This is a genomic window from Variovorax sp. ISS6 (assembly GCF_056523145.1).
The window spans coordinates 5,233,733-5,349,075 of record NZ_JAWRZC010000001.1; the positions used below are offsets into that span (position 1 = coordinate 5,233,733).

Below are 115,343 nucleotides of genomic sequence, written 5' to 3' on the forward strand. Positions count from 1 at the left end.
GGCCAGCAGGTGGTCGATGACGGCGATCAGCCGGTCGTTGAAATAGCGGCCCGGATAGCCGAGCTCTTCATAGGCCTGCTGGAACAGCGGATAGAGCCGCGCGTACACGCCCGCGGCCTTGGCCGGATCGACCGATTCGGCGAGCAGCACGAAGCCGTTGTAGCGCGCGGCATTGTTGGCCGCGATGGTCTGGTTGGCCCCCTGCCCTTCGGTGATGAAGCGCTGGCCCGTGGGCTGCACCGGCCAGGCGCTGGCGGGCGCCTGCTCGCGCGCGAGGTTGTCGACCGTGGCGACGAAGCGCCGCACCACGCCGTCGGGGCGCAGAAAGGCATTGGCGTTCTTGCCGCCGAGCAGTTCGGCCAGCGCCTTCAGCACGCGCGAGTCGGAATCGGCCAGCGAGGGCAGCGCGGCATCGGGCGGCGCGAGCGCGTCGACCGGATTCTGCGGCCCCGAGGCCACGGGGGCCGGCGCGGGTGCGGGCGGTGCGTCCTCGGGCGTGGTGGCGGCCACCGGCGGCGCCACGGGCTGTTGCTGCTGCTGGTACCAGCGCCAGCCGAAGTAGCCGGCCACCAGCAGCACCAGCACGAGCAGCGCCCACGGCAGCATGGAGCGTTCGCGGCGCGGTGCGTAGTCGCGGGTCTCGCCCGCGGTGCTCATGTCGCGTTCGGCACGGAAGTCGTTGTTGTCGTTCTCGGGCATGGCGGCGTGTCTCTCCTGTGGCGTGCGGTGCGTGATGACGTACCGTCATGTTGCACGAACAAGAGGACCGGAACGCGCCGGTCCTCGTAACCCCGTGTGACGCCCTCGCCACACGGAAGTTCAGCCCACCTTCGACACGCCTGCGGCGCCACCGGTTTCCGGGGCGCGCGCTCGGCGCTCAGTGCGCCGCCGTGAGCGACTGCAGCCAGGCCAGCGTGCCCTGCAGCTCGGTCGGCCGGATCTCGTGGCCGCCGGGGAAATCGCTGCCCGCGAGCGCGAGCGGCAGGCCGCGCGCCAGTTCGCGCGTGGCCTGCGCGGCCGCGGGCGGAATCACGTTGTCGGCGCTGCCATGGCTCACCCACAGCGACTTGCCCTCGAAGGCCTCGGGCGCGGCCACCTGGGGCAGCACCTGCGGCAGCAGCCGGCTGTGCCAGACCATCGCGGCGCGCATCGACGCGGGCCTGGTCAGCAGCAGCGACAGCGCCATGATCCCGCCCTGGCTGAAGCCGCCGACCACCACGCGCTCGGGTGGAATGCCCAGTTGCGCCGAGGCCGAGGCCAGCATCTCGCCGACCAGGAAGCGGCTCTCGCGCTCCTGGTCCTCGTCGATGCGGCGCTGGCCGTCCGGCAGCACCTCGAACTCGAACCAGGCATAGGAGCCCGGCGTGAGCACGTAGGGCGCGCGCAGGCTCAGCACATGGAACTGCGGCGGCATCAGGCGCGCGAGGCCGAACAGGTCCTGCTCGTTGCTGCCCACGCCATGCATCAGCACCAGCAGCCAGGGATCGCGCGTGCCGGCGGCGGTCGGTTGTTCGAGGAATTGGAGCGGCAGTTGGAGCGTGGTCATGTCGATGGAAGAGGAAAGCGGAAGGTCCTGTCAGCGCACCGAAGCCTTGAAGCCTTCGGCGAGCGAGCGCGTGATATCGGCGGTGGGTTGTTCGCGGCAGCCGCTCGCGTTCTGGCCCGACCACAGCGGCGAGAAGTCGCCGCTGCCCTGGGCCTCGGCCTTGGCGCGCAGCGGCGCGATCGCCGAGGTGGCGAGCGGGAACTCGGGCGCGGGACCGATCGGGCCCAGCTCGCGGATCACGCGGTTGACGATGCCGCGCGCGGGCCGGCCGGTGAACAGGTTGGTCAGCGCCGTATGGCGCGCGGCCTCGCTCTTGAGCGCGCCGCGGTGCATGGCGCTGGTGGTGGCCTCGTTGGCCAGCAGGTAGGCCGTGCCCACCTGCACGCCCGCCGCGCCCAGCGCCATCGCGGCCGCCACGCCCTGCGCATCGGCGATACCGCCCGCGGCGATCACCGGCACGCGCAAGGTCTGCGCGAGTTGCGGCAGCAGCGCGAAGGTGCCCAGCTGTGCCGTGAGATCGTGCGACAGGAAATGGCCGCGATGCCCGCCGGCCTCGAGGCCCTGCGCGATCACCGCGTCGGCGCCGTTCGCCGCGAGCCAGCGGCCCTCCTCGACCGTGGTGGCCGAGGCCAGCACCTTGGCGCCCCAGCCCTTCACGCGCGCGAGCAGCTCGGCCGAGGGCAGCCCGAAATGGAAGCTCACCACCGGCGGACGGAATTCGGCCAGCAGCTCGGCGATCTCGGCGCTGAACGGGTTGCGGCCCGGGCCGGCCGCGATGCCCGCGGGGTCGATGCCGAACTCGGCGTAGTAAGGACCGAGCGCGGCGCGCCAGGTGGCCTCGCGCTCGGCACTCGGCACCGGCGGCTGGTGGCAGAAGAAGTTGAGGTTGTAGGGCTTCGTCGTGCCCGCGCGGATCGCCGCGATTTCGGTGCGGATCGCGTCGTTCGAGAGCATCGCGCAGGGCAGCGAGCCCAGCGCGCCCGCATTGCTCGCGGCGATCGCCATCGCGCTGCCCTGCACGCCCGCCATGGGAGCCTGGATCAGCGGCAGTTCGGTGCCCAGCAGTTGCAACAGCGTCGAGGTGGTGGTCATGAAAGAGGCTCCAGTGCGAACGGGGATTCTTCGGAAGGGGCGGCGTGCCGATGCGCGCGCCGCACGCCCGATTCTGAAGGGAAGCGCGGTCGCGCCGCCCGCGCGGGGTCATCGGCGCGGCTTGAGCAACAATGCCCGCATGCGCACAACGACCCCGTCGAACCGCCCTGTTCCGCACCGCCGGCCCCTTGCATCGCTCGCGGGGCTCGCCGTTAGTACCGTGATGTTCATGCTGCTCGCGGGTTGCACGAAGAACGAATCCGAAAGTGCGACTTCGGCACAGGACACGGCCGCCGCGGAGGCCACGCCCGCCGCCGCGGACCCGGCGCCGCCCGCCGCGCCCCGGCCCGAATTCTCGGCCACGCTGCAGCGCGACGCGCTGATGGCGCTGCTGTTCGAGCCGCCGCCCGCCGGCGAGACCGCGAGCCGCACCGATGACGTGCAGCTGCCCGAGATCGGCAACGACGGCAAGCCGATGACCGAGGGCTTCTCTCCGACCCGTGCGCAGGTCTCGCCGCGCGAGGTGGTCCGGCTCGACGACACGCATGCCGTGCTGCTCACCGAGACCGTGCCGGTGGACGACCGCGGCCAGCCGATGGATGCCCATGTGGCCGGCGCATGGCTCGGTGCCTATTTCTTCGAGCACGGCGACGCGGGCTGGAAGCTCGCGGGCCGCAACGACGGCGTCGACTACCTCGGCTTCTCGGGCAACATCGGCCTCACGCGCGTGGAGCGCATCGCGCCGCAGCGCTTCGTGCTGACCGTCACGAGCGGCAGCTGCTGGCAGGGCTACTGCGGCAGCTGGCTCTCGGTCTACGAGATCGGCGCGGCCGAGGTGCGCCAACTGATCGAGGGCGTGCCGCTGGGCGCCGACAACGGCGGTGCCGACGGCGCCTGCGAGTCGGTGCTGCAGGCCACGCGCCCCGAGGAAGCGCCGCGCGGCGCCTGCTTCCGCATCGACGGCAAGCCCGAGTTCGCGCTCGGCACGCAGGACGATCCGGGCGAGCTGCAGATCGTCTTCAAGGGCGCGCGCACGCGCGATGCGAACGACCTGCGCGTGCAGACCGTCGACGAGCAGCTGGTCTACAGCCTGCGCAACGGCGCCTATGCGCTGGTGCAGGGCCGCAATCCCGTGCCCTCGTTCTGAGACGGGCGCCGAGCGATGGGCTTCATCCCCGACCGCCGCATCGAAGCCGAGGCCACCGAGGCCGCGGCCGAGATGATCGAGCGCGCGCGCCGCAACTTCGACGTGGCGCTCGACTTCACCGACGCCAGCATCCGCAAGGTCGAGGCGCTGCTGCAGCAACTGCACCTGCGCGCGCGCAACGACAAGCCCAGCGACGCGCAGGTCTTCGACTACGCCAAGGGCCTGGGCAGCTACGTGGGCGAGGTGTTCCGCCGCAACCATGGCGCCGAATGGGGCGTGGTCGCGCTCGGCGACGACAGCTACCCCGGCATGCGCAGCGCCCAGCGCGAGCAGCTGTTCTGGCCCTGGCGCCGCGCCTACAACCGCATCGTCAACGGCCCCGAGGACAACGTCTGGCACTACTACCAGCTGCTGGTGGAACGCGCGGGCGGCACCCTGGCCGTGCACGACGACGGCATGCCGTCGAACTTCGCGCCACCGACGATGAACTACGGCCGCGCGCGCGCCGCCGCCACCGCGAAGGCTTCGCCGAGCGTGCGCTTCAGCGCGAATGCGCTGGGCGGCGTGCCCGCGCGCGCGAAGCGGCCCGCAACCTCGGCCGCGCCCGCGCCGGTGCGCAGGCCCTGGTGGAAGTTCTGGTGAGCCTCACACCAGCTTCAGGTCCTTCGGCGTCACGCCGTCGAACACCTTCGCGACCTGCGCGGGCGAGAGCCCGTACATGCGCTGGAACAGACCGCCGAGCACCGCGCGGTATTCGTTGAGCACCGGATAGTCGCGGTTCTGGAACAGCGTGGTGGCCGTCAGCGCCTGCTGCTCGCCGACCACGCGGCCGCCGGCCTGCGCCGAGAGGCCGCCGCCGAGCACCCAGTAGACCGTGCCATGGCCATGGTCGGTGCCCTTGTTGCCGTTCTCGCGGAAGGTGCGGCCGAACTCGCTGATGACCACCACCACGGTCTGGCGCCAGTTCTCGGGCTCCATCTCCTGCGCGAAGGCCGCGAGGCCGCGGCCCAGTTCCTCGAAGCGGTTCGCGAGGTAGCCGGTGGCCGCCCCCTGCCCCACGTGGGTGTCCCAGCCGCCGACATCGACGAAGCCGAGGTCGTAGCGCTCGCGCATCAGCGCGGCCATGCGGCGTGCCACCAGTTCGAAGCCCTTGGCGGTCATCGCGTTGCGGCTCGCGGCATCCATCTCGGCCTGCATCGCGCGCCGCACCTCGTCGCGCACCTGGAAGCCCTCGGCCACGGTCTGCGCGAGCGGGGTGTCGCGGTACATCGAGGCGATGAGCTGGCTCTGGCGCGCATCGAGGGTGGGCCGCGCATTGCCCGCGAGCGCCATGTTGGCGGCCCTCGCATCGCCACGCAGCGAGATCGGCAACTGGTCGGTGAAGGCCATCGGCGAGACGTCGGCGAGCGGCCCCGCGCCGAGCACGCCGGCGAGGCGGTTGAGGAAGCCCGAGCGGTAGTCGCGCCGGCGGTCGAGTGCCTGGCCCAGCTCGATGCCGTCCTGCGTCTCGAAGTGGCTGCGCGTGAGGTCGTCGGTGCCGGCGAAGGCGATGAACGCGGCCTGCTTCTGCTGGAACAGGGGCATCACGCTCTGCGCGAGCGCGGGATGCAGGCCCCAGTCGGCATCGAGCGGCAGCGCGCCGCCGCTGGCGCCCGGTCGCCCGATCGCGATGCCGGGCCGCGAGGCGTAGTAGAAATCGCTCGAGGTGGGCACCAGCAGGCTGGTGCTGTCGTAGGCACCGCGCAGGAACACGACCAGCAGCTTGGCGCCCTCGGCGGCCGGCGCGGCGATCAAGCGGGCGGCGGCGCCGGCCAGCGGCGCGGCGGCGGCGAAACGGAGCAGTTCTCGGCGTTGCATCGGCTTGTCCTTCTTCAAGGGGGCGCTAGCGGCGCATCAGCTCGGGCGCGGCCAGCAGCAGCGTGTTCCATTCGGGCGGGTTCTTCGCCTGCGCGAGCACCTCGCGCGTGCCGGCACCGAAGCCGGTCTGCATCTCGCGTACCGCGGGCGACTCGGCCAGCGGCGGGAAGGCCGGGCTCTCGAGCGGCGCCTTGGCATCGGTGCGGAACAGCACGGCACCGTTCGCACCGAGGATGCGCGCGATCTCGAAGCGCGTGTTCATCTGCCCCGCGCTGGCCCAGGCAGCCTCGTGCAGCGGATAGCCGTCGGGCGTCTCGTGGCCGTAGAGCGGCTGGCCCATGCGGTCGATCCAGTTGAGCAACGGGCCGACGTTCGCCGCCACGCGGCCGTCGTATGCCAGCCGCACGCCCGCGATCGCGTAGTGCACCGGGTCGCGGAACTTGCGGCCCAGCGAGGCCGTGAACTCGGGCGACTCGAACAGCGTGCGCAGGGTGGCGGCGATATCGCCGTCGCTGCGCGTGAAGCTCGCGGCCATGCGCTCGACCAGCGCGTTCGATGGATCGTCGGCCACGAAATAGACGGCGAGCTTGCGCGAGACGAAGCGCGCGGTGGCCGGCGCGCGCGCGAGGCGGTCGAGCGCCTCGTCGACCTCGGCCAGGCCGCGGCCGCGGATCGGCTCGCCCAGCAGCGTCTTGGGGCCGTAGTCGTGGCGGTTGGGATTGAACTCGAACAGCCCCTGGCGCCGGTAGTCGGCGGCGATCGCGGCCTTGAGCTTCGGCGGCGGCGCATCGGCCGGCTGCAGGCTCACGCCCACGCCGGTGAGCACGCGCGCGAGCTCCTGCACGTCGGCCTGCGAATAGCCGCTGCCCACGCCCAGCGTGTGCAGTTCCATCAGCTCGCGCGCGTAGTTCTCGTTGATGCGGTTGGCGGCGTTCTGCGCGTTGTCGAGATAGCGCAGCATCGCGGGATGGTGCAGCGTGGCGCCGAGCAGGTCGCGGAAACGCCCCAGCGCATGCGGGCGTATCGCGTTCTCCTCGTAGTCGCCGATCAGCGCGCGCATGTCGCCGCCCTTGCGCTGGCTGACGTTGAAGTGGTTCATCCAGAACCAGGTCATCTGCTCCTGCAACTGGTTCGGCGAATAGAGCGCGCGCAGCACGAAGCGCTGCTGCGCCTCGCGCGCGAGCCGGCTCAGGTGCTGCTGGTAGGCCTGGCGCGCGGCCTTCTTCTGGTCCTCGTCGGCCAGCGCATCGGCGGACTTGCGCTCGGCATCGAGCGCGATCGCGAGCGTGTCCACGGGCGTGCGCGCGATCTCCATCGCGTCGATCTGCGCCTGGGCTTCTGCCGGCAGCGGCTGCGGCGCGGGCTTCAGTTGCCGGCCCATCCACACCGCGAGGCCCTGCTTCTCGACTTCGGCCTGGCCGCTCGCGTTCGCGCCCCAGCTCACGCGGTCGAGCCAGCGCAGCTGGGTCAGTGCATCGGGCGGTGCGCCGCGCAAAGCGAGCGGCGTCGCGTCGGGCCGCGTGCCGAGCGCGCAGCCCGCGAGCCACAGCGCGGCGGCTGCCATCCATGCGCCCCGTGCGAGGCGCGACCGGATCGAAGAGATGTGCATGGTGGGTTCAACCCGCGCCGTCGGTGCGCGGTTGACCCAGGATGCCAGCGCCGTGTAAAGCTGCCGGTCAGCTTCGTTTCAAGGCGAAACGCCCCCCTGGCTCAGGCCGACACCACCGCGCTGGGCTGCGCCCCCGCGATCTGCCGCAGCGCGCGCTCGAACACCTCCACCGGCTGGCCGCCCGAGATCAGGTGCTGGTCGTTGATGATGATCGCGGGCACCGAGTGGATGCCCGCGTCGGTGTACATGCGCTCGCGCGCGCGGGTCTCGGCCGCGTATTCGTCGCTGGCCAGGATCTCGCGCGCCCGCACCGCATCGAGCCCCGCCGCTGCCGCGAGCCGAACCAGCACCTCCGGGTCGGAAGGATTCTCGGCATCGGTGAAGTAGGCCTTGAGCAGCGACTTCTTCAGCGCGACCTGCTTGGCCGCGTCCTCGAGTTCGGCCCAGTGCAGCAGCCGGTGCGCGTCGAAGGTGTTGTAGATGCGCGGCCGGCCCTCGGGATTGAAGACGAAGCCGACGGCCTCGCCGCGCTGGCGGATGGCCTCGCGCATCTGCGCCTGCTGCTCGCGCGTGGAACCGTATTTCTGGTTCAGGTGCTCGAAGGTGTCCTGGCCCTCGGGCGGCATCTGCGGGTTGAGCTCGAAGGGCTGGAAGTGCAGCTCGGCCGTCACCCCGGGCGCCACGCGGGCGATCGCGGCCTCCAGCGAGCCCAGGCCGACGGCGCACCAGGGGCAGGAGACGTCCGAGACGAAATCGATCTTGAGGTGGGAGGAGGATGGGCTGGTCATGGCCGCCATTCTTCCGCGCGGCGGCGGCCTTGTCAGGTGCAAGGTCTTCCGCCGCCCCACCCCTGCGGCGTCAGGCCGTGGCGCGCGCCGTCACCGGGCTCGCGCCCAGGGTCTGGGCCCGCAGGCGGTCGTACTCGGCCTTGTCGACCGGCACGGCATCCGGATCGCCGAGGTCGTTCATGTGCACGCGGTAGGTTTCGCGCGCGCTGATCGCGGCCAGCGCGGCCAGCACGGTCACGGCGAAGGTGATGCTGCCCACGGTGAGCCAGATGTTGCTGGAGCCGGGCGGCGCGACCGCGGCGAACAGCGCGGGCAGCAGGGCCGTGAAGGTGGTGCCGATGTTCTGCGAGATGGCCATCGCCGACACCCGGTTGCGGGTGCGGAACAGCTCGGGATAGAAGCTCGGGAAGGTGGCGTTGTAGCCCTGGTAGACGATGCCCCACATCAAGAGCGACATGCAGATCGCGAGCGGCACGTTGCGCACGCTGATGGCATAGAGGTAGGCGAACGAGAGCAGGCCCGAGGCCAGCGCGCCGACGATGATCGGCGGCTTGCGGCCGATGCGGTCCGAGAGGTTGCCCACGAACGGGATCACCAGCACCGCGAGGATGTTGCCGAGCACCGGGATCCACAGGTAGACGTCCTTCTGGAAGCCGATGCCGTAGGCCGACTGCACCGCGTAGGCGGCGCCGAAGATGGTGGCGACCACCGGGATCACATTCATCAGCGCCATGCAGACCACGCGCAGCATGTCGGCCCAGCTGTCGGTGAAGGCCTGCACGATCGGCGAGCGCGGCACCTCGCCCTTCTTGTCGGCCTCGGCGAAGGCCGGGGTCTCGTCGACCTCGCGGCGGATGACGTAGCCCGCGATGATGACGACGAAGCTCAGCAGGAACGGGATGCGCCAGCCCCACGAGTTGAAGGCCTCCTCGGGCATGTAGTGCGCGAGCGGCAGGAACACGGCGGCCGCCATGATCTGGCCGGCCTGCACGCCCTGCAGCGTGAAGCTCGCGAAGAAGCCGCGCCGGCCGAAGGGCGCGTGCTCGAGGATCATCGAGCTCGCGCCCGAGATCTCGCCGGCCACCGCGAAGCCCTGGATCAGCCGCAGGATCACCAGCAGCGCGGGCGCCGCCAGGCCGATCTGGTCGTAGGTGGGCAGCAGGCCCACGGCCACGGTCGAGAAGCCCATGAGGAACATGCACAGGATCAGCACCTGCTTGCGCCCGTGCGTGTCGCCCCAGTGGCCGAGCACGAAGGCGCCGATGGGCCGCGCGACATAGCCCACGCCGTAGGTCGCGAGCGAGGCGATGATGGCCGTGGTCGGGTCGCCCTTGGGAAAGAAGATCTGCGGAAAGATCAGCGCCGCGGCGGTGGCGTAGATGAAGAAGTCGTAGTACTCGAGCGCCGAGCCGATCCAGCCGCTGGCGGCGGCCTTCTTCGACTGGTGCTTGCCTTGTGGCTCGTGAGCCTTGGTGTTCGCCATGGGTTGTCTCCGGTGTGGACGAGGATGAGCGGGTGAATGGATGAACGAAAGGGAAATCAGTCCTGGGCCTGCGAGGCCATGCGCGCCGGCGCGTTGAGCGCGCCGTAGGCGTCGTAGCCGCCGATGCGCTGCGCCACCTCGAAGAACAGTCCGTCCCCGAAGCTCTCGGTGTAGATGTGCAGGTAGTCGCCGGCCGGCGAGCGGTCGAACAGCACGCCCGCCGCGCGCATGCGTTCGAGCAGCGCGGCATCGAGCTCGGTGCGCGTGGCGAGGTCGTCGTAGTAGTTGTCCGAGATCGGCACGAAGCGCACGCCGTTGGCACGCAGCCGCGCCACCGACGCGAAGATGTCGTCGCTGCGCAGCGCCACGTGGTGCACCGCGCCGCCGCCCTGCGCATGCACGGTGCGCGCGGTGCGCGTGCGCTGGCTCAGCGAGACGTTGAGCACGAGCCGCAGGCTGCGCGCGGCATCGGCCACGCCGCGGCTCTTGATCAGGCCGAAGGGATCGGCCAGCTCCAGGCTCTCGCCGACCTCGAGCCCGAGCACGGCGCGCGAGAACAGCACCCAGGTGTCGAGCTGGTCGAGCGCGAGGCCGAGCGCGACGTGGTCGATGGCGCGCAGTCCGGCGCCATCGCCCTCCTCTTCGCCCTGCGCTTCGCCCTGCGCTTCGCCCTGCGCTTCGCCGGGCTCGAGGATGAAGTCGGCCTCGTAGAGCCCCGTGGCGCCGAGCGACGACGGAATGAAATGCAGCAGGTTGCCGCCGGGCACCACGATCGCGGGCACGGCCTGCTCGCCGGGGCCGACCGGGCTGTCGTGCCGCTGCGAGCACAGCGCGGTGGCGCGCGCCACCGCGGCCTGCGGATCGTCGGTGCGCACGCCCAGCGCGCAGACCGAGGTGCCGTGCGCCTCGAAGCGCGTGCGCGCAAAGCTCTCGGGCTGCGCATTCACGACCATGTGGATGTCGCCCTGGCGGTAGAGCGTGACGGCCTTCGAGCGATGGCGGCCCGCGCGGCGAAAGCCCAGTTGCTGCAGCAGCGTGCCGAGCGCGCCGGCCGAAGACTCGTCGGCCGCGAACTCGATGAAGGACAGTCCGCGAAAGGCCGGCGCATTCGGCGGATCGAACAACAAGGGCCGTGCCGAGGGAACGGACTCGCGCACCTGGCTCTCGAGGTACAGCAGCGAGCGCATCGCATCGACCGCGGTGCGGCGGTTCGGCGTCTCGCGGAACAGGTCGTTGAAGATCTCGAGCGACAGCGGCCCGGTGTAGCCGGCGCGCAGCACATGCGCATAGAAGCCCGCCACGTCGAAGTCGCCCTGCCCCGGGAACACGCGGTGGTGGCGCGCCCACTGCAGCACGTCCATCGAAAGCTGCGGCGCATCGGCCATCTGCAGGAAGAAGATCTTCTCGCCCGGGACGTCGGCGATGCCGGCCGGATCGTCGCCCAGCGACAGCGTGTGGAAGCTGTCGAGGATCAGGCCCAGCGCGGGATGGCCGGCGCGCCGCACGAGGTCCCAGGCCTGGCCGTAACGCGAGGTGAAGCGGCCCCAGGCCAGCGCCTCGAAGCCCACGCGCAGGCCATGGGTCGCGGCGCGTTCGGCCAGCGCATGCAGCTGCGCGGCGGCGCGCGCGGGATCGTCGATCGCGAGCGGCGAGGTGTTCGAGCAGCACAGCATCAGCGGCACGCCCAGCGCGGCCATCAGCTCGAACTTGCGCTCGGCGCGCTCCAGGCCGCGGCGGAACTGCGGCTCGGGCATGCCTTCGAAGTCGCGGAACGGCTGGTAGAGGTCGATCGCGAGGCCCAGGTCGGCCGCGAGGCCGCGCAGCTCGGCAGCCGTGCCCTTGAAGTTGACGAAGTCGCTCTCGAACAGCTCGATGCCGTCGAAGCCCGCTGCCGCGATCGCCTCGAGCTTCTGGCGCAGCGTGCCGCTGAGCGAGACGGTGGCGATCGAGCGGTGCATGCGCGGCGCGGCGCGCTGCGAAAGGTCGGCGGAGGGCTGGAGCGTGTTCACGGGAGCGACTTTAGGAACGCCGGCCCGTGCCCACAACCATTTAGCGCGGCCTTTGATCGATCATCGAACGCCATCGTGCGAATTTCGCACGAATCAGGGGTTACACCTAGGTCCGGCGGACCATCGATGCCCCCGCCGAATCAGAGACTGCGCCAGTAATCGATCAGCAGCTGCGCGAATTCGACCGGCCGCTCGACCGCGCTCACGTGCGCGGCATCGATGCTGGCGAGCCGCGCGTGGGGGATCGCCGCGGCGATGGCTTCCGACATCGCGAACGGCGTGGCCTCGTCCTGCAGGCCGCCGATCACCAGCGTGGGCACCGCGATGCGGCGGTTGCTGTCGCGGAAATCGATGGCCGCCACCGCGTTGCAGCTCTCGATGTAGGCCTGCGGATCGTTGGCCAGCAACACCGCCTGCAGCTGCTCGGCGGCCACCTGCCCCTCTGGCGTGGCGGCGAAGGCCGGCGTGAGCCAGCGCGACACCGCGCCCGGCGCGATCGCGGCCACGCCGCGCGCGGCCACGGTCTCGGCGCGCGCGCGCCAGGGTGCCTGGTCGGGATAGTGGGCCGAGGAGTTCGCGATGGTCACGGTGCGCAGCAGTTCGGGATGGCGCACGGCCAGCGCCTGCGCCGTCATGCCGCCCATCGACAGGCCGACGAAGTGCACCGGCTCGCCGCCGGCCTCGCGCTGGATCAGCTCGGCCGCGTCCTGCGCCAGCGTCTCGATGCGCAAAGCGCCCGGCACGCGCTCCGAGGCGCCGTGGTTGCGGTGGTCGTAGCGCAGCACGGTGTGGGCGCGCGCGAGCTGCGCGGCCACGCCGTCCCACATGCGGAGGTCGCAGCCGAGCGCATGGCTCAGCACGACGATCGGGCCATTGCCTTCGCGGACGAGGTTCAGACGGGTCATGGTGCGGGTTCCTTCGAGAGGGGATGAAGACGGGGGAGCCAGAAGAAGGCGATGGTCAGCAGCGAGCAGGCGGCGGCGACCATGGGGATCACCATCGGCCAGGCGCCGTTCGAATAGTCGGCATCGACGAACAGCGCGGCGAACTGCCCGACGCAGAAGGCGACCATCATCATGCCGAAGCCCGACCACGAGACGGCGCGGCCCGCGAGCTGCGGCAGGTCGCCCACCGCGCCGGCCTGGCCGCAGGGCTGGTGGATGCCGTGGCCCAGGCAATAGACCGCGTGGCCCGCCAGCAGCGGCACCGCGCTCAGCGGCGCGAGCCAGCAGCCCAGCACCTGGATCGCGGCGCCCGCCATGCTCAGCGAGGCGCCCAGTTGCACCGTGCGCACCGGCCCGTGGCGGCGCAGCAGCCGGCGGCACATGGTGGTGCTGAAGATGTAGACCAGCGAACCGCCGGCCGGGATCCAGCCGTACCAGGCCGGCGACCAGCCGAGGTAGCCGATGTAGACCATCGGCGACAGCAGCAGGAAGCAGAACAGGCCGCCATAGGTCGAGGCGGCCACCGAGGCCCAGGCGCGGAAGGCACGGCTCGCGAACACCACGCGCGTGCTGCCGCGCGGTGCCGAGGGCGTGTCGACGAAGCTCGGCCGGGTCTCGCCGAAGGAGCGCCAGCACAGCGCGAACAGCACCAGCGCATAGAGCGCCATCGCGCCCATCACCCAGCGCCAGCCCGCGCCCTGCACCAGCCAGGCACCGAGCAGCGGCGCCACCAGCCCGACCACGCCCAGCCCCGTGAGACCGCGCGCCATCACGTGCGGTCCCTCGTGGGCCGGATAGAGATCGCGCACCGCGGCGCGCGCGCAGACCAGGATCGCCGCCATCGAGAAGCCCTGCAAGGTGCGCCAGCCGGCCAGCATGAACACGCTGCCCGCGAAGGTGCCGCCGAGCGCGGCGAGCGCATAGCAGCCCAGGCCCGCCAGCAGCACCGGCCGGCGGCCGAAGCGGTCGGCCAGCGGTCCGCACAGCAGTTGCGCGAAGCCGAAGGCCAGCACGAACAGCGTGAGGCTGGTGCTGGCCGAACCGAGTTCCCTGGCGATCGCGGGCAGCGCCGGCAGGTAGCTGTCGGTGGCCACCGGCTGGGCCGCGAGCAGCAACGGCAGCAGCAGCGCGAAGCCGGCGTGCCAGCGGCCCTTCAGGTTTGCTGGTGGTCCTTGCGGCGCGCTCACTGCGCCGCCGCAGGCAGCAGGCCCTTCTCGCGCAGGATGTTGGTGGCGATGCCGAAGGCGTGGTTGGCGACCGGCACGCCGCAGTAGATGGCGGCCATCATGATCACTTCCTTGATGTCCTCGGGCGTGAGCCGCGACTCGGGCGGACCGTCGAGCGCCGCGCGCACGTGCATCGCGAATTCTTCATAAGCGTGGATGCCGAGCATCATCGACAGCACCATGAAACGGCGCGTCTTGTCGCCCAGCGCGGGGCGGCCCCAGATGTCGTTCCACGCATGGCGCGTGATCAGTTCCTGGAACTCGGCATTGAAGCTGTTGCGGTTGGCCAGCGAGCGGTCGACCCAGGCGTCGCCGAGCACGCGGCGGCGGTTGAGCAGGCCCGATTCGTAGCCGTCGGCGGGGGTGTCGGAAGAGGAAGTCATGTCCGGGAATCCTTGTTCGTGTGTTCTTGCGAATCTCAGGTGGGCAGCAGTTGCGCGCGCAGTGCCTTCACCTCGGCCAGCGCGATCTCGCCGGCGCGCACGGCCAGCGCGGGATCGAACCATTCGTCGGCCGCGTCGCGCGGCAGCTCGGCGCGCAGCCGGTCGATGTTGGCGCGCATGCGCGCGGCATCCACCTGCAGGCCCGGCAGCGCCGCCGCCATGGCGCGCACGCTGCCGTGCGCAGACATCAGCAGCTGCGGCCATTCGCCGAGCTCGGCCTGCCAGGCGCCGAGCGCGCGCTCGTGCTGTTGCGGCATGGCGCCGAGCAAGGCCGCCACGCGCTGCGGCGCGCGATGCGCGGCGGCGATCGCCACCATCGACGCCACCGGGTTGCGCTTGTGCGGCATGGCCGACGAGCCGCCGCGCCCGGGCTCGCTGGGCTCGGCCACCTCGGCCACCTCGTACTGGCCCAGCAGCGAGACGTCGACCGCGATCTTGCCGAGGCTGCCCGTCAGCAGGCCGAGCTCGCAACCCAGCGCCACCCATTCGTCGCGCTGCGTGTGCCAGGTCGCGCCGGGATCGGCCAGGCCCAGTTCCTTCGCCATGCGTGCGCGCACCGCGCCCGCCTGCGGCCCCATCTGCGCCAGCGTGCCGACCGCGCCGCCGAGCTGCAACTGCAGCGCGTGGCGCGCGGCCTCGCGCAGCCGCAACCGGCTGCGTACCAGCGGCGCGGCCCAGCCCGCGCACTTGAAGCCGAAGCTGGTGACCGAGGCCGGCTGCATCAGCGTGCGCGCGAGCATCGGCGTGGCGGCATGCTGCACCGCGAGCTGCAGCAGCGCCTCGGCCGCCTTGGCGAGGTCGGTCTCGATCAGCGCCACCGCCTCGCGCGTGACCAGCGACATCGCGCTGTCGATCACGTCCTGGCTGGTGCTGCCGAAGTGCACGAAGGGCGCCGCCTCGGCATTGAAGAGCCCGACCGCTTCGCGCAGCGCCTTCACCAGCGGAATCGCCACGCTGCCCGCGCGGCCGCTCTCGCGCACGATCTTGGCCACGTCGAACAGCTCGACCTTGCAGCTGCCGACGATCGAGTGCGCCGCGCTCTCGGGAATCAGCCCCTCGGCGGCCTGCGCGCGCGCGAGCGCGGCCTCGAAGCGCAGCATCGCATCGACGAAGGCACGGTCGCTGAAGGCGCCCAGGGTTTCGGAAGTGGAGAGGAAGCCTTCGAAGATGCTCATGGTGTTCTTGTCGTGGGGATGTCAGTACTGGAGCTTCGCGCTGGCGCGCAACTCGTCGGCCGTCGCGCTGCCGAAGCCGAAGAACTCGAGGTAGGCCGGGATCATCTCGAACAGCATGTCGGTGCCGACCTGCACCGCGCAGCCCCTGGCGCGCGCCGCCTCGAGCAGCGGCGTGTACTCGGTCTTCATCACGACCTCGCCGACGAAAGTGCCGGCGTCGATGCGCTCGATGTCGAAGGGCAGCGGATCGTCGGCCTTCATGCCCAGCGGCGTGGCATTGACGATCACGTCGAAGCCCGCCGGGTCCTTCGAGCCGGTGGCCACCTTCAGCTGTGGATAGTGCTCACGCAGCCGCCCCGCCAGCGCCTCGGCCGAGGCCGCATGCGCATCGAACAGCATCAGCTCGGCCGCACCGGCCGCCGCGATCGAGGCCGCGATGGCCGAGCCCACCCCGCCCGCGCCCGACACCAGCACGCGCGTGCCCCGGAAAGGCCGGCCCTTGCGCTCCACGCCGCGCACGAAGCCCGCGCCGTCGAACTGGTCGCCCAGCAGCGTGCCGTCGGCCCGCTTGAGGATCGCGTTGCAGGCACCCGCGATGCGCGCGGTGGGCGTGACCTCGTCGACCAGCGACATGGTCGTGACCTTGTGCGGCATCGTCACCAGCGCGCCGCGCAGGTTGCTGAAGCGGAAGATCTGCGCGAGCGAGGCCGCGTAGTCCTCGGGCTTCACGCCCATCGGCACCACCACCGCGTCGATGCCCTGCTGCTCGAACCAGGGGTTGTAGATCATCGGGGCCTTGAAGGCCTCGGTGGGATAGCCCAGGTGGGCGATGAGCGTGGTCTTGCCGGAAATCATGCGCGAAGCCAAATAAAAAAAGAGGTTCAGGCCGCGCCGTAACGCAACGGCGTGGCGATCTCGGCGCGCATCGCGTCGGGATAGACGATCTCGCGCAGGAAGTCCGAGTCGGCACGCAGCGCCGCGGCCGCATCGGCATGGCCGAAGTAGTCGAAGTAGTGCGGCATCTGCTGGATCAGCATCTCGAAGCCGGCCTGCGCGTTGAGGCCGCGCGCGCGTGCCGCGCGCACCAGCGGCGTGGGCTGGTTGCGCAGCAGGATGTCGAACAGGGCCGCGTGGCCGTCCATGCGCGCCACGTCGACCGGCGCTGCATCGTCGTCGGTCAGGCCCAGCGGCGTGGCATTGACGACCAGGTCGTAGCCCTCGGGCGCGTTGCTGTCCACCGCCACCACGCGGGCGTCGAAGAAGGCATCGAGCTTGGCGGCCACGCCTGCGGCCTTGCCCGCGGAGCTGTCGTAGAAGGCGATGTACTCGGCGCCATCGACCGTGCCGCCCTCGGCCAGCGCCACGCCGATGGCAGCGGCGCTCACGCCCGCGCCGAGGATCAGCACGCGCTTGCCGCGAAACGGAATCGCGAAGCGGTCGAGCGCGCCGATCAGGCCTTCGCCGTCGAACAGGTCGCCCTCGAGCTGGCCGGCCTCGGTGCGGCGCACCACGTTGACCGAACCGGCCACGCGGCCGAACAGGCCCGCGCCTTCGAGCAGGTCGACCACCAGCGGCTTGTGCGGCGGCGCGATCACCATGCCGCGCACATTGCGCGCGAGAAAGGCCGACTTGAAGAACACCGCGAAGTCGCGCACCGGCACCTGCATCGGCAGCAGCACCGCGTCGATGCCGAAGCGCTCGAAGGCGGCGTTGAACATGCGCGGCAGCCGCACATTGCGCACCGGGTCGCCGGGAATCAGGTAGGCCTGGGTGCTGCCGCTGATGGGGAGGCTCATGGGCGTCTTTCCGTTCGTCAATCGCTCGTTTCGAGGCTGGATGCCCGGCTTTATAGTCCTTTCGCCCCGAGCCCGCTGACTCCAAACCGCCATTTCGTTCGATCATCGATCTTTCAAGATCGTCAATCGTTCAAACCTAGGGTTTTTGCCCATCCATCGGACGCTACGGCCGGGCGGCGGCGCAGGCACACTCCCCGGTCATGAGCAACGACGACCCACCCGCACCGCCCGGCCTCGACAAGCGCGACTGGATCGCCGGCCTGGAGCGCGGCGTGAGCATCATCGAGGCCTTCGACGACGCCAACCCGCGCCTCACGGCGAGCCAGGCCGGCCAGCGCACGAACATGACGCGCACGGCCGCGCGCCGCTACCTGCTGACCCTGCAGCACATGGGCTATGTGGCGAGCGACGGCAAGCTGTTCTGGCTCACGCCGCGCGTACTGCGGCTGGGCCAGTCGTACCTCGAGTCGGCGCGGTTGCCGCGCGTGGTGCAGCCGTTTCTGCAGCGCGTGGCCGCCGGCACCAACGAAATCGCCTACCTCAGCGTGATGGACGGCGACGAGGTGGTCTACATCGCGCGCAACGGCCCCAACCGCAGCATGAGCACCGGCTACGTGCTCGGCGCGCGCGTGCCCGCGCAGGTCACGGCCTCGGGCATGCTGATGCTCGCGCTGCGCGGCGACACCGAGCTCAACGAATGGCTCGCCACGCGCCAGCTCACCGTCTTCACCTCGCACACCATCGCCAGCATGGAGCGCATGAAGCTCGAGCTCGCGCGCATCCGCGCCCAGGGCTGGGCGCTGTCCGAGCAGCAGCTCGACCTCAACTCGCGAGGCATCGCGGTGCCGCTGCGCGACCGCCACGGCACGCTGGTGGGCGCGCTCAACATCACGATGCCGATGGGGCACGAGAGCTCGGAGGATGCGGTGGCGCGGGTGTTGCCGGTGTTGCGGGAGACGGCGCAGGCGATGCGGAATTTGATCTGAAATTGCGCTCTGCGCCGCCGGCTTGGTCACCTCTGCAGCAGGCTTGTCGACATGAGGGTATCTTTTTCCCGGCGGGAGTTACTCGGCACTGTTGTTCAACACCCAGCTGTCGACACCCTTTGCACAGATCGCGAATCAATCCAAGGAGTGTGGAGTCCAGCGGCGACGGTTGAGAGCTTTTCTCCCCGAACGCGCCGTAGCGCCACTGCCAGACCGGTCGGACGGTAATGAACGGGGCCCAACGGTGGGACTAGAGCAACGCCGATGCTGCTCAGGCATCTTGAACCAGCTCGAGGCACTCTCGAAGAACACCGAAGAAGTGCCCGCTATAGCGGGCACCTTCATCGTCACCCGTGGTAGCTCCGAAACCGATCCATAGATAACCATAGTTGTCGATTTCTTGAACGGTTGCGATCTGGCCAATGCAGGCATACATCTCTACCTGCTCACTTTCTGGAAGATCGTGCAACAGCCATTCTGGAAGGCCAACCAAGCGAACACGACTTCCAACTAGAACTTCATCTTTCATCTCAACATCCTCCTGAATATTGCTCCCCCTTGGGGCCCGTGCATTTACACGATACGTGCTTCGGTTGACATTGAAGATTCGAGGTTGCGTTCTCTTGTGCAATGTTCCTAGCAGTACCTAAGTCGTTGGCCTCGCCTCCGCCAAATGCAAAGCGCTTCGCTGGATTACTCGGGCAGTTTCCAGGGATATTGTCATTGCAATCAGCGCGTGCCTTACAGGACCATTGACCCGCAGTCCGATCAGGCCACCAAATATCTCTAGGGACTGACGTTGCATTCTGGGCGTTAAGAGCAGCACCTGCGCCTGCAACGCCTATCCCCGCCGCTGCACAGGTTGCGGCATTCGCGGGATTCGCGCACCCCATTACCGACTGAAGGCCCATCGGATCGATATCGGTCAGCGGATTCTCGCCGACATACCCAAACCGATTCCATCCACCATCCAGCCCAATCGGGTCTGGTTGGCTATAGCGTCCTGTCTTAGTGTCGTAGCTTCGGAAGTAGTTATAGAACAACCCGCTCTCTGCATCCGCGTATTGCCCCGGATAGCGCAGATTGAAGACGACGGGTGTCGCTGAAGTCGCTCCAGTGTTTGGCGCCGTCTCCGGCCCTGTGAATCGCTTGGCCGCTGTCGTCGGCTCTTCTTCTCCGAACGCGCTGTAGCGCCATTGCCAGACCGACTGGCTTGCTTCATTGCTCAGCCATCTCGGCGTGTTCAGGTGGTCGCTGTGCACCGCATAGGTGTTGCCGTTGATGACGGCAGCGATTGGCATCGGCCCATTGGCCGTCGGCAGGTAGATGTAGCTGTCTTGGCCTGCGCTGTTCGTGCCCCCGCTGCCAATCTCCGCCACCGGCGTGCCCTGCTCGTCGTACACATAGGCATAGCTCAGCTGTTCGGCTTCGCTCGTGCTCGGACTCACATCTTCGTGAAGAACACCACCAGACTGCTCCAGAACCCAGAATCGCTCTCGTCCCCCTGGCTCGGCGGATACAGCGGCTCCGTCTTGAACACCCGCTGCCCCAGCGCGTCGGGCTGCTCTCCGTCGCGCCCGTGGTCGCCGACCCTCGGCGTCGCAGCCGAAGCTGCTCAGGCCATCGCCCGTCAAATCGACGATGCCTTTGTAGCCGTAGACCACGCTGGTGGTCGCGCTGCCTGTGGTCTGGCTGAAGCTAGTGATGCGATTGACGTTTGCCTCATTAGTCGAAGCGTGCGATAAAGCACTGATCCTGTCGCATCGACGCTCGTGACCGCCACTGTCATGGCCTGTGCACACTACCTCGACGAATGGAGTCTGGCTCCAATTTTCTAGGATTAATCCCGCCGAGGGTCAACCTCGATTGGTACGGGCGGTTCAACGGCTTCTGGCATTGCTCTAAAGCCCGCTTTCAAATCTTCATATACGGGACACTTATTGGAGTGAGTTTTTAGAGCTCCCTCAGCGCACCTGCATGAAAGAGTCGCATTTTTTGATGACTTCGCGAACTCCTGATATGACGTAAGCGTTCCTTGTTCAAATCTTAGTACAAATACAGCAGAGCCGCGCTGATTCCACATGGTCTGACACCCACTGTAGCTTCCCCCAATTCCTCGCGGGTAGACGAAGAGAAATTCGCCGTGAGCTACATTCACAGCAGCAGCGCGCGGCGGTGCGTTCAGTGCGCAGTTTTCCTTCGCATAAGTGTTTGAAGCGAAGGCTGTCGTAATGCCGATGAGGAGTAGCAGGCGCCAAAGTTCGTTTTTCATTTCAGTTTTTTTAGCAAGGACAAGTCGCTTTGTAGCGAGCAATGATGCCTTTGGATTTTTCAATCGCTGAACCCAAAGAGCGCTTAGATGGCAATACGTCACCTCGCAGATGCGCGGGCCCAGGTATTCCTCCATACCACGGCAGAAATCCTCGATGCCCTGCGGCCACACTGTCCTGAACAGCATGAAGTGCCCGAGCCAGACCTTCCTGAGTACAAGAGCTGATGTTGTCATCGAGGTATTTTTGGTAGCGTTGAAACGCATCTGCAACAGATTGCCCAGTCTTTCCATCGCGCATGGAATGCCAGAAGGAATTGGCCGTGTCTTGACTTCCGGGCAAGAAATCTACCCCAGGCACCTGCCCCTCCAATCCTGGAAAGGATTGGTCACCGTCGAGTGCTTGCTCTGTTATCCAGCCGTGTTCGGCATAGCCAAACAGACCTAGTGGATCTTTGAACCGCAGGGGGTTGCCTTCAACATACCCGAAGCGATTCCACCCGCCGTTGAGGCCGATCGGGTCCGGTTGACTGTATCTCCCCATCCTTGTGTCGTAGCTGCGGAAGTAGTTGTAAAACAGCCCCGACTCTGCATCCGCATACTGCCCCGGATAGCGCAGATTGAAGGCGATGGGCGTCGCTGACGTCATCCCCGTACTCGGCACGGTCTCCGGCCCCGTGAACCGCTTGGCCGCCGTGGTCGGCTCCTCCTCCCCGAATGCGCTGTAGCGCCACTGCCAGACCGGCTGGCTTGCCTCGTTGCTCAGCCTTCTTGGCGTGTTCAGGTGGTCGCTGTGCACTGCGTAGGTCGCGCCGTTGAGGACGGTAGCAATCGGCATCGGCCCATTCGCCGTTGGCAGATAGATGTAGCTGGTTTGACCTGAGCTGTTCGTGCCTCCGCTGCCGATCTCCGCTACCAGCGTGCCCCGCTCGTCGTAAACATACGCATAGCCCAGTTGCTCCGCTTGGCTCGTGCTCGGGCTCCATATCTTCGTGAAGAATGCCATCAAGCCGCTCCAGAACCCTGGATCACTCTCATCCCCCTGGCTCGGCGGATACAGCGGCTCCGTCTTGAACACCCGCTGCCCCAGCACGTTGTGCGCATAGCGCGTCGTCGGGCTGCTGTCCGTCGCGCCTGTGGTCGCCGTGCTTAACCTCCCCTCGGCGTCGTAGCCGTAGCTGCGCAGGCCATCGCCCGTGAGGTCGCCGTTGGCGTTGTAGCCGTAGACCACGCTGGTGGTCGCGCCGCCCGTGGTCTGGCTGAAGCCCGTGAGGCGGTTTCCGTTGGCCGGGACGGTGTAGGTGCGGCTGGTGCTCAGCCCATTGACCACCCGCGTGCTGCTCGAGCGATTGCCGTTCGCGTCGTAGCCGAAGCCCGCGGTGTTGCTGCTGCTGCCCGCCACGTCGAAGCTCGTGATGCGCCCGACGCTGTCGTAGCCCACGTTCTAGGTGGTGCTGGCGTTCGCGATGCTGTTTTGTCAGCGATCGACGAGGGATCGATCATCGCAACCTTCTCCGAGAACTCTGACAGAGCGGCGTAAAAGACGAAGCCACAAGGCCTCAAGGAGAGTGATCTTTATGCAATCCTTCGTTCATTCCGCTATTCCCATCGCCTCGAAGAACGGGGAAAACTTCTTCAACATCTCTTCTCCCTCTCGCAAGGTCCCGCGATCCGTGTAAAGCGAGCGCTCGGTTTGGAGGTCGATGGCTTCAGCATCGTAATCACCGCTTTCCCAGCAAGTGATACGGCCTACCGCTGTCGGGGTATCAACATCCAATCGCGCGGAGCGATTGTCGCAAGGATCACTCTCAGTCAACTGCATTTCAATGTCTCTATGCAATTTGGCCTGGGCCGTTTCGACCGAATGTGCCCAGCCGATGAATCTGTTCAACATAGGATTTCCTGTCATGGGAGCTTGGTTGCCGAATGAACTATGTCTGATGCGCTGGGCATCTGCGGTGCTGGAAGCCCCTTCCGCTGGGCAAGCCTGCCCTCAAGAGAGTTTGGGCCGATGATTTTCGACCATCCATCGTTGGTCGGCTTCAATGAGGAAGAGGGAACACCAAACTCAGCGTAGAGGCTTCCAGGTTTGGCCTGATTCAAGAAGGCTGCTGCATCCGCTGGATCGGCAACATGCGTAGTCCCCGACAAACTTTCTTGGACTTTTCCTGATGCCCTCATAGCATCGTACTCTGCCTGAGACATCCATCGTCCAACTCGCGTTATTGCTTTTGTAGCGCCTCCAAGACCACCGCCGCAAAATGCCATTGCGATGTTTTCCCCGAGCGCTCGCTGCTCAGGCGTTTCAGGGAAATTGAGTCTCTCCCAGATCGAGGGCGAAGGGTTTGTCGCCGGAAGGTATCGCCCATAGCCATAACTCCCCCAACGATCCAGACCGAACGGATCGTTGTAGCCCAGCGGATTTCCATCCACATACCCAAATCGGTTCCATCCACCATCCAGCCCAATCGGGTCAGGCTCGCTGTATCTCCCCGTCCTCGCGTCATAGCTACGGAAGTAGTTGTAGAACAACCCGCTCTCAGCATCCGCATACTGCCCCGGATAGCGAAGGTTGAAGGTGACGGCAGTCGCTGACGTCGCTCCGGTGTTCGGTACCGTCTCCGCGCCCGTGAACCGCTTTGCCGCCGTCGTCGGCTCCTCTTCACCGAACGCGCTAAAGCGCCACTGCCAGACCGGCTGGCTCATCTCGTTGCTCAGCCTTCTTGGCGTGTTCAGGTGGTCGCTGTGCACTGCGTAGGTCGCGCCGTTGAGGACGGTAGCAATCGGCATCGGCCCATTCGCCGTTGGCAGATAGATGTAGCTGGTTTGACCTGAGCTGTTCGTGCCTCCGCTGCCGATCTCCGCTACCAGCGTGCCCCGCTCGTCGTAAACATACGCATAGCCCAGTTGCTCCGCTTGGCTCGTGCTCGGGCTCCATATCTTCGTGAAGAATGCCATCAAGCCGCTCCAGAACCCTGGATCACTCTCATCCCCCTGGCTCGGCGGATACAGCGGCTCCGTCTTGAACACCCGCTGCCCCAGCACGTTGTGCGCATAGCGCGTCGTCGGGCTGCTGTCCGTCGCGCCTGTGGTCGCCGTGCTTAACCTCCCCTCGGCGTCGTAGCCGTAGCTGCGCAGGCCATCGCCCGTGAGGTCGCCGTTGGCGTTGTAGCCATAAACCACACTGGTGGTCGCACCACCCGTGGTCTGGCTGAAGCCGGTGAGGCGGTTGTTGTTGGCTCCTACGGTGTAGCTGCGGCTGGTGCTCAGCCCGTTGACCACCCGCGTGCTGCTCGAGCGGTTGCCATTCGCGTCGTAGCCGAAGCCCGCGGTGTTGCTGCTGCTGCCCGCCACGTTGAAGCTCGTGATGCGCCCGACGCTGTCGTAGCCCACGTTCCAGGTGGTGTTGGCGTTCGCGATGGTGTCGTGCGTGGGGTCGGTGTCCGCCGGGCCGTAGAGGTTCTGCGTCAGGCTCGTGATGCGTCCCGCTGCGTCGTAGACGTAGCTGCCGAACTCGGTCGCGGTCATGCGCCCGGCCGTGTCGTAACTGCGCGTGGCCTTGAGCTTCGGGTCGGTGCTCGTGAAGGCCCAGGTCCAGCCGGTGGGTTGGCCCAGCGGGTTCCAGGTGATGTTGCTCACCAGCGGCGTGCTGTTCCAGTTCAGGCCGGTGAGCCGGCCGGTCGAATCGTAGACATGGCTCAGCGTGGCGCCCGTCGGGTACGCGATGCTTCCCAGCGTGCCGTTGAGGTTGTAGGCGTAGCCGATCTGCTGGACGCTGCCATTGGCCAAGGTCTGCTTCTTGACCACCACGCGCCCGAAGGCATCGCGCGTGTATTCGGTGGTGCCGCTGCGGTCCACGATCTCCGACAGGTAGCCCTTGCTGGTGGCCGTGAGGTCGTAGCGCAGGGTCGTGGTCTTGCCGTCGGCGAAGACGAGGCTCGTGGGCCGGCCCAGAGCATCCCTGTTGATGGTGGTGGCCTGGCCCAGCGCGTCGACGATCTGGCTGGGCAGGCCCAGGTTGTCGTACTGGGTGGTCGCTCCACCCGTGTCGGCGCTGCTCTCGGCGGTGGCGTTGCCCTGGGCGTCACGGGTGTAGCCGGTGGCCACGCCCTTGAAGTCCTTGGCCTCGGTGACGGCATCGAGGGCGTTGTACTTGAGGGTCGCCGTGGCGTTGGCCGCGTTGGTCACCGAAGCCACGCGGCGCAGGTTGTCCAAGCCCAGTTGCGTGCTCTGGTTCAGACCGTTGGTGCTGCGGGTGAGGTCGCCGTTGGCGTCGTAGCCGAAGAAACTGGTCTGGTTCGGGCCTTCGGTCTTGCCCGAGACGCGGTTGATGTTGTTGATGGTGCGCGCGGCGTTCCAGGCCACGGCGCCGCTGCTGTCCTTGATCTGCTCGGCGGTGCGGTTGCCCATGCCGTCGAGCGTGAAGCTGCCGCTCTCGCCGCGGTTGTTGCTCCAGCCGGTGAGGCGATGGGCCGGGTCGTAGGTGTAGGTCAGCACCAGGCCCGTGGGCAGCGTGATGGTCTCGACGCTGCCGTAGGGCTTGTAGGTCAGCGTGGTGGTCTGCTGGCCGCCGACGGTCTGGGTCAGCAGGCGATCGCGCGCGTCGTAGGTGTAGGTGGTGACGAGGCCGTTGGGTTCGGTCTGGTTGGTGACGCGGTTGGCGGGGTCGTAGGCGTAGCTGGTGACATGGCCCAGGGCGTTGGTGCTGGTGAGGACGTTGCCTCGGAGGTCGTAGGTGTAGGTGGTGGTGGCGCCGTTGGGCTCCGTGGCCGTCTCGACCAACTGAGAAGCGTTGTAGGTCCACTGCCAGGTCTGGGCCTTGTTGGTGGCGGTGTCGGTGACGGTGCGGGTCAGGACATTGCCGACGGTGTCGTGGGTGAAGGCGGTGGTGCGGCCGGACTCGGTGATCAGCACGGGGAGGCTGAAGGTGGGGTGCCACTGGGTGGTGGTGGTCTGGGCCTCGGGTCTGCCGAAAGCGCGGGTCACGGTGAGCGGGAGGCGGCGTGTGGTGTCCCAGGTGGTGGTGGTCACCACGCCCTTGAAGTCAGTCTCGCTGGTAATGAGGCCGTTGGCGTCCTGCACCCGGTTGGCGGCATCGCTCTTGCCTTCGCCAGACGGCAACGAACCCGAGGTGACCGCGAGCTTACCTAGCGTAGTGCCATAGCTGAAATTGCGGCTTGTGCCCAAGGGATCGATCACCGTAGTAGAGCCGGCCGAGGGATAACTCACCTGGTACGCATCGACCGAGCCCGCGAGCTGCGTGCTGATGGCGCGACCGGTGGTGTCGTAGGCGAAGGTGCCCCAGCGGACGTTGCTTTCGTCAAAGATGCCCGTGAGCCCCTGCTGGAAAGACGCATTCTCGTAAACGAAGCTGCGGGCCTTGCCGTCGGGATAGATTACAGAAGACAGGCGACCCGACGCGTCATATCCATACCCAATGGCTCGAGAATCAGGCATCGTGACACTGACCAGTTTGTTGCCGCTGTAGCCGAACGTCAGCATGCGGCCAAAGCCGTTGGCTACAGCGGCGAGCTGGCCCGCGCCGTTGTAAGTGAATACCTTGGCCCAGCCATTGCGCTCGACGGTCGTTTGCAGCCTGCCGCTGCCGTCGAAGTAGGAGGTGACATCGTCGTCCGAGCGGTGCCAGGTCCAGCCGCCGCCGCTGATTGGAGTCAGGGTGTCGGCACTATTGGTGGCGCTCCAGGTCGTTGCGCCGCTAACTTGCGCGAACCCCCGCGCGTAACCCTCGCCGGTGGTGATGACGACGGCAGTGGGGGACGTGTTTGGCGTTGCAGTGAGCTTGGTGCTGAAGTTATGTGCCCAGACTTGACCTAGGGGTGCTGTGCTTCGGGAGGAATCAGCGCTCCAGCTGCTGCGATAGGTGCGAATGAAGCTCAAGGCCTGAGGGCCAGAATCGGCCCAGTCCAGTTGGGACTCAAACTTCTCATTGGATGCAGGGAAGATTGGATTGCCCGAAAAAACGCCATCGGCTGTGCGTTTGCATGACTGAGGATCATCTTGCGATTCAGGTGCCGAGGCGTGACAGAAAGAGTGGGTAGGATCTTCCTGGTAACCGGGTCGACAAGAGCACGCCGAGCCAATAAGGACACTATTCGCCGGACACATTCCAGGAGACATGCGGTTTATCGCGTGGCCAATCTTGTATCCAGGGTCAGGGTTAAGAGAGAACAAGGCACCGTCCGTAGAGATGGAAAGCTGGCACGTCAATCGAGTCCACGTGCGGTTTGCATATTGCGGATAGATGCTCTTTAAGTACGCAAGGGCAGCATCACATGCGTCCTCTATCGTTGGGTAGTAGCGCTTTGTGGGGTTGCCGCCGGAGTAAGGACCATCGGCAGGCCAGACGCTTACGAAGTACTTGTAAGGCCCGGGCTGCGGCAGGGCAAAGGTGCCGCCGCTCCAGCCAATTGCAATCGCTGCGACCAATAGCCGCAGAAATCTCGCAGCGCCCAGGGTCCAGCGCTGCTTAAGAAAATGCGCGATTCGCGCATGCGATCTCCCTGGACGCTTCCTGTCTGTCATCTTTTTCCTCCGCAGCAGGGAAATTGTCGAAATATTCGATTGCAGCTAATTTAGCTCACGAAGAAATTTCAAACGCGGAGCTCGACGGCGAAGTCGATCGACAAGGCCGATCGTGCCGAAGAGGGTCTGGAAGCTCATGCTAATCCCGCGAGAAAATGCCAGATCCCATGCATGTTGCGCCGCGACGGCTTCGGTCGCCTTTGTTGCCAGATCGAGCAGTACCAAGGTGCCTCTACACCCCCCCCACCCGCACCGCCCTCCTCCCCCCATTCACCCCCACCCACACCTCCTGCCCCGCACTCTCCGCGCAGTAATCCAACGCCTGCCGCAACGCCGTATCCACACTGCGCAGCGACAGATCGAAGCGCGCCGCCGCCTCCTGCCGTGTCATCTCATTGATACGCAGCGCGATCAGCACCGACCGATGCCGACGCGGCAACCGCTCGATCGCACGCTCCACCGCCGCCACATCGGAACGCGCCTCTGCAATCGACTCGGGCCCAGGCGCGCGGTCGACCAGCTCTTCAAGCACAACCTGCTCCTCCCCCGCGTACTGCCACGGCCGATGGCTGCGCAGCCGGTCCACGGCGAGGTTGCTGGCCATGCGGTGGATGTAGGCCAGCGGGTTCTGCACATCGTGCGCCAGGCCCAGGTCGCCGAGCCGCAGCCAGGCCTCGTGCAGGCATTCGCTCGCGAGGTCGGGGCAGCCCAGGTGGCGCAGCAGCCGCCGCCGCAGATGCTCGTAGTTCGCGACCAGGATGGCCTGCAGCGCGGCACAACGCGGCGCCGGATCGGGCGGCTCGCCACAAGCGGCGTCGTCGAAGGAATGGTCTGCAGTGCGGCACGGGATGTTCAGGCTCATGGCGGATCCGTCTCGGTGTGCATCGGCGGGCGAAAAGAGGCACGCTGCCGCCCCGCCCCCCGTTCGCGGGAGGCGGGACGCAGGCGCCGGATGGCGTGGGGCCTAGCGGCCCTGCAAGGCGCGGCGTTCCTCGTCGGTCAGCCGGGCCACCTGCCGGGCATCGAACTGCCGGCCGTTGCCCACGAGCTGCACGGGGTTCGCGGGGTCGTAGCGCACCGCGCTGTCGCCCGCGCGTCCGGCCGCGGGCGGCGGCGGGTTGCGGCCGCCGCCTTCGGCCGGCTCGTTGCCGAAGCCGAGCACGCGCACGGTGAACACCGAGGGCAATGCCTGGCGCGCCGCGGCGCGGTCGCGCTGCAGGCTCTCCTGGGCGGCCACCGCGGCCTGGGCCGCGGCCGCGCTGGCATTGGTCAGCGCGCCGACGTTCACGGCCGCGACCACCGGCAGACCCTTGGTCTCGCCCTTGACCTGGATGTTGTCGGCGTTGAGCACCTGCAGCGCGGCGATGTTGAGGTTGCCCGCCACGCGCAAACCGGCATCGCCGGCATTCACGGTGCCGTTCGGCGCGACCAGGTCGACGTCGCCGTCGCCCACGGTGCCGATGCCGCTGCCGCTCATGTCCGACTTCTCGCGCACCACGGTCACGCCGTCGAGGTCGGTCACGACCTCGGGCGCCGAGGGCACGCGCAGGGTCTTCGCGCCGCGGCCGGCGTCGATGTTGCCGACCGTGGACCAGATGATCTGGTCGCTGCCCTGCTTCGTCACTTCGGGCACGAAGGACAGGATGCGCGACTGGTTCACCGTGACATCGTCCTTGGCGAAGATGTCGATGTGGCCCGAGGCCAGCGTGACCAGGCCGTAGCCGGCCGGCACGGTGGCACCGAGCGCCGCCACCTGCAGTCCGCCGCCGGGCGTGAGCACGTTGATGTCGCCGCCGGCCATGGTGCGCAGCATCAGCGTGTTGGCCGCCACGTCGCCCTTCCAGTCCTTGCCCGGAAACAGCGTGTCGATCGCCGCGTAGCCGCGGTTGTAGCCGCCGTTGCGCGGCAGGCCGCCGATGCCCGGCTCGTTCTGGTCGCGGCCCGCCTCGCGCAGCTCGAGCAGGAAGGCCTGGCGCAGGAACTGCTGGCGCGCCGGTCCGGGCAAGGCCTGGAAGCGGGTCCAGGCCTCGAGCGGCGCGAGGGTCTCGCCGGTCATGTCCTTCATGTACGAGACAAGGCCGCGGCGCACGGTCTTCTCTTGCCCGCCAGGGCGCGTCTCGACCTGGTCCACCAGGTAGATCGGCACCTGCGTGCCGTCGGGCGCGCGGGTCTTGAGGTAGTCGGGCATCGAGGCCACGCGGGCCGGATCGAGGTAGGCGGCGGCGAAGGCGTCGTAGCCCACGGCGCCGTTCAGTCCGGCCATGACGGTGATCGCGGCGCTGTTGGCCGGCAGGCCGTTGATCTGGGTGTCGGGCTGCGGCCGGTTGTTTCGGTCGTAGCGCTGGTTGCCCACCGTGCGCACCTGCAGGTTGTCGGCGTACACGTCGCGCCCGGCCGCGAGCGTCAGCGTGCCCGGGCCCTGCATCTCGATGTTGCCGGTCAGGCTGTTGCTGATGGCGTTCTCGCGCTCGATCGGATCGACCCGCACCGTGGCCAGGATGTCGTTGCCCGCCTCCAGCAAGGTGGTGTCGGAAGCGCGCAGGTTGCGCCCCGCCACACGCACGCCGCGGATGTCCTTGCCCGCGCGCACCCAGGTCTGCTCGTTGGCCTTGATGTCGAGCCCGAAGATCGAGCCCTCGGCCGCATAGATGCGGCTGGGCTCGTAGTCGCCGGCCAGCGGCAGCACCGACGGATTGCTCACGCTGCGCAGGTACGGGTCCTTGATGAAGGAAGCGCCCGACCAGTTGATCCAGTTGTCGAGCATGTCCTCCATGTTCATCTGGCTGAAGGGCGAGCCTGCACCGGCGGGCATGGTCGGCGAGGGCATCATCGCCGGCGTGGCATAGGCCATCGCGAGCGGCGCCGCGAAGCGGATGTCGTTCTTCGCGGCCAGCGAGACGTCGTTGGTGGTGCCCGGCAGCACGTACAGCGGGCCCTCGATCGACAGCCCGCCATTGAGCGCGACCGCCGACAGCCGCGCCGGATAGCGGTTGCCGCCGAAGCCCACCAGCGTGTCGTGGTCGAAGCTGCGCAGCAGCACGTCGCGGAAGATGAACTCCGCGCGGTTGACGAAGTGGATGTCGCCGCCGGTGGAGACCAGCTTCAGCGCGCTGCGGTCGGTGTAGCCGCTCATGTAGGCGCCGTAGTTGAGCTGCTGCCCGTCGGGGCGCAGGCCCTCGCCGTAGGTGACCAGCAGCGGATCGACCACCGTCTGCAGCACCAGGTCGCCCGCGGTGCGCAGGCTCAGCGTGGCATCGCCGAGCGCGAGCACCGGCGCCACGCCGTAGCTGGTGCGCGTGATGCCGCCCATGCTGTCGTCGCGGCTCAGGGTCACGGTGCGGCCGACCGCGGTCTCGCCCGCGCGGATCTCGCCCGCGCCGCGCGCGACGTAGTACTGGCCGCCGCGAATCGCGCCGCCGGCCTCGACCTGCATCGCGCCGCCGTTGCGCATCTCGACGGTCATCGCCTCGCCCGCCGAGAGCCCGCCGCGCACGCGCATGTTGGTGGGCAGCGCGACCAGCAGGTTGCGCAGGTCGCCGCCGGCATGCACCGCCACGTTGCCGCCGCCGAGCGCGCCCACGCCCTGCTGGAAGCGGCCGTAGTCGATCCACCAGCTCGACTGCTCGGTCGGATGGATCACGGGCCCGTACACGCCGTCGGGGCCCACGGCGTTCTCGCCGTTGGTGTACGGGCCGAAGTAGCGCTGCGCGTTCAGCGTGCCCTGCCGGTTGAGCCACTCGGTGAAGCGCTGCCCCGCGGGCGCGGCGTCGATGCTGCCCTGCACGCCGATGTCGAGGTGGCCACCGTCGACGCCGTAGCTCGCGTTCGGGTTGGCGGTGGTGAAGTCGCTCCATACCGTCGTGTCCTTGCGGCCCGCGGTGTAGATCGCCGACTCCTTGTGCGCCAGCGTGAGGTCGCGCCCCGCGCGCAGCTCGAGGTCGCCGGTGCCGGTGCGCACCAGCTTGCCGGCGCCGTTGTCGGGTGCGGGATCGCTGTCGCTGGGCTGCGCCGTGTTGGCGGTGCCGATCACGACCGAGCCCTTGCCTTCGGCCTGCGCGGCCAGCGGCTTGAGCGCGAGCACGTTGGCCGAATCGAGGGCGCCGCCCGCCACCAGCCGCAGATTCCACGAGGCACCGGGCTGCAGCACGCCGCCGCGGTCCGCCTTGTCGAAGCCGTCGCTCAGGTGGCCGTTGATCAGCAGGTTGCCGCCGGCGCGCAGGGTCAGCGTGCCGTCGCGCGCGCCCGGCAGATCGGCGAACAGGTTCCAGTCGCCGTTGAGCGCGAGGTCGCCGGCGCTGCGGATCTCGATGCCCGGCATGACCGCGAGCCCGGTGCCCAGGCGCCCGGCGATCGCGCCGGCGGCGGCGCTGAAGCGGCGCGCATCGGCGATCGCCTCGGCCTTGACCGCATCGACCGTGCCGTCCTGCGCCTCGTAGCTGCTCGTGCCCTCGAGCACCGCCGAGCGCGCGCCCGTGACCGCGACGTTCAGTGCGCCGACCTCGATCTCGTCGTGGCCCGCGTTCTGCCGTGCGCGCAGGCGCACCTTGCCGCCCTCGTTGCCCGCCACGTCGATCTGGCCGCCGCGCAGTTCGAGCCGGCCGCCGGCCGCCTCGAGCGTGACGCGGCCGCTGCCGAGTTCGCCGGTCGCGCCGGCCAGCAGCTTCGCCCCCTCGCGCATCGCCACGCCGTTGCCGCCGGTGATGCGGATCGTGCCGCCATAGGCCGAGCGCGCATCCACGGTGCCGTCAATGTCGATGCTGCCGCGGTCGGCGGTGAGGCCGAAGTCCTCGACCGTCGTGAGCCCGCCGAGCACCACGTCGCCCTGGCGGATGCGGAACTGGCGCGAGCGGTTGAAGCCGGCGTCGTTCAGGCGCTGGCTGAAGCCCGCGAAGTCGGGCAGCGCCTCGATGTCGAGCGAGAAGCTGCCGGCCTTGCCGCCGGCGCCGGCCTGCGCGGCGATGGTGCCGTCGAGCACCACGGTGCCGCCGTTCGACGCGGCCAGGCCCAGGGTGCCGGCGCTGCCGCCGCCCGCGTGTGCCGCCAGGCCGAGCCGGCTGCCGGCCTCGAGCCGGACGTCGCCGCCCACGGCCGCGAGGTCGATGCGGCCCGCGTCGGCGTATTCGGCCAGGTCGAAGAAGCGCTTGGCGAAGCCGCCCACGTCGATCCGGGCGCCCTCGCCCACCACCAGGCTGCCGCCGGTCGCCGTCATGCCGATGCTGCCGCCGAGCGCGACCGCGCGGCCGCCGAAGTCGATGGTCTTGCCGCTCAGGCTCAGGCGCGCGCCCAGGCTGTCCTGCAGGTCGGTCGGCGTGCCCGCGCCGGCCTCGCCGCCCGTCACGCGCAGCGCACCCTGGGTGGCGATGGTCTGGGCCGCGCCGCCGCGGCCGGTCAAGAGCGGCGTGGCCAGGGTCAGCGCCGCGGCGCCGGTGTCCACCGCACCCGCGCCCGCGCCGACGATCTGGTCGCGCCCCGCCAGCGTGACCGCGCCGAAGCCCGCGAAGTCCTTGCGGCCCGCGCCCAGCACCAGCGTGCCGGCATCGAGCGTGAAGGCGCCGTTGCCGGTGCCGCTGCCACCGGTGCCGCCGCCGCTGTTGATCAGCGTGACCGCATCGCCGCGGATCGTCACGTCGCCCGCGCCGCGGCCGACGAAGGCGGCGCCGTCGAAGGTCAGCGAACGCAGGCCGGCCGCGCCGAGATCGAGCGAACGGTAGAAGTCGAAGTCCGAATAGCTGCGCAGGGTCAGGCGCTGCGAGTTCGCGAGTTGCGCCAGCGCGCCGCTGTCGAGCACCATGCCCTCGGTGCCGCCGCCGAAGCCGATGCGGCCGGCCGCCACCGACAAATCGGCGCCGGCGATCCGGGCCGAGCTCGCGAGCTCGGTGGTGCGCGTCGCGTCGATCAGCAGCGCGGCGCCGCCATCGACCAGCGCGCCCGCGCCGATCGTGACCAGGCCGCCGCGCGTGGTGTCCACGTTCTGGCGCAGCACCTGCACCGCGTCGCCCGTGGCCAGGCGCACCAGCGCGCCCCAGTCCTTCGTCGGCGAGGTGAGCACGTCGTCGGCCGCGTCCCTGGCGTCGATCACGCCGTCGCCGTTGTCGTCGAGGTTGCCGTCGGGATCGGTGTAGACCGCCGGCGCCTTCGGCTTCATCACCAGGTTGCCCGAGCCGCGGCCGCCCGCGCCCTTGGCGCGCACCCGGCTGCCGCCCTCGATCGCCACCTGCTCGCTGGCCGCGAGGATGATCTCGGGCCCGCTGAGCTCGGAGCCCTCGCCGTTGCGCACCACGATGTCGGTGGCCGTCACGTCGATCTCGAGGCCGAGCGCATTGCCCTGGCGCTTGCCGCCCACCAGCAGGCTGCCGGCGCCGAAGTTCGACAGGCTCGCCGAGTCGATCACGAGGTAGCCGTCGGCCTGCAGGCCGGCCGCGTCCAGGCCGGCGCCGACGATCGCGATCTTGCCGCCCGCGATGTCGACCAGCCCGCCGCGGCCGCCCGCATCGGGCGCCGAGCGCAGCGTGCCGTCGAGCGTGAGCCGCTTGCCGGCATCGAACACCACGGCGCCGCCGTCGCGCGGCAGCCGCGGCGTGACGACGTTCTGGCCGGTCAGCCGGTACTGCGTGAGCTTGAAGGCGTCGGACGAGAAGAAGTCGTTGGCCGTGGCTTCGTTGTATTCGGTGTACTTGCGCAGCGTGCCGCCCGACATCACGCGCCAGGCCGAGGCCTGCGCGTCCTGCTGGCCGCTCAAGGCATTGCCGCCGCGGCCCTGCATCACCAGGCTGCCGTCCGAGGCCAGCGTGGCCGGCGCCAGCGCGCCGCCCCAGGCCTTGCCGGTGGCCTGCACCGCGAAGGCGCCGGGCAGGAGCGCGAAGCGCGCGGGCAGCAGGTTGTACCAGCCGGCCGCCAGGCCCGGCCCGCCCGCGAGCCACACGCGCTGGCCCGCTTCGGCGGCGCTCGCCGGCGCGGTGGCGGTCTGGCCCGGCAGGATCGCGTAGGTGCCGGGCCGGTTCAGCACGTCGTACGAGCCGCCCGGCCCGGGCACGAACTCCCAGGCATAGAGATCGCCGCCACCCGCGATGTCCACGGTCGCGCCGCGCGCCAGCGCCACGTCGGGCGACTTCAGCGTGATGCGTTTCTCCGGCGGCGCGGCCAGCGAGCCGGCCGAGGGATTGGCCGCGTCCACCGCCTTGGTGGGATCGTGCCAGTGCTCGTCGTTGAGCAGGGTGCCATAGGGCACGACCACGCCGGCGCCCGACACCGAGGTCAGGCTGTCGGCGCCCAGCGCGAGACGCTCGCTCGCGGCCAGTTCGATCTGGCCATGCGGCGCGCGCAGCACGCCGTTCTGCGCGATGGTCGGTGCCTCCAGGCGCAGGGTGCCGCCGGCCGACAGCGGCGCGTCGCCAGGCTCGCCGAGCCGCTCGATGGCGATCGAACCGGTGGCGCGGATCACGCCGGTCATGCCGGTGCTCGGATAGACCTGGCCGGCCGCGAGCACCAGTTGCCCGTCGACGTCGAGGTTCAGCTGCAACCGGGTGTCGTCGTTGATCTGCTCGGGCAGCGCGCCGCCGATGCGGATCTCGCCGGCCTCGAGCCGCGTACGGCTGAAGCCGCCGATGCGCGCCGTGCCTTCGGGCGACACGCCCGCCTCGTTGCCCGAGACGATCTCGATCAACCGGCCCGCGAGCTTCAGTTCGCCCTGGGCATCGGGCACCTCGGCCACGAGCGAGGCCGAGGCCGGCCCCGGCACGGTCAGCAGCGTGAGGTGCGGCGCGCTCAGCGACGACGAGGTGCCGGCGTGTCCGAGGATCCGGCCCTGCAGCGAGATCGCGCGGCCCGTCCTGATGTGCGCGTCGTCGAGGCGGATCGGCCCCTGCGAGGAATTCACCAGCGCGAGGTCGGCGAAGCCGCCGTTCGCGAAGGACCGCGGGCGCAGCGTCAGCGCGAAGGCCTGGCCCGGCTTCTGCATGATCTCGCGCAGCAGGTCGCCGCCGAACATGGCGTCGCGGAACAGGTCGAGCGCGGCCGGCGTCAGCCCGAACTGCGCCGGATCGAGCGCCCCGACCGGGCCGGGCGCCGGCAGGCGGTCGGACAGCACCAGCTCCTTGCTCTCCGAGAGCCGCGGCAGCAGGCTCGACGGAATGATCATCGTGCCCTCGACCTCGTAGCCGAAGCTGCGCAGGCCCGGCGCCCAGTCGTAGTCCAGGCCCTGGCGCCAGTTGTTGCAGGCGCCGTCGACGAAGAAGCCGAAGCAGTCCGGGTCCTGCAGCGTCTGGCTCAGGCGCTCCAGCGGCGAACCGCCGGGCGCGGCGGGCACGTCCATGTTGATCCGGATGCGTCCGCCGATACCGCCGGGGCCGCCCGCGTGGCCCACCAGCGTGCTCTCGATCAGGCCCTGGCCCTTGACCTGGATCAGGCCGCCGTCGCTGTCGAGCCGGATCTTCGGCGTCGGCTTCGGCAGCTGCGTGCCATTGCGGCCGGTGTCGGCCACGCCGTCGATCTCGCCGGTGGCGCCCGACACGTCGATCAGCGCGTCCCGCTCGAGCCGCACCTCGCCGGCCTGGATGTCGACCGTGCCGCCGTCGCGCACCTCCCCCACCTGGCGGCCGCGGCTGTCGGTGGAGATCAGCGGCACGCCGCGCGCCAGCAGTTCGCCGCCGGAGCGCAGCGTGACCTGTCCGCCCGACAGCGAGATGCCGCCGGCCGGCGCGTCGAGGCGCCCGGCCACGTCGACCGTGCCGAGTTGGCCACCGGCGCCGAGCGACAGGCTGCCGCCGATGTCGGTGCGCACCACCGCACCCGCCCCGACCGAGATCGGGCCGTTGGCGGTGCCCAGCGACAGCGCCGCGTTCTTGCGCGCCGCGCGCTCCTCGGGCCGCAGCACGCCGATGGGCGCGGCCTCGGCCAGGCTGGCGCCGCCGGGCAGCTGGCGCCAGTCGAAGTTCGAGAGATCGAGGCTCACGGCCTGCTGCGACACCGTCACGCCCTCGGGCACCGCGATGCCGCCCTCGCCGCGCACCGCGACCGTGACGCGGCCGAAGCCGCGCTCGCCGTAGAGCGTGGGCGGCAGCAGCGTCACGAGCGGCTTGCCGGTCTCGGCATCGGTGGCGGCGCTGCCGCCGATCTGCACCGGCGACAGCACGTCGAGCACCAGGCTGCCCGCCGAACCGGCCGCGAAGGCGCGCAGGTTGAGCGCGCCCAGGTCGAGCTCGGGCGTCACGCCCACCAGCGTGACCGACCCCGCGTCGCCCACGCGCAGCGTGGGCAGGCCGTTCTTCGCGACGTCGACACGGCCGCCGCCCGAGACGTCGAAGACCGCCGCCGGGTCGGCCGCGATCTTCGCCACGCCGAGCGAGATCGCGCCGCCGTCGATGGCCCAGGCACCGCTGGCCGGGCCTTCGCGCCAGGTGTTGAGCCACTGGCCGCTGGCATCGAGCCGGCCCTGCGCGCCGATCTCGAGCGCGCCGTTGCTCGACGACAGCCCGATGCGCCCGCCGGGCGCGCGGATCTGGCCGAAGATGCGGATGTCCCGGGTCGAGCCCTCGGTGCCCGCCACCGTCAGCGAGGCGCCCGGCGAGAGCTGCAGCGCCGCGCCGGCCGCGAGTTCGAAGTCGCCGTTGATGGTGTTGAGCACGATGCTGCCCATGCCCGAACGGCTGAGCATGTCGTCCGACAGGAAGCTCAGCTTGCGCGAGCCCTGCTCGTCGGGCTTGAGTTGCACGTAGAAATCGTCGCCGAGCGTGGTGAGCGCGCCGAAGTCCTTGGCCAGCCGCTTCGGATCGTGGCTCACGATGATGGTGCCCGGCGACCAGGGCCGGCCGTCGGGCGTGTTCTCGCCGAGCTCGAGGCGGCCGCCGAGGCTGGCCGCGGCCTTGGCCTGCGGCCGGTCGCCCGCCACCACGCCGCCGAGCATGTCGCCCTCAAGCACCATCGCGTCGCCCGCGTAGATGCGCAGATCGCCGGCCTTGCGGCCCTCGGTGTAGCCCGCCTCCTTGTAGTTAGCGCCGATCAGCGGCGAGCGCCAGCTCTCCTTCACGCCCCAGCGCGCGTGCTCGCTCGCGTACTCGCCCGCGATGCCGGTGTAGGTGATGTCGGGCAGGGCCTTGTCCATCGTGTGCACGCGGCCATCGGCGCCCATGAGCTTGGTCGCGGTGTTCATGCCGTCGGAATAGCGCACCGAGCCGCCCGACACGTCGAGCACCGAGCCCGCGCGCGTGATCACCGCGCCGCCCGCGCGCAGGTTGATGCTGCCCGCGCTCGCCGACAGCTCGGCGAGGTCGGTCTTGCCCACGCCGACCCAGCCCGACACGTCGGCCAGCGGCGTGCCGACCCAGGCGCCCGGCACCAGCGTCTTGCCGTCGGGCCCGGTCACCCATTGCACGCCCGTCATCGGGCCGGCGTCGAACATGCCGTTGGCGCGCCGGTCGACGATCACCTTCTTGCCGCGCAGCCAGGAGTCGAGCAGCAGCGGCGAATCGCGCAGCTCGTTGATGCGCAGCTCGGCCTCGACGAAGTTGCGCGACATGTCGACCTGCATGCCCTGCAGCCCGGCCACGCTCAGGAAGGCATCGCTGTCGATGTAGATGCGGCTGGCATCGCCGAGGCTGCCGGGCTTGAAATACGGCAGTTGCGTGAACATCGGGTTGACAGCCGACTCGGCCGCGATGGTGCCCGCGGGCACCAGCACGCCCGCCTTCGGCCGCACGTCGATCAGCTGGCCGTACAGGGCCACGCGGCCCGGCTGGTAGCGCGTGGCGAGCGCCGAGGCCTCGATCTCGCCGCGGTCGCCCGCATCGGGCAGCACCTGCGCGAGACTGCCCTCGCCCAGCGTGAGCGTGCCGGCCGACCAGTTGACCAGGTCGTCGACGCCGTCCGAGTACATGTGCGTGCCCAGGCCCCAGGCGCGCAGCAGGATCGAGCCGCTGCGGTTGTTGAGCGCGGTGGTCGCGGCCAGCACGCCCGATTGCCGCACGTCCTGCGCCTGCAGCGTGATGTTGCCGCGGTCGGACTGCACGGTGCCGGTGTTCACCACCTCGTAGCCCACGGACTTGGCGCGCGCGGCCATCTCGGGCATCACCACGTCGCGCAGGCTGTTGACGAAGTTCGCGTCGCCATACACCGGCACCAGCTTCAGCGCGCCCTGCACCTGACCGCCGGTGAAGGCCCAGCCCGGCACGGCCGACACCGCCACGTCGAGGCCGCGCGGCGCGTTCGGGTCCTGGGTCGAGGGCGTCTTGAGGTAGACGTTCTCGCCGGCCGCCAGGATCACCTGGCCGTCGGGCGCCGTGATGTGGCCCGCGTTGCGCACCTTGGGCGCGAACAGCATGACCTTGCCGCCCGACTCGACCGCCAGCCGCGCGCCGGCGTCCACGCGCACCTCGCCCGGCGCCGCGCCGGGATCGAAGCGGTCCACGCCGCCCATGCGGTCGGGCGCGCCGCCCTCGCCGGGCACGAAGCCCGAGGGGCCGTAGACATCGGGCTTGATCGCGGTGAACAGGCCGAACTGAGGGATCGCGAAGTCGTTGCCCTGGCCGTCGAACTTCTGCGGGTTGTTGATGCCGAGCTTGAACTGCTGGTCCGACAGCGCGAGGCTCGAGGCGACCAGCGAGCGCGTGTTGACCTGGCTGGTGCCGTTGAAGACGATGCCGTTGCGATTGATCAGGTAGACCGAGCCGTCGGCCTTGATCCGGCCCGCGATCTGGCTCGGCCGGCCGCTCGGGTCGTTGATGCGGTTCAGCGCGATCCATGCATTGCTGCCGTCGGGCAACGCACCGCCGGCCTGGTCGAAGCGCACCGTGGTGTTGCGGCCCACGTTGAAGCTCTCCCAGTTGAGGATCGCCTTGTCCGCCGTCTGCTTGATGTCGACCTGGGTGCGTCCGCCCGCGGCCGTCTGCACCGGCGCGTTGGCGTTGAGCCAGCCGGCGGTCAGGCTGTTGGTGTCGACCGCGAGCCCGCCGGGCGCGAGGCCCTCGGGGATGTCTGTGCCGTCGTTCTGCGCCGCCTGGCGCGCGGCCGCCTGCGCCGCCTGCTGGGCGGCGATGGTGCGCGCCGCCATGTCGAGGTTGCCGATCGAGCGCCGCAGCTCGTCGCTGGCGCGCTGCTGTCCGGCCGGGTTCGTCAGCATCGACGCGGGCATGCCGTTGGGCAGCCGGCCCGTGGCCGCGGCCGCGCCCTGCACGGTGGTCTTGTTGGCGAACCAGGCGCCGCTGAAGGCGCGCTGCGCCTGCGCATCGGCGAGCGCGCCATTGGCGACCAGCGTCACGGCAATGGCGCGCGCGATCGGTGCCATGCGAAAGCGCCTCCGGGCCGGCTGGTTGGTCGATGGGGTGCTTGCGCCCAGGGATCCGCGTGTGCTCATGAGAAGTGCTTGCCCGAAAGTGGAGGTCGTGGAGTTCCGCGCACCGGGGGCGGCGCGCTGAATTTCCGATGCGCTAAGACGAACGGGCCGCGCGCAAACCCCCAACTTTTTTGGGCCGCTGTTTCAGCTCAGCAGCAGCAGCCCGCCGGGCAGCGATCGCGCGCGCAGGCCGAAGGTGTGCTCGAGCTGCGCCAGCGCCGAATCGAGCGAGGCCAATCGGAAGCGGCCGCTGACGCGCTTCTCGCCCGCGGCGGCGTTCACCAGCAGCACGCTGCCCGCGCGGTAGCGATCGATCTCGGCCAGCACCTCGGCCAGCCGCGCCTGGTCGAACACCAGCTCGCCGCGCCGCCAGGCCGACACCTTGTCGAGCGCGACGCGCGCGATGCCGCTGAGCGAGCGCGCGTCGTACACCGCCTGCTGGCCGGCCTGCAGCGCGCGCACGCCGGCCGGATGCTCGATGCGCAGCGCGCCCTCGATGCAGGTCACGCAGACCTTGCCGTCGAGGTGCCGCACCTCGAAGCGCCCCGTGTGCGCGAGGCTGCGCCCGGCGCCGGCCACCACGCCGAACGGGCCGCCCTCGGCCAGCAGGTCGATCGCGGCCTCGCCCGACAGCAGGTCGATGCCGGTGAACTGTCCCGCGACACGCTCGCGACGGATCCGGGTCTGGGTGTTGAGCGTCACCTGCACCCGCGACGCCAGCGCCAGCGTGCGCTGCTCACCGACACCGGTGCGCTCGTCGGCCACGTCCTCGCCCGCCGCGGGCCAGAGCCCGCCCGACGGATAGGCCACCACCGCCACGCCGGCCACCGCGGCGGCGCTCACGGCCGCACCGAGGAAGGCGCGACGCCCGAAGCTCCGGCCCTGCCGCGCGCGCTCGTGCGCCGCGGCCGCCGCCGGGCGGGTGCGCAGGTACTCGCCGCTCACGGGCCGCAGCGCCGCCCAGCGCTGCTTGACCTCCTGGAAGGCCGCGCGATGCGCCTCGCTGGTATGGAGCCAGCGCTGGAAGGCCTCGGCGTCCGAGGCCTTGACCTCGCCCGAAGCGAGCAGGCGCAGCCAGACGCGCGCCTGCGCCGGCAGCGCGTCGCCCGATGTGTCGCGGTCGTCGGCCGATGCCCTCATGGCTTCATGCGGGCCAAGGCCGGTGCGCCGCGGAAACGATGGAAAAGTGCTTCACCCATCCAGACGAACGGCGCCACGCCAAACCCCCAACTATTTCTTGTCATGGTTCATCCGCGCATCGAGGAAGTCGTGGGCGCGCTTGAGTTCGTGCTCGACCACGCGCACCGAGAGTCCCAGCCGCGCCGCCACCTCCTTCTGCGGCAGCCCTTCCCAGCGCACCAGCATCAGGATCGTGCGGCGGCGCTCGGGCATGCGGTCGATCAACTGCAGCAGGCTCGTCACCTCGGAGCGCAGTTCGGCGGTGCGCGCCGGGCCCGGCGCCGGGTCCGACAGCTCCATCAGCGACTGCACCTCGTCGATCGACAGCGAGCGGCTCTGGCGGCGCTGGATGTCCATCGCGATGTTGACGGCCACGCGCACCAGGTAGCTGCCCGGGCTCTGGATCGCGTCTTCTTCCTCGCGACTCTGCAGCCGCAGCCAGGTGTCCTGCAGCGCGTCGCCGGCCAGGTCGCCGTTGCCCAAAAGCCGCGTCACGCGCCGCTTGAGGCTGGCGTAGTGCCGCGACAGGTAGTCCGACAGGATCGGGCGCGCATCCTCGGTCATGGCCGGTTCCCGCAGCGCGGCGCGTCGGGGTCGGCGGGGTCGCGCGGCAGCAGCACCAGGGTCAGCGGCTGCGCCATCGCGGGCGGCGGCGCGCGGCCCACGCGCACGCGCTGCAGGGCCTCGCGCACCGCGGCGTCGCGGCGCGCATTGCCGGTCGAGGTCAGAAGGCGCGGCTTCTGCAGTGCACCGGTGGCGTCGATTTCGAAGCGCAGCAGGGTGCGGTAGTCGCCGGGCGCGGTGCGCGCATCGGCGCACAGCGCTTCCCAGACGCGTGCCTGCACCCAGGCGCCGTAGTCGGTGTCCACGCCCTCCGCGGGCTGGCGCGCCGCCAGCGCGCGCGCATCGACCGGCCTCAGCACGAAGGCATCGGCCGGCCCGTCGCGCGTGCGTTCGGCGGCCAGGCCCGTGCCTTCGAGCAGCAGGCGCAGCGCGGTTTCGGGCGCGTGGTGGCCGTGCACGGCGGCCGAGGTGCGGCCGCTCACGGCCGCGCTGTCGAACAGCGCCGGGCGGCCCGACTGCATGGCATAGCGCTGCAGCGCGGCGGCCAGGGGCTGCGCCGCGATGTCGAAATCGACGCCGCTCGCGGCGGCCTCGGGCAGGGCGGCCGCGTCATCCACGCGCGCCGCGTCGCCATCGGCGGTCGCGGCCCACGCGGGCAGCCAGAGCCCGCACAGCAGCGACAGCGCCAGGGCATGGCGCCGCCCACGGGCGGCGAGCGGGCGCACCCTGCGAGGAGACGAATCGGGCCGGCAAGGTGGGTGCGCCATTCTGGAAGCCCGCCATCGTGGCGCCCGAATATGACGTCGGTGCTACACCAAAGCATTCCTCGTGCCCGGCAGCGGATGCGCGGATCGGGCAATATCGCCGGCTCGCCCCGAGGGGCCGGCCGCCGGGCCGAAGCGCCCTCTTCCCGTATTCCAAGAAAGAAAGGCCCTCGCCATGACCTCCCTCGCCGACTTCCCGATCACCCAGAAGTGGCCCGCCCGGCACCCCGAGCGGCTGCAGCTCTATTCGCTGCCCACGCCCAACGGCGTGAAGGTCTCGATCATGCTGGAGGAGATCGGCCTGCCCTACGAGCCGCACCTCGTGAGCTTCGGCAGCAACGACCAGATGTCGAGCGAGTTCCTCTCGCTGAATCCCAACAACAAGATTCCCGCGATCATCGATCCCGACGGCCCGGGCGGACAGCCGCTGCCGTTGTTCGAGTCGGGCGCGATCCTGTTCTACCTGGCCGAGAAGACCGGCAAGCTGCTGAGCGCCGACCCCGCGAAGCGCTACGAGACCCTGCAGTGGGTGATGTTCCAGATGGGCGGCATCGGCCCGATGTTCGGCCAGCTCGGCTTCTTCCACAAATTCGCCGGCAAGGAGTTCGAGGACAAGCGCCCGCGCGACCGCTACGTGGCCGAATCGAAGCGCCTGCTCGGCGTGCTCGACAAGCACCTGGCCGGCCGCGAATGGATCATGGGCGACGACTACAGCATCGCCGACATCGCGAGCTTCCCTTGGATCCGCAACCTGATCGGCTTCTACGAGGCGCGCGAGCTGGTCGGCTTCGACAGCTTCCCGAACGTGGCGCGCGTGCTCGAGCGCTTCGTGGCGCGGCCTGCCGTCATCGCGGGGCTGACGATTCCGAAGGCCGCCTGAGGCCGGCTCCCGCCATCGCCGCCGGGTCGACGAGCCGGTCGTATGCGTCGCCGTCGATCAGTCCCAGCGCGATGGCCGCCGCGCGCGGCGCGATGCCGCGCGCGAGCGCCTCGCGCGTGATGCTCGCCACGCGGTCGTAGCCCAGCACCGGGTTCAGCGCCGTCACGGCCAGCAGCGCGTTGTCGACGTTCGCCGCGAGCCGCTCGCGCTCGGGCTCGATGTCCTTCACCAGCCGCTCGGCGAACACGCGCGAGGCATCGGCCAGCACGCGGATCGATTGCAGCAGGTTCTGGATGATCAGCGGCTTGGCCACGTTGAGCTCGAAGTTGCCCGAGGCGCCCGCCATGGTGATGGTGAGGTGGTTGCCCATGGCCTGCAGCCCGGCCTGCACCACCACCTCGGCAATGGTCGGGTTGCGCTTGCCCGGCATGATCGAGCTCGTGAGCCCGTCGTCCGGAATGCGCAGCTCGCCCAGGCCGCAGCGCGGGCCCGAGCCCAGGAGCCGCAGGTCGTTGGCCATCTTCACCAGCGAGGTCGCGAGCACGTTGAGCGCGCCCGACACCTCCACCAGCGCGTCGTGCGAGGCCATGCCCTCGAACTTGCTGGGGTTGGGCGCGAAGGCGATGCCGCTGAGCGCGCCCAGTTCCTCGCAGAAGGCGGCGTCGAAGCCCGGCGGCGCATTGAGCCCGGTGCCCGCCGCGGTGCCGCCCTGCGCCAGCAGCTGCAGGCGCGCGAAGGTAGCGTCGATGCGGTCGATGCCGTGGCCGACCTGGCGCGCGAAGGCGTCGAAGCTCTGCCCCAGCGTCATCGGCACCGCGTCCATCAGGTGGGTGCGCGCGATCTTGAGCACGTCCGCGAAGGCCTCGGCGCGTTCCTGCAGGCGCTGGCGCAGCAGTTGCAGCGCGGGCCGCAGGCGCTCGCGCAACTCGAGCGCGGTCGCGATGTGCATCACGGTGGGAAAGCTGTCGTTCGACGACTGCGAGGCGTTCACGTGGTCGTTGGGATGCACCGGCGACTTGGTGCCCAGCGGCTGCCCCAGCAGCTCGTTCGCGCGGTTGGCGATGACCTCGTTCGCGTTCATGTTGGTCTGCGTGCCCGAGCCCGTCTGCCACACGGTGAGCGGAAAGTGGCCGTCGAAGCGGCCGTCGCGCAGCTCGGCCGCGGCCTCGACGATCGGCGCCGCCTGGGCCGCGTCGAGCGCGCCGCAGCGCAGGTTGGCGCGCGCCGCGGCCATCTTCTGCAGGCCGAAGGCGTGGATCAGGCTGGCGGGAAAACGCTCCTCGCCGATCTCGAAGACCCCCAGCGCGCGCTGGGTCTGCGCACCCCAGTAGCGGTCGGCCGGAATCTCGACGGGGCCGAAGGCGTCGCGTTCGATGCGCATGGCGGTCATGGCAGTCATCGCGTCAAGCCCGCGCGGGATGGGCGTCGACGGGCGCCACACCGTCGTCGAGGTCCTGGTCGGCCTGCGCGGTGTCGGGGTAGCGCTCGGGGTAGAGATGGCGCTCGGCCTGCTGCGCGTCGAAGGTGCCCGACCATTTGGCGACCACCACGGTGGCCACGCTGTTGCCGATCACGTTGCAGGTCGAGATGGCCATCGACAGGAAGCGGTAGACGCCGAAGATCACCGCCAGGCCCTCGACCGGCAGCAGCCCGGTCGAGGTGACGGTGGCCGCGAACACCACGAACGAGCCGCCCGAGACCGTGGCCGCGCCCTTCGAGGTCAGCAGCATCAGCAGCAGGATGCCGATCTGGTGGTCGAGCGTGAGCGGCACGCCGTAGGCATGCGCGATGAACATCACGCCCATGGCCATGAAGATCGAGGTGCCGTCGAGGTTGAAGGCATAGCCCGTGGGCAGCACCAGGCCCACGGTCTGCTTGGCGCAGCCCAGGCGCTCGAGCTTCACGAGCAGGCGCGGCAGCGCGCTCTCCGAGGAGGCGGTGCCCAGCACGATCAGGATCTCGTCCTTGATGTAGCGCAGGAAGCGCCACAGGCTGAAGCCCGCGAACCTGGCGACCAGCCCCAGCACCACCGCGATGAACAGCACGATCACCGCATAGAAGCTCAGCACCAGCTGCGCCAGCGCCACCAGCACCGCGGAGCCGTTGCTGCCCACCGAGTAGGCCACCGCGCCGAAGGTGCCGATGGGCGCGAGCTTCATCACCAGGTTGATGAAGGAGAACAGCACCTCCGAGACGATATCGAGGCCGCCGTTGATCTTCTCGCGCCGGCTCTCGGGAATCGCGAGGATGCCGATGCCCACCATCACCGCGAGCACCACCACCTGCAGCAGCTCGCCCTTGGCGAAGGCGCCGACGAAGTTGTCGGGCACGATGTGGGCCATGAACTCGAGGAAGCCCTGCGGCGCGGCGGCCTTCACCGCCGGTGCCGCGGCCGCGCCGGCCACCGAGGTCATGCCCTTGCCGGTCTGCAGCAGGTTGCCCGCGAGCAGGCCGATGACCAGCGCGATGGTCGAGATCACCTCGAAGTACACCAGCGAGCGCCAGCCCACGCGCCCCGCGCTGCGCACGTCGCCGGCCGAGGCGATGCCGTGCACGATGGTGAGGAACACCAGCGGCGCCACGCCCGCCTTGATGAGCGAGAGGAACATGTCGCCGAGCAGCTTGAGCTGCCCCGCGAACTTCGGGAACAGGAAGCCGACCGCGATGCCCAGCAGCAGCGCGACCAGCACCTGCATGCCGAGCCGGCGGTACCAGGGCTGCTTCTTCGGCGGTGCGACCAGGGTGGAATCGTTGAGCATGGTTGTCTCCTTGGGTGCCCGGGCTCAGCCCCGGGCCTGCGCGGACAGCGCCAGCGCGCGGTCCACCATCCGGGGCGCGAGGCCCAGGTAGTTGGCGGGATCGGTCAGGCGATCGATGGCCGCGCGGTCGAAATGCGCCGTGACCTCGGGCAACGCGGCCAGCGCCTCGGCCAGCGTGCCGCCCTTCTCGTTGACGGTGCGGCAGGCGTCGTAGACCACATCGTGCGCCTGCTGGCGGCCGATGTGCGGCGCCATGCCCATCATCACGGCCTCGGCCACGATCAGGCCGCGGCTGATGCCCAGGTTGTGCTTCATGCGCGCCTCGTCGACGATCAGTCCGCCGAGCGCGAACCTGGCCTGGTGCAGCGCGCCGGCCGTGAGGATGAAGCTCTCGGGGATCGCGATCCACTCGGCATGCCAGGGGCCGGTGGCGCGCTCGAAGTCCTGCACCATCGCATCGACCATCAGGCCCGCGTGCTGGCGCACCGCCTTCGAGGCCGCGAGCATCAGCTCGCTCGAGATCGGGTTGCGCTTCTGCGGCATGGTGCTGCTCGCGCCGCGTCCCTTGACGAAGGGCTCGTAGACCTCGGCGAACTCGGTCGAGGCCATGATCATGATGTCGAGCGCGATCTTGCCGAGCGAGCCGGTGACCAGCGCCAGCAGGTTCACCGCCTCGGCGAAGCCGTCGCGCGCCACGTGCCAGGTGGTCGCGGGCACGCCGAGCTTGAGCTCCTCGGCCATCGCCGCCTGCACCTCGAAGCCCTTGTCGCCCAGCGAGGCCAGCGTGCCGGCCGCGCCCGCGAACTCGACCACGGCCACGCGCGGGCGCAGCTCGGCCAGGCGCTGCTGGTGGCGGTCGAACATGGCGAGCCAGATCGCGACCTTGTAGCCGAAGGTCACGGGCAGCGCCTGCTGCAGATGGGTGCGCCCGGCCATCGGCGTGTCGCGGTGCTTGCGCGCGAGATCGGCCAGGATGCCGCGCAGCTCGCGGATTTCGGCATCGACCAGGTCGAGCGCGTCGCGCACCTGCAGCGCGACGGCCGTGTCCATGATGTCCTGCGTGGTCGCGCCCCAGTGCACGTAGCGGCCCGCGTCGCCGCACATGGCCACCAGCTGGTGCACCAGCGGCAGGATCGGGTAGCCCACGATGTCGGTCTCGTGGCGCATGTGGTCGAAGTCGATGCGCTCGATGCGCGACTCGCGCGCGATGACCTCGGCCGCGTCGGCCGGGATCACGCCCACCTTCGCCTCGGCGCGCGCCAGCGCGATCTCGGCGTCGATGTAGCGCTGGATCAGCGCCACGTCGGAGAACAGCGCGCGCATAGCCGCCGTGCCGAAGGCATCGCGGAAAAGGATCGAATCGACGACGGTGCTGGCCATCGGAAGGGAGGCGAAGGACATGGACGGGCCTTGATATGTTCGGACATATTTAATTTAATATGTCCGGACATATGAATGAATAGGGTTTACCCTTAGGTCAAAATCGGGACCACCATGAACAAGCCGCGCTTCACCGACATCGCCCAGGAACTGAAGGAAGGCATCGCCTCGGGACGCTTCCCGCTGGGCTCGCTGCTGCCGACCGAACTCGAGCTGCGCGACCACTACGGGATCAGCCGCCACACGGTGCGCATGGCGCTGCAGGAGCTGCAGGACGCGGGCCTGGTGTCGCGGCGCAAGAACGTGGGCACGCGCGTGGAATCGACGGTGGCGCGCATGGGCTTCCAGCAGTCGCTGGCCTCGGTGGAGGACCTCATGCAGTACGGCGCCGCCCACCTGCGCCTGGCGCCCGAGATCGACACCATCGCGAGCAGTGCCGCGCTGTCGCGCCTGCTCGGTTGCGAGGAAGGCACGCGCTGGCTGCGCATCTCGAGCCTGCGCATGGAGGAAGGCCCGCAGGGCCTGCCGCTGGGCTGGACCGACATCTACGTCGACACCCAGTACGCGGCGCTGGAGGCGCTGGTGCGCGCCGCGCCCGACACGCTGGTCAGCGCGCTGCTCGAGCAGCACTACGGCCTGCGCGTGGCCGAGATCGTGCAGCAGGTGCGCGCGGTCGATGCCTCGGCGGCGATGGCACGCAAGCTGCGCATCGAGCCCGGCAGCGCGACCTTGCAGATCCTGCGGCGCTACCTCGATGCCGAGGGCGAGGTGCTCGTGAGCTCGGTCGCCACGCACCCGGGCGAGCGCTTCTTCATCACCACGCGCCTTCAACGCGCGAAGGGTTGAGCCCGCGTCGTCGGCGGCTCAGTGCGCGGCCAGCTCGGGTTCCGAGGCAGGCTCGCGCGGCACTTCGTAGAGATGGAACGGCGGCACGTCGGGCCGGCTGCGCTGCAGCAGCGGCTTGGCAACGTTGTAGACCGGCGTGCCGTTGATGGTGCGGCCCTCGAGGGTGCCGCGGTGCGCATGGCCGTGGAACACGGCATCGATCGGGTAGCGCAGCAGCGGCTCCTCGAGCCGGCTGCTGCCGAGGAAGGCGAAGATCTCGCTCGGCTCGCCCTGCACCGTGCCCACGATCGGCGCGTAATGCAGCATCGCGATGCGGCGCCGGGTGCGCAGCTTGGCCAGCGCCGACTCGAGCTTCATCGCCTCGTTGAGCGCCTCCTGCACGAACATCTTGATCGCGGGCTCGCCCCAGGCGCCGAGCGAGGCGCGGCCGAAGCCGCCCGCGAAGCCCTTGACGCCCGCGATGCCCACGCCCTCGATCTCGCAGGCCGAGCCGTCGAGCATGCGCACGCCGATCCGCGTCAGCGCCTCGTTCACCACCTCGGGCGTGCCCGACTCGAAGTCGTGGTTGCCCAGCACGGCGACGATGGGAATCGAGAGGCCGCCGAGTTCCTCCGCCAGCACCCGGGCCTCCTCGGCGGTGCCGTAGTCGGTCAGGTCGCCGCACAGCAGCAGCGCGTCGGCCTCGTCGGCGGCCTGCGCGAAGAAGTCGCGCAGCGAACCCGCGGAGTCCTTCTGCACATGGATGTCGCCGACGGCGGCGAAACGGACGTGGGTGGATGATTTGGGGGTAGGCATGCAATGCACCGTGCGCCCCGCCGCCGGGCGCCGTCATCGGCCTCATCCCGCTGCGCTTGTAGGCGCCCGTCTGACATTCGATGGGGTCCTTTGCCCCTGCCCTGCCGTCGGCGCGGCGGCATTCACTGCGTGCATGACGCCCTCCACCATGCTCGCGCCCTCGCTCGAAGACGAAGTCGAGCCGCGGGTGGCCGATTTCTACCGGCGCGCGCTGCGCGCGCTCGACGAGGCCGGCATTCCGGTCCTCGTCGGCGGCGCGTTCGCGCAGGCCTGCTACACCGGCATCCGCCGCTCGACCAAGGACCTCGACCTCTTCATCCGCCGCGAGGACTACGAGCGCATCGCGCAGGTCGCGCTCGCGCATGGCTGGCGCACCGAGATGACTTTTCCGCATTGGCTCGGCAAGGTCTACGATGGCGAGGAGTTCATCGACCTGATCTTCAATTCGGGCAACGGCCTCATGCCCGTGGACGCGCGCTGGTTCCACGGCAACTGCCGCGCCGACGTGCTCGGCGTTTCCGTGTGCGTCGCCAACGTGGAGGACTGCCTGGTGTCGAAGGCCTTCATCATGGAGCGCGAGCGCTACGACGGCGGCGACATCGCGCACCTGCTGCAGGTCAACGCGCAGCGGCTCGACTGGCCCGGGCTGCTCGAGCGCTTCGGCGCGCACTGGCGCGTGCTGCTCGCGCACCTCACGCTGTTCGGCTACATCTATCCCGCCGAGCGCGACCACGTGCCCGGCTGGGTGATGACGCTGCTGATGAGCCGCCTCGCCGGCGAGCTGCGCGCGACGGCGGCCCCGGGGGACAACGTGTGCGCCGGCACCCTGCTCTCGCGCGAGCAGTTCCTGCACGACATCGAGCGGCTCGGCTATGTCGACGGACGCCTCACGCCCGCGAGCACGATGACGCCCGAGGACATCGCGGTGTGGACCGAGGCGATTCCCGCGCGGGCCGAGGCCCAGGACGTGAAACCCCTGGACTGAGCGATCTCACCACTTCACGCGAATGCCCACCCCCGCATTGACCAAACTGCCCACGCGAGCCACGCCACCCGAAGCCCACTGCTTGCCGAGCTCGCCATACAGACTCGTGCGCTGGCTTACCGCCAGCGTGAAGCCTGCCGCCAGCTCGGTGCTCGTGCCGCCGATCGGCGCGCCCACCGGCGTGATCGCCGCCGGGTTCACGAAGCGCGCGACGTCGTTGCCCTTCGAGCTGCGATAGACGTTCAGGCGCGCATAGGGCTGCAAGGTGCCCGCCCCGGTCGCGAAGCTGCCCTTGATGCGCACGCCCGCGCGTGCGGTCCAGCTGCTGTCCGCGTCCTGCTGCACCAGCGCACCGGGGATCGCCACGTCGTCCAGGCGCAGGCGCTGATGGATCAGCTGCAGCTGCGGCTCCACCGACCAGCCACCGGTGCCCAGCGCAAAGGCCTTGCCGACCTCGATCGAGGCCAGGAAGCTGTTGCCCTTGCCCGTCACGCCCGCGCTCAGCTGCGGCTGCACCGTGTAGCGATGGCGGCCCGCCTGCAGCACCGTGTCGGCATAGAAGCCGTCGTCGCTCGTGAAGGTGCCGTACAGGCCCAGGTACTGGCTGCGCAGGTCGTTGCGGCCCGCGGCGCCGTTCAGGAGTCCGCTGCTGAAGCCGCTGACACGCGTATCGCCTTCGAGCTGGCCCACGTAGATACCCGCGCGCCAGTTCGCATTGGCCCACAGGTCGGTGCCCGCCTGCAGCCCGCTCACGCGGCCCTCGGCATGCGGCGACACGGTGCCGCCCTGGCGGATGTCCATGTCGGTGGAGATCAGGCGGCCCCAGGCCCGGCGGTTGCTGCCGTCCACGCTCTGGCTCGCGCCGCCGCTGCCGCGCACGTCGTCGTCGCCGATGCGCTGGCTCAGGCTCGAGAGCATGGCCAGGTTGCTCTGGCGCAGCTGGTTCGGCAGCGCGGCGAAGAGGGAGGCTTCGGCGCGGTAGGTCGGCAGCGAGGCACCCGGTTCTGCTTCGGTGCGCAGGTACCAGTTCTCGCCCTCGCCGCCCGCATCGCCTGCGTACAGGCGGTACTCGTAGGCGCCGGCGTCGACTCGGCCGCCCGAGAGCACGAAGGCGTCCTTGCTGGTCTGCGCGGTGGTGGTCGCGCCGTTCTTCGCGCTGATCAACTCGATGCCCGCGCCGCTGGTGCGTGCGCCCAGGCCGCCGAGGTTGGTGACCTGCACCGTCGTCTTGCCGCTCGCGCTGGCCGATGCACCGTCGAGCACCAGGCGGTCGGCGATGCCCGGGTTGTCGAGCTTCGCGCCCAGGCGCAGCACGCCGTTGTTGCCGACGTAGGGGCCGGTCAGCGTCAAGGTGGTGCCTGGGACCGTGCCGAGCAGGGAGACCGTACCCGAGTTGTTCAACCCCGCCATCTTCTGGCTGAAGCCGCCGAGGTCGAGCGTGGCGCCGCTGGCGACCACAGCACTCGATGCTGCGCTGAAGGCGTTGGTGGCGCCGGCCTTGAGGGTGCCTGCGGTCACGCGGGTCTCGCCTGCGTAGTTGGCGGTGCCTGCGAGCGTGAGCGTGCCTGCGCCGACCTTGACGAGCGAGCCCGTGGTGCCGGTGATGGCGCCCGAGATCGTGTTGTCAGTGCCAAGCGCACCGGTGGTCAGCGCCTTGGTGCCGAGCACCACATCGCCCGCACCACCGAGCGAGCCAATGCTCGTGCCGGTGGTCGTCAGATCGATGCGCACCTGGCCGCCCGCTGCATTGGTCACCGTGGCGCTTGCAGCGCTCGCGGTGTCCTGCAGGCTCAAGGTGCCCGCGTTGGCGATCGCGAGCTTGCCCGAGTCGGCCTTGCCGCCGAACTGCAGCGTCGCGCCAGAGGCAATGCTGGCAGGCCCCGTGCCCAACGCACCCGTGGTGTCAGTCGTCAACGTGCCCGCATCGACCAGCGTGCCACCGCTGTAGCTGTTGGCGCTGCTCAGCGTCAGCGTGCCCGTGCCGATCTTGCGCAGCTTGCCGGTGCCGCTCATCGTGCCCGCATAGGTACCGGCCGTCTTGCCCTGGTCGAAGGCGACTTCGGCGTTGTTGACGATATTGCCCTGCAGGCTCGTCGCACTGCCCTGCAGCACGCCGCCCTTGACGGTGGTGCCGCCGGTGTAGGTGTTGGTGCCGCCGAGGATCAGCCGGCCCGCGTCCTCCTTCGAGATCCCGCCCGTGCCGCTGAGCGCCACATTGAGGGTCGCGGTCATCGCCGCACCCGCGGCCGTGCCATCGCCCACGCGGATCACCGAGTTGGCGTTGTCCACCACGATGCCATCGCCCTGCACCACATAGCCATCGGTGGCGAACTGCGCACCGGCGATGCGCACCGCGCCGCCAGCCGCATCGACCGTCACGGTGCCGGCCTTGCCGCCGAACACCGCGAACTGGTTCTGCGCCCAGTTGGCGTTGACCTTGCCGTCCATGTCGGTCCAGGCATCCATCGAGGGCTGCGGGTTGCCCACGCGCCAGGTGCCGCTGCCGCCGGCGATCTGGCCGTCGTTGTACTTGGTGCTGTCGCCGCCGTCCCAGAAGTTCAGCGACAGGCCGGCCCTGTTCACCAGGTTCACTTGGTTCGCCACCGAGGTCTGCACCTGCAGGTCCGCCGCCTTGGCCGAGCCCGGCACCGTGCCGATGTCCAGGCCGTTGTCGGTGAAGCTGCCGCCGTAGCTCATGAGCCTGTAGAGGCCCGGGCCGAAGCTGCCGCCTGCCGACTGCGCGATGTTCAGCGTGCCGTCGAGGTTCAGGTTGCCGGTGACGTTGATCAAATCGTTCAACGCGCCGCCGGGAACACCGGCTTGACCCAGTTCGTAGTTCAGCGTGGAGCCGCCGGCTAGGGTCAGTGCTCCTAAGGTCAGCGTGCCGGGGCTGTTGCCCGCCGCGAGGATGCCGCCCTTGTCGATAGTGACCGCGCCCGCGATGCTGCCGCTGCCAGCCAACGTCGCGCCCGATTGCACCTGCACCGCGCCCGTACCCGTCGCGCTGCCGCTCTTGTTGTTCACGCTCAGCGTGCCAGCACCGACTGTGGTGCCGCCGGTATAGGTGTTCGCGCCTGTCAGGGTGAGCGTGCCGCTGCCCACCTTGACGATCGAACCGCCATTGCCGTCGATCGTTCCCGACAAGGTCGCATTGCCATTCAGCCCACCGAGCGTGAGCGCCTTCGCACCAAGTGCGATGTTGCCCGCGCCATCGAGGGTGCCGATGCTCACGCCCGTCGTGGCCTGGTCGATGCGCACCTGCGCACCGGCCGCGTTGCTCACCGTGGCCTTGTCGGCCGTGGCGTCGTCGGCAAAGGCCAGCACGGCCCCCGCGGCATTGACGAGGCTGGCGCTGCCAGCGCTCGCGTTGCCTTGCAGGCGCACCGTACCGCTGTTGGCGACCGACAGGCTGCCGAGTTCGGCCTTGCCGCCGAACTGCAGCGTCGCGCCCGAAGCCACGCTCGCCGCGCCGCTGCCGAGAGCACCGGTGACGTCGGTGGCCAGCGTGCCGGCATCGACGGAGGTACCGCCAGCGTAGCTGTTGGCGCTGCTCAACGTCAGCATGCCCGCGCCGATCTTGCGCAGCTTGCCACTGCCGCTCATCGTGCCCGCATAGTTGCCGGTCTTGGCCTGGTCGAACACGACCTCGGCGTCGTTGACGATGCCGCCCTGCAGGCTCGCCGTGTTGCCTTGCAGCACGCCGGCCTTCACGGTCGTACCGCCCGTGTAGGTGTTGGTTCCGCCGAGGATCAGGCGCCCCACGTCGTCCTTCACCAGACCACCGGCGCCAGTCAGCGCGGCGTTCACCGTGGCCGTGCGATCGACGTCCGTTCCCGAGCCATCACCCACGCGCACCACCGTGCCCGAAGCACCGAGCTCGATCGCATCGCCCTGCAGCACATAGCCATCGGCCGCGAACTGCGCGCCGTTGATGCGCACCGTGCCGCCCGCATTGCTGACCGTGACCGTGCCGCCCGTGCCGCTGAACACCGCGAACTGGTCCTGTGCCCAGGCCGCGTTGATCTTGCCGTCCGCACCGGTCCAGCCGTCGCCCGGCACGCCCACGCGCCAGGTGCCCGTGCCACCCGCGATCTTGCCGTCGTTGTACTTCGTGTTGTCGCCGCCATCCCAGAAGTTCAGCGACAGGCCCGTGCGGTTCACCAGATTGACCTGCTGCGCCACCGAGGTCTGCACCTGCAGGTCCTTGGCCGCGACCGGCGCGCTGCCGATGTCCAGGCCGTTGTCGGTCAGGCTGCCGGTGTAGTCGATCAGGCGATAGATGCCCGCGCCGAACACGCCGCCCTTCGATTGGGCCACGTTGAGCGTGCCGTCGAGTTGCAGATTGCCATTGACCTGCACGCGGTCGTTGAGTGCGCCACCGGCCGTATTGGCCTGGCCCAGGTCGTAGTTGAGCACCGAGCCTTCGGCGAGGTTCAGGCCGCCCAACGTCAGCGTGCCGACGCCTGCGTTGCCCGCCGACAGCACGCCGCCCTTGGCGATGCTGACCGCGCCTGCGACGCTGCCATTGCCCGCCAGGGTGCCCTGTACTTGGACGGCACCAGTGCCCGTCGCGCTACCGCTCGCGTTGTTCACGGCCAGCGTGCCCGCGGCCACCGTGGTACCGCCGGTGTAGGTGTTGGCACCGCTCAGCTCGAGCGTGCCGCTGCCCACCTTGACGACCGAACCACCGGCACCGCCGATCGTCCCCGACACTGCCGTGCTGGTGTTCAGTCCACCCGTGGTCAGAGCCTTCGCTCCGAGCAGCACGTCGCCCGCGCCGCCAAGAGCGCCAACATTCACGCCAGTGCTCGCCTGGTCGATGCGCACCTGCGCCCCGGCCTGGTTCAGCACCGTGGCCTTGGTGGCCGATGCATCGTCCGCGAAGGCCAGCACGCCGCCCGCGGCGTTGGTGATGGTCGACGTGCCTGCGCTCGCCTTGTCCTGGAGGCGCACCGTGCCCTGGTTGCCGATGGCCGTGGTGCCGGCATCGAAGCCGCCACCCAGTTGCAGCGTCGCACCCGAGGCCACGCTCGCCGCGCCGCCGCCGAGCGCGCCGGTCACATCGGTGAGCAAGGTACCCGCGTCGACGAAAGTGCCGCCGGCATAGGCATTGGCCGCGCCGAGCCGCAAGCTGCCCACGCCGAGCTTGCGCAAGCTGCCCGCGCCGCTCACGCTGCCATTGAGCGCCAGCGTACGCGCCGCGTCGATGTCGAAGCGGTTGTTGCCCGCCCCAAGGCTCACCGCACGCGCACTGGCGATGTCGCCCATCACGCGCAAGGTGGTGCCTTCGAGCGCGAGGCCGCCCGCCGCGGCGCCGAGATTGGCATCCGAGGCGATCTGCAGGATGCCGCCCTTGATGGTCGTGCCGCCGCTGTAGCTGTTGCTGCCGTCGAGCACCAGCGTGCCGAGGTCTTCCTTGACCAGGCCGCCCGTGCCGGTCAGCGAGGACGCGATGGTCGCGGTCATGCCGGCGCCGGCATTCGTGCCATCGCCCACGCGCACGGTGGTCGCTGCATTGCCGAGCTCGATCTCGTTACCCTGCACGCGGTAGCCGTTGGTGGCGAACTGCGCGCCGGCGATGCGCACCGTGCCGCCCGCGTTGCTGACCGTCACGGTGCCGGCGCTGCCGCCGAACACAGCGAACTGGTCCTGCACCCAGGCCGCGTTGATCTTGCCGTCCGCACCGGTCCAGCCGTCGCCCGGCACGCCCACGCGCCAGGTGCCCGAACCACCGGCCACCAGGCCGTCGTTGTACTTGCTCGCGTCGCTGCCATCCCAGAAGTTCAAAGACAGGCCCGCGCGATTGACCAGGTTGACCTGCTGCGCCACCGAGGTCTGCACCTGCAGGTCGGCTGCGGCACCCGGCGCGGTGCCGATGTCGAGGCCGTTGTCCGTCAGGCTGCCCGTGTAGCTGATGAGCCGGTACAGGCCCGCGCCGAAGCTGCCGCCCGCGGACTGCGCCACGTTGAGCGTGCCGTCCAGGCGCAGGTCGCCGTTGACGTTGACGAGGTCGTTGAGCGGGCCACCCACCGTGTTGGCCTGGCCCAGGTCGTAGTTCAGTACCGCGCCGTCGGCCAGGCTCAGGCTGCCGAGCGTCAGCGTGCCCACGCCCCCATTGCCCGCCGACAGCACACCGCCCTTGGCGATGTTCACGGAACCGGCGATGCTGCCATTGCCGGCCAGCGTCGCACCGCCCTGGATCTGCACGGCGCCCGAGCCGGTCGCGCTACCGCTCGTGTTGTTGGCCGCGAGCGTGCCGCCCGCCACCGTGGTGCCACCGGTGTAGGTGTTGGCACCGCTGAGTTCGAGCGTGCCGCTGCCCACCTTCACGACCGAGCCACCGCTGCCGCCGATCGTGCCCGACACCGTCGTGCTGGTGTTCAGGCCGCCCGTGGTCAGCGCCTTCGCGCCGAGGGACACCTCACCCGCGCCTTCGAGCGCGCCGATGCCCACGCCCGCGTTGGTGAGGCTGCCGATGCGCAGCTGCCCACCCGCGCCGTTCACCACCGTCGCCTGGTCCGCGCTCACGCGATCGGCCAGGTTGATCACCCCGCCGCTCTCGTTGACCAGGCGTGCCTGGCCCGCGCTCGCATCGTCGAGCAGGTCGACGCGACCGCCCGCGAAGTTCGTGATCCGGGCCTTGCCGCCCTCCGCGTTGAACCACAGCGTGGTCGAGCCGCCGCGGTTCTCGATCACCGAACTGCCCGCGCTCGAGGTGTCGCGGAACTCGACCGAGGCATCCTGGTTCGCCGTGATGGTCGCGTTGCCCGCCGAGCTGCTGTCGCGGAACGCGACGAAGCCGCCGTTGTCGGTCGGCGCGCCGCCGCGCGCGGCCACCGTGATCGCGAGCTTGCCCGCGTCGGCCGTGTTGGTGAAGGCCAGCGAGGCATTGCCCGCCACCGACACCGCTCCCGTGCCCAGCGCGTCCGTGACCAGGGCCTCGACCGAGCCCGCGGCCACATCGGTGCCGCCGACGTATGCATTGGCCGCGCCGAGCTGCAGGGTGCCGGCGCCGGTCTTGCGCAGGCTGCCCGTACCACTGACCGCACCGTTCAGCGCGACGGTCTTGTCGATGTCGAAGCTGTTGACACGCGTGCCCAGGGTCACGGCACGCTTGCTCGCGGTGTCGCCGGTCACATGCAGCGTGGTGCCTTCGAGTGCGAGGCCGCCCGCGGCCGCACCGAGGTTCGCATCCGATGCGATCTGCAGGATGCCGCCCTTGATGGTCGTGCCGCCTGCATAGCTGTTAGTGCCGTCCAGCGCCAGCGTGCCGAGGTCTTCCTTGACCAGGCCGCCCGCACCGATCAGCGAGGACGCGATGGTCGCGGTCATGCCGGCACCAGCCGCACTGCCGTCGCCCACGCGCACGGTGGTCGCCGCAGCGCCCAGCTCGATCGCGTCGCCCTGCACGCGGTAGCCGTTGGTCGCGAACTGCGCACCGGTGATGCGCACGATGCCCTTGTCGTCGTTGACGTCGACGGTGCCGGCGCTGCCGCCGAACACCGCGAACTGCCCCTGCACCCAGGCCGCGTTGATCTTGCCGTCGGCACCGGTCCAGCCATCGCCCGGCACGCCCACGCGCCAGGTGCCCGAACCACCGGCCACCTGGCCGTCGTTGTACTTGCTGTTGTCGCCGCCATCCCAGAAGTTCAGCGACAGGCCCGCGCGATTGACCAGGTTGACCTGTTGGGCCACCGAGGTCTGCACCTGCAGATCGGCCTTGGCGCTCGGCGCCGTACCGATGTCGAGACCGTTGTCCGTCAGGCCACCGGTGTAGTTCATCAGCCGGTAGATGCCCGCGCCGAACTTGCCGCCAGCTGTCTCGCTCACATTGAGCGTTCCGTCGAGCTGCAGGTTGCCGTTGACGTTGACGAGGTCGTTAAAGGCACCGCCGGCAACACCGGCCTGGCCCAGGTCGTAGTTGAGCACCGCGCCATCGGCCAAGCTCAGACTGCCAACCGTCAGCGTGCCCGCACCGCCATTGCCCGCGGAAAGCACACCGCCCTTGGCAACGTTCACCGCACCCGCGATGCTGCCCGTGCCCGCGAGCGTGGCACCCGACTGCACCAGCACCGCACCCGCACCGGTCGCGCTCCCGCTGGCGTTGTTAGCGCTCAGCGTGCCACCCGTCACCGTCGTGCCACCGGTGTAGCTGTTGGCACCTGTGAGCATCAGCGTTCCGCTGCCCACCTTGACCACCGAACCGCCCGCGCCGCCGATCGTTCCCGATACCGTCGTGCTGGTGTTCAGTCCACCGGTGGTCAGTGCCTTCGCGCCCAGCAGCACGTTGCCCGCGCCATCGAGTGCGCCGACGTTCACGCCCGTGGTCGCCTGGTCGATGCGCAGTTGCGCGCCGGCCTGGTTGAGCACCTTGGCCTTGGTGGCCGAGGCGTCGTCCGCGAAGGCCAGCACGCCGCCCGCGGCATTCGTGATAGTGGACGTTCCCGCGCTTGCCTTGTCCTGGAAGCGAACGGTTCCCTGGTTGCCGATCGCGGTGGTGCCGGCGTCGAAGCCACCATCCAGTTGCAGCGTGGCACCCGAAGCCACGCTCGCCGCGCCGCTGCCGAGTGAACCGGTCACACCGGCGGCCAGCGTGCCGACGTCGACGAAGGTGCCGCCCGCGTAGCTGTTGGCCGCGCCGAGCCGCAAGGTGCCCGCGCCGATCTTGCGCAGGCTGCCCGCGCCGCTGATCGTGCCGTTCAGCGCGACGGTCTTGTCGATGTCGAGGCTGTTGCTGCCCGCACCCAGGCTCACGGTGCGCGTGCCGGCGGTGTCGCCCGTCACATGCAGCGTGGTGCCTTCGAGCGCGAGCCCGCCCGTGGCCGCGCCGAGATTCGCATCCGATGCGATCTGCAGGATGCCGCCCTTGATGGTGGTTCCGCCCTCATAGCTGTTGCTGCCGCCGAGCACCAGCGTGCCCAGGTCTTCCTTGACCAGTCCGCCCGCGCCCGTCAGCGAGGACGCGATGGTCGCGGTCATGCCCGCACCGGCATTCGTGCCATCGCCCACGCGCACGGTGGTGGCCGCGCCGCCGAGCTCGATCGCATCGCCCTGCAGCCGGTAGCCACTGGTGGCGAACTGCGCGCCGGTGATGCGCACCATGCCGTTGCCATCGTCCACGTCGACGGTGCCCGCGACGCCGCCGAACACCGCGAACTGGTTCTGCGCCCAGGCCGCGTTGATCTTGCCGTCCGCACCGGTCCACCCGTCGCCCGGCACGCCCACGCGCCAGGTGCCCGAGCCACCGGCGATCTGGCCGTCGTTGTATTTGCTCGCGTCGCTGCCGTCCCAGAAATTCAGGGACAGGCCCGCACGATTGACGAGATTCACCTGCTGCGCCACCGACGTCTGCACCTGCAGGTCAGTCGCCACGCCAGGCGTCGTGCCGATGTCGAGACCGTTGTCGGTCAGGCCACCCGTGTAGTTGATGAGCCGGTAGATGCCCGCGCCGAACACGCCGCCCTTCGACTGCGCCACATTGAGCGTGCCGTCGAGCTGCAGGTTGCCGTTGACGTTGACCAGGTCGTTGAGTGCCCCACCGGCCACGCCCGCCTGGCCCAGGTCGTAGTTCAACACCGCGCCATTGGCGAGACTCAGGCTGCCAACGGTCAGCGTGCCAGCGCCGCCATTGCCGGCCGACAGCACACCACCCTTGGCAATGTTCACCGGGCCCGCGATGCTGCCGGTGCCGGCCAGCGTCGCACCCGATTGCACCTGCACACCGCCCGTGCCCGTCGCGCTGCCGCTCGCATTGTTCGCGGCCAGCGTGCCACCCGTCACCGTGGTGCCGCCCGTGTAGGTGTTGGCACCGCTCAGCGTCAACGTGCCGCCGCCGACCTTGACGAGCGAGCCGCCTGCACCGCCGATCGTGCCCGACACGCTCGTGCTCGTGTTCAATCCGCCCGTGGTCAGCGCCTTCGCGCCCAGCAGCACGTCGCCCGCGCCCCCGAGCGAACCGATGCTCGCACCGCTGGCGACCTGGTCGATGCGCACCTGCGCGCCCGTCGCATTGCTCACCGTGGCCTTGCCGGCCGAGGCATTGTCCGCGAAGGCCAGCACCGCGCCCGCGGCGTTGGTGATCGTCGACGTGCCCGCGCTCGCGTTGTCCTGGAAGCGCACCGTGCCCTGGTTGCCGATGGCCGCGCCGCCGCTGGCAAAACTGCCACCCAGTTGCAACGTGGCGCCCGAAGCCACGGCGGCAGCGCCGCTGCCGATCGCACCGCTCACATCGGTGGTCAAGGTGCCCGCATCGACGAAGGTGCCGCCTGTGTAGCCATTGGCCGCGCCGAGCCGCAAGGTACCCGCGCCGATCTTGCGCAGGCTGCCCGCGCCGCTCACGGTGCCGACGAGCGCCAGCGTGCGAGCGGTGTCGACATCGAAGCGGTTGTCGCCGGCGCCCAGGCTCACGGCACGCGCACTCGAGGTGTCGCTCGTCACGCGCAAGGTGCTGCCTTCGAGCGCGAGACCGCCCGAGGCCGCGCCGAGGTTCGCATCCGAGGCGATCTGCAGGATGCCGCCCTTGATGGTGGTGCCGCCCGCATAGCTGTTGCTGCCGTCGAGCACCAGCGTGCCCAGGTCTTCCTTCACGAGGCCGCCCGCGCCGGTCAGCGAGGACGCAATGGTCGCGGTCATTCCCGCGCCCGCCGCGCTCCCATCGCCGACGCGCACCGTGGTCGCCGCGTTGCCCAACTCGATCGCGTTGCCTTGCACACGGTAACCACCGGTGGCGAACTGCGCACCGGCGATGCGCACCGTGCCGCCGGCGGCGCTGACCGTCACGGTGCCGGCCTTGCCGCCGAACACCGCGAACTGGTCCTGCGCCCAGGCCGCATTGATCTTGCCGTCCGCGCCGGTCCAGCTGTCGCCCGGAATCCCCACGCGCCAGGTGCCGCTGCCCCCCGCGATCTGCGCGTCGTTGTACTTGCTCGCGTCGCTGCCGTCCCAGAAGTTCAGCGACAGGCCCGAGCGATTGACCAGGTTGACCTGCTGCGCCACCGAGGTCTGCACTTGCAGGTCGGTCTTGGCGCCCGGCGCCGTGCCGATGTCCAGACCGTTGTCGGTCAGCCCGCCCGTGTAGTTGATCAGCCGGTAGATGCCCGCGCCGAACTTGCCGCCGGCCGTCTCGGCCACATTGAGCGTGCCGTCGAGCTGCAGGTTGCCGTTGACATTGACGAGGTCGTTGAGCGCGCCGCCGGCCACGCCCGCCTGACCCAGGTCGTAGTTGAGCACCGCGCCATCGGCCAGGCTCAGGCCGCCCAGCGTCAGCGTGCCCGCGCCGCCGTTGCCCGCCGACAGCACACCGCCCTTGGCAATGCTCACCGCGCCCGCGATGCTGCCGGTGCCCGCGAGCGTCGCACCCGACTGCACCTGCACGGCGCCCGTGCCGGTCGCGCTGCCGCTCGCGTTGTTCGCGGCCAGCGTGCCGCCCGTCACCGTGGTGCCGCCGGTGTAGCTGTTGGCGCCCGTGAGCGTCAGCGTGCCGCTGCCCACCTTGACCACCGAGCCACCCGCGCCGCTGATCGTGCCCGACACCGTCGTACTCGTGTTCAGCCCGCCCGTGGTCAGCGCCTTCGCGCCCAGCAGCACATTGCCCGCGCCGCCGAGCGCACCGACGTTCACGCCGGTCGTCGACTGGTCGATGCGCACCTGCGCGCCGGCCGCGTTGCTCACCGAGGCCTTGCTGGCCGACGCGGCATCCGCGAAGACCAGCACGCCGCCGGTGGCATTGGTGATGGCCGACGTGCCCGCGCTCGCGGTGTCCTGGAAGCGCACCGTGCCCTGGTTGCCGATGGCCGCGCCGCCGGCGGCAAAACCGCCACCCAGTTGCAAGGTCGCACCCGCAGCCACGCTCGCCGCGCCGCTGCCGAGCGCACCGGTCACGTCGGTGGCCAGGGTGCCCGCATCGACGAAGGTGCCGCCGGCATACGCATTGGCCGCGCCGAGCCGCAAGGTGCCCGCGCCGATCTTGCGCAGGCTGCCCGCTCCGCTCACGGCACCGTTCAATGCCAGCGTGCGCGCCGCGTCGACGTCGAGGCGGTTGTTGCCCGCGCCCAGGCTCACGGCGCGCGCGCTGGCGATATCGCCCGTCGCATGCAGCGTCGCGCCCGCGAGCGCGAGGCCACCCGCGGCCGCGCCGAGGTTGGCGTCCGAAGCGATCTGCAGGATGCCGCCCTTGACCGTGGTGCCGCCTGCATAGCTGTTGCTGCCGCCGAGCACCAGCGTGCCCAGGTCGTCCTTCACGAGGCCGCCGGTGCCCGTGATCGCCGCGTCGATGGTCGCGCTCATGCCCGCGCCCGCGGCGGTGCCATCGCCGACGCGGATGACCGAGCCCGCCGTGTTCATCGTGAGCGCATCGCCGCCGATGGTGTAGCCGTCGACCGCGAACTGCGCGCCGCCCAGGCGCACCGCGCCGCCCACGCCCTTGTTGTCGACCGTGACGGCGCCGGCCTTGCCGGCGAACACGGCGAAGCCGTCCTGCACCCAGGTGCCGTTGGCCAGGCCATTGGCATCGGTCCAGTTGTCGCCCGGCCCGCCCGCGCGCCAGATGCCGCTGCCGCCGGCAATCTTGCCGTCGTTGACGTTGGCGGCGTTGCCGCCGTCCCAGAGGTTGAGCACCAGCCCGTCGGTGTTCAGCAGGTTGACCTGGTTGGCCACCGAGGTCTGCAACCAGAGCTTGCTCGCATCGGTGGGCGCCGTGCCGATCACCAGCCCGTTGTCGGTCAGCGTGCCGGTGTAGTTGATGAGGCGGTACAGCCCCGCGCCGAACTTGCCGCCCGCGGTCTCGCTCACGTTGAGCGTGCCATCGAGCCGCAGGTTGCCGTTGACGTTGATCAGGTCGTTGAGCGATCCGCCCGCCACGCCGGCCTGGCCCAGCTGGTAGTTCAGCACCGACCCCGCATTGAGGGCCAGGCCGCCCACGGTCAGCGTGCCCGCGCCGTTGCCGGGGTTCACCGCGCCGCCGTTCGCCACGGTGACCGTGCCCGCGATGGTGCCCGTGCCGGCCAGCGTCGCGCCCGACTGCACCTGCACCGCGCCCGTGCCGGTGGCGCTGCCGCTCTTGTTGGTCACGCTCAGCGTGCCCGCGGCCACCGTGGTGCCGCCGGTGTAGCTGTTGGCGCCGCTCAGCGTGAGCGTGCCGGCGCCGACCTTGACGATCGAGCCGCCGGTGCCCGATCCCGGCTGCGCGAAGACGCTGCCCTTGTCGCTGACGACACCCGAGAGCGTGTCGTTGCCGCCGAAACCGCCCACCGTGAGACGCGTGGCACCGAGCACCACCGCGCCCGAGCCCGAGAGCGAGCCGAGTTCGACGCCGGTCTTGGCGGTCGAGCCCGAGACATCGACCGTGCCCGTCGACTTGACGACGGTGCTCGTGGTGCCGGTCGCAGTGTCGGCGAACTGCAGCATGCCGCCCTGGTTGTCGATCGCCGCCTTGGCCGCCGACGACGCACCGATGAAGGACAGCAGGCTGTTGGCGCCGTTGGTGATCGTCGCGCTGCCCGCGCTCGACTTCGCCGCGAAGACGACCGCCGCGCCCTTGTTGTTGATGCTGGCGCTGGCGCCGACGGCGCCGTCGAGGAACTGCAGCGAGTTGCGGTCGGGGTCCTGCCAGCCCGCGCCGAACAGCGCGATCTTGGCCGCGGCGGCCGTCGCGTTCTGCGCGAAGGCCAGCGTGTTGCCGCCGGACACGCCGGCCGTGCCGACGATGTAGTTGTTGGAGCCGGCGCCGCCGCCGGTGGAGAAGACCAGCGAGGTGTCGCTGTCGACCTGCCGCACGTCGCCGCTGCCCAGCGCGCCGGCGGCAAAGGCCGTGAGGCTGGCGCCGCCGCGCAGCGAGGTGCCGCCCGCGAAGCTGTTGGCCTTGGAGAGCAGCAGCGTGCCACCCTTGCCGGTGACGGTGAGCGCGCCCTTGCCGCTGAGCACGCCATCGACCTCGTAGGCGTTGTTCGCCAGGTCCAGCGTGCCGCCGCCCGTGCCGAGCGCGATGTCGCGCGCGGTGCCCAGCGGACCCGAGCCCGCGGCGATGGCCAGCGTGCCGCCGTCGAGCGCGAGATCGCCGGCCGCGGCACCGAGGTTGGCATCGGAGGAGATCCGCAGCACGCCGGCCTTCACCGTGGTGCCGCCCGTGTAGCTGTTCTTGCCGCTGAGCACCAGCGTGCCGCCGTCGTCCTTCACCAGGCCGCCGGCACCGCCGATCGCGGCGGCGATGGTGGCGCTCATGCCCGTGCTCGCCGCGGTGCCGTCGCCCACGCGCACCACGGTGGCGGGCGCATCGATGGCGAGCGCGCTGCCGTTCACCGTGTAGCCGCTGACGGCGAACTGCGCGCCGCCCATTCGCACCGCGCCGCCCGGGCCGGTGTTGTCGACCGTGACGGTGCCGGGCGCGCCCGCGAAGATCGCGAAGCCGCCCTGCTGCCAGCTCGCATTGAGCTTGCCGTCGACGCCGGTCCAGTTGGTCGACGGGCCGCCCGCGCGCCAGGTGCCGCTGCCGCCGCTGACCTTGCCGTCGTTGATGTTGGCGCTGCCCGCGCCGTCCCACATGTTGAGCGCGAGGCCGCTGGCGTTCAGCAGGTTGACCTGGTTCGCGATCGAGGTCTGCACCTGCAGGTTGGCGGCGCTCGTGGGCGCGGTGCCGATGTCCAGGCCGTTGTCGGTCAGCGTGCCGGTGTAGTTGATGAGGCGGTACAGCCCCGCGCCGAACTTGCCGCCGGCCGTCTGCGCCACGTTGAGCGTGCCGTCGAGCTGCAGGTTGCCGTTGACGTTGATCAGGTCGTTGAGCGAACCGCCCGCCACGCTGGCCTGGCCCAGGTCGTAGTCGAGCACCGCGCCGCTGGCCAGGTTCAAGCCGCCGAGCGTCAGCGTGCCGGCGCCCCCATTGCCGGCCGACAGCACGCCGCCATTGGCCACGCTCACCGTGCCCGCGATGCTGCCGGTGCCCGCGAGCGTCGCGCCCGACTGCACCTGCACCGCGCCCGTGCCGGTGGCGCTGCCGCTCGCGTTGTTCGCGGCCAGCGTGCCGGCCGCCACCGTGGTGCCGCCGGTGTAGGTGTTCGCGCCCGTCAGCGCGAGCGTGCCCGTGCCCACCTTGACCACCGAGCCGCCCGTGCCCGCGCCCGGCTGGGCGAAGGCGCTGCCCTTGTCGCTCACGATGCCCGAGATCGTGCCGCTGGCATTCAGGCCACCCAGCGTGAGCCGCGTGGCGCCCAGCACCACGTTGCCCGCGCCCGAGAGCGCGCCGAGCGAGAGGCCGGTCTTGGCGGTCACGCCCGAGACGTCGACCACGCCGCCCGCGGCATTGGTCAGCGTCGCGTTCGCGCCCGTCGAACTCTCGGCGAAGTAGACCGTGCCGCCCTTCGCGTTGGCGATCTTCGCGCTGCCGGCCGTGGCGGTATCGGCGAAGCTCACGAGGCTGTTGGCGCCGTTCGAGATCGTGGCGCTGCCCGCGCTCGCGCTCTGCTGGAAGGAGACCGCGCCGCCCAGGTTGCCGATGGTGGAGGTGCCGGCATTGGAGGTGTCGCCGAACTGCACGGTGTTCGCCGTGGCCGATTGGCCGCCGCTGCCGTTCACGTCGATGTCCGCGCTGCCGGCCGTCGCGTTCTGCGCGAAGACCAGTCGGTTGTCGCTGTCGGACGTGCCCGCGCGCCCGACGGTGTAGCTGTTGGCGCCGGCGCTGGCCGCGTTGAACAGCGTCACCCGCGAGCCGCTGCCCTGTTGCCGCACCGGGCCGCTGCCGAAGGCGCCACTCACGCCGGCGGTCACGCCCGCGGCGCCCTGCACCACGGTGCCGCCCTTGTAACTGCTGGCCACCGCCAAGTTCAGCACGCCACCCTTGCCGGTGACGCTCAGCGCGCCATTGCCACTGATGGCACCGCCGAAGCCCCAGGTCGAATTGCCGAGGTCGATGCTGCCGCCGCCCGCGCCCAGCGCCAGCGCGCGCGCGCTGGCGAGCGACCCGCTGCCGGTCGCGATGCGCAGCGTGCCGCCGTCGAGCGCGAGGCCCTTGCCGGCCGCGCCGAGGTTGTTGTCGGCCGAGAACTGCAGGATGCCGCCCTTGACCGTGGTGCCGCCCGTGTAGCTGTTCTTGCCGCTGACGATCAGCACGCCGCCGTCGTCCTTGACCAGCCCGCCGGTGCCGCCGATCGCGGCCGCGATGGTCGCGGTCATGCCCGCGCTCGCGGCCGTGCCGTCGCCCACGCGCACCACGGTGTTCGCCGCGTTGATGGTGAGCGGGTCGCCGTTGATCGTGTAGCCGTCGACCGCGAACTGCGCGCCCCCGATGCGCACCGCGCCGCCCGCGCCGTTGTTGGCGACCGTGACGGTGCCGGCCTTGCCGCTGAACACCGCGAAGCCGTCCTGCACCCAGGTGCCGTTGGCCAGGCCGTTGGCATCGGTCCAGTTGTCGCCGGGCGAACCGGCGCGCCAGGTGCCGCTTCCGCCCTCGACCTGGCCGTTGTTGAAGGCCGCGGCATTGCTGCCGTCCCACAGGTTGAGCGTGAGGCCGCCGGTATTGACCAGGTTGACCTGGTTGGCCGTATTCGTCTGCAGCGTGAGGTAGCTCAGCGGGGTCGGCGCGCTGCCGATCGTCATCGCATTGGCGGTGAGCGTTCCCGTGTAGTTGATGAGCCGGTAGATGCCCGCGCTGAAGCTGCCGCCGGCCGACTGGGCGAGGTTGAGGGTGCCCGCCAGCGAGAGATTGCCGTTGACGGTCAGCAGGTCGTTGTAGGCCCCACCGACCACGCCCGCCTTGCCGAGCTGCATCTCGAGCGTCGAGCCCGCGGCGAGCGTGAGCGCGCCGGTGGTCAGCGCGCCCACGCCGCCGTTGCCGACCGACAGGCGCGCACCGAGCGCCACGTTCACGGGACCGGCGATCGCGCCGCTGCCCATGAGCGTGGCGCCCGTCTGCACCTGCACCGCGCCCGTGCCCGTGGCGCTGCCGCTCGCGTTGTTGATGCTCAAGGTGCCCGCGGTCACCGTGGTGCCGCCGGTGTAGGTGCTCGCGCCGCCCAGCGTGAGCGTGGCGGTGCCCTGCTTCACGATGCTGCCGGCGCCCGAGATCGGCCCATTGAGCGTGAGGCTCGGCCCGGAGATCGCCAGCGAGTTCGACTTGCCGATGGCGAAGGCATTGCCCAGCGTCAGCGCCGCGTTGCCCGACAGCGCCGTGTCGCCCTCGATCGACACCGCACCCGTGCCCAGCGCGGTGTTGCTGCCGAGCACGACCGTGTTGTCCGCGAAGCTCGTGCCGCCCGCATAGCTGTTCGCGCCGAGCAGCGAGACCTTGCCGCCGATGCCGCGCAGGTCGAGCGAGCCCGCACCCGACACCGTGCCGTTGAAGCTCACCGCGCCCGGCGTCTGCACGCTGAGCACGCCGGCACCGGTGCTGGTGCTCAGGCCGACCGCGTTGAGCGCGAGCGCGCCCGGACTCATGAGCGTGACGGCTCCGCCGATGTCGAGCGCGGCACCGCCGATCGCCTTCGCGCTCGCGGCCAGCAGCGAGCCGGCGTTGGCCGTGAAGCTGCCGGTGAAGGCGCTGTTGTTGCCGCTCAGCGTGAGCGTGCCGCTGCCGCTCTTGATCAGCGTGCCGCCGCCGCTGAAGTCGCTGGCGATCGTGGTGCTGGTGCCGTCGGCCATGCGCAGCGACGAACCGGCTGCGAGCGCGATCTTGCTGCCCGCCACGCCCGAGAGGTTGCCCACGGCGGCGTTGCCCGAATCGGTGTGCAGCAGCGTGCCCGCGGCGGCCAGGCTCAGCGCGGTGCCGGCGCCGAAGGTGCCGCCCGAGGCGAAGCCCAGCGCGCCCGCGTTGACCGTCGCGGTGCGCGGTGCCATCGAGCGGTTGATCACCCAGTCGCCGCTGTCCTCCTTGAACAGGTCGCCGCCGAAGGTGGTGGTGCCCGTGGCCGCCTGCGAATAGATCTGCGTGCCCGCTCCCGCCAGCGTCAGCGTCGATCCGGTCTTGGAGCCGATGCTGAGGTCGCCGACGATACGGCTGCCCACGCGCAAGGTGACCCGTTGCACCAGGCCGCCATCGAAGATGGCGCTGCCTTGCAGCAGACCGCCGTTGTCGAGCGTGAGCGAGGTCGCTTGGCCGTAAATGCTGGCGGCGGCACCCGAGATGGTGGAGCCCAGGGTGTTGGTGATGCTGGCGCTGCCGCCGCCGAAACCCAGCCCGAGGTAGTTGCCCGTGCTGGTGATGCGGCTGTTGCCGGTGTTGACGATGGTGCCGCCGCCGTAGATCAGCGCGCCCGCGAGGCCCTCGATGATGCCGCCGTTCGAATTGGTCAGCGTGACCGGCCCGCCCGTCACCTGGATCGCGCGGTCGGTGCTGCGGATGATGCCGCCGTTGTTGTTGATGACCGCGTTGCCGCCGAGCACCACGCCCGACGTGCCGCTGATGGTGCCGGTGTTGTTGACCGTGATGTTGGCGCCCGTGTAGATGCCCCAGGTGCCGTCGCCGAGCTTGGCGATCTCGCCGCTGTTGTTGATCGTGCCGCCGTTCGAAACGCCGACCCAGCCCGGCGTGGTGCCCGTGCAGGTGAGCACGTTGCCCGCGAGCGTGCACACCGCCGAAGCCGTTCCGCTCAACAGGAAGAGCGGCACGCCCAGCAGCGGCGCCACCAGGCTCGCGCCGCTCAACGCGCGCCGGCCACCGCTGCGCTTGCCGCGCGCGCGCGCCGTCTCGCAGACGGCCACCCAGGCTCCGAGCGCTGCGTTCCAGATGGTTTTGTAGACGACGTTCATCGGCGGTTCTCCATGGGCCGCGCATGCAAGGCGTCGCGGCGGAAATCGGGTCGGGCGCGGCAGGCGATGCATGAGGAAGCGGGCACGGTCGATGCAGCCGACGACCGCGGGTCGATGGCTGGCGTGCTGCTTTTCATGGGGTCTCCTCCTGCCATGCAAGCGCGAATGCGCATGGCGCGTGCGGCATCACTGCGTTGCCGCTTGGAGGGAAATTCTCAAAGGCCGGTGTCCGATTTGCACCTTACTTTTTCTTGCAACGGACACCCCAAACACCCCCGGGAAACCGTGGTTCCGGGAGCAAAGGAATGCATTGGTTCTCGCATCGCGCGTGGCCGTGCGCGCGCTGCTCAAGGCTCGATGCGCGCGTCCCCCTGGAAGCTGTAGCCCTCGCCGCGCACCGCGACGATCGGCAGCTTCTCGCCGCAGGCCTGCTCGGCCTTGCGGCGCAGCCGCGAGACCGTGACATCGAGGTTGCGCTCGTAAGCTTCGAGCCCGGGGCGCCCCATCGCCGCGAGCAGCGTGCCGCGGTCCACCACTTCGCGCGGCTGCTCGATCAGGCATTGCAGAAGCCGTGCTTCCGCGTTCGACAGCTGCACGCGCTCGCCGGCCGGCGACAGCAGCAGCCAGGTGGTGTAGTGATAGCGCCAGGGCACGTGCGCGGCGAGCTCGCCGGCCTGCGCGGCACTGGGCTCGCGCGCGCCCTGCCCCGGCGTCTCCTGGCTGCGTTGCAGCAGGTTGTGCAGCACCATCTCGAGCTCGCGCAGGTTCACCGGCTTCACGAGGTAGTAGTCGGCGCCCAGACCCAGACCATGCAGCCGGTCGTTGAGCATGCCGCGCGCGGTCAGCATCACGATGCGCATGGCGCTGCGCGAGCGCAGGCGCGCCAGCACGCTGAAGCCGTCCTCGCCCGGCAGGTTGACGTCGCACACCACGGCATCGAAGTCCTGCCGCTCGAGCTCCGCGTCGAGCTTCTCGGCGCTCTCCACGCCGTACGCGAGCATACCCACGCCGCGCAGGTAGCGCAGCACCGTGTCGCGCAGGTCGTCGTCGTCCTCGATGACCAGCACGCGGGTCGCGGCGCTCACCGGCGGCCTCCGTGCACGGCCATCGGCAGCGCGACCGCGCCGCGCGCTGGCGCCGGCTCGGCGCTGCCGAGCAGCGGCAGCGTCAGCGTCAGCACGGCCCCCTCGCTGGCGCCGTTGGCGGCGACCACGCTGCCGCCATGGACCGTGGCGATGCGGTGCACCATGTGCAGGCCCAGCCCGATGCCCGGGATGCGCCGCACGCCGGCCGCGCGGTAGAAGCGCTCGAACACATGCGTCAGGTCCTGCGGCATGAAGCCCGGGCCTTCGTCGCACACCTGGATGCAGACGCCCGGTATCGCATCGCCTTCGGGAAAGCCGTCGGCACGGCAGCGGCGGATGCCGGCGCGCACGCGCACCGGCGAATGCGGCGGCGCGTACTTGATGGCGTTGGTCAGCAGGTTGTCCATCGCGATGTGCATCAGCGTCTCGTCCGCCAGCACCGGCAGCTCGCGCGCATCGAGCTGCAGCGAGATGCGACCGCCGGCCATGCCCTCGTTGTGCTCCTCGATCTTCTCGCGCAGGAACACCGCGAGCTCGAGCGGCGCCAGGTGCAGGTTGTTGCTCGAGGCATCGAGCCATTCGTCGGCCAGCAGGGTGTCGACCAGGTCGCGCATGCGAAAGACCGTGCGGCCGATCTTCTCGGCTTCCCTCTTGACCTCCTCGCGCGCCAGGCCGAGCCGGTCGTCCGAGAGGATCTGCGCCGAGCCGCCGATCGTGCCGAGCGGCGTGCGGAACTCGTGCGACACCATGGCCAGCAGGCCGCGCTGCTCGCGCAGCGCCAGCGCCAGTTGGTCGTGGGTGCGATGGTGCTGGGCGATCTCCTGGCGCAGGTCGTGGGTGCGTTCGTTCACGCGCCGCGCCAGGCGCGCGCGGTGCCGCAGCGACAGCGAGAGCGCCCGCCGCTCGCGCTGGCGCACGCGCCAGCCCAGCGCGAAGAAGAAGGCCATGATGTGGAGGATGCTGCCGATCGCGTAGCTGGACTGGGTGACCAGCGTGTAGGGCAGCCACTGCAGGTTCTTGGCGAAGTGCATCGCGCCCATCATCAGGTAGACCGCATAGCCGATCAGTCCCGGCCAGGCCTGGAGGTTGCGGCGCAGCGCCACCGCGCACATCGGCACGATGCAGACGGCGAACAGCACCCAGGCCATGTTCAGCGGGCGCGCGACACGGCCGTAGCCGCCGGCGATGGCGATCGCGCAGCCTGCGAGGCACAGCAAGGTCATGACCTGGAACACGCGATTCATGCGCGGGAACTGCCGGTCCATGTCCAGCAGCACGCGGGCGAACGCGAAGGCGGCGGCCGTGTGCAGGCAGACCGCGAAGTTGTGCAGGCGGACGGCGGCCCGCGGGTCGTCCTGCAGCCACAGCGCCGCCGGCAGGCCCTCCGAGCTCGCGAACAACAGCGCGAGCGTGAACAGGTAGCCGGCATAGGCGAGGAAGCGCCGGTCGGGCAGCGCGATGCCCATCATCAGGCTGACCACCGCCATCAGCAGGGCCATGCCGGTGACCGCCGCATCGACGTAGTTGAGCTCCTGCTGCACCACCGCCTGCTCGCGCAGCGGCGACACCCCGCCCGCGAGGCTCAGCGAACGGTCGCCCGCGAGGCGCACCCAGACCCAGCGCGGCTCGGTGTCGCGCAGCTCGGGCAGCCGCGTCGCGGGGATCGACCAGGGCAGCTCGCGCTGCGAGCCGGCACGCATCCCGCCGAGTTCGCGGTGGACGAAGCCGCCGCCCGCGCCGCCTTCGGCATCGGGCCACCACACGTCGATGTAGTCCGCGTAGGGTGCGTTGAGCCGCAGCCACCAGCCGCCCTCGAGCGGACGCGCCACCTCCTCGGGAGAGGCCTGGATCCGGAAGCGCACCCACCACGCGCCCCGGGCGTAGCCGCCGTTGAAGACATTCGCGAGCGTCTCGAACTGCTGCCGATAGGGAGGCGCGGCGACCTGTTCGCGCGTGAGCAGGCCGGTCTTGTCGTGGAAGGCCTCCAGATGCCCGATGAAGTTGCGCTCGCGGATGCTCAGTGCGGTGTCGAGCCGCAGCGGCTCCACCTGCGCATGGCTCGGCAGTGCCAGGCAGGCCAGCAGCAAGAGGGCGAGCCATGTCCCGAGATGCTTCAGGCGTGGGGCAATGAACAAAGTGGCCGTCCGGGTCCTCGAATTCATGCAGGGGGCTTCGCGAGAATGGATGTGCTCGTCCGTGGGTGCTGCGTCTACCGATATCCGTGGCACCCGCTCGCCGCCCTCGGGATCGCGCGACCTGGGTGCCGTCGCCGCGCCGGATTCTGGGGCGCGGGTCCCGAGTTTGCACCTTACTTTTTCTTTCATGCGCCCGATCGCGGGCACTGACAGCATTCCGACAGCCGGCCCCAGGCACCATGCGGCCTTCTGGAAAAAAACGGAGACAAGACCGATGCGCCTCGACCTTCCCCAACACCTGGGTTCGCCCACCCGCCGCCAATGGTTGCAATCGGGCAGCGCGCTCGCCCTCGGCGGCCTGCTGCCGGGCTTCGCGGGCCTCGCCCGCGCCGACGACACCTGGCCCAACAAGGCCGTGCGCTTCGTCGTGCCTTTCGCGCCGGGCGGCAGCTCGGAGATCGTGGCGCGCTCGACCGCGGTCGAGCTGTCGCGCACGCTGGGCCAGAACGTGTTCGTCGACAACAAGCCCGGCGCGGCCGGCAACATCGCCATGAGCGAGGTGGCGCGCAGCACCGACCAGCACACGCTGATCCTCGGCCACATCGGCACGCTGGCGGTCAACCCGTACATCTTCGCCAAGCTGCCCTACGACGCGAACAAGGACTTCAAGCCCGTGAGCCTGCTGGCCAAGGTGCCCAGCCTCTACGTGGTGCACCCCGACGTGCCCGCGAAGAACCTCAAGGAGTTCATCGCCTATGCCAAGAGCAAGCCCGGCAAGCTCAGCTACGGCTCGGCCGGCAACGGCAGCGCGGGCCACCTCGCCTTCGAGTACCTGAAGATGACTTCCGAGGTCTTCATGCTGCACGTGCCCTACCGCGGCACCGGCCCGATGGTGACCGACCTGCTCTCGGGCCGGCTCGATGCCTCGGCCATCGGCGCGGCGGCGGTCATCCCCTTCATCAAGGCCGGCAAGGTGCGCTGCATCGCCACCGGCTCGGCCAAGCGGCTGGCCCAGCTGCCCGACGTGCCGACCGTGGCCGAGCAGGGCTTCCCGGGCTTCGAGATGACGCAGTGGTACGGCATGCTCGCGCCGGCCGGCATCACGCCGGCCCAGCTCGCCAAGCTCTCGGCCGAGACCATGAACGCCGTGAAGGCGCCCGAGTCGATGCGCCGCCTGACCGGCGACGCGGCCGAGGCCGTCGGCGGCACGCCCGAGCAGTTCGCGCAGTTCATCGCGAGCGAGCAGGCGCGCTGGCAGAAGGTGATCGCGCGGGCGGGCATCAAGCCCGATTGAGCGCGGACCTGCGGGAAAGCCGCCTGGGCGGCGGCACCGCCGCGCCCTACAGTCGCCCCATGCGCATCCTGCTGGCCGAAGACGAACACACCCTGGGCACCTGGCTCAGCAAGGCGCTCGAGCATGCGGGCATCCAGGTCGAGTGGGTGGACGACGGCCGGCTGGCCGACCGCGCGCTGCAGCAGCGCGACCACGATGCGCTGGTGCTCGACCTCGGGCTGCCCGGGCTCGACGGCCATGCGGTGCTGCAGCGGCTGCGCGAGCGCGACCAGCGGCTGCCCGCGCTGATCCTCACGGCGCGCGACTCGCTCGACGAGCGCGTGAGCGCGCTCAATGCCGGCGCCGACGACTTCCTCGCCAAGCCCTTCGCGCTGGCCGAGCTCGAGGCGCGGCTGCATGCGCTGGTGCGCCGCGCGCGCGGCGTGGAGCATCCGCGGCTGGCCTGCGGGCCGCTGGTGTACGACGGCGCGCGGCGGCAGTTCGCGCTGGCCGGCGAGGCGCTCGCGCTGTCGCCGCGCGAGCTCGCGGTGCTGCGCGTGCTGGTGCAGCGCAGCGGCGAGCCGCTGTCGAAGCAGCAGATCCTCGAGCGCGTGTTCTCCGACGACGAGGAGGTGCATCCCGAGGCCGTCGAGGTGCTGGTCTACCGGTTGCGCAAGCGCCTGGACGGCCGCGGCGTGCGCATCGTCACGCTGCGCGGCCTGGGCTACGTGCTCGAGGCGGACTGAGAACGTGTTCAGGGCGCGTCCCTCGATCGGCTGGCTGCGCCGCGCGAGCCTCTGGCAGCGGCTCGCGCTGCTGCTGCTGCCCGCGCTGGTCGCCGTCATCGGCATCGAGCTGTGGCGCACGCGGCACGATGCGCTCGAATCGGCCAACGCGGCCTACGACCGCTCGCTGCTCGGCGCGCTCAAGTCCATCGACGCCAACATCTCGACCGCCTCGGGCGGGCTCTCGGTCGAGCTGCCCTACACCATGTTCGAGTTCTTCGAGCTCACGGCCAGCGGCCAGGTGTTCTTTCGCGTGGCCACTTCCGACGGGCTGGTGGAGCTCGGCAGCGCCGACCTGCCCGCGCCGCCCGCCTCGCTCGCGCTCGGCGTGCCGGCCTTCTACGACGCCGAGTACTTCGGCGAGGCCGTGCGGCTCGCGGCCTACCGGCGCGAGCTCGACCGCGCGCCCGCGGGCAGCGCCGGGCGCAGCGTGCTGATCCAGGTCGGCGAGAGCACGCGCTCGCGCCAGGCATTCAGCGCGCGCTTCGTGCGCAGCGCCGCGCTGCGCGATGCGCTGGTGCTCGCGCTGCTGGTGTTCGGCACCGGCGCCGCGCTGGCGGCGGCGCTGCGGCCGCTGTCGCGCCTCGCGCGCGAGGTCGAGGCGCGCAAGCCCGACGACCTCACGCGCATCGCCGACGCCGACCTGCCCGCCGACGTGCGGCCGCTGGTGGCCGCGGTCAACCGCCAGATGTCGCGCACGCAGGACCTGGTGGCGCAGCAGCGGCAGTTCCTCGACGATGCCTCGCACCAGCTGCGCACCCACCTCACCACCTTGCAGATGCAGGCCGACTACGCGCAGCGCCAGCACGATCCGCTGCAGGTGCGCGCCGCGCTCGACGCGCTGGGCACCGAGATCGGCCGCGCCACGCGCAGCGCACAGCAGTTGCTGGCGCTGGGCCGCAGCGACACCGTGGCCGTGGCGCCGGCGGCGTTCGAACTCGCCAGCCTGCTGCGCGAGGTGGCCGTCAACCTGCTGCCGCAGGCGCGCGCCAAGCGCATCGACCTCGGCATCCAGGCACCCGACGAAACCGCGGAGCATGCGCACCTCGCCATCGCCGACCGCGCGCTGCTGTGCGAGGCGCTCACCAACCTCGTCGCCAACGCGATCGCCTACACCCCCGCCGAGGGCACCATCACCGTGTTCGCGGCCGGCGACGCGGCCGGCTGGAGCCTCAATGTCGAGGACGACGGCCCCGGTCTCGGCGAGGAGGAACGCGCCCAGCTCGGCCAGCGCTTCCGGCGCGGCGCGCGCGCCGGCAAGGGCGGCTTCGGGCTCGGCCTGGCCATCGCGCGCTCGATCGCGCAGCGCCATGGCGGCGAGCTGCGGCTCGAGGCGCGCGAGAGCGGCAGCGGGCTGCATGCCATCATCTGGTGGCCGAAGCCGGGCACGGCCTGAGCGCCTTCGCGCCTCGTTTCGCGGCCAGAATCCCCGCCATGCCGATCCGCATCGATCACCCTCGACGCCACGCCCTGCGCGCGCTCTCGGCGCTGCTGCTGCCCGGCGGCGCGATGCGCGCCTTCGCGGCGCCGCAACTCGATCCGGCCGATCCGTCGCAGGCCGCGGCCGAATGCATCATCCCCGCCAAGGCCGGCGGCGGCTTCGCCCTCACCTGCGCGCTCGCGCGCGACGCGCTGCAGGCCGTGCGCCCCGCGCGCGCGCCGCTCGCTCAGCGCTTCCTGCCGGGCGGCATCGGCGCCCTTGCCTTCGACCGCATCGCCACCGGCCGCCTCGGCGGTCCCGGCACGCTGGTCGCGTTCTCGAGCGGCTCGCTGCTCAACCTCGCGCAGGGCCGCTTCGGCCCGCATCCGACCAGCGCCGTGCGCTGGGTCGCCGCGCTCGGCACCGACTACGGCGTGGTCGTGGTGCACCGCGACTCGCCCTGGCGCAGCCTGCGCGAGCTGATGGCCGCGCTGCGCCAGTCGCCGTCGCGCATCGTGTTCGGCGCCGGCGGTACCGTCGGCAGCCAGGACTGGGTGAAGGCCGCGCTGCTGGTGCGCGCCGCCGGCGGCGACCACCGCGCGATGCGCTTCGTCTCCTTCGAAGGCGGCGGCGATGCGCTCGGCGCGCTGCAGGGCCGGCATGTCGACGTGTTCGCGGGCGACGCCGCCGAGGCGCTGCAGGCCATGGCCGGCGGCACCGCCGTGCGCCTGCTCGCGGTGCTGTCGGAAGCGCGGCTCGGCGGTGCGCTCGCGGGCGTGCCGACCGCGCGCGAACAGGGCGTGGACCTCGTGTGGCCCACGGTGCGCGGCCTCTACATCAGCGCCGACGTGCCCGACGCCGCGCTGCGCGCCTGGACCACCGCCTTCGAGGAAGCCATGGCCGCGCCCGGCTATGCTGCGCTGCGCGAGCGGCATGGGCTCTATCCCTTCGCGCTCACGGGGGCCGCGCTCGATGCCTATGTGCGGGAACGCATCCAGGTTTATCGGCAGCAGGCCGAAGAACTGGGATTGCGGCGGTGGAATCCTTGATCTCGATCCGGCCCGCGTCGATCCACCGAAGGCGATGCATCCTTCGAACCAGGAGAAGTCTTGATCCCCTCGGAACTGCAAACCTACCTCCACGACCACATCCCCCTCTCGAAGGCCATGGCCGTGTCCGTCGCCTCGGTGGCAGCGCATGAAGTGGTGCTGCGCGCACCGCTCGCGCCCAACATCAACCACCGCGACACCGTGTTCGGCGGCAGCGCCTCGGCGGTCGCGATCCTCGCGGCCTGGTCGCTGCTCAACACGCGGCTGACGGCCGAGGGCCTGGCCAGCCGGCTCGTGATCCAGCGCAACACCATGGCCTACGAGTTGCCGATCGAGGGCGACTTCATCGCGCGCTCGGCCTTCGACGAACCCGCGCAGTGGCTGCCGTTCGCGCGCATGCTGGCGCGCAAGGGCAAGGCCCGCATCTCGGTGTCGTCGCAGCTCGAGTACGGCGGGCAGGTCGTGGGGCGGCTGACGGGCGAATTCGTGGCGCTGCGGCCTCCACCCGAACCGATCGCGTAGCAACGGCCATGCAGAACACCCTCGTGAAATCCGCGGTGCGGGTCTTCGAACTGCTCGAGCTGTTCGAGGCCGAGCAGCGGCCGCTGCGCGTGGCGGAGATCGTGCAGAAGCTGGGCGCGCCGCAATCGAGCGTCTCGATGCTGCTCAAGACCCTGGCCAGCCAGGGCTACATGGAGTACGAGCGCGCGACGCGCAGCTACTGCCCGTCGGTGCGCGTCGCGTTCCTCTGCGAATGGGCCACGCGCATGCCGGGCCAGCGCGAGACGATCCACGACACGCTGCGCCGCCTGGCCAGCGAGACCGGCGAGTCGGTGCTGCTCGGGCGCAAGAGCGGCCTCTCGCTGCAGTACATCTCGGTGATCCAGTCGCAGCATGCGCTGCGCTTCTCGCCCTCGCCGGGCGTGAAGCGGCCGATGCACCACGCCGCCATCGGCATCATGCTGCTGAGCGAGATGAAGGACGAGCAGATCGAACTGCTGCTGCGGCGCTACAACGCGGAGCGCGGCAAGGGCGGCCCGATCGCACGGATCGCGCAGACCCTGCGCGCGGTCGAGCAGGCGCGCGAACAGGGCTGGTACGAATCGGCCAATCTCGCGACCTCGGGCGCGGGCGTGATCGCCACCCTGATCCCCACCAAGATCCGCAGCCAGCGGCTGGCGATCGGGATCGGTGCGCCGGTCGATCGGCTGCACCAGCGGCGCAAGCAACTGCTGCCAGCGCTGCTGGCCGCCGCGGGAAATTGCTGAGCGCGGCGCTCAGCGGCCTTGGTCGCGCGCCTCGATCGCCGCCTGCATTGCCAGCAGGCGCCGCGCCTGCGCAAGATGCAGCCGCTCGACCATCCGGCCTTCGAGGTTGATGACGCCCGCGCCCGCATGGCGGGGCAGCTCGAAGGCCGCGACGATCGCCCGCGCCTCCTCGAGCGCCGCCGCCGAAGGAGAGAAGGCCGCGTTCGCCGGCGCGATCTGCGACGGATGGATCAGCGTCTTGCCGTCGAAGGCCATGCGCGCCGACTGCAGGGCCTCCGCATCGAAGCCCGCGGTGTCGGCGAATTCGTTCCAGACGCCGTCGAGCACGCAGACGCCATGCCGCTTCGCATTGAGCACGACATTCATCAGCCAGGGCATGAGGTAGCGCCGCCCATCGCCCGCGAACACGCCCGTTTCCTTCGCGAGGTCGTTGGTGCCGACCACGAGGACCTCGAGCCGCGGGCGCGCGCCGAGGCCGGCGCGCACGATGTCGTCGAGCGCCGCGAGCGCGTCGGCCGTCTCGACCATCAGCCATAGCCGCAGTTCAGCGCCGAGACCATGGCGCAGCGCCGCCTCCGACAGGAAGCGCACGTCGTTCGCGCTGCCGATCTTGGGCACCAGCAACGCATCGGGGCGGCAGCGCGCCACGGTGCGCATGTCGGCATCGAAGTCCGCGCTACCGATGGCATTGATGCGCACCACCCTGTAGTGCGGCCCGGGCCATCCGGCCTCGAAGACCTGCAGCAAGTGGCCGCGCGCCGCCTCCTTCATCTCGGGAGCGACGGCATCTTCGAGGTCGAAGACGACGGCATCGGCATCGAGGCCGCCGACCTTGGCGAGGGCGCGTGGATTGGAGGCCGGAACGTAGAGCGCCGAACGGCGCGGTGGGTACTGGTGTGCATTCATGGGCGTGCAGTCTGCCGCTTCGCTCGCATGCCCTCCATCGCATATGTGATGGTTCTCGCGCATCGTCAACCATCACATCCATGATGCTTTTCGCCGACGCACGCCCGGATACTTCAGCGAACGAGACAACCAGACGGCAGGAAAAAGATGAGCGAAGCGCATACCGGCGTGACGAAGGACGTGGAGGCCACGCGGCTGCTGGCCGAATGGATCGGCGGCGGCGCGCAGCAGGCGATCACGCCGCTGGCGCTCGAATGGGCGCGGCACGTGATGCTCGACTGGCTCGCCGTGACCATCGCAGGCAGCAGCGAACCGCTGGTGCGGATACTTGCGGAAGAATATGGCGGCAGCGGTAACGAAGCCTCCTCGCTGATCGCGAGCGGCCGCCGTGCGCGGCCGCTGGACGCGGCACTGATCAACGGCGCAGCCGGCCATGCGCTCGACTTCGACGACGTGGCCTCGCGCATGTTCGGCCACCCCAGCGTGCCGGTGGTGCCCGCGGCGCTGGCGCTGGCACAGGCGCGCGGCGCCTCCGGCCTCGCGCTGCTGCAGGCCGTGGTGGTCGGCCACGAGATCGAGAGCCGCGTCGGCGAGATGGTGGGTCCGAGCCACTACCGCCACGGCTTCCATGCGACCGGCACCGTCGGCACGCTGGGCGCCGCCGCGGCCTGTGCCCACTTGCAAGGACTCGACCCGTCGCGGACCGCGCATGCGCTGGGCCTCGCGGCCACCCAGGCCGCCGGTCTCAAGTCGATGTTCGGCACCATGGCCAAGCCGCTGCACGCGGGCAAGGCCGCGATGAACGGGCTGATGGCCGCGCAGCTCGCGGCGCGCGGCTTCACCGCCAACGAGCAGGCGATCGAGGGCGCGCAGGGTTTCGCGCGCACGCTGGCACCGGAGCTCAACCCCTTCCCCGCCACCATCGACACCACGTCCGGCTTCGCGATCGAGCGCACGCTGTTCAAGTACCACGCCGCCTGCTACCTCACGCACTCGTCGATCGAGGCCATCCGCGAGCTGCGCGCGCGCCACGGCGTCGGCCTCGACGACCTGGAGACGCTGACGCTGACGGTCTCGGGCGAAGGCAACCACCGCGGCGTCTGCGACATCGAGGCCCCGGCGACCGGGCTCGAAGTCAAGTTCTCGATCCGCCACCTGGCCGCGCTGGCTTTGGACGGCGCCGACACCGCCGCGCTCGGTCTCTACACCGACGAGACGGCAAGCGATCCGCGCTGGCGCCGGGCGCGCGAGCGCGTGACGCTCGAGGTCGCCGACACGCAGCAGCGCGACACCGCGACCGCCACCCTGCGCACGCGCGATGGCCGCGTGCTGAGCGCGCAGGCCAACGTCGCCATTCCCGCCACCGACCTCGATGCGCAATGGCAACGCCTGCATGCCAAGGCGCGCGCGATCGCCGAGCCGGTGATCGGCGCCGCGCGCTTCGAGCGGCTGGCGCACGCGGTCGCGGCACTCCCCACCTCCCCCCACCTCCACTCCCTGATCGAAGCGATTCAATGACGCCCAACGACATCACGGTCCAACGCCTGAAGGCCGAGGCCAGGCCCAGGACACGCGGCAACCGGTACGAGGACTTCGACATCGGCCGCCGCTTCGCGCACCACTGGGGCCGCACGGTCACGGCCGCGGACAACACGCTGTTCTCCACCCTCACGCTGCACTACAACCCGCACTACACCAACGAGGCCTTCGCCCGGGCCCATGGCCACCCGACCACGCCGGTCAATCCGCTGCTGGTGTTCAACACGGTGTTCGGCCTGTCGGTGGAAGACCTGTCCGAGGGCGGCGGTCCCTTCCTCGGCGTGGACGAGCTCAGCTACCTGCGGCCCGTCTATCCGGGCGACACGCTCGAGGCCCGCTCCGAGGTGGTGGCCGCGCGCCTGGCGAGCAACCGCCCGGGCTACGGCATCGTCACCTGGCACACGCGCGGCAGCAACCAACGCGGCGAGGAGGTCATCGCCTTCAAGCGCACGAACCTGGTCAAAACGAGGAACTGAAACGATGTCGGAAGATGGTCTGGGCTACATGACGCAAGAGCGTCGCATGATCCGCGACGCGGCGCGCGAATTCACGATGAAGGAGGTGCTGCCGGTCGCCAACAGGCTCGACGGTCCGGAGGGCGAGATCCCGATGGAACTGCGCCAGAAGATCGCCGACATGGGCTACTTCGGGATCATGATTCCCGAGCAGTACGGCGGCCTCGGTCTCGGCTATTTCGAGTACTGCCTGATCTGCGAGGAACTCGCTCGCGGCTGGATGTCGGTCGCCTCGATCGTCGCGCGCGCCCAGGGCGGCTGGATCAAGGCCGCCATGCCCGAGGAGATGCGCGCCAGGTACCTGCCGCGCGTGGTGCGCGGCGAGTTCCTCAACGCGAGCGCGCTGTCCGAGCCCGACACCGGCTCCGACCTGGCCTCGATCTCCTGCCGCGCGGTGCGCGACGGCGACGAGTGGGTGATCACCGGCAACAAGTACTGGTGCACCTTCGCGGACGGCGCCGACTACATCACGCTGTTCGCGCGCACCGCGCCGCCGCCCAACTCCGACAAGCGCTGGCTCGGCATCTCCTGCTTCCTGATCGAGAAGGAGCGCGGCAGCTTTCCGAAGGGCATGACCGGCGCGCCGATCCCCAAGATCGGCTACTTCGGCTGGAAGACCTTCGAGCTCGCGCTCGACGGCCTGCGCGTGCCGGCGGACTGCCTGATCGGCGAGGAAGGCAAGGCCTTCCACCTGATGACCAAGGGCCTGGAAGGCGCGCGCGCCCACACGGCCGCGCGTGCCATCGGCCTGGCCCAGGGTGCGCTCGAGGACGCCATCGCCTACGCGGGCGAGCGCAAGCAGTTCGGCATGCCGATCGCCGAGTACCAGGCGATCCGCTTCAAGATCGCCACCATGGCGACCGAGATCGAGGCGGCGCGCCAGCTCATGCACTTCGTCTGCAGCGAGATCGACAGCGGCCGGCGCTGCGACAAGGAAGCCTCGATGGCGAAGTACTTCGCCTCCGAGATGGCCGAGCGCGTGACCTCCGAGGCGATGCAGATCTTCGGCGGCGCGGGCTACACCAGGCTGTTCCCGGTCGAGCGCTACTGGCGCGACGCGCGGCTCACGAAGATCTTCGAGGGCACCTCGGAGATCCAGCAGCGCATCATCGCGACCAGCCTGCTGGGCAAGTCGGAGGTCGAGGCCATGATCGCCGGGCGCGCCTTCGCGGCCGTGGCGCAGAAAGGCGGCGCGGCATGAGAAGCGCCGAACTCACCAGCGCCGACAACTACTTCGAGGACTTCGAGGTCGGCCTGCTGCTGCGCCACCACCGCGGCAAGACCGTGACCGAGATGGACAACGTGCTGCTCACCAACCTGGTGATGAACACCGCCGAAGGCCATTTCAACGAGGACGCGATGAAGAAGCAGGATGCGCGCGGCATCTTCGCGCAGCGCGTGGTGTTCGGCGGCATCAACCTGTCGATGGTGCTCGGGCTCGCGGCCCAGGACACGGCCGAGCAATGCCTGCAGGAGCTGGCGCTCGACAGGATCCGCCTGTCGCATCCGGTGTTCCATGGCGACACCCTCTATGCCTACAGCGAGGTGCTGGAAGCGCGCGCGGCCGACCGCGACGACGCCGGCATCGTGCGCTTCCGGCACTACGGCCTGAACCAGGACGACAAGCTCTGCGTCGAGGCCGAGCGCACCGTGCTGCTCAAGCGCAAGAGCCATTGGGCGGGCCGGTGACGCAGGCTGCCCCCGCCGCCACCGGCGCGCTCGACGGCCTGGTCGTGCTCGACCTCACGCGCATGCTGGCCGGCCCCTACGCCACCATGATGCTGGCCGACCAGGGCGCGCGCGTGGTGAAGATCGAGCCGCCCGGCGGCGACCCCACGCGCCGGACCGGCCCGCACCTGCCCGGCGCGCTGACCATCGCCGAAGGCGGCTTCGGTGGCTACTTCGCCTCGATCAACCGCAACAAGCAGTCGCTCGCGCTCGACCTCAAGCAGCCCGCCGGCAAGGCCGCGCTGCTGCGCATGGTGCGCGGCGCCGACGTGCTGGTCGAGAACTACCGCTGCGGCGTGATGGAACGGCTGGGCCTGGGCTACGAGGCGCTGATCGCCGAGAACCCGCGCCTGGTGTATGCCGCGATGCGCGGCTTCGGCGACCCGCGCAGCGGCCGCAGCCCCTACGCCGACTGGCCGGCCTACGACCCGGTCGCGCAGGCGATGGGCGGCATCATGGGCATCACCGGCCCGGTGCCCGCGGGTGCGCCGACCAAGATCGGCCCGGGCGTCGGCGACCTGGTGCCCGCGACCTTCCTCGCCTTCGGCATCGCCTCGGCCTGCTGGCGCGCGCAGCGCACCGGGCGCGGCCAGTTCGTCGACGTGTCGATGGTCGATGCGGTGCTGGCGATCTGCGAGCGGCTGGTCTACCAGTACAGCGCCTCGCACGAGTCGCCGGGCCCCGAGGGCAACGGCCACCCGCTGCTGTGCCCCTTCGGACTGTTCCCCGCGAAGGACGGCCACGTGAGCCTCGGCGTGCCCAATGACCGCTTCTGGGTGCCGCTCGTGCAGCGCATGGGCCGGCCCGAGCTCGCGAGCGATCCGCGCTACGCGAGCAACGAGGCGCGCATGGCGCACCGCGCCGAGGTCGAGGCCCTGGTCGGCGAATGGACCGCGCGCCACACCAAGGCCGAGCTGTCGTCGCTGCTCGGCGCGGAGATTCCGTTCGGCCCGGTGTTCGACGCGCAGGACATCTTCGAGGACGCGCATTTCCGCGCGCGCGGGATGCTGGTGGAGACCGAGCAGCCGGGCGCCGCGCGCGCGCTGACCGTGGCCGGCACGCCGGTCCACATGAGCGACACGCCCGGCGGCGTGCACCGGCGCGCGCCACTCACCGGCGAGCACAGCGACGCGGTGCTCCAGGGCTTCGGCTTCGCGCCGGCCGAGATCGCGGCGCTGCGCGCCGACCACGTCATCCACTGAAACCACTGCCTGAAGGAAACGAGTTCCATGCAAGAACGACCCCAGAGACTGCGCCGCTGCCAGCTGTCCGTGCCCGGCTCGAGCGAGAAGATGATGCAGAAAGCCGCCGGCATGGACGTCGACTTCGTCTTCCTCGATCTCGAGGATGCGGTCGCGCCGTCGGAGAAACGCCCCGCGCGCGCGAAGATCGTGCACGCGCTCAACGGCCTCGACTGGGGCCGCACCACGCGCTGCGTGCGCATCAACGACCTGACGACCGAGTACGCCTACGAGGACATCATCGAGGTGGTCGAGGGCGCGCGCGAGAACCTCGACGTGATCATGCTGCCCAAGGCGATGAGCGCGGCCGACGTGCAGTTCGTCGACAAGCTGCTGTCGATGATGGAGAAGAAGCTGGGCCTCAAGAAGCGCATCGGCATCGACGTGCTGATCGAGGAGGTCGAGGCCATGATGCGGGTCGAGGAGATCGCGGCCTCCACGCCGCGGCTCGAGTGCCTGATCTTCGGCATGGGCGACTACTCGGCGAGCCAGGGCATCTCGCTGCGCGACATCGGCGGCGCCAGCGGCTACCCCGGCGACATCTGGCACTACCAGCGCCACAAGCTGACCATCGCCGCGCGCGCGCACCGCATCGATGCGGTCGACGGCCCCTTCGCCGACTTCAGGGACCCCGACGCCTTCCGCGAGGAATGCCGGCGCTCGATGATCCTCGGCATGGTCGGCAAGTGGGCCATCCATCCCTCGCAGGTCGCGCTCGCGCAGGAAGCCTTCTCGCCGCCGGCCGCCGATGTGGCGCGCGCGCGCGACATGATCCAGGCCTACGACCAGGCCCTCGCGCAGGGCCTCGGCGCCGTGCAGTACGACGGAAAGATGATCGACATCGCGTCGGTGCGCATCGTGCGCAACCTGGTCGAGCGGGCCGACCGCATCGGCATGTAGGCGCGCGTGCCCGTGGACGCGCTGCCGCCGGCAGCCGCGTCACCTGAAGCGACCCGAAGGAGACAAAGCAATGCAACGAGACAAGATCGAACCGTTCCTGCCCCTGGATGCCGCCCGCCGGCGCCAACTGCTCGCGGCCGGCCTGGCGCTGGGCACCGGCGCACTGCCGCGGCTGGCCTTCGCGCAGGACTGGCCCACCAAGCCGGTGCGGCTGGTGGCCGCGCAGGCGCCCGGCTCGTCCAACGACGCCACCGCGCGCGCGGTGGCCGAGTACATGACCTCGAGCCTGGGCCAGGCGGTGGTGGTGGAGAACAAGCCCGGCGGCATCGGCATGATCGCGGCGGACAACGTGGCGCGCTCCCCCGCGGACGGCTACACCCTGCTCATCACGCTGCACAGCCAGCTCGCACAGGCACCGGTGATGCTCAAGAAGGTGCCGCTCGACACCTCGAAGGACCTGGTGCCGATCGCGGCCTTCAGCACCGGCGTGTCGCCGATGGTGGTGAAGAAGGACCTGCCGGTGAAGAACTTCAAGGAACTGCTCGCGCTCGCGCGCCAGCGGCCGGTGTCGGTGGGCAACTACGGCATCGGCTCGGGCTGGCAGATCATGATGACCCAGCTCGCCAAGCAGACCGGCGCCAGGTTCGACATCGTGAACTACAAGGGCACGGGCCCGATGGTGTTCGACCTGATGGCGGGCAACATCGACATCGGCGCGGGCTCGCTGGCGGGCCTGGGCCCCGGGATCCAGAAAGGCAGCTTCCGGCCGGTGCTGGTCATCTCGGGCGGGCGCTCGGAGAAGCTGCTGCCCGGCATTCCGACCTGGGCCGACGAGGGCTTCACCGGGCCCGCGTTCGAGAACCTCACCGAGTGCAACATGATCCTGGGCCCCGCGGGCCTTCCGGCCGACGTGGTGCGCCGCGTCGCCGATGCCTGCCGCGAATCGGCGTCCAGGTCGGAGGCCGTCAAGAATGTGCTGGCGCAGCTCGGCGTGGAGGAAGCGCCGCTGACGGGCGCCGAACTGCAGCGCTTCATCCAGCGCACCTGGCCCACCTACCAGGCGATGACGAAGGAGCTGGGGCTGCAGGCGCAGTAGTCCGAGGGTGTCGCGAAGCGGCTTCAGGCCCGCAGCGCGGACAGCGCCCGCAGCCGCCGATGCGCCTCGCCCTGCGCATCGACTGGCGACTGGTTCTTCGCCTGCAGGTAGTGGTGGGTGAAGACCGCGAGGTAGGCGTCGAGGATCTGCGCGGCCAGCGCGTCGCCGGCCAGTTCCATGCACAGGCTCGCGACCTCGCTGGTGCAGAGGTGGTCGTCGCGGCCCGACTGGCGCAGCCGGTACTGCGTGCTGCGCGCGAGCACCGGGCTCAGCACCGGCAGCTGCGCGAGGTAGGCGCTGCGCCGGAACATCTTGCGCCCCTCGGCCCAGGTGCCGTCGAGCAGCACGAACAGCGGGCGCTTCGCGGGGCCGCCTGGCGATGCCTCGGGCAGCGCGACGGTCTGCACCACCCGCCCGGGCGCGGCGTACTGCCCCGGAAACACCACGTACGGCTGCCATCGCGGATCGGCCAGCAGGGCCAGCAGCGCGGGATCGGCCTCGGTGCGCGACCAGCCGAAGGCGAAGGTGTCCTCGACCACGTCGGCGATCAGCCAGCCGGTGTTGCTGGGCTTGAGCGCCTCGATGTCGCCCATGATCAGGCAGACGCCCGCGCGCGTGGCCATCGAGGGCCGCAGCGCGCACAGGCAATGGCTGGGCGCGAGCCGGCAGCCGGCACAGCGCTCGCGCTTGAAGCCGCCACGGGCCAGGAAGGGTTTGACGCTGCGCGCGAGGCGTTCGGCGCGCAGCAGGGAGACGGCGTGGGGCATGCGCCGATTCTCGGGCATGCCCGCCTGCCGGCCGGTCTTCAACCGGCCTTGAGGAACACGTCGTGATCGGGGGCGAAGTTGGCGTGCAGCGGCAGCATCGCGCCGCCCAGCGCGCAGGCCTGTGCGCCGACGCGGCCGCCATGCAGTTGCGGGCGCCACAGGCCCTCCCAGTTGCAGCCGTCGAGCGCGGCACGCGTGGCCTCGAGCAGCGCCTGCTGCAGCGGGCGCGACATCGAGCCGTCCATCACCACGTCGGCCAGGTCGAGCATCGCGGTGCCGCTCGCGATCGCATGGGCCAGCGCCTCGGCGGCCGAGGCGAGCCAGGCCGCGGTGGCGTCGGCGAACGGCGGCTGCAGCGCGCGCTCGTCGTAGGCCGCGTCGGGGTCGACGCCCTCGCGCTGCAGCCGCTGCTCGAGCTCCCACAGCGAGGCCTCGGCGATCAGCTGCGGCGGCACCGCGTCGCCCTGCCGCTGCGCGCCGCGCACGCGCTGCATCGGCAGCGAGGCGAGCGCGCCGGCATTGCCGTGCGCGCCGCCGTGCAGGTGCGAGTTGAGCACCAGGCCGCCGCCGACGAAGGTGTCGACGAACACGTAGAGAAAGCTCTTCAGGTCGTGGCCGCGCCCGCTCACCAGCTCGGCCACGCAGGCCGCGACGGTGTCGCGCGCGAAGATCACCGGCAGGTCGGTGCGCTGTCGCACCTCGGCGCCCAGGTCCATGCCGTTCCACAGGTCGGACTGCGCCTTCGACAGCCCGAGCGTGCGGTGCCAGCCGCCGAGCAGGAACGGCGCGGCGAGCCCCACGCCGACGGTGCGCGCGGCCAAGGGTCCCAGGCCGTCGCGCAGCCGGTGGGTGTGCTGCGCGATCGCGGGCAGCAGCGCGTCGGCGTCGGGAAAGTCGTATGCCATCGCATGGCGCTCGCGCACCCGGGCCGTGAAGTCGATCAGCAGCCATTCGGCGCCGCGCCGGCCGACCTTGACGCCGATCGCGAAGGCACCGTCGGGGTTGAGCGCGAGCGGCACGGAGGGCTGGCCGATGCGGCCGCGCACGCGGCTCTGCTTGACGATCAGCCCGTCCTCCTCGAGCCGCGCGGTGATCAGCCCGATGGTCTGCGCGCTCAGGCCGGTGAGGCGCGCGAGCTCGGCCTTGGGCAGGCTGCCGTGCACGCGCAGCGCCTGCAGCACGGTGCGCTCGTTGAACTGGCGCATGCCGACCTGGTTGGAGCCGCGCGGGCGCAGCAGGTCGGGCATGCGCGCGGCCGGCGCGGCATCAGGCATGCGCCTCCGCGGGCAAGGCGCTCGGCGGCATGGCGCCGGTCATCACGGCCACGGTGTCGCTCATGCTGATCTTCTTCGGATCGAGCACGGCGGCGCGCTTGCCCAGGCGCGCGACGTGGATGCGGTCGGCGACCTCGAACACGTGCGGCATGTTGTGGCTGATCAGCACCACGGGCAGGCCGCGGTCGCGCACGCGGCGGATCAGCTCGAGCACCATGTTGCCCTCCTTCACGCCGAGCGCGGCGGTGGGCTCGTCCATGATGACCACGTGGCGCGCGAAGGCCGCGCTGCGCGCCACCGCCACGCACTGGCGCTGGCCGCCCGAGAGGGTCTCGACGGCCTGCGTCATCGACTGGATGCCGACCTTGAGGTCGGCCATGCGGGCCGTGCTCTCCAGCAGCATCCTCTTCTTGTCGAGCATGCGCAGCACGTTGCCGAGGAAGCCGGGGCGGCGCAGCTCGCGGCCGAGGAACAGGTTCTCGTAGATGGTCATCGCGGGCGCGACGGCCAGGTCCTGGTAGACGGTCTCGATGCCGGCCCGCCGCGCATCGAGCGGATTGCGGAACTGCACCGGCTGGCCGTCGAGCAGGATCCGGCCCTCGTCGGGCACGATCGCGCCCGACAGTGCCTTGATGAGCGAGGACTTGCCCGCGCCGTTGTCGCCGATCACCGCGAGGATCTCGCCCTCGCGCAGCTCGAAGTCGACGCCGTCGAGCGCGGTGACCTGGCCGTAGCGCTTCACCAGGCCCTGGGCCTGCATCACCACCTTGGGGTTCGTCACGGCGTTCATCAGCGGGCCCCCTTGCGCGAGAGCTGGTCGGCCGCCACCGCGAGGATCACGAGCACGCCCGTCACCAGCACCTGGTAGATCGACGACACGCCCATCAGGGTGAGCCCGTTGCGGAACACGCCCACGATCAGCACGCCGATCAGCGAGCCGAGCACGATGCCGCGGCCGCCGAACAGGCTGGTGCCGCCCAGCACCACGGCCGTGATGGCGTCGAGGTTCTCGGTCTGGCCCGCGTTCGGGTCGCCCACGCCGGTGCGCGCCACCGACAGCAGCGAGGCGATGCCGTAGAGCACGCCCGCGGCCACGTACACGCCCAGCAGCACGCGCTGCGTCGGGATGCCGACCAGCCGCGTCGCCTCGGCGTTGTTGCCCACCGCGTAGACGTGGCGGCCGGCGCCGGTCTCGCGCAGCACGAACCAGGCGAGGCCGTAGAGCGCCACCATCAGCACCGAGCCCCACGCCACCTCGGCGCTGCCGATGGTGAAGGTGGTGCCCAGGCCCGTGAGGCCGGCCGGCAGGTCGGTGATGGTCTGCGAGGACGAATACAGCTGCGTGATCGCGAAGGCGATGTTGAGCGTGCCCAGCGTCACGATGAAGGGCGGCAGCTTGATGCGCGTGACCAGCAGGCCGTTGAGCAGGCCGAACAGCGTGGTCACGCCGATGCCGCAGAGGATGGCCACCGGCACCGGCAGGCCGAGCTCGGTGGCGAACTTGCTCATGATGATGCCGCCCAGCGCCATCACCATGCCGCACGACAGGTCGATGCCGGCCGTGAGGATGATCAGCGTCTGGCCGATCGCGATCACGCCCACCACCATCACCTGCTGCAGGATCAGCGAGAGGTTGCCGCCGGTGAGAAAGCGGTCGGACTGGGTCGCGAAGAAGATGCAGGCACCCAGCAGGGCCAGCCACGGCCCGAGGGCGCCCCACGGGATGTGGTGCGTTGCGGATTTCGCCATCGATGTGCCTCCCCGGGGCGGGTTGGTTACTTCTTGCCCCAGCACAGCTCGGCACCGGTCTTGGTGTCCTTGCTCTCGACGCCGGCCACGCTCTTGCCCGCGATCAGGGTCACGCCGGTGTCGACGTAGCCCGAGGCCTTCTTGCCGGTCTTCGCGAATTCGACGCCCGCGGCCACGCCCATCGCGGCCATCTTCAGCGGGTACTGCTGCGAGGTCGCGGCGATGATGCCGGCGTTGGTGTCCTTGATGCCCTGGCAGCCGCCGTCGACCGAGACGATCAGCACGCCCTTCTCCTTGCCCGCGCGCTTGAGCGCGTTGTAGGCACCGGCCGCGGCGGGCTCGTTGATGGTGTAGACCAGGTTCACGTCGGGCGCCTTCTGCAGGCAGTTCTCCATCACGGTCTGGGCCTTGGCCTGGTCGCCGAAGCTGTCGGCCATGCAGACGATCTCGGGCGCCTTCGAGAGCTCGTTCGACTTGGCGTCGTTGGCCGGCAGGCCGAAGCCCTTCATGAAGCCGTTGTGGCGCTGCGCGCCCACGGGGTGGCCCGGCAGCAGGTCGAGCGCGACGATCTTCGGCGTCTTGCCGGCCATCGCGGCCTTGGCGTATTCGCCGATCAGCACGCCGGCCGTGTAGTTGTTGGTGGCGAACAGCGCGTCGGTGGCCTCGGGCGGATCGGCCGGGCTGTCGAGCGCGATCACCATGATCCCCTTGTCGCGCGCCTTCTTGATCGCCGGCACGATGGCCTTGGCGTCGCTCGGCGTGATCAGGATGGTCTTGGCGCCGGCCGCGATCATGTTCTCCATGGCCGTGATCTGCCCCGCGTTGTCGCCGTCGGCCTTGCCCGCGCCCGACAGCAGCTTGGCGCCGAGCTTCTTGGCCTCTTCCTGCGCGCCCTCCTTCATCTTCACGAAGAAGGGGTTGGTCTCGGTCTTGGTGACGAGGCCGATCACGGGTTCGCCGGCGGCGAAGGCGGTAGAGGCGGCGACGGACGCGGCCGCCAGGGCCAGGATGCAGCGGATGCGGGGCATGGTTGTCTCTCCTTGGGCGGGCGGCTGGATCGGACCGCCCCGTGGTTCTCGGGATCCGGCCCGTTCGCCATGCGGATGGCGTCGCCGGGCCGGGCGCCAGCGGACTATCGGCCAAGGAAACGACTAAATCAAGTTGGTTTAGTTATCGAAAACCCGCACAGGAAGCATCAAGGATCCGGCTCGCGGCGATGGATCTGGACGCCTGTCAAACGAAACAGTTACTTGCATTTACTCACATTACCGACAGAATGAGCCAGCATTTGGAGGTCAAGCACGCGTGAGTGGCGAGGTCGTCGAACTGCTGAGAACCCAGCCCGAAATCGCGCTGTTCCTCGTGCTCGCCATCGGCCATGCCGTCGGCGCCATCCGCTTCGGACCGATCCAGCTCGGCGGCATCTGCGGCACCCTGATCGCCGCGCTGGTGGTCGGCCAGCTCGGCATCCGGGTCGACGACAGCGTGAAGAACGTGTTCTTCATGCTCTTCATCTTCGCGCTCGGCTATGCGGGCGGCCCGCAGTTCTTCGCCAACCTCGACGCCAAGGGCCTGCGCCTGGGCCTGTTGTGCCTCGTCGAGGTGGTGGCGGTGCTCGCGCTGGTGCTGGGCGCCACCGTGCTGCTGTCGCTCGACCAGGGCACGGCCGCCGGGCTGATGGCCGGCGCGGCCACCGAGTCGGCGGTGGTGGGCACGGCCACCGACGCGATCTCCAAGCTGGGCCTGCCGGCGGCGGACATGCAGCAGCTGCAGGCCAACGTGGTCACGGCCTACTCGATCACCTATGTGTTCGGCTTGATCGCGATCGTGGTCTTCACGAGCCAGGTGTTTCCGCTGCTGCTGCGCATGGACCTGCGCGCCGAGGCCGATCGCCTGTGGAAGACCATGGGCGGCGGCGGCGACGATCCCGGCGCCGCGAGCGCGGTGCCCGAGATGGTCGGCCGCGTGTTCGAGGTGACGACCGGACGCGGCCGCTCGATCGGCGAGCTGGCCACGATCCTCGGCGGCCAGGCCCACATCGAACGCGTGCTGCGCACCGGCCAGAGCCTGGCGGTGGAGCCCGCGCTGCGGCTGCGCGCCCACGACCGGGTGCTGGCCATCGGCCGTCGCGCGGCGCTGGTCAACGTGGCCGAGCTGCTGGGCCGCGAGTTCGCCGACACCACGGCCTTCGACGCGGTGGTCGAGACCACCGAGGCGGTGCTGAACCGGCGCGAGTGGTTCGGCCGCGAGCTGCGCGAGCTGGCCGCGGCGCTGCCGCCCTCGGTGCAGGTCACGGGCGTGGCGCGCGACCGCCATGCGATGCCGCTGCTGGGCGAGCTGCGGCTCGCGCGCGGCGACGTGCTCCAGCTCTACGGCCCGGTCGACGAGGTGGCGCGCGCGCTGCCGCTGGCCGGCGACCGGGTGCTGGCCTCGACGCGCAGCAACATCAGCTTCGCGGCCGCGGGCATCCTGCTCGGCGTCTTCATCGGCGGCTTCAGCGTCAAGCTCGGCGGCATCCCGTTCTCGCTCGGCACCGGCGGCGGCGCGCTGCTCACCGGCCTGGGCTTCGGCTGGTACCAGGCGAAGAACCCGCACCGGCTCAGCGTGCCGCCCGATGCGCTGGCGCTGATGAAGGACCTGGGCCTGGCCACCTTCATCGCCTGCGTCGGCCTGGCCTCGGGGCCGCAGGCACTGGCATTGATCGAGAAGTTCGGCGTGGCGCTGCCGCTGGTCGGCGTGGCCGTGGCGGTGGTGCCGGCGAGCCTGTCGCTGTTCATCGGCCACCGGCTGCTCAAGCTCGAGGCGCCGGTGCTGCTGGGCGCGATCGCGGGCCAGCAGTGCAGCACGCCGGCCCTCAGCGCGGTGCAGAACGCGGCCGGCAACGCCACGCCGCTGCTGGGCTACACCATCACCTATGCGATCTCGAACGTGGTGCTGCCGCTGATGGGACCGCTGATCGTCGCGCTGGCCGGGCTGGTTCACCACGCGGCGAAATGAATTCGAAACCTCGAAGGAGCTGATCCATGGAATGGCTGCACGAAACGTTCAAGAAGTCGCCCGAGATGGCGCTCTTTCTCTCGCTGGCGGTCGGCTACTGGATCGGCAAGATCAAGTTCGGCAAGTTCCAGCTCGGCGGCGTGGCCGGCTCGCTGCTGGTGGCGGTGATCGTGAGCCAGGTCGGCGTGCAGGTCGACGCCGGCGTGAAGGCGGTGCTGTTCGCGCTCTTCATCTATGCGGTGGGCTTCGAGAGCGGCCCGCAGTTCTTCAGCTCGCTGGGGCGGCAATCGATCAAGGAGATCGTCCTGGCCGCGGTCATGGCGGCCACCGGCCTGGCCACGGTGGTGGTCATGGCCAAGTGGTTCGGGCTCGACAAGGGCCTGGCGGCCGGCGTGGCGGCCGGCGGCCTCACGCAGTCGGCCATCATCGGCACGGCCGGCGACGCGATCGCCAAGCTCGGCCTCGACGCGGCCGAGACCGCGCGGCTGCAGGCCAACGTGGCGATCGGCTATGCCGTGACCTACGTGTTCGGGTCCTTCGGCGCGATCATCGTCTGCGTCAACCTGCTGCCCAAGTTCATGGGCCGCACCATCCGCGACGACGCGATCGCGGCCGAGACCGCGATGCAGGCCGGCGTGAAGGTGCTCGGTGCCGACCAGGAGGAAGCTGCGCCCTCGCTGGTGGGCCGCATCTACGAGCTCACGGCCGATCCGCAACGCACCGTGGCCGACATCGAGAACGCCGACCCGGCCACCACCATCACCATCGAGCGCGTCAAGCGCGACGGCCGCTTCGTCGAGGTCAGCCCCACGCTCGCGCTGCGCCGCGGCGACATCGTGCTGGCCGTCGGCCGGCGCGACGCGGTGGTGGCGAGCGCGCCGCTGCTGGGCAAGGAGGTCTACGCGGTCGAGGGCATGGAGCTCACCATGCACAAGCGCGACATCGTGCTGACCAACAAGGACTTCGAGCGCAAGACCGTGGCGCAGATCCGCGAGGCCACCGCGGGCGGCGTGCGCCACGGCATCTTCGTGGTGCAGCTGAGCCGCATGGGCCAGGTGCTGCCGATGCAGCCCGACACCGTGGTGCAGGCCGGCGACGTGGTCACGATCTTCGGCGCCGAGCAGGACGTCAAGCGCGTGGCCGCGATCGTCGGCGACGTGATCGTGCCGAGCGCCAAGACCGACTTCGTCTACCTCGGCGCGGGCCTGGTGGTCGGCCTGCTGGTGGGCCTCTTGAGCGTGAAGATCGGCAGCATCCCGCTCACGCTCGGCGCCGGCGGCGGCGCCCTGCTCTCGGGCCTGCTGTTCGGCTGGTACCGCGCGCGGCGCCAGACCTTCGGCGCGCTGCCGACCAGCGCCGTGCAGCTGCTCAAGGACCTGGGCCTGGCCGGCTTCGTGGTGGTGGTGGGGCTGTCGTCGGGCTTGCAGGCGGTGCAGACCGTCAAGGAGCACGGGCTCACGATCTTCGGCGTGGGCATGGTCGTGACCATCGTGCCGATGATCCTCACGATGCTGTTCGGCCGCTACGTGCTGCGCTATGCCAACACCGCGATCTTCGCGGGCGCGCTCAGCGGCTCGCGCAGCGCCAACCCGGCCTTCGGCGAGGTACTCGACAAGGCCGAGAACTCGATCCCCACCGTGCCCTTCGCGATCACCTACGCGCTGGCCAACGTGTTCCTCACGCTGCTCGGGCCGCTGATCGTCGCGCTGGTCTGAGCACGCCTTCCCTCTTCTTCCTTTCCTGCCTTACCCACAACCAAGGAGCCTTTCCATGGATTTCGGCGACGTGAAAAAACTCAGCGGCCTGAGCCCCTTCGAACTCAAGGACGCGCTGATCCAGGTGGCCAGCCAGGGCGACCGCCTGATGCTCAACGCGGGGCGCGGCAATCCGAACTTCCTCGCGACCACGCCGCGCCACGGCTTCTTCGCGTTCGGCGAATTCGCCATGACCGAGAGCGAGCGCTCCTTCGTCTACATGGAGGGCGTGGGCGGCTTCCCGCAGCGCGAGGGCATCGAGGCGCGCTTCGAGATCTTCACCAAGGCCAACGCGGGCCGGCCCGGCGTGCGCTTCATCGAGGCGGCCGTGTCGTACGTGCGCGACCAGCTCGGCCTGTCGGCCGGCGACTTCATCTACGAGATGTGCGAGGCGATCCTGGGCTGCAACTACCCGGTGCCCGACCGCATGCTGCGGCTCAGCGAGATCATCGTGGGCCAGTACATCCACAAGGAGATGATCGGCACCCATCCCTTCGTCGGCAGGTTCGACATGTACGCGGTGGAAGGCGGCACCGCCGCCATGACCTACCTGTTCAACAGCCTGCGCGAGAACGGGCTGCTCGAGCCCGGCGACACCATCGCGCTGGGCATGCCGATCTTCACGCCCTACATCGAGATCCCGCACCTCAACGACTACCAGCTGATCGAGGCGCTGATCGACGCGCCGTCCGAGAACGGCTGGCAGTACACGAAGAAGGAGCTGCAGAAGCTGCTCGACCCGAAGGTCAAGGCCTTCTTCCTGTGCAACCCGAGCAACCCGCCCTCGGTGAAGATCAGCGACGAGGTGCTGGGCGACATCGCCGACATCGTCAAGCAGCGGCCCGACCTGATCATCCTGACCGACGACGTCTACGGCACCTTCGCCGACGACTTCCGCTCGCTGTTCGCGATCTGCCCGCGCAACACCATCCTCGTGTATTCGTTCTCGAAGTACTTCGGCGCCACCGGCTGGCGCATGGGCGTGGTGGCCACGCACGAGGACAACGTGCTCGACCACCAGATCGCGGCCCTGCCCGAGGCGGCGCTGAAGGAACTCGACGCGCGCTACAGCTCGATCACCACCGAGCCGCGCCGGCTCAAGTTCATCGACCGGCTGGTGGCCGACAGCCGCACCGTGGCGCTCAACCACACGGCCGGCCTGTCGACGCCGGTGCAGGCGCAGATGGTGATGTTCTCGCTGTTCTGCCTGATGGACGAACCCGAGGCCTACAAGCACGCGATGAAGCGCATCGTGAAGCGGCGCAAGGAGGCGCTCTACCGCGAGCTCGGGCTGCCGCTGTCGGCCGACCCGAACTCGGTGAGCTACTACCACCTGCTCGACCTGCAGGAGATCGCCACCCAGATGTACGGCGAACGCTTCGGCGCCTGGATCGTGACCCAGCTGCAGCCCAACGAGGCGCTGTTCCGCATCGCCGAGGAGACCGGCATCGTGCTGCTGCCGGGCCGCGGCTTCGGCGGCAAGCATGCCTCGGGCCGGGTCTCGCTGGCCAACCTCAACGAGTACGACTACGCCAACATCGGGCGCTCGCTGCGCAAGCTGGCGTCGGAGTACTTCGCGCGCTTCGAGCAGCAGTCGGGCAAGGCCAGGCGCAGCAGCGATCCGGCGGTGTCGGCGGTGGTGGTGAAGCCGCGGAAGGCGGCGAAGGCCAAGGGCGGCAAGAAGAAGTAGGCTGCGAGGACCGACCGCTTCGCGCATGCCCTGGCTTCTTCTCGCCGCCGCTCTCTGCACCGCCCTCCACCTGGGCGCCATCGCGCTCGCGGCGATGCGCTTCGGCATCCCGATCCGCGAGATCCACTACGGCTGGGGCCCGACGCTGCTGCGCATCGGCCCGCTGCGGATCAAGCCGCTGGTGTTCGCGGGCTCGGTCGTGCTCAAGGACGGCGGGGCCGAAGGGCTCGAGGGCGATGCCAAGCGCGATGCGTTCGACAGCCAGCCGCGCACGACGCGGCTGCTGATCGGCTGCGCCGGGCCGTTCGCGCTGCTGACGCTCGCGCTGCTGGTGTCGCCCTTCGACGGCCTCGGGCAGGTCGGCAGCGGTTTCGTGCAGTACGTCGAGGGCGCGCTGTCGCCATTCGGGCAGGCGCAGCGGCTGCTGCGGCTCGCGGCCGAGGCGGCCGGCGGCCTGGACTTCGTGCCGCTGCTCGGCCTGGTCGCGGCGAAGACCGCCGCCTTCAACCTGCTGCCGCTGCCCGGCAGCAACGGCGGTTTCCTGCTGCAGGCCCTGTTCGAGCGCACGGCACTGGCGCGGCGCTGGCCGCCACAGGCCACGCAGGCAGCGCTGCTGCTGTTCCTGGGCTCGATGCTGTCGTGGCTGCTGGCCCTGGCGATCTACCTCGGGCCCTTGCTGGTTTGACCGCGCATCACGCCGGGCTGGCAGCCCGCCGCGCCCCAGCCTCCAGCCGCATCACCTTCCACGCGCACAAGGTCCCCGCCACCGCGAGCAGCGCCGCCAGCGCGAACATCGTGCGGTAGCCGAAGGCCTGCGCCACCGCGCCGCCCAGCAGCACGCCGAGCACGCCGCCGAAGCCGTAGCCGATGACGGTGAACAGCGCCTGGCCACGTCCGCGCAGCCGGCCCGGGAAGCGGCGCGACACCACGGCGATGCAGGTGGTGTGGTGGGCCGCGAAGCTCAGCGCGTGCAGCCACTGGGCCACGACCAGCGCGGCGATCCAGCCGCCGAGGCCGGCGGTCAGGCCCAGCCGCGCGACGGCCGCGATGCCGCACACCAGCATCCAGCGCGGCATCGGCAGCAGGCCGATCAGCCGGCCCTGCAGGAAGAACCAGACGATCTCGGCCACCACCGACAGCGCCCACAGCAGGCCGATGGTGCTCTTGCCGTAGCCGAGCGAATCGAGGTAGAGCGAGAAGAAGGCATAGACCGAGAAGTGCGACATCACCTGGAAGAACAGCGCCGCGAAGAACCACTGCACGACGCGGTTGCGCAGCACCGGGCCGATGGGTTCGCCGGGCGCGTCGTGCGCGGCCACGGGCTCGCGGCTGTCGGGCAGGCGCAGGGTGGCGAGCAGCACCACGGCCAGGGTGCCGGCTGCCCAGGCCGGGAAGTGCTTCATGCCGAAGCGGTCGAACCACTCGCCCGCGACGAACACGGTGACCAGGAAGCCGGCCGAGCCGCACAGCCGGATGCGCCCGTAGCGGCCCCAGTCGCCGGCCACGAGGTGCGCCATGGCGGCCTCGGTCAGCGACATCATCGAGCTGGTGTGGGTGAACATCAGCAGCAGCACCAGCGCGAGCCACCACGCGCCGCCGTTCCACCACAGGCCGAAGGAACTGAGCAGCGCGATCGCCGCGCTGATGCGCAGCAGCAGCACGCGCTGGCCCGTGTGGTCGCTGAGCGCCCCCCAGGCATAGGGCGCGAACACGCGCGTGACCGACTGCACCGAGGCCAGCAGGCTGATGGTGAAGATCGGCAGCCCCAGGTCCTTGAGCCACAGCGGCAGGTAGGGATTGAAGAAGCCGATGTGCGCGAAATAGCTGGCCGACAGGCCAGCGAACGCCAACAGGTGGCCGCGCCCGGCCACGGGTGGCGGCGTGGACACTAGAGGAAGGACGCCTGCGGCGACGTGGCCTGGGTCTTCTCGTTGTCGCCCTGCACGTCACCGCACTGGGCGCGGTGGCGCAGCGCATGGTCCATCACCACCAGCGCGAGCAGCGCCTCGGCGATCGGCGTCGCGCGGATGCCCACGCAGGGATCGTGGCGGCCCTTGGTGACCACCTCGACCGGGTTGTTGTTCACGTCGATCGACTGGCGCGGGCTGATGATCGAGCTGGTGGGCTTGATCGCGATGCTGACCTCGAGGTCCTGCCCCGAGCTGATGCCGCCGAGGATGCCGCCCGCGTTGTTGCTCAGGAAGCCGGTCGGCGTGATCGAGTCGCCATGGGTGGTGCCGCGCTGCGTCACGCTGTCCCAGCCGGCGCCGATCTCGACCGCCTTCACGGCATTGAGGCCCATCATTGCGTAGGCGATATCGGCATCGAGCTTGTCGTAGAGCGGCTCGCCGAGGCCGACGGGCACGCGGGTGGCCGTCACGCGCACGCGCGCGCCGCAGGAGTCGCCGGCCTTGCGCAGCCGGTCCATGTAGTCCTCGAGCGCGCTCACGTCGGCGATCGGCGCGAAGAACGGATTGTTCGGCACGTGGTCCCAGCTCTCGAAGGGGATCGCGATCTCGCCGATCTGCGTCATGCAGCCGCGGAACACCATGCCGAATTTCTCGGCCAACCACTTCTTGGCGACCGCGCCGGCCGCGACCGTGGGCGCGGTGAGCCGGGCCGAGGAGCGCCCGCCGCCGCGCGGGTCGCGAATGCCGTACTTCCTGTGGTACGTGAAGTCGGCGTGGCCCGGGCGGAACTGCTGGGCGATCTGGCCGTAGTCCTTGCTGCGCTGGTCGGTGTTCTGGATCAGCAGCGCGATCGGGGTGCCGGTGGTCTTGCCCTCGTACACGCCCGAGAGGATCTGCACCGCGTCGGGCTCGTTGCGCTGGGTGACGTGGCGGCTGGTGCCGGGACGGCGGCGGTCGAGGTCGGCCTGGATGTCGGCTTCGCTCAGTGCCATGCCCGGGGGGCAGCCGTCGATCACGCAGCCGATGGCCGGGCCGTGGGATTCCCCGAAATTGGTGACCGCGAAGAGATGTCCGAAGGTGTTGCCGCTCATGGGCGGGGATTATCCCCCGCAAAGCGGGGCCGGACGGCGCGGCGCCCGAATGCCCGAGGGCAACGCCCGCGCGGCCTATTCGGTGGCGCCCTCGAGCCGACGCGCCAGCGCGCCGAGCTGAAGCTCGATCGAGAACAGCCGCTCGTTGAGCACCGCGGTCTGCAGCCGGATCGCCTCGACGATCGCGCGGGCCTGCGGATCGGGCGTGTTGTCGACCAGCTCCGCGAGGTCGTGCAGCTTCTTGCGCAGTTCGTTGCTCATGGACTCTCCGTGGGGTTCGTTCGGTGACGCGGCCAGTATGGGCCCGGCCCGGCCTCAGGGCAACGCATCGGCCGCGGCGGGCCGGGTTTGTCCCGAGCGGCGCATGACCACGGCCAGCAGCCCCGCGATGGCCAGCAGCACCACCACGCCGATGCCGGCCATCAGGTGCAAGCCGCGCAGCAGCGCCGTGCGCGCATCGGCCAGCAGTTCGGCACCGGCCGCGCCGCCGAGCTGCCCGGCCAGCGCCACGGCACCGCCGAGCGTGCTGCGCGCGGCCTCGGCCGCGGCGGCATCGCCGAGCGAGGCCGGCACGGCGTCGGCCATCATGGCGCGGTAGACCGCCGCGCCCACGCTGCCGAGGATGGCAATGCCCAGCGCGCCACCGAATTCGGAACTCGTTTCCGAAATCGCCGAGGCCACGCCCGCGCGCTCGGGCGGCGCGCTGCCCACCACCAGGTCGGTCGACAGCGTGAACACCACCGCCAGCCCGAGCGAGGACACGACCATGCTGCCCACCAGCAGCGCCAGGCCGCCCTGCACCGGCAGCGCGATCAGCAGCGCGAAACCCAGCGCCGCGACCACCAGTCCGCCGGTCATCGCATGCACCGGCCGCACGCGCCGCGTGAGCGCGGGCGCGGCCATCGAGCCCACGATGAAGGCGCCCGCGCTGGGCACGCTCCACAGGCCGGCCTGCAGCGGCGACAGCCCGAGCACCATCTGCAGGTACTGGGCCTCGTAGAGGAACAGCCCGAACATCACGAAGCACGACAGCATGTAGGCGCCCAGCGCCACGCTGAAGGCCGGCGCGCGGAACAGCCGCAGGTCGATCATCGGATCGGCCAGCCGGCGCTGGCGCCGCACGAACAGCCAGCCGATGGCCAGCCCCACCACGATGGCGGCGAGCGACAGCGCGCTCGCGCCGTGCTCGGCCGTCTGCTTCACGCCGTAGATGGCCGGCAGCACCGCGCCCAGCGAAAGCGCCACGCTCGCGAGGTCGAGCCGCGCGGCCTCGGGGTCGCGGTACTCGGGCAGCAGCACGGGGCCGAGCACCAGCAGCAGCACCATCACCGGCACGCCGACCAGGAACACCGAGCCCCACCAGAAGTATTCGAGCAGCACGCCGCCGACCACCGGGCCGATGACCGCGCCCGCTGAGAAGCTCGAGATCCAGACGCCGATGGCCAGCGTGCGCTGACCGGGATCGAGGAACATGTTGCGGATCAGCGAGAGCGTGGACGGCGCCAGCGTCGCGCCGGCCACGCCGAGCAGCGCGCGGGTGGCGATCAGCATGTTGGCGCTGCTCGAGAAGGCCGCCAGCACCGAGGCCAGGCCGAAGGCCACGGCGCCGATCAGCAGCAGCCGGCGCCGCCCGATGCGGTCGCCCAGCGTGCCCATGGTGACCAGCAGGCCCGCGACCAGGAAGCCGTAGATGTCGACGATCCACAGCAGCTGCGCCGCCGTCGGCTTGAGTGCCTCGCTGATCGCGGGGATCGCGAGGTTCAGCACCGTGAGGTCCATCGAATAGAGCATGCACGGCAGCGCGATGACGGCCAGGCCGGTCCATTCGCGCACCGTGGCGCGCGGCGGCGCGGCGCCGCTCATCGAGGGCCCTCGGGGCCGGGGCCGAACGAGAGGATCGGCCGCAGCTCGATGCTGCCGTTGCGCGCGGACGGGATGCCGGCCGCGATCCTCAGCGCTTCCTCCTCGCTGCCGGCCTCGACCAGGTAGAAGCCGCCGAGCTGTTCGCTGGTCTCGGCGAAGGGGCCGTCGGTCACGGACAGCCGGCCGCGGCGCATGCGCACGGTGGTGGCGGTCTCGGCCGGCTGCAGGGCCTCGGCCTCGACCAGCTGGCCGCGCGCGCGCAACTGCGCGTCGTAGTCGATGTGCTCCTGGATGTAGTGCGCCATGTCGAGCGGCGGAGCCTCGGTTTCGTAGATCAGGCAAAGGTACTTCATGCCGCATTCCCCTCGGCGGCGTCCATGCTCTGGATCGGACGGACTTCGATGCTGCCGTGGCGCGCCATGGGGATGTGGCCCGCGAGCTGGATCGCGACGTTGAGGTCGCGCGCCTCGATCAGGATGAAGCCGCAGAGCTGCTCGCGCACCTCCGCGAAGGGCCCGTCGACGTGCGAGGCCTTGCCGTCGCGCACGCGCACGACCTTGGCGGACCTGGCGCTCGCCAGCACGTCGGCGGCGATGAAGTGGCCGTTCTTCTCGAGCTCGCGGTCGTAGGCCATCGAGTCTTCGTCGAGCGCGCGCCGCTCGTCCGGCGACAGGATGGCGAACAGGGCCGGGTCGCAGTGGACGAGGCAGAGGTATTTCATGCGGAATCTCCTTTCGGATGGAATGAGGACACCACTGGTCGATCGGCGAGGCGCCGGATCGACATGCGGGCGCGACGAACTGCAAATATTTCTAGCCGGGCAAGGACGCCAGTTGCCGCGCGAGGAACTGCCGCTCGGGCTGCTGCCGGGCCAGGGCGAGCGCGCGCTCGTAGGCGCCGCGCGCCTCGCCGAGCCGGCCGAGGCGGCGGCACAGCTCGGCCCGCGCGCCATGCGCGAGGTGGTAGTCGGCCAGCTCGCCGCGCGCGAACAGCGCATCGACCAGCGCCAGGCCCGCGGCCGGGCCGTCGCGCATCGCGATCGCGGCCGCGCGGTTGAGTTCGGCCACGGGCGAGGGATCGAGCCGCAGCAGCACGTCGTAGAGACCGACGATCTGCGCCCAGTCGGTGGCCTCGGCACGCTCGGCCTCGGCATGGACCGCGGCGATCGCCGCCTGCAGCGCATAGGGGCCGAAGCGGCGCGAGCGCAGCGCGCGCTCCACCAGCGCGGCGCCCTCCTCGATCTGCGCGCGGTGCCAGAGGCCGCGGTCCTGCCGGTCGAGCAGCACGATCTCGCCCTGCGCCGAGGTGCGCGCGGCACGGCGCGCATCGTGCAGCAGCATCAGCGCCAGCAGGCCCAGCGCCTCCGGCGCGGCCTCGGCGCCGGGCAGCAGCTCGACCAGCAGCCGGCCCAGCCGGATCGCCTCGGCCGAGAGGTCGGCGCGCGTCAGGCTCTGGCCCGAGGAGGCCGCATAGCCTTCGTTGAAGACCAGGTAGACCACGCGCAGCACCGCATCGAGCCGTTCGGGCAGCTCGGTGCGCGTGGGCACCTGGTAGGGAATGCGCGCGTCGCGGATGCGGGCCTTGGCGCGCACGATGCGCTGCGCGATGGTCGGCGCGGGCACCATGAAGGCGCGCGCGATCTCCTCGGTCGCGAGTCCGCAGACCTCGCGCAGCGTGAGCGCCACCTGGGCATCGGGCGAAAGGACCGGATGGCAGCAGGTGAAGACCAGCCGCAGGCGGTCGTCCTCGAGTTCGTCGGTGTCGGCGTCCCAGCCCGGCGCGGGGTCGGCCAGCGCCTCGGCGCGCTCGGCCGATTCGTCCCAGGGCGAGAAGCGCGCCTGGCGCCGGATGGCGTCGATCGCCTTGAAGCGCCCGGCCGACACCAGCCACGCGCGCGGGTTCGCGGGCACGCCCTGCGCCGGCCACTGCTCGAGCGCGGCGCGGAAGGCCTCGTGCAGCGCCTCCTCGGCGCGGTCGAAATCGCCGAGCAGGCGCACCAGCGTGGCGAAGATGCGGCGCGATTCGCCGCGATAGACCGCCTCGAGCGTGGCGCGCACCGGGTCCGTCATGCGGCGGGTTCCGGCCTGCCCAGCCAGCGCTCGAGCCGCAGCATCGAACCGGTCCAGCCATGCTCGTGGCCCTCGCGCGCGGCCTGGTCGAAGAACTGCTCGTGCAGCAGCTCGAGCTCGCAGCCGGTGCCGGCCGCATCGGGCTCGATGCGCACCGTGACGCGCGATTCGCGCTCGGGCGTGCTGCGCCAGGCCCAGCTGAAGACCAGCCGGCGCTGCGGCACGATCTCGAGGTAGGTGCCGCTGACGTCGTGCGTCTCGCCGTCGGCCGCGAGCATCGCCACGCGGAAGCGCCCGCCCACGCGCAGGTCGACCTCGGCATGCGGCACCGCGACGATCTCCTCGGGGCCGAACCAGTGCTTCAGCGCCTGCGGGTCGGTCCACGCGCGCCAGACCTTGTCGGGCGCGATGGCGTAGTGGCGGCGGAGGGTGAGGGAGGGACGTCCGGTGTTGGGGCTGGCAGGTTCCGCCATTCGGTTTGCTCCTGGTGGTAGAGAAAGCGCGCCAAGGCATCGAGGCGCCCGGTCCAGAACTTCTCGTAGCGCGACAGCCACACGGCGGCCTCCTGCATCGGCCGCGGCGAAAGCTCGCAGCGCACGACCCGGCCTTCCTTCGTGCGCGAGATCAGCCCCGCGTCCTCGAGCACGCGCAGGTGCTTCATGAAGCCCGTGAGCGACATCGCATGCGGCGCGGCCAGCTCGGTCACGCTGAGGCTGCGCTCGCCCAGGGTCTCGAGCACCGCGCGGCGCGTCGAGTCGGCGAGCGCGGCGAACACGGCATCGAGGTCGGCGGGCGCGGCGGCATCTGAGTGAACCATGCGGTTGAGTATCTGGAGCCCGCGCGCCAGCGTCAAGGCATGGGGATATTCGCGGGCGATCCGGGAACGCTTTATGCGTGCTGCGGCGCAGCATCCCCACCCCACTCGCCGCAAAGGAGCTTCCATGCTGGACCGTACCGCCACCCAGTTCTCCCACGTCAAGCCGGGCGACACCGAATTCGTCTCGGGCGGACTGCGCGACTTCTTCCTCTACCGCGACCTCGGCGTGGCCGCCGCCACCAACGGCAAGGTGATCGCGCACCTCGTCAAGGCCAACATGGCACCGGAAGCGGGCACCGGCTGGCATCGCCACGAGGCCGACTTCCAGATCGTGATCATGGTCAAGGGCTGGGCCCGCTTCATGTACGAGGACAAGGAAACCCTGGTCGAGGCCGGCGACGTGGTGCACCAGCGCCCCGGCATCCGGCACTACCTGTTCGACTACTCGCCCGACATGGAGTACCTGGAGATCGTCTCGCCGGCCGATTTCAAGAGCGTGGACGTGGAGCCGGTGTGCGAGATCCCGCCGCCGACCCCCTGGGCCTGAGCCCCCGGAAACCGGCTTTCGCCACCGTCCTACGGACGGCGCGCGAACCTGCCCGATAGACTGCGCCCTCGTCTCGCAAAACCGATAACAACCGAGGAGAGAGAGCATGAGGATCCCCATGGCCCGCCTGTCGGCGGGCGTCCTGTTCGCGTTCGCCGTCCTGGCCGCCGGCCTCGCCGCCGCCGCGCCGCCTTCCAATCCCCCCAGTTCCGCCGCCGTGCCGGCCAACTCGCTCGAAGCCGAGCAGGAGGCCGCCTTCAAGGCCGCGCGCGCGGTGCAGAAGACCGGCCCGGCCGACATCGCCCTGCGCGACCAGGCCCACCTGAAGCTGCCGCCCGGCTATGTCTGGGTGCCCACGCCGGCCGCGGCGCAGCTCATGCGCAGCATGGGCAACCGGGTCGACGACAGCTTCCTCGGCGCGGTGTTCCCGAACAACGACGCCGACTGGTTCGCCGTGGTGAAGTTCGTGAAGGAGGGCTACATCAAGGACGACGACGCCAAGGACTGGAACGCCGACGACCTGCTCAAGAGCCTCAAGGAAGGCACCGAGGCCGCGAACGAAGAGCGCGCCAAGCGCGGCATCCCGGCGATCGAGGTCACGGGCTGGGCACAGAAGCCGCAGTACGACGCCTCCGTGCACCGCCTCGTGTGGTCGGCGCTGTCGAAGCACAAGGACGAGCCCTCGGGCAGCCAGGGCGTCAACTACAACACCTATGCGCTGGGACGCGAGGGCTACATCAGCCTGAACCTCGTGACCAACGCCAACGACCTCGAGAAGTACAAGCCCGACGCGACCCAGTTGCTGGCGGCGCTGCAGTACGACGACGGCAAGCGCTATGCCGACTTCGATGCCTCCACCGACAAGGTCGCGGCCTATGGCCTCGCGGCGCTGGTGGCGGGCGCGGCGGTCAAGAAGCTCGGCCTGTTCGCGGTGATCGCGGCCTTCCTGGCCAAGTTCGCCAAGATCATCGCGGTGGCGGTGGGCGGCGCACTGTGGGGCGCGGGCAAGCTGTTCCGGCGCAAGGAGAAGGCGCCGGTGGCGAGCGAGACGCCGGCCGGCGGGCTGCCGCCGACGAATCCGCCCGCGGCCTGAGCGCGCGCGGGCCGTGGTCAAGCTGCTGCTCCTGCTGCTGAGCGCGGGCAAGCTCGGCAAGCTGCTGCTCACCGGCGGCACCATGCTGCTGTCGGTGGTCGCCTATGCCTTCGTCTTCGGCTGGCGCTACGCGGCGGGCTTCGTGGCGCTGATCTTCATCCACGAGATGGGCCACTTCCTCGCGGCGCGCCAGCGCGGCCTGGACGTGGGCGCGCCCACCTTCATTCCCTTCGTGGGCGCCTGGGTCGAGCTCAAGGACCAGCCGCACGACGTCGAGACCGAGGCCTGGGTGGGCTTCGCCGGGCCGCTGCTCGGCAGCCTGGCCTCGCTGGCCTGCTACTTCCTCGCGCGCGAGAGCGACAGCCGGCTGCTGCTGGCGCTCGCCTACGCGGGCTTCTTCATCAACCTGTTCAACCTGATCCCGCTCTCGCCCTTCGACGGCGGCCGCATCACCGCGGTGCTCACGCCACGCGTCTGGCTGCTCGGGGTGCCGGTGCTGGTCGCCCTCTTCTTCTGGCGGCCGAGCCCGATGCTGGTGCTGGTGGCCGTGCTGGCGGCGCCGCAGGTGATGCGGGCCTGGAAGTACGACCCCGAGGATCCGGCCAACCGGCAGTACTACGCGGTGTCGGCCGAGACGCGGCTGACCTACGCCGTCTACTACATCGGGCTGGTGGCCTTTCTCGCGGTGATGGCGCACGACACGCACGAGATGCTCGGCCCGGCGCGCCTGGCGGGCGGCTGAGCGCCGCCGCGTCTCAGGACGCGCCGAAACGCGGCGCGCGCTTCTGCAGGAAGGCCGCCACGCCCTCGCGCGCATCGGCGCTGCCGGCGCGCTCGCGCAGCAGGCGGTGCTCGAGCGCCAGGTGCGCCTCGAGCGTGCGGCCCGGCGCCTCCGCGCACAGCGCCTTGATCGCGGCGAAGGACCCGGGCGCGCCCGCGGCCAGCCGTCGTGCCAGCGCCTCGCCGGCCGCGGCCAGTTCGGCGTCGGGATGCAGCGCATCGACCGCGCCGGCCGCCAGGCAGCGTTGGCTGTCGATGGGCTCACTGAGCATCAGCCACTGCTGCGCGCGCAGCACCCCGATGCGCCGCGCGAGGAACCACGAGCTGCCCGCGTCGGGCGACAGGCCAATGGCCGCGTAGCCGGTGCGCAGCTTCATCGACTCGGCCGCGAGCACGAAGTCGCCGGCCAGCGCGAGCCCCACGCCCGCGCCGCCGACCGCGCCGTTGAGCACGGTCACGAGCGGCGCCGGGCCGTTCACCAGCCGCAGCAGCGCCGGGTGCAGGGGATCGAGGATTTCATCGACCAGCGCGGGCAGGTCTTCCCCGGCCGCGACGAACTCCTCGATGTCGCCACCGGCGCAGAACACGCGCCCCTCGCCGGTCAAAAGCACCACGCGCGGCGCGGCCGCCAGCACCTCGTCGATCGCGCGCACCAGCGCGCGGCTGCTCGCGGCGCCGATCGCGTTGGCGCGCTCGGGACGGCGCAGCACGATGCGGCCGATGCCCTCCTCCACCGACCAGGCGATGCCCTGCTCGAGCGGCATCTCAGATGCCCGTGAGGCCGCCGGTGCACATCAGCGTCTGGCCGCTGACGTAGTCCGACTCGGGAATGCACAGCAGGTAGACCGCGCCGGCCGCCTCCTCGGGCGTGCCGCCTCGGCCCAGCGGAATGGTCTGCTCCATCATCGACAGCAGGCCAGGGTTGATGCCGACCTTGATCTCGCGGCCATCGATGTTGGCGGTGGTCGCGTCGGCCGCGCTCGCGGTCAACCGGGTCTGGATGAAGCCGAAGGCCACGCAATTCACGGTGACGTTCATGCGGCCCCATTCCTTGGCCAGCGTCTGCGTCATGCCGACGATGCCGGCCTTGGCGGTCGCGTAGTTGGCCTGGCCCGCGTTGCCGAACAGCCCGGCCACCGAGGAGATGTTGACCACCTTGCGCACGGTGCGCCGGCCGGCCTCGGTCTCGGTCTTCGAGAGCTGGCGGATCACCGGCTGCGCCGCGCGCAGGATGCGGAACGGCGCCGTGAGGTGCACGTCGAGCATGGCGTACCACTGCTCGTCGGTCATCTTCTGCACCACGCTGTCCCAGGTGTAGCCGGCGTTGTTGACGATGATGTCGAGGCCCTGGAACTCGCTGACCGCGGTGCCGACGAAGCGCTCGGCGAAGTCGGGCGCGGCCACGCTGCCGTTGCAGGCCACGGCCTGGCCGCCGGCGGCGCGGATGGCCTGCACGGTCTCGTCCGCGGGGCCGGCGTCGAGATCGTTGACCACCACGCGCGCGCCCTCCGAGGCGAGCTTGAGCGCGATCGAGCGGCCGATGCCGCGGCCCGAGCCGGTGATGAGGGCGACCTTGCCTTCGAGTCTGGATGTCATGTCTGGATGTCTTTCTTCGTTGGGTCTTCAGGCGAGCGCCACCAGCGCTTCGCCCGCGATGCGCACCTGGCCATGCTGGTTGGTGCTGCTGACTTCCACGCGCACGCAGCGCTCGCCGTCGCGCTCGAGCTTCTCGACCACGCGGCCCGTGCAACGCACCGCATGGCCCAGGTGGGTCACGCCCTGGAAGCGCACGTCGAAGCGGCGCAGCTTCGACTGCGGCGCCCACTGCGTGAGCAGCCGGCCGAGCCAGGCCATGCCCAGCATGCCCTGCGCGAACACGTCGGGCATGCCGGCGCGGCGCGCGAAGTCGATGTCGATGTGGATCGGGTTGTGGTCGCCCGAGGCGCCCGCGAACAGCGCGAGCGTGGTGCGGTCGACCGGCGGCAGTTGCAGCGGCGGCAGTTCGTCGCCGACCTGCACGGTGTCGTGGTTGGGTGCGGTCATGGGGTTCCTCGGGCTCAATGCCGGCAGACGATCACGGTGCGCAGCTCGGCCACCAGTTCGTCGCGCTGGTTGGTGGCGCGCGAGCTCTTCACCACGAACTCGAGCGCGCCGTTCTTCTTGTCGTAGATGTCGGTGATGGTCGAGCGCACCGTCACCGTATCGCCCGCGCAGGCCGCGCGGTGGTAGCTGAAGCCCTGCTCGCCGTGCAGCAGCTTGGCCAGCGGTATGCCCAGGTCGGCCAGCAGCCGGTTGGACGCGCCCGAGTCGAGCTCGGCCGCGAACAGGAAGGTGGGCGGCGCGGGCAGGTCGGCATAGCCGGCATCGCGCGCGGCGGCGGGGTCGGTGTAGACCGGATCGGTCTCGCCGATCGCCTTGGCGAAGAACTGCAGCCGCGTGCGCTCCAGCGGCAGCACCGAGGCGGGCAGCTCGTGCCCGATCCATTTCCTGTCGATCATGGCGGGGCCCTTCTTCAGACGCGTTCGTAGAGCGTGACCACGCAGGCGCCGCCCAGGCCCAGGTTGTGCTGGAGCGCGAGCCGCGCGCCCTCGACCTGGCGCTTGTCGGCCGTGCCGCGCAGCTGCTGGACCAGCTCGGTGCATTGCGCGAGGCCGGTGGCGCCCAGCGGATGGCCCTTGGACAGCAGGCCGCCCGAGGGGTTGGTGACGACCTTGCCGCCGTAGGTGTTGTCGCCGTCGAGCACGAACTTCTCGGCCCCGCCCTCGGGGCACAGGCCCAGCGCCTCGTAGCTGATCAGCTCGTTGTGCGCGAAGCAGTCGTGCAGCTCGACCACGTCGATGTCCTGCGGGCCGACGCCCGCCGCCTCGTAGACCTTCTGCGCCGCCTCGCGCGCCATGCTGAAGCCGACCACCTCGCGCATGTCGCGCGCCTCGAAGCTCACGGGGCGGTCGGTGGTCATGGCCTGGGCCTTGATGCGCACGCCGCGGTCCAGGCCGTGGCGCTGCGCGAACCCGGCCGAGCAGACGATGGCGGCGGCCGCGCCGCAGGTCGGCGGGCAGGCCATCAGCCGCGTCATCACGCCGGGCCACATCACGGGCGTGGCCAGCACCTCGTCCTCGGTCACGACGGTGCGGAACAGCGCCACCGGGTTGTTCGATGCATGGCGGCTGGCCTTGGCGCGGATCTTCGCGAAGGTCGACAGCTGCGTGCCGTACTGCTGCATGTGGGCCAGCCCCGCGCCGCCGAAGTAGCGCAGCGCCAGCGGCACCTGCTCGTTGCCGACCAGCTCGTCGGTGATGGCCTCGAATCGGTCGAAGGGGCTGGGCCGGTCATCGAACACCGCGCCCAGCGCGCCCGGGCTCATGTGCTCGAAGCCGAGCGCGAGCACGCAGTCGGCCGCGCCGCTGGCCACGGCCTGGCGCGCGAGGAACAGCGCGGTCGAGCCGGTCGAGCAGTTGTTGTTGACGTTGACCACCGGGATGCCGGTCATGCCGACCTCGTAGAGCGCGCGCTGGCCGGCCGTGGAGTCGCCGTAGACATAGCCCACGTAGGCCTGCTGCACCTGCTCGTAGCCGATGCCGGCATCGGCCAGCGCCGCGTTGAGGGCCTGCGCCGCCATCTGCGGATAGGGCAGGTTCGCGCCGGGCTTGGTGAAGGGGATCATGCCGACGCCGACGACATGCACATCCTGGGTCATGGGAATTCCTCTCTGGGTGTTGAAGCGAAAACGAAGAGATCAGGCGATCGCGCGCTGGCGATCCTTCCAGAACGGCTCGCGCAGCTTGGTCTTGAGCACCTTGCCGGCGCCCGAGAGCGGCAGCGCCTCGACCAGCGCCACGCTGCGCGGGCACTTGTAGCCCGCGATCAGGGTCTTGCAGTGCGCGATCAGCTCGTCGGCCGTGACCGGCTGCCCCGGCTTGGCGACCAGCACCGCATGCACGGCCTCGCCCCACTCCTCGCTCGGGATGCCGATGACCGCGCAGGCCGCGACCGCCGGATGCTGGGCGATGGCATTCTCGACCTCGGCCGAGTAGATGTTCTCGCCGCCGCTGATGATCATGTCCTTCATGCGGTCGACCACGAAGATGAAGCCGTCGTCGTCCATGTAGGCGCCGTCGCCGGTGTGCATCCAGCCCTCGCGCACCGCGGCGGCCGTCTGCTCGGGCTTGTTCCAGTAGCCGAGCATCACGTTCGGCCCGCGCACCGCCACCTCGCCCACCGTGCCGCGCGGCACCTCGGCGCCCTCGGCATCGACGATGCGCACCTCCATGCAGAAGCTCGCGCGGCCGGCCGAGCGCAGCTTGCCGGCCTTGCGGCCCTCGACCGTGTGGTACCAGGCGGGGTTGATGGTGGCCACCGGCGACAGCTCGGTCATGCCGTAGGCCTGCACGAAGTCCACGCCCGGCAGCGCCGCCATCGCGCGGTTGAGCACGGCCTCGGAGATCGGCGAGGCGCCGTAGGCGATGCCGCGCAGGCTGCCGAGCTCGCGCGGCCTGTCGCGCATGGCGGGATGGTCGACCAGCATCTGGATCATGGTCGGCACCAGCAGCGTGTGGGTCACCCGCTCGCGCTCGATCGCGTCGAGCACGGCCTCGGGGTTGAACATCGGGATCACCACGTGCGTGTTGCCCTGGAACCAGTGCGGCCCCGAGATGCCCATGTCGGCCAGATGGAACATCGGCGCCGCATGCAGGTAGCAGCCCTCGGCCGGCGCCATGCCCTCGGCCTGGGCGGCCAGCGCCGAGGCGCAGAGGTTGGCGTGGCTCAGCATCACGCCCTTGGGAAAACCCGTGGTGCCGCCGGTGTAGAAGATGCCGGCGAGGTCGTCGCCATGGCGATAGGCGTCGGGCACGGGCGTCGCGCTGTCGAGCAGTGCCTCGTAGCCGAGCATGCCGGCCGGCACCGCGCCGTCGCCGCAGTAGATCAGCTCGCGCAGGGTGGTGGACTGGCCGCGCAGCTGCTCGGCGGCGGCGCGGAAGGCGTCGTCGACCAGCAGGATCTGCGAGCCCGAGTCCTCGAGCGAATAGAGGATCTCGGCCGGCGACCAGCGGATGTTGCAGGGATTGAGCACGCCGCCGCCCCAGGGCACGGCCATCTGGTATTCGAGGTAGCGGTCGGAATTGAGCGACAGCATCGCGACCCGGTCGCCGTTCTTCATGCCGAGCTTCTGCAGCGCGCCGGCCAGCCGCGCGATGCGCTCGCCGAAGGTGCGGAAGCTGGTGCTGCGGCTGCCGAAGCGCACCGCGGTCTTGTCCGGTTTCTGCTGCATCGCGCGGTGCAGCGCCTGGGTCAGGTACATGGTGGCTCGTCTCCTAATCGTTGGTCTTGTCGGCACGCCTTTGCAGGTCTTTTTCTGGCGTGGACGCATGGTAGAAATCCGGGCCCGGGCCGGCGATTGCGCTTCGCTTCGTTCGCATTGCAGAAAACGTCAATCGACGGCCCGCCGCGTCCCGTGTACGGTCGAATCGCCCTCCTCCATGCTGCAACCGCCCGTCACCATCCCGGTCGCCTTCGTCGAAGGCATGCTCTCCGGCATCCGCGCCCGGGGCACCGCCGCGCCCATCGACATCGATCGAGCGCTGGAAGACGCCGGCGTGCCGCCGCCGCTGCTGTCCGAGCCGGGCGCGCGCGTCACGGCCGAGCAGTACGTGGCGCTGTTCGCGCTCTTGATGGACCGGCTCGACGACGAGTCGCTGTGCTTCCTCACGCGCCGGATGCGCCGCGGCAGCCTGGCGCTGATCGCGCGCTCCACGCTCGGCGCCCCCGATTTCGGCCATGCGCTGCGCCGCGTGGCCCACACCTTCAGCCTGCTGCAGGACGACCTGCGGCTGGTGCTGCTGCGCGAGGGCGAGCTCGCGGGCTTCGGCATCGCGATCGAGAACCCCGCGATCGGCCACCAGAACTTCCTGCACGAGCTGATGCTGCGCGTGTACTGGCGCCTGCTGGCCTGGCTGCATGGCGGGCGGCTGGCCGCGCGGCGCTTCGACTTCGGCTTCGCGCTGCCGCCCTACGCGGCCGGCTATGCCAAGGTGTTCCCGGGCACCTTGCGCTTCGGCCAGCCCTGCTCGGCCGTGTGGTTCGACGCCGAGGCGCTGCGCACGCCGATGCACCGCGACGCGCATGCGATCCGCGACTTCCTCGCGGCCTCGCCCGGCAACGTGATCCTGCCGCGGCTGGCCGAACAGCCCATCAGCGCCAGGGTGCGCGAGATCCTGCAGCAGAAGCGCCCGGCCTGGGCCGACCTCGCGACCGTGGCCGCCTGCCTGCACATGTCGGTCAGCACCCTGCAGCGCCACCTGGCGACCGAGAGCACCTCGTTCCAGGCACTCAAGGACCAGCTGCGACGCGACGTGGCGATCGTGCGGCTGGCCACCAGCGCCGTGCCGCTGGCGGCGCTGGCCGCGGAACTGGGCTTTGCCGACAGCGCGGCCTTCCAGCGCGCCTTCAAGACCTGGACCGGTGGCGCGCCGGGTTCGTACCGCCGCCGCGTGGCCGCGGCCGGCGGTGGCGATTCCCTGCCGGCGCCCTGAGTTTTCAGAAGCTTCCGGAACGGCCGCAAGGCCCGGGCGACAATCGCCCCATGCCTCCCACCTCCGACCTGCCCCCGCTCAACCGCCAGTTCGTCGCCCATTTCGGCGAGATGGGCAGCAAGTGGGGCATCAACCGCACCGTCGGCCAGATCTACGCGCTGATCTTTCTCTCGGAACGTCCGCTCAATGCCGACGAGATCGCCGAGCTGCTGGAGTTCTCGCGCTCCAACGTGAGCATGGGCCTGAAGGAGCTGCAGGCCTGGCGCCTGGTGCGCCTGCGCCACCAGCCCGGCGACCGGCGCGAATACTTCGAGGCGCCGTCGGACGTGTGGGAGATCTTCCGCGTGCTGGCCGAGGAGCGCCGCCGCCGCGAGATCGAGCCCACGCTCTCGATGCTGCGCAATGCCCTGCTCGAGTCGCCCCACAGCGAGGCCGAGCGCCATGCCCAGGAGCGCATGCGCGAGATGCACGACCTGATCGACCGGCTCATGAAGTGGTTCGACGACGTGCAGCGGCTGTCGCCCGAGACCGCGATGCAGCTCATGGGCATGGGCTCGACCGTGACCAAGGTGCTGACGCTCAAGGACCGGATCACGGGGGGTGCATCGAGGAAGAAGAAGCCTGCGACGGATTGAGGCTGTCAATACGGGGACAAGGACGCGAAGGACGCAAAGATTCCGCGAAGGTCGCGAAAGAAGACATTTGAAATTTCTTCCTTGACCCTTTTGCGTTCTTCGCGAAACCTTCGCGCCCTCTGCGTCCGGCTGTCCGCTTTCAGAGCCTTTCCTGCCCCTCCGGCGTTTCAGGCATCTCGAATTTCTCCTTGCGGATGGCGTCGTCGGCCATCAGCTCGAACCACATCGCGTTGAGCACCGCGAAGGCGGCCGCCAGCGGCAGGCCGAGGATCCAGGCGAAGTACCACATCGTTCTATTCCTTTCTTGCGATCAGTACGCGTGACCGCGTTCCTCGCGGATCGCCTTCTCGTCGACCTTGCCCCACAGCACGTGGTAGACCCAGGTCGTGTAGGCCACGATCAGCGGGATGAAGATGGCCGTGACCACCAGCATGATGAACAGCGTGAGGTGGCTCGAGGACGAGTCCCACACGGTGAGGCTGGCGCGCGGATCGATGGAGGACGGCAGGATGAACGGGAACATCGAGGCGCCCACGCTCAGGATGATGCCGGCGATGCCGAGCGCGCCGGCCAGCAGCGCGAGCAGTTCGCGCCGCAGCGCGAGCCCCATCAGCGCCAGCAGCGCGCCCGCGAAGCCGGCCACCGGCGCGGCCAGGGTCCAGGGGTGGGCCGCGTAGTTCGCGAACCAGGCACCGGCCTGCAGCTCGACCGTCTTGAGCAGCGGATTCGACGGCCCCACGGTATCGACCGCGCTGGTGATGCGGTAGCCGCCGACGGCCGAGGCCATCCAGAAGCCCGCCGCCGCGTAGAGCACGATGGTGGCGGCGGCCGCGACCATGCCGTAGCGGCGCGAGCGCTCGGCCACGGGCCCGGCGGTCTTCAGCTGCAGCCAGGCCGCGCCGTGCATCGCCATCATCGCCACCGACACCAGCCCGCACAGCAGCGCGAAGGGGTTGAGCAGTCCGAGGAAGCTGCCGTCGTAGTGGATGTGCATGTCGGTCGCGAAGCGGAACGGCACGCCCTGCAGCACGTTGCCCACCGCCACGCCGAAGATCAGCGCGGGCACCAGGCCGCTGAAGAACAGCACGCCGTCCCAGCGCGCGCGCCATTGCGGCGACTCGCGCTTGCTGCGGAACTTGAAGGCCACCGGCCGCAGGATCAGCGCCGAGAGCACGACGAACATCGCGAGGTAGAAGCCGGAGAACGAGACGGCGTAAAGCTGCGGCCAGGCCGCGAACACCGCGCCGCCGCCGAGGATCAGCCAGACCTGGTTGCCTTCCCAGACCGGGCCCACGCTGTTGATGACGAGCCGGCGCTCGATGTCGTTGCGCGCCGCGAACGGCAGCAGCATGCCGCTGCCGAGGTCGAAGCCGTCGGTGACGGCGAAGCCGACCAGCAGCACGCCGATCAGCGCCCACCAGATGAAGCGCAGGGTGTCGTAGTCGAGGAGTGTGTGGAGGATCATGCGGCGCTCCCGGTGGTCGAAACGGCGTGGGCGGGCGGAACGTGCGAACGCGCGTCGCCCTCGTCGGGCGAGTGCTCGGCGACCGGCCCCTTGCGGATCGCCTTGACCATCAGCTTGAGCTCGATGACCAGCAGCACGGTGTAGATGGCGACGAAGCCCGCGAGCGTGAACAGCACCGACTTGATGCCGATGTTCGAGACCGCCACCGCGGTCGGCAGCACGCCCTCGATCACCCAGGGCTGGCGGCCGAACTCGGCCACCAGCCAGCCGGCCTCGGCCGCGATCCACGGCAGCGGGATCGCGATCACCGCGGCCTTGAGCAGCCAGCGGTGGCGGTCCAGCGTGCGGCGCGCCGACAGCACGAAGAAGGTGCCGGTCAAGAGGATCAGCAGCATGCCGATGCCCACCATGATGCGGAACAGCCAGAACAGCGGCGCCACCTGCGGCACCGTGTCCCAGGCCGCCTTGGCGATCTGCTCGTCGGTGGCCTGGCGCGGATCGTCCACGTAGCGCTTGAGCAGCAGCGCATAGCCCATGTCGACGCCGTTGTTCTCGAAGGCGTCGCGCACGCCCTGCGTGACCGGCTTGCCGCCGGCCTCGCGAATCTTCTGCAGCGCGTCGTAGGCCTTGATGCCCTCGCGGATGCGCGCCTCGGCGCGCTTCACGAGCTCGTCGATACCCGGGATCACGGTGGTGAGCGAGCGCGTGCCGATCAGCCCCATCACGCCCGGGATGTGGATCGCGTAGTGGGTCTCGCGCGCGGCCTGGTCGGGAAAGCCGAAGGCGGTGAAGGCCGCGGGCGCGGGCTGGGTCTCCCACATGGCCTCGATGGCCGCGAGCTTCATCTTCTGGTGCTCGGTCGAGAGGTAGCCGCTCTCGTCGCCGAGCACCACCACCGACAGCGAGGCCGCGAGGCCGAAGGAGGCAGCCACCGTCATCGAGCGCTTGGCGAGCTCGATGTGGCGGCCCTTGAGCAGGTACCAGGCCGAGATGCCCAGCACGAACACCGCCGCGCAGACATAGCCGGCCGACACCGTGTGCACGAACTTGGCCTGCGCCACCGGGTTGGTCAGCACGGCGGCGAAATCGGTGACCTCCATGCGCATGGTCTGCGGATTGAAGGCCGCGCCCACCGGGTTCTGCATCCAGCCGTTGGCGATCAGGATCCACAGCGCCGAGAAGTTGGAGCCGATGGCCACGGCCCAGGTGGTGGCGAGGTGGCCGACCTTGGAGAGCCGGTCCCAGCCGAA

At 70.1% G+C, this 115,343-nt stretch carries 84 protein-coding genes (2 of these 84 running past the window's edge); 28 read left to right on the forward strand and 56 right to left on the reverse strand.

What is annotated here, in order from left to right:
- The 3 genes from AC1HIL_RS24290 to AC1HIL_RS24300 all read right to left on the reverse strand — a co-directional run.
- Positions 1–699, reverse strand: partial view of a DUF3014 domain-containing protein gene (locus AC1HIL_RS24290; RefSeq protein ID WP_479670215.1) — the 5' portion only. 234 nt of this gene lie to the left of the window's left edge; only the first 699 of its 933 coding nucleotides appear in the window; it begins with the start codon at positions 697–699; its stop codon lies beyond the left edge, outside the window.
- 178 nt (positions 700–877) lie between these two features.
- The gene (locus AC1HIL_RS24295; protein ID WP_422096610.1) at positions 878–1,546 is read right to left on the reverse strand and encodes an alpha/beta hydrolase; all 669 of its coding nucleotides are present in this window, start codon (positions 1,544–1,546) and stop codon (positions 878–880) included.
- Positions 1,547–1,576: 30 nt separating this feature from the next.
- On the reverse strand, positions 1,577–2,638 hold the full coding sequence (locus tag AC1HIL_RS24300) for an NAD(P)H-dependent flavin oxidoreductase (RefSeq protein WP_479670216.1): 1,062 nt from the start codon (positions 2,636–2,638) through the stop codon (positions 1,577–1,579).
- 223 nt (positions 2,639–2,861) lie between these two features.
- On the opposite strand from AC1HIL_RS24300, the gene AC1HIL_RS24305 reads away from it, so the two are divergent.
- The gene (locus tag AC1HIL_RS24305; protein ID WP_479670217.1) at positions 2,862–3,785 is read left to right on the forward strand and encodes a hypothetical protein; all 924 of its coding nucleotides are present in this window, start codon (positions 2,862–2,864) and stop codon (positions 3,783–3,785) included.
- Positions 3,786–3,800: 15 nt separating this feature from the next.
- Positions 3,801–4,427: a hypothetical protein gene (locus tag AC1HIL_RS24310; protein WP_479670218.1), complete on the forward strand. Its 627-nt coding sequence runs from the start codon at positions 3,801–3,803 to the stop codon at positions 4,425–4,427.
- A gap of 3 nt (positions 4,428–4,430) precedes the next feature.
- On the opposite strand, the gene AC1HIL_RS24315 is transcribed toward AC1HIL_RS24310, so the two are convergent.
- The 11 genes from AC1HIL_RS24315 to AC1HIL_RS24365 form a co-directional block, all read right to left on the reverse strand.
- Positions 4,431–5,642 (reverse strand): DUF1501 domain-containing protein, encoded by a 1,212-nt coding sequence (locus tag AC1HIL_RS24315; RefSeq protein ID WP_413763065.1) that lies wholly within the window; start codon positions 5,640–5,642, stop codon positions 4,431–4,433.
- 25 nt (positions 5,643–5,667) lie between these two features.
- Complete coding sequence (locus AC1HIL_RS24320) at positions 5,668–7,251, reverse strand: DUF1800 domain-containing protein (RefSeq protein WP_479672781.1); 1,584 nt, start codon at positions 7,249–7,251, stop codon at positions 5,668–5,670.
- A gap of 101 nt (positions 7,252–7,352) precedes the next feature.
- Positions 7,353–8,039: a DsbA family oxidoreductase gene (locus AC1HIL_RS24325; protein ID WP_479670220.1), complete on the reverse strand. Its 687-nt coding sequence runs from the start codon at positions 8,037–8,039 to the stop codon at positions 7,353–7,355.
- A 70-nt stretch (positions 8,040–8,109) separates the two neighbouring features.
- Entirely contained in the window at positions 8,110–9,522 is a 1,413-nt protein-coding gene (locus AC1HIL_RS24330) for an MFS transporter (RefSeq protein WP_479670221.1), read from the reverse strand.
- Positions 9,523–9,578: 56 nt separating this feature from the next.
- Positions 9,579–11,480 (reverse strand): bifunctional sugar phosphate isomerase/epimerase/4-hydroxyphenylpyruvate dioxygenase family protein, encoded by a 1,902-nt coding sequence (locus tag AC1HIL_RS24335; RefSeq protein WP_479672438.1) that lies wholly within the window; start codon positions 11,478–11,480, stop codon positions 9,579–9,581.
- Positions 11,481–11,671: 191 nt separating this feature from the next.
- A complete protein-coding gene (locus AC1HIL_RS24340; protein ID WP_398500964.1) occupies positions 11,672–12,436 on the reverse strand; it encodes an alpha/beta fold hydrolase in 765 nt (254 codons plus the stop codon).
- Positions 12,433–13,662, reverse strand: coding sequence for a multidrug effflux MFS transporter (locus AC1HIL_RS24345; RefSeq protein ID WP_479670222.1), 1,230 nt, complete (start codon positions 13,660–13,662; stop codon positions 12,433–12,435). Before AC1HIL_RS24345 ends, AC1HIL_RS24340 begins: the two co-directional genes overlap by 4 nt.
- Complete coding sequence (locus AC1HIL_RS24350) at positions 13,659–14,084, reverse strand: carboxymuconolactone decarboxylase family protein (protein ID WP_296724900.1); 426 nt, start codon at positions 14,082–14,084, stop codon at positions 13,659–13,661. The genes AC1HIL_RS24345 and AC1HIL_RS24350 overlap by 4 nt, the downstream gene beginning before the upstream one ends.
- A gap of 35 nt (positions 14,085–14,119) precedes the next feature.
- On the reverse strand, positions 14,120–15,319 hold the full coding sequence (gene pcaB / locus AC1HIL_RS24355) for a 3-carboxy-cis,cis-muconate cycloisomerase (protein WP_057596429.1): 1,200 nt from the start codon (positions 15,317–15,319) through the stop codon (positions 14,120–14,122).
- Positions 15,320–15,340: 21 nt separating this feature from the next.
- Entirely contained in the window at positions 15,341–16,174 is an 834-nt protein-coding gene (locus tag AC1HIL_RS24360) for a shikimate dehydrogenase family protein (protein ID WP_479670223.1), read from the reverse strand.
- 26 nt (positions 16,175–16,200) lie between these two features.
- Entirely contained in the window at positions 16,201–17,115 is a 915-nt protein-coding gene (locus AC1HIL_RS24365) for a shikimate dehydrogenase family protein (RefSeq protein WP_261206631.1), read from the reverse strand.
- Between the two features lie 200 nt (positions 17,116–17,315).
- On the opposite strand from AC1HIL_RS24365, the gene AC1HIL_RS24370 reads away from it, so the two are divergent.
- On the forward strand, positions 17,316–18,101 hold the full coding sequence (locus tag AC1HIL_RS24370; RefSeq protein ID WP_296782130.1) for an IclR family transcriptional regulator domain-containing protein: 786 nt from the start codon (positions 17,316–17,318) through the stop codon (positions 18,099–18,101).
- Positions 18,102–18,372: 271 nt separating this feature from the next.
- Here the strand turns inward: AC1HIL_RS24370 and AC1HIL_RS24375 are convergent, their stop codons facing one another.
- The 10 genes from AC1HIL_RS24375 to AC1HIL_RS24420 all read right to left on the reverse strand — a co-directional run bounded on the left by AC1HIL_RS24375 (position 18,373) and on the right by AC1HIL_RS24420 (position 41,706).
- Positions 18,373–18,630 (reverse strand): hypothetical protein, encoded by a 258-nt coding sequence (locus tag AC1HIL_RS24375; protein WP_479670224.1) that lies wholly within the window; start codon positions 18,628–18,630, stop codon positions 18,373–18,375.
- A 1-nt stretch (position 18,631) separates the two neighbouring features.
- On the reverse strand, positions 18,632–19,549 hold the full coding sequence (locus AC1HIL_RS24380) for an RHS repeat-associated core domain-containing protein (protein WP_479670225.1): 918 nt from the start codon (positions 19,547–19,549) through the stop codon (positions 18,632–18,634).
- 834 nt (positions 19,550–20,383) lie between these two features.
- On the reverse strand, positions 20,384–21,811 hold the full coding sequence (locus tag AC1HIL_RS24385; protein ID WP_479670226.1) for an RHS repeat-associated core domain-containing protein: 1,428 nt from the start codon (positions 21,809–21,811) through the stop codon (positions 20,384–20,386).
- A 150-nt stretch (positions 21,812–21,961) separates the two neighbouring features.
- The gene (locus AC1HIL_RS24390) at positions 21,962–22,261 is read right to left on the reverse strand and encodes an immunity protein TriTu family protein (protein ID WP_444813757.1); all 300 of its coding nucleotides are present in this window, start codon (positions 22,259–22,261) and stop codon (positions 21,962–21,964) included.
- A gap of 14 nt (positions 22,262–22,275) precedes the next feature.
- Positions 22,276–26,913, reverse strand: coding sequence for a TreTu family toxin (locus AC1HIL_RS24395; protein WP_479670227.1), 4,638 nt, complete (start codon positions 26,911–26,913; stop codon positions 22,276–22,278).
- 232 nt (positions 26,914–27,145) lie between these two features.
- A complete protein-coding gene (locus AC1HIL_RS24400) occupies positions 27,146–27,775 on the reverse strand; it encodes an RNA polymerase sigma factor (protein WP_479670228.1) in 630 nt (209 codons plus the stop codon).
- A gap of 102 nt (positions 27,776–27,877) precedes the next feature.
- Positions 27,878–39,190 (reverse strand): filamentous haemagglutinin family protein, encoded by an 11,313-nt coding sequence (locus tag AC1HIL_RS24405; protein ID WP_479670229.1) that lies wholly within the window; start codon positions 39,188–39,190, stop codon positions 27,878–27,880.
- Positions 39,191–39,382: 192 nt separating this feature from the next.
- Positions 39,383–40,378, reverse strand: coding sequence for a FecR family protein (locus AC1HIL_RS24410; protein WP_479670230.1), 996 nt, complete (start codon positions 40,376–40,378; stop codon positions 39,383–39,385).
- A gap of 90 nt (positions 40,379–40,468) precedes the next feature.
- Positions 40,469–40,981: an RNA polymerase sigma factor gene (locus tag AC1HIL_RS24415; protein WP_057597401.1), complete on the reverse strand. Its 513-nt coding sequence runs from the start codon at positions 40,979–40,981 to the stop codon at positions 40,469–40,471.
- On the reverse strand, positions 40,978–41,706 hold the full coding sequence (locus AC1HIL_RS24420; RefSeq protein ID WP_479670231.1) for a secretin and TonB N-terminal domain-containing protein: 729 nt from the start codon (positions 41,704–41,706) through the stop codon (positions 40,978–40,980). The genes AC1HIL_RS24415 and AC1HIL_RS24420 overlap by 4 nt, the downstream gene beginning before the upstream one ends.
- 214 nt (positions 41,707–41,920) lie before the next feature.
- Between AC1HIL_RS24420 and AC1HIL_RS24425 the strand changes: the two genes are divergently transcribed.
- Positions 41,921–42,625: a glutathione binding-like protein gene (locus AC1HIL_RS24425; RefSeq protein WP_479670232.1), complete on the forward strand. Its 705-nt coding sequence runs from the start codon at positions 41,921–41,923 to the stop codon at positions 42,623–42,625.
- Here the strand turns inward: AC1HIL_RS24425 and AC1HIL_RS24430 are convergent.
- From AC1HIL_RS24430 to pcaB (AC1HIL_RS24440), 3 genes are read right to left on the reverse strand one after another with little or no spacing between them, the layout of a single operon-like run.
- Positions 42,591–44,015 carry a class II fumarate hydratase gene (locus AC1HIL_RS24430; RefSeq protein ID WP_479670233.1) on the reverse strand — a complete coding sequence of 475 codons (1,425 nt, stop codon included), beginning with the start codon at positions 44,013–44,015 and terminating at the stop codon, positions 42,591–42,593. The genes AC1HIL_RS24425 and AC1HIL_RS24430 overlap by 35 nt on opposite strands.
- Before the next feature lie 13 nt (positions 44,016–44,028).
- Complete coding sequence (locus AC1HIL_RS24435) at positions 44,029–45,384, reverse strand: cation:dicarboxylate symporter family transporter (protein ID WP_479670234.1); 1,356 nt, start codon at positions 45,382–45,384, stop codon at positions 44,029–44,031.
- 24 nt (positions 45,385–45,408) lie between these two features.
- Positions 45,409–46,785, reverse strand: a complete 1,377-nt coding sequence (gene pcaB / locus AC1HIL_RS24440) for a 3-carboxy-cis,cis-muconate cycloisomerase (protein WP_479670235.1) — start codon at positions 46,783–46,785, stop codon at positions 45,409–45,411.
- Between the two features lie 93 nt (positions 46,786–46,878).
- Between pcaB (AC1HIL_RS24440) and AC1HIL_RS24445 the strand changes: the two genes are divergently transcribed.
- Positions 46,879–47,610, forward strand: a complete 732-nt coding sequence (locus AC1HIL_RS24445; protein WP_057597395.1) for a GntR family transcriptional regulator — start codon at positions 46,879–46,881, stop codon at positions 47,608–47,610.
- Between the two features lie 18 nt (positions 47,611–47,628).
- Here AC1HIL_RS24445 and AC1HIL_RS24450 read toward each other — a convergent pair whose 3' ends face one another.
- Positions 47,629–48,405: a metallophosphoesterase family protein gene (locus AC1HIL_RS24450; protein ID WP_057597394.1), complete on the reverse strand. Its 777-nt coding sequence runs from the start codon at positions 48,403–48,405 to the stop codon at positions 47,629–47,631.
- Positions 48,406–48,538: 133 nt separating this feature from the next.
- On the opposite strand from AC1HIL_RS24450, the gene AC1HIL_RS24455 reads away from it, so the two are divergent.
- On the forward strand, positions 48,539–49,390 hold the full coding sequence (locus tag AC1HIL_RS24455; RefSeq protein ID WP_479670236.1) for a nucleotidyltransferase: 852 nt from the start codon (positions 48,539–48,541) through the stop codon (positions 49,388–49,390).
- 6 nt (positions 49,391–49,396) lie between these two features.
- Here the strand turns inward: AC1HIL_RS24455 and AC1HIL_RS24460 are convergent, their stop codons facing one another.
- The 4 genes from AC1HIL_RS24460 to AC1HIL_RS24475 all read right to left on the reverse strand — a co-directional run bounded on the left by AC1HIL_RS24460 (position 49,397) and on the right by AC1HIL_RS24475 (position 71,294).
- Positions 49,397–68,122, reverse strand: a complete 18,726-nt coding sequence (locus AC1HIL_RS24460; RefSeq protein WP_479670237.1) for an autotransporter-associated beta strand repeat-containing protein — start codon at positions 68,120–68,122, stop codon at positions 49,397–49,399.
- Entirely contained in the window at positions 68,119–68,259 is a 141-nt protein-coding gene (locus tag AC1HIL_RS24465; RefSeq protein WP_261216540.1) for a hypothetical protein, read from the reverse strand. Before AC1HIL_RS24465 ends, AC1HIL_RS24460 begins: the two co-directional genes overlap by 4 nt.
- A 210-nt stretch (positions 68,260–68,469) precedes the next feature.
- Entirely contained in the window at positions 68,470–69,207 is a 738-nt protein-coding gene (locus AC1HIL_RS24470) for a response regulator transcription factor (RefSeq protein WP_057593621.1), read from the reverse strand.
- Positions 69,204–71,294 (reverse strand): sensor histidine kinase, encoded by a 2,091-nt coding sequence (locus tag AC1HIL_RS24475; RefSeq protein WP_479670238.1) that lies wholly within the window; start codon positions 71,292–71,294, stop codon positions 69,204–69,206. Before AC1HIL_RS24475 ends, AC1HIL_RS24470 begins: the two co-directional genes overlap by 4 nt.
- Positions 71,295–71,616: 322 nt before the next feature.
- Between AC1HIL_RS24475 and AC1HIL_RS24480 the strand changes: the two genes are divergently transcribed.
- The 6 genes from AC1HIL_RS24480 to AC1HIL_RS24505 are packed head-to-tail and all read left to right on the forward strand — an operon-like array spanning position 71,617 to position 77,137.
- The gene (locus tag AC1HIL_RS24480) at positions 71,617–72,636 is read left to right on the forward strand and encodes a Bug family tripartite tricarboxylate transporter substrate binding protein (RefSeq protein WP_057593620.1); all 1,020 of its coding nucleotides are present in this window, start codon (positions 71,617–71,619) and stop codon (positions 72,634–72,636) included.
- Positions 72,637–72,695: 59 nt separating this feature from the next.
- The gene (locus AC1HIL_RS24485; protein ID WP_057593619.1) at positions 72,696–73,361 is read left to right on the forward strand and encodes a response regulator; all 666 of its coding nucleotides are present in this window, start codon (positions 72,696–72,698) and stop codon (positions 73,359–73,361) included.
- Positions 73,362–73,365: 4 nt separating this feature from the next.
- On the forward strand, positions 73,366–74,796 hold the full coding sequence (locus AC1HIL_RS24490) for a sensor histidine kinase (protein ID WP_479670239.1): 1,431 nt from the start codon (positions 73,366–73,368) through the stop codon (positions 74,794–74,796).
- 38 nt (positions 74,797–74,834) lie between these two features.
- Positions 74,835–75,869, forward strand: a complete 1,035-nt coding sequence (locus AC1HIL_RS24495) for a tripartite tricarboxylate transporter substrate binding protein (protein ID WP_479670240.1) — start codon at positions 74,835–74,837, stop codon at positions 75,867–75,869.
- Between the two features lie 60 nt (positions 75,870–75,929).
- Complete coding sequence (locus AC1HIL_RS24500; protein WP_479670241.1) at positions 75,930–76,391, forward strand: YiiD C-terminal domain-containing protein; 462 nt, start codon at positions 75,930–75,932, stop codon at positions 76,389–76,391.
- An 8-nt stretch (positions 76,392–76,399) separates the two neighbouring features.
- Positions 76,400–77,137 carry an IclR family transcriptional regulator gene (locus tag AC1HIL_RS24505; protein ID WP_057593612.1) on the forward strand — a complete coding sequence of 246 codons (738 nt, stop codon included), beginning with the start codon at positions 76,400–76,402 and terminating at the stop codon, positions 77,135–77,137.
- 9 nt (positions 77,138–77,146) lie between these two features.
- On the opposite strand, the gene AC1HIL_RS24510 is transcribed toward AC1HIL_RS24505, so the two are convergent.
- Positions 77,147–78,043 carry an HpcH/HpaI aldolase/citrate lyase family protein gene (locus AC1HIL_RS24510; RefSeq protein ID WP_479670242.1) on the reverse strand — a complete coding sequence of 299 codons (897 nt, stop codon included), beginning with the start codon at positions 78,041–78,043 and terminating at the stop codon, positions 77,147–77,149.
- Between the two features lie 147 nt (positions 78,044–78,190).
- Here AC1HIL_RS24510 and AC1HIL_RS24515 point away from each other — a divergent pair, with 147 nt between their 5' ends.
- From AC1HIL_RS24515 to AC1HIL_RS24545, 7 genes are all read left to right on the forward strand, one after another.
- Positions 78,191–79,561, forward strand: a complete 1,371-nt coding sequence (locus AC1HIL_RS24515; protein ID WP_479670243.1) for an MmgE/PrpD family protein — start codon at positions 78,191–78,193, stop codon at positions 79,559–79,561.
- Positions 79,558–80,058: a MaoC family dehydratase gene (locus AC1HIL_RS24520; protein ID WP_093356093.1), complete on the forward strand. Its 501-nt coding sequence runs from the start codon at positions 79,558–79,560 to the stop codon at positions 80,056–80,058. The genes AC1HIL_RS24515 and AC1HIL_RS24520 overlap by 4 nt, the downstream gene beginning before the upstream one ends.
- A 4-nt stretch (positions 80,059–80,062) precedes the next feature.
- Complete coding sequence (locus tag AC1HIL_RS24525) at positions 80,063–81,298, forward strand: acyl-CoA dehydrogenase family protein (protein WP_208508065.1); 1,236 nt, start codon at positions 80,063–80,065, stop codon at positions 81,296–81,298.
- Complete coding sequence (locus tag AC1HIL_RS24530) at positions 81,295–81,786, forward strand: MaoC family dehydratase (RefSeq protein WP_203201675.1); 492 nt, start codon at positions 81,295–81,297, stop codon at positions 81,784–81,786. Before AC1HIL_RS24525 ends, AC1HIL_RS24530 begins: the two co-directional genes overlap by 4 nt.
- A complete protein-coding gene (locus AC1HIL_RS24535; protein ID WP_093356086.1) occupies positions 81,783–83,027 on the forward strand; it encodes a CaiB/BaiF CoA transferase family protein in 1,245 nt (414 codons plus the stop codon). Before AC1HIL_RS24530 ends, AC1HIL_RS24535 begins: the two co-directional genes overlap by 4 nt.
- 27 nt (positions 83,028–83,054) lie before the next feature.
- On the forward strand, positions 83,055–83,966 hold the full coding sequence (locus tag AC1HIL_RS24540; RefSeq protein WP_261216515.1) for an HpcH/HpaI aldolase/citrate lyase family protein: 912 nt from the start codon (positions 83,055–83,057) through the stop codon (positions 83,964–83,966).
- 70 nt (positions 83,967–84,036) lie between these two features.
- The gene (locus AC1HIL_RS24545; RefSeq protein ID WP_479670244.1) at positions 84,037–85,062 is read left to right on the forward strand and encodes a Bug family tripartite tricarboxylate transporter substrate binding protein; all 1,026 of its coding nucleotides are present in this window, start codon (positions 84,037–84,039) and stop codon (positions 85,060–85,062) included.
- Between the two features lie 23 nt (positions 85,063–85,085).
- Here AC1HIL_RS24545 and AC1HIL_RS24550 read toward each other — a convergent pair whose 3' ends face one another.
- The 5 genes from AC1HIL_RS24550 to AC1HIL_RS24570 are packed head-to-tail and all read right to left on the reverse strand — an operon-like array spanning position 85,086 to position 89,880.
- A complete protein-coding gene (locus AC1HIL_RS24550) occupies positions 85,086–85,829 on the reverse strand; it encodes a tRNA-uridine aminocarboxypropyltransferase (RefSeq protein WP_422096580.1) in 744 nt (247 codons plus the stop codon).
- Positions 85,830–85,867: 38 nt separating this feature from the next.
- The gene (locus AC1HIL_RS24555; RefSeq protein WP_479670245.1) at positions 85,868–87,103 is read right to left on the reverse strand and encodes an ROK family transcriptional regulator; all 1,236 of its coding nucleotides are present in this window, start codon (positions 87,101–87,103) and stop codon (positions 85,868–85,870) included.
- The gene (locus tag AC1HIL_RS24560) at positions 87,096–87,893 is read right to left on the reverse strand and encodes an ATP-binding cassette domain-containing protein (RefSeq protein ID WP_057593597.1); all 798 of its coding nucleotides are present in this window, start codon (positions 87,891–87,893) and stop codon (positions 87,096–87,098) included. The genes AC1HIL_RS24555 and AC1HIL_RS24560 overlap by 8 nt, the downstream gene beginning before the upstream one ends.
- A complete protein-coding gene (locus tag AC1HIL_RS24565; protein ID WP_261216501.1) occupies positions 87,893–88,852 on the reverse strand; it encodes an ABC transporter permease in 960 nt (319 codons plus the stop codon). The genes AC1HIL_RS24560 and AC1HIL_RS24565 overlap by 1 nt, the downstream gene beginning before the upstream one ends.
- Before the next feature lie 26 nt (positions 88,853–88,878).
- Entirely contained in the window at positions 88,879–89,880 is a 1,002-nt protein-coding gene (locus tag AC1HIL_RS24570) for a sugar ABC transporter substrate-binding protein (RefSeq protein WP_057593595.1), read from the reverse strand.
- A 277-nt stretch (positions 89,881–90,157) separates the two neighbouring features.
- Here AC1HIL_RS24570 and aspT (AC1HIL_RS24575) point away from each other — a divergent pair, with 277 nt between their 5' ends.
- Genes aspT (AC1HIL_RS24575) through AC1HIL_RS24590 form a run of 4 tightly spaced genes read left to right on the forward strand, consistent with a single transcriptional unit; the run spans position 90,158 to position 95,978 of the window.
- Complete coding sequence (gene aspT, locus AC1HIL_RS24575; RefSeq protein ID WP_479670246.1) at positions 90,158–91,849, forward strand: aspartate-alanine antiporter; 1,692 nt, start codon at positions 90,158–90,160, stop codon at positions 91,847–91,849.
- 26 nt (positions 91,850–91,875) lie between these two features.
- Positions 91,876–93,564 carry an aspartate-alanine antiporter gene (aspT, locus tag AC1HIL_RS24580; protein ID WP_479670247.1) on the forward strand — a complete coding sequence of 563 codons (1,689 nt, stop codon included), beginning with the start codon at positions 91,876–91,878 and terminating at the stop codon, positions 93,562–93,564.
- 55 nt (positions 93,565–93,619) lie between these two features.
- Positions 93,620–95,293: a bifunctional aspartate transaminase/aspartate 4-decarboxylase gene (locus tag AC1HIL_RS24585; protein ID WP_479670248.1), complete on the forward strand. Its 1,674-nt coding sequence runs from the start codon at positions 93,620–93,622 to the stop codon at positions 95,291–95,293.
- 25 nt (positions 95,294–95,318) lie between these two features.
- Positions 95,319–95,978 (forward strand): site-2 protease family protein, encoded by a 660-nt coding sequence (locus AC1HIL_RS24590; RefSeq protein ID WP_479670249.1) that lies wholly within the window; start codon positions 95,319–95,321, stop codon positions 95,976–95,978.
- Positions 95,979–95,985: 7 nt separating this feature from the next.
- Here the strand turns inward: AC1HIL_RS24590 and AC1HIL_RS24595 are convergent, their stop codons facing one another.
- The 9 genes from AC1HIL_RS24595 to AC1HIL_RS24635 all read right to left on the reverse strand — a co-directional run bounded on the left by AC1HIL_RS24595 (position 95,986) and on the right by AC1HIL_RS24635 (position 103,043).
- Positions 95,986–97,182 (reverse strand): MFS transporter, encoded by a 1,197-nt coding sequence (locus tag AC1HIL_RS24595; protein ID WP_057595785.1) that lies wholly within the window; start codon positions 97,180–97,182, stop codon positions 95,986–95,988.
- Positions 97,182–98,294 carry a chorismate synthase gene (aroC, locus tag AC1HIL_RS24600; RefSeq protein WP_057595786.1) on the reverse strand — a complete coding sequence of 371 codons (1,113 nt, stop codon included), beginning with the start codon at positions 98,292–98,294 and terminating at the stop codon, positions 97,182–97,184. The genes AC1HIL_RS24595 and aroC overlap by 1 nt, the downstream gene beginning before the upstream one ends.
- A 75-nt stretch (positions 98,295–98,369) precedes the next feature.
- Positions 98,370–98,555 (reverse strand): hypothetical protein, encoded by a 186-nt coding sequence (locus AC1HIL_RS24605; RefSeq protein WP_093355843.1) that lies wholly within the window; start codon positions 98,553–98,555, stop codon positions 98,370–98,372.
- Between the two features lie 54 nt (positions 98,556–98,609).
- Entirely contained in the window at positions 98,610–100,157 is a 1,548-nt protein-coding gene (locus tag AC1HIL_RS24610) for an MFS transporter (protein ID WP_479670250.1), read from the reverse strand.
- Entirely contained in the window at positions 100,154–100,510 is a 357-nt protein-coding gene (locus AC1HIL_RS24615) for a YciI family protein (protein ID WP_261216487.1), read from the reverse strand. The genes AC1HIL_RS24610 and AC1HIL_RS24615 overlap by 4 nt, the downstream gene beginning before the upstream one ends.
- Positions 100,507–100,878, reverse strand: coding sequence for a YciI family protein (locus AC1HIL_RS24620; protein ID WP_479670251.1), 372 nt, complete (start codon positions 100,876–100,878; stop codon positions 100,507–100,509). The genes AC1HIL_RS24615 and AC1HIL_RS24620 overlap by 4 nt, the downstream gene beginning before the upstream one ends.
- 91 nt (positions 100,879–100,969) lie before the next feature.
- Positions 100,970–102,226, reverse strand: a complete 1,257-nt coding sequence (locus tag AC1HIL_RS24625; RefSeq protein WP_479670252.1) for an RNA polymerase sigma factor — start codon at positions 102,224–102,226, stop codon at positions 100,970–100,972.
- Positions 102,223–102,699 carry an SRPBCC family protein gene (locus tag AC1HIL_RS24630; RefSeq protein WP_479670253.1) on the reverse strand — a complete coding sequence of 159 codons (477 nt, stop codon included), beginning with the start codon at positions 102,697–102,699 and terminating at the stop codon, positions 102,223–102,225. Before AC1HIL_RS24630 ends, AC1HIL_RS24625 begins: the two co-directional genes overlap by 4 nt.
- Positions 102,588–103,043: an ArsR/SmtB family transcription factor gene (locus tag AC1HIL_RS24635; RefSeq protein WP_261216542.1), complete on the reverse strand. Its 456-nt coding sequence runs from the start codon at positions 103,041–103,043 to the stop codon at positions 102,588–102,590. Before AC1HIL_RS24635 ends, AC1HIL_RS24630 begins: the two co-directional genes overlap by 112 nt.
- Before the next feature lie 124 nt (positions 103,044–103,167).
- Between AC1HIL_RS24635 and AC1HIL_RS24640 the strand changes: the two genes are divergently transcribed.
- The 3 genes from AC1HIL_RS24640 to AC1HIL_RS24650 all read left to right on the forward strand — a co-directional run bounded on the left by AC1HIL_RS24640 (position 103,168) and on the right by AC1HIL_RS24650 (position 105,425).
- Positions 103,168–103,590 carry a cupin domain-containing protein gene (locus tag AC1HIL_RS24640; protein ID WP_057595793.1) on the forward strand — a complete coding sequence of 141 codons (423 nt, stop codon included), beginning with the start codon at positions 103,168–103,170 and terminating at the stop codon, positions 103,588–103,590.
- Positions 103,591–103,696: 106 nt separating this feature from the next.
- A complete protein-coding gene (locus AC1HIL_RS24645; RefSeq protein ID WP_479670254.1) occupies positions 103,697–104,683 on the forward strand; it encodes a DUF2167 domain-containing protein in 987 nt (328 codons plus the stop codon).
- Positions 104,684–104,696: 13 nt separating this feature from the next.
- Positions 104,697–105,425, forward strand: coding sequence for a site-2 protease family protein (locus tag AC1HIL_RS24650; RefSeq protein ID WP_413763020.1), 729 nt, complete (start codon positions 104,697–104,699; stop codon positions 105,423–105,425).
- A 13-nt stretch (positions 105,426–105,438) separates the two neighbouring features.
- Here AC1HIL_RS24650 and AC1HIL_RS24655 read toward each other — a convergent pair whose 3' ends face one another.
- The 6 genes from AC1HIL_RS24655 to AC1HIL_RS24680 are packed head-to-tail and all read right to left on the reverse strand — an operon-like array spanning position 105,439 to position 110,762.
- Positions 105,439–106,227, reverse strand: a complete 789-nt coding sequence (locus AC1HIL_RS24655; protein WP_479670255.1) for an enoyl-CoA hydratase-related protein — start codon at positions 106,225–106,227, stop codon at positions 105,439–105,441.
- 1 nt (position 106,228) lies between these two features.
- Positions 106,229–107,059: an SDR family NAD(P)-dependent oxidoreductase gene (locus AC1HIL_RS24660; RefSeq protein WP_093355812.1), complete on the reverse strand. Its 831-nt coding sequence runs from the start codon at positions 107,057–107,059 to the stop codon at positions 106,229–106,231.
- Between the two features lie 27 nt (positions 107,060–107,086).
- Entirely contained in the window at positions 107,087–107,506 is a 420-nt protein-coding gene (locus AC1HIL_RS24665; protein ID WP_261216469.1) for a MaoC family dehydratase, read from the reverse strand.
- A 14-nt stretch (positions 107,507–107,520) separates the two neighbouring features.
- Entirely contained in the window at positions 107,521–107,961 is a 441-nt protein-coding gene (locus AC1HIL_RS24670) for a MaoC family dehydratase N-terminal domain-containing protein (RefSeq protein WP_057595798.1), read from the reverse strand.
- A 14-nt stretch (positions 107,962–107,975) separates the two neighbouring features.
- A complete protein-coding gene (locus AC1HIL_RS24675; RefSeq protein ID WP_479670256.1) occupies positions 107,976–109,160 on the reverse strand; it encodes a lipid-transfer protein in 1,185 nt (394 codons plus the stop codon).
- Positions 109,161–109,199: 39 nt separating this feature from the next.
- Positions 109,200–110,762 carry a long-chain-fatty-acid--CoA ligase gene (locus tag AC1HIL_RS24680; RefSeq protein ID WP_479670257.1) on the reverse strand — a complete coding sequence of 521 codons (1,563 nt, stop codon included), beginning with the start codon at positions 110,760–110,762 and terminating at the stop codon, positions 109,200–109,202.
- A gap of 178 nt (positions 110,763–110,940) precedes the next feature.
- On the opposite strand from AC1HIL_RS24680, the gene AC1HIL_RS24685 reads away from it, so the two are divergent.
- Complete coding sequence (locus AC1HIL_RS24685) at positions 110,941–111,993, forward strand: AraC family transcriptional regulator (protein WP_261216462.1); 1,053 nt, start codon at positions 110,941–110,943, stop codon at positions 111,991–111,993.
- A gap of 50 nt (positions 111,994–112,043) precedes the next feature.
- On the forward strand, positions 112,044–112,628 hold the full coding sequence (locus tag AC1HIL_RS24690; RefSeq protein WP_057595802.1) for a GbsR/MarR family transcriptional regulator: 585 nt from the start codon (positions 112,044–112,046) through the stop codon (positions 112,626–112,628).
- Between the two features lie 139 nt (positions 112,629–112,767).
- Here the strand turns inward: AC1HIL_RS24690 and cydX are convergent, their stop codons facing one another.
- The 3 genes in view from cydX to AC1HIL_RS24705 are tightly spaced (at most 21 nt apart) and all read right to left on the reverse strand, a layout consistent with a single transcriptional unit that may run on beyond the window.
- Entirely contained in the window at positions 112,768–112,917 is a 150-nt protein-coding gene (gene cydX, locus AC1HIL_RS24695) for a cytochrome bd-I oxidase subunit CydX (protein WP_057595803.1), read from the reverse strand.
- Between the two features lie 21 nt (positions 112,918–112,938).
- Complete coding sequence (gene cydB / locus AC1HIL_RS24700) at positions 112,939–114,093, reverse strand: cytochrome d ubiquinol oxidase subunit II (protein ID WP_479670258.1); 1,155 nt, start codon at positions 114,091–114,093, stop codon at positions 112,939–112,941.
- On the reverse strand, positions 114,090–115,343 hold the 3' portion of the coding sequence (locus AC1HIL_RS24705; protein ID WP_057595805.1) for a cytochrome ubiquinol oxidase subunit I. Its footprint extends 348 nt past the window's final position; the window shows 1,254 of its 1,602 coding nt (coding positions 349–1,602); its start codon lies off the right edge, out of view — the gene reads right to left on this strand; its stop codon occupies positions 114,090–114,092. Before AC1HIL_RS24705 ends, cydB begins: the two co-directional genes overlap by 4 nt.

Coding starts and splice junctions, on each gene's coding strand:
- AC1HIL_RS24295 (WP_422096610.1), bottom strand. CDS start 1,546: ATGACCACGCTCCAACTGCCGCTCCAATTCCTCGAACAACCGACCGCC.
- AC1HIL_RS24300 (WP_479670216.1), bottom strand. CDS start 2,638: ATGACCACCACCTCGACGCTGTTGCAACTGCTGGGCACCGAACTGCCG.
- AC1HIL_RS24305 (WP_479670217.1), top strand. CDS start 2,862: ATGTTCATGCTGCTCGCGGGTTGCACGAAGAACGAATCCGAAAGTGCG.
- AC1HIL_RS24310 (WP_479670218.1), top strand. CDS start 3,801: ATGGGCTTCATCCCCGACCGCCGCATCGAAGCCGAGGCCACCGAGGCC.
- AC1HIL_RS24315 (WP_413763065.1), bottom strand. CDS start 5,642: ATGCAACGCCGAGAACTGCTCCGTTTCGCCGCCGCCGCGCCGCTGGCC.
- AC1HIL_RS24320 (WP_479672781.1), bottom strand. CDS start 7,251: ATGCACATCTCTTCGATCCGGTCGCGCCTCGCACGGGGCGCATGGATG.
- AC1HIL_RS24325 (WP_479670220.1), bottom strand. CDS start 8,039: ATGACCAGCCCATCCTCCTCCCACCTCAAGATCGATTTCGTCTCGGAC.
- AC1HIL_RS24330 (WP_479670221.1), bottom strand. CDS start 9,522: ATGGCGAACACCAAGGCTCACGAGCCACAAGGCAAGCACCAGTCGAAG.
- AC1HIL_RS24335 (WP_479672438.1), bottom strand. CDS start 11,480: ATGCACCGCTCGATCGCCACCGTCTCGCTCAGCGGCACGCTGCGCCAG.
- AC1HIL_RS24340 (WP_398500964.1), bottom strand. CDS start 12,436: ATGACCCGTCTGAACCTCGTCCGCGAAGGCAATGGCCCGATCGTCGTG.
- AC1HIL_RS24350 (WP_296724900.1), bottom strand. CDS start 14,084: ATGACTTCCTCTTCCGACACCCCCGCCGACGGCTACGAATCGGGCCTG.
- pcaB (WP_057596429.1), bottom strand. CDS start 15,319: ATGAGCATCTTCGAAGGCTTCCTCTCCACTTCCGAAACCCTGGGCGCC.
- AC1HIL_RS24360 (WP_479670223.1), bottom strand. CDS start 16,174: ATGATTTCCGGCAAGACCACGCTCATCGCCCACCTGGGCTATCCCACC.
- AC1HIL_RS24365 (WP_261206631.1), bottom strand. CDS start 17,115: ATGAGCCTCCCCATCAGCGGCAGCACCCAGGCCTACCTGATTCCCGGC.
- AC1HIL_RS24370 (WP_296782130.1), top strand. CDS start 17,316: ATGAGCAACGACGACCCACCCGCACCGCCCGGCCTCGACAAGCGCGAC.
- AC1HIL_RS24375 (WP_479670224.1), bottom strand. CDS start 18,630: ATGAAAGATGAAGTTCTAGTTGGAAGTCGTGTTCGCTTGGTTGGCCTT.
- AC1HIL_RS24395 (WP_479670227.1), bottom strand. CDS start 26,913: ATGACAGACAGGAAGCGTCCAGGGAGATCGCATGCGCGAATCGCGCAT.
- AC1HIL_RS24400 (WP_479670228.1), bottom strand. CDS start 27,775: ATGAGCCTGAACATCCCGTGCCGCACTGCAGACCATTCCTTCGACGAC.
- AC1HIL_RS24405 (WP_479670229.1), bottom strand. CDS start 39,190: ATGGCACCGATCGCGCGCGCCATTGCCGTGACGCTGGTCGCCAATGGC.
- AC1HIL_RS24410 (WP_479670230.1), bottom strand. CDS start 40,378: ATGAGGGCATCGGCCGACGACCGCGACACATCGGGCGACGCGCTGCCG.
- AC1HIL_RS24415 (WP_057597401.1), bottom strand. CDS start 40,981: ATGACCGAGGATGCGCGCCCGATCCTGTCGGACTACCTGTCGCGGCAC.
- AC1HIL_RS24425 (WP_479670232.1), top strand. CDS start 41,921: ATGACCTCCCTCGCCGACTTCCCGATCACCCAGAAGTGGCCCGCCCGG.
- AC1HIL_RS24430 (WP_479670233.1), bottom strand. CDS start 44,015: ATGACCGCCATGCGCATCGAACGCGACGCCTTCGGCCCCGTCGAGATT.
- AC1HIL_RS24435 (WP_479670234.1), bottom strand. CDS start 45,384: ATGCTCAACGATTCCACCCTGGTCGCACCGCCGAAGAAGCAGCCCTGG.
- pcaB (WP_479670235.1), bottom strand. CDS start 46,785: ATGTCCTTCGCCTCCCTTCCGATGGCCAGCACCGTCGTCGATTCGATC.
- AC1HIL_RS24445 (WP_057597395.1), top strand. CDS start 46,879: ATGAACAAGCCGCGCTTCACCGACATCGCCCAGGAACTGAAGGAAGGC.
- AC1HIL_RS24450 (WP_057597394.1), bottom strand. CDS start 48,405: ATGCCTACCCCCAAATCATCCACCCACGTCCGTTTCGCCGCCGTCGGC.
- AC1HIL_RS24455 (WP_479670236.1), top strand. CDS start 48,539: ATGACGCCCTCCACCATGCTCGCGCCCTCGCTCGAAGACGAAGTCGAG.
- AC1HIL_RS24460 (WP_479670237.1), bottom strand. CDS start 68,122: ATGAACGTCGTCTACAAAACCATCTGGAACGCAGCGCTCGGAGCCTGG.
- AC1HIL_RS24465 (WP_261216540.1), bottom strand. CDS start 68,259: ATGAAAAGCAGCACGCCAGCCATCGACCCGCGGTCGTCGGCTGCATCG.
- AC1HIL_RS24480 (WP_057593620.1), top strand. CDS start 71,617: ATGCGCCTCGACCTTCCCCAACACCTGGGTTCGCCCACCCGCCGCCAA.
- AC1HIL_RS24485 (WP_057593619.1), top strand. CDS start 72,696: ATGCGCATCCTGCTGGCCGAAGACGAACACACCCTGGGCACCTGGCTC.
- AC1HIL_RS24495 (WP_479670240.1), top strand. CDS start 74,835: ATGCCGATCCGCATCGATCACCCTCGACGCCACGCCCTGCGCGCGCTC.
- AC1HIL_RS24505 (WP_057593612.1), top strand. CDS start 76,400: ATGCAGAACACCCTCGTGAAATCCGCGGTGCGGGTCTTCGAACTGCTC.
- AC1HIL_RS24510 (WP_479670242.1), bottom strand. CDS start 78,043: ATGAATGCACACCAGTACCCACCGCGCCGTTCGGCGCTCTACGTTCCG.
- AC1HIL_RS24515 (WP_479670243.1), top strand. CDS start 78,191: ATGAGCGAAGCGCATACCGGCGTGACGAAGGACGTGGAGGCCACGCGG.
- AC1HIL_RS24520 (WP_093356093.1), top strand. CDS start 79,558: ATGACGCCCAACGACATCACGGTCCAACGCCTGAAGGCCGAGGCCAGG.
- AC1HIL_RS24525 (WP_208508065.1), top strand. CDS start 80,063: ATGTCGGAAGATGGTCTGGGCTACATGACGCAAGAGCGTCGCATGATC.
- AC1HIL_RS24530 (WP_203201675.1), top strand. CDS start 81,295: ATGAGAAGCGCCGAACTCACCAGCGCCGACAACTACTTCGAGGACTTC.
- AC1HIL_RS24540 (WP_261216515.1), top strand. CDS start 83,055: ATGCAAGAACGACCCCAGAGACTGCGCCGCTGCCAGCTGTCCGTGCCC.
- AC1HIL_RS24545 (WP_479670244.1), top strand. CDS start 84,037: ATGCAACGAGACAAGATCGAACCGTTCCTGCCCCTGGATGCCGCCCGC.
- AC1HIL_RS24550 (WP_422096580.1), bottom strand. CDS start 85,829: ATGCCCCACGCCGTCTCCCTGCTGCGCGCCGAACGCCTCGCGCGCAGC.
- AC1HIL_RS24555 (WP_479670245.1), bottom strand. CDS start 87,103: ATGCCTGATGCCGCGCCGGCCGCGCGCATGCCCGACCTGCTGCGCCCG.
- AC1HIL_RS24560 (WP_057593597.1), bottom strand. CDS start 87,893: ATGAACGCCGTGACGAACCCCAAGGTGGTGATGCAGGCCCAGGGCCTG.
- AC1HIL_RS24565 (WP_261216501.1), bottom strand. CDS start 88,852: ATGGCGAAATCCGCAACGCACCACATCCCGTGGGGCGCCCTCGGGCCG.
- AC1HIL_RS24570 (WP_057593595.1), bottom strand. CDS start 89,880: ATGCCCCGCATCCGCTGCATCCTGGCCCTGGCGGCCGCGTCCGTCGCC.
- aspT (WP_479670247.1), top strand. CDS start 91,876: ATGGAATGGCTGCACGAAACGTTCAAGAAGTCGCCCGAGATGGCGCTC.
- AC1HIL_RS24585 (WP_479670248.1), top strand. CDS start 93,620: ATGGATTTCGGCGACGTGAAAAAACTCAGCGGCCTGAGCCCCTTCGAA.
- AC1HIL_RS24590 (WP_479670249.1), top strand. CDS start 95,319: ATGCCCTGGCTTCTTCTCGCCGCCGCTCTCTGCACCGCCCTCCACCTG.
- aroC (WP_057595786.1), bottom strand. CDS start 98,294: ATGAGCGGCAACACCTTCGGACATCTCTTCGCGGTCACCAATTTCGGG.
- AC1HIL_RS24605 (WP_093355843.1), bottom strand. CDS start 98,555: ATGAGCAACGAACTGCGCAAGAAGCTGCACGACCTCGCGGAGCTGGTC.
- AC1HIL_RS24610 (WP_479670250.1), bottom strand. CDS start 100,157: ATGAGCGGCGCCGCGCCGCCGCGCGCCACGGTGCGCGAATGGACCGGC.
- AC1HIL_RS24615 (WP_261216487.1), bottom strand. CDS start 100,510: ATGAAGTACCTTTGCCTGATCTACGAAACCGAGGCTCCGCCGCTCGAC.
- AC1HIL_RS24620 (WP_479670251.1), bottom strand. CDS start 100,878: ATGAAATACCTCTGCCTCGTCCACTGCGACCCGGCCCTGTTCGCCATC.
- AC1HIL_RS24625 (WP_479670252.1), bottom strand. CDS start 102,226: ATGACGGACCCGGTGCGCGCCACGCTCGAGGCGGTCTATCGCGGCGAA.
- AC1HIL_RS24630 (WP_479670253.1), bottom strand. CDS start 102,699: ATGGCGGAACCTGCCAGCCCCAACACCGGACGTCCCTCCCTCACCCTC.
- AC1HIL_RS24635 (WP_261216542.1), bottom strand. CDS start 103,043: ATGGTTCACTCAGATGCCGCCGCGCCCGCCGACCTCGATGCCGTGTTC.
- AC1HIL_RS24640 (WP_057595793.1), top strand. CDS start 103,168: ATGCTGGACCGTACCGCCACCCAGTTCTCCCACGTCAAGCCGGGCGAC.
- AC1HIL_RS24645 (WP_479670254.1), top strand. CDS start 103,697: ATGAGGATCCCCATGGCCCGCCTGTCGGCGGGCGTCCTGTTCGCGTTC.
- AC1HIL_RS24655 (WP_479670255.1), bottom strand. CDS start 106,227: ATGCCGCTCGAGCAGGGCATCGCCTGGTCGGTGGAGGAGGGCATCGGC.
- AC1HIL_RS24660 (WP_093355812.1), bottom strand. CDS start 107,059: ATGACATCCAGACTCGAAGGCAAGGTCGCCCTCATCACCGGCTCGGGC.
- AC1HIL_RS24665 (WP_261216469.1), bottom strand. CDS start 107,506: ATGACCGCACCCAACCACGACACCGTGCAGGTCGGCGACGAACTGCCG.
- AC1HIL_RS24670 (WP_057595798.1), bottom strand. CDS start 107,961: ATGATCGACAGGAAATGGATCGGGCACGAGCTGCCCGCCTCGGTGCTG.
- AC1HIL_RS24675 (WP_479670256.1), bottom strand. CDS start 109,160: ATGACCCAGGATGTGCATGTCGTCGGCGTCGGCATGATCCCCTTCACC.
- AC1HIL_RS24680 (WP_479670257.1), bottom strand. CDS start 110,762: ATGTACCTGACCCAGGCGCTGCACCGCGCGATGCAGCAGAAACCGGAC.
- AC1HIL_RS24685 (WP_261216462.1), top strand. CDS start 110,941: ATGCTGCAACCGCCCGTCACCATCCCGGTCGCCTTCGTCGAAGGCATG.
- AC1HIL_RS24690 (WP_057595802.1), top strand. CDS start 112,044: ATGCCTCCCACCTCCGACCTGCCCCCGCTCAACCGCCAGTTCGTCGCC.
- cydX (WP_057595803.1), bottom strand. CDS start 112,917: ATGTGGTACTTCGCCTGGATCCTCGGCCTGCCGCTGGCGGCCGCCTTC.
- cydB (WP_479670258.1), bottom strand. CDS start 114,093: ATGATCCTCCACACACTCCTCGACTACGACACCCTGCGCTTCATCTGG.